Raw genomic sequence first — 115,343 nt, 5'->3', positions numbered from 1 at the left:
TTCGCAGCTGGCATTCAGTGGCCTTCTTGGTTTACGCAGGGACAGTTGAATATCGCTGTAAATGCGGTCGATAAATGGTTGTCGGACCCTCAGGCAGCGGCCAGAAAAGCAATTATTTGGGAAGGCGAGGATCATCAAACGCTTAGCTTCACCTATGCCGAGCTTGCTGAGCAAGTGAATCGTGCAGCGTATGGATTGCGGCAGCAATTCGGATTATCGGCCGGGGAACGTGTTGCTCTCTATATGCCGATGATCCCGGAAACCGTGATAGCGATGCTTGCATTAGCCAAACTCGGCGCTGTTGCTGTTCCCATCTATTCCGGTTACAGTGCCGAAGCGGTGACTAAACGAATAGATGGATCCGGCTGTACCTTACTGATCACGGCAGACGGTTATTACCGGCGTGGAAAACAAATTCATATGAAGGAAGAAGCCGACAAGGCGACTAATAAGGCAGCTTCCAATGTTAAGCTGGTCGTTGTTCGCCGGTTGGGCATTCCGATCACTAAGCGGCAACTGGCAGGCGATATCGACTGGTTGGAGCTCATTGGCTCTGAGAATAGTGAAGATTCGAAACCATTCCCAGCAGCAGCGATGAACAGCAGCGATCCTTTAATGCTCCTCTATACCTCCGGAACAACCGGTTCGCCCAAAGGTATCATTCATACACACAGCGGATTCCCGATCAAAGCCGCATTCGATGCCGGCTATGTGATGGATTGTCGGCCGGGGGACACGATGTTATGGAATACCGATATGGGATGGATGATGGGGCCATTTATGGTTTATGGCACCTTATTAAGCGGCGGTACGATGGTGCTGTACGATGGTGCACCGGATTTTCCCGGCCCTAGTCGCATATTTAACCTCGTTAATAAACATAAAGTGACTCATCTTGGCATTTCGCCTACACTGATTCGGAGCATAATGAAGCACGGTGAAGCATGTTACAAGGAATGTGATCTGTCCTCGCTAAGGGTCATCGGTTCGTCCGGCGAGCCTTGGAATCCGGAGCCGTGGCAATGGTTATTCCATGACGTCGGTCAAGGCAGGATACCGATTGTAAATTATTCAGGAGGCACCGAGATTTCAGGGGGCATTCTGGGGAATGTGCTGCTTAAACCGATCGCCCCCGCAGGTTTTAACACTGCGATTCCAGGCATGCATGCGGATGTATTCTCACAGGACGGGAAGCCGGTTCGCGGCGAGGTTGGGGAACTGGTGCTGAAGAACGTTTGGCTCGGCATGGCAGGCGGCTTCTGGCAAGAACCGGAACGATACGAGAAAACCTATTGGTCGCGATGGTCGGGTATTTGGGTGCACGGCGATTGGGTGGAGCTGGACGATGATGGCTTCTGGATGATCACAGGACGATCTGACGACACGCTTAACGTGGCCGGAAAGCGGCTTGGTCCCACGGAAATCGAGTCGTTGCTCGTCGACCATCCTCGCGTAGTGGAAGCAGCGGCAGTTGGCGTACCCGACGATCTGAAAGGAGAAGCCGCGGTTTGTTTCGTCGTTCTGGATCATCCGCTGCTCAGTCTCCAGGAATCAACAGCGTTAACATCCGAGTTATTCGTATGGGTGGCCAGCCGACTTGGCAAAGCATTCAAACCTTCGGGGATTCATATCGTAGACGCATTACCTAAGACAAGAAATGCAAAGGTGATGCGCAGAGTCATACGATCCGCCTATTTAGCAATTGATCCCGGCGATCTGTCAGCACTTGAAAACCCTGATTCATTAGAAACAATTAGGAGATTAAGAGGGCAGGGGAATTCACAAAACGATAGCAGTTAACCACCATGTGAAGCAAAGGAGATCATCCGATGGCGTGTTCGTTTATTCATGTTGATGCGGAATCGCATTTTCCAATACAGAATTTGCCCTATGGCGTCTTCCGCCCACTGCATTTCAGTGGTTGCATGCCTCGAGTTGGTGTGGCAATTGGGGACAATGTGCTGGATCTAGCCGTGTTGGATGAAGCAGGCTGCTTCAATAACACCTCTGTTTCAGGGAAAGGCATCTTCGCTCAACCTTCGCTCAATGCATTCATGGCGATGGGAAATCAGGTGTGGAAAGAGGTTCGTTCCATCCTTACGCGGCTGCTTGATTCGGAAGAGCCGGCTCTTCGAGATAACCTCCCTCTCCGATCATCGGCATTTCACCGACAACATGATGTCGAGATGCTTCTGCCAGCGGAAATCGGTGATTACACCGATTTCTATGCATCCAAGTCACATGCTGTTAACGTCGGTACTTTATTCCGAGGCAAGGAACAGGCTTTGATGCCGAATTGGCTTCATCTGCCTGTCGGATATCATGGCAGGGCAAGCTCGATTGTCGTCAGCGGAACGGATGTTCAGCGTCCCTGCGGACAGATCAAACCTCCCGATTCCGCTCTGCCTGTCTACGGCGTGAGCGGTCAGCTTGATTTTGAGTTGGAGGTGGGGTGGTTGATTGGTACAGGGAATAAACTTGGGCAGCCCATCCCAATTGACGAAGCGAAGGAGCATTTATTCGGACTTGTGCTCGTTAACGATTGGAGTGCTCGCGACATCCAAGCCTGGGAGTACCAGCCGCTTGGACCTTTTCTCGGTAAAAATTTCGCTACCTCCATCGCTCCCTGGGTTGTCCCGCTAGAGGCGCTCGCACCATTTCGCATTCCGGCAGCTATTCAACAAGAGCCTGCCCCGCTTCCTTATCTGCAACGGAATGATGTAAATTCCTTCGATATTCAACTAGAGGTTTATTGGCAAAGTGAAGCCAATGCCGGCCGTGAACGCATCGCCGTCAGCAATTACAGCAATCTCTATTGGACGATTGAGCAGCAGGTCGCACATCATACGGTTGGCGGATGTAATTTGCGGCCTGGCGACCTGCTCGCTTCCGGAACGATTAGCGGTTCCACGAAGGAATCGCGAGGCTGCATGCTGGAGCTTACTTGGCGAGGATCGGAACCGCTTCAGTTGAATAGCGGCCAAGAGGAACGCTCATGGCTTGGCGATGGCGACCGAATTACGATGACCGGCTGGTGCCAAGGCGATGGCTACAAAGTCGGCTTCGGAGAGGTTTCAGGGAAAGTACTACCGGCAACTAGATAGCAAGCGCAAATTGCAGAGGGAGTGGAAGACATGAGAATGATTCCGCCTCATTTGTCCCCTTATATATCCGAGCAAGATTATGATCAGTATACGCCTATCGATCACGCCGTCTGGCGGTATGTAATGCGCCAGAATCACCATGCCCTGCGAGATACCGCACATGCCGCTTTTGTTAGTGGACTGCAGCAGTCAGGCATTCAGAAGGAAAGTATTCCCCGCGTATCCGAGATGAACGCATGCCTTGCCCGAATCGGATGGGGGGCCGTAATCGTCAATGGGCTCATTCCCGGTGCTGTCTTCTACGAGCTGCTTGCGAATGGGATTCTGCCCATTGCCGCTGAAATCCGTAAGTTATCCAATATCGAGTACACCCCGGCTCCTGATATTATTCACGAAGCTGCCGGGCATGCACCGATCTTGTTTGATCCGGAATATAGGACCTATGTGCAAACGATAGGGTCCATTGGTACAAAGGCCTTCTCTATGAAAGAAAGAGGAGAAGCCTTCGAGGCGCTGCGCCTATTAACGATCGTCATGGAGGATCCGAAATCGACAGCGGAAGAGAAGGCTGCTGCTCAGAAGCTGGTAGAGGAGAAACAACAAGCCATAACTGAACTAACGGAAGCGGAGAAAGTGTCCCGACTCTTCTGGGCAACCGTCGAATACGGGCTGATTGGGGAGCCGGATGATCCGAAAATATACGGCGCAGGGTTGCTGTCCTCCGTCGGAGAGAGCAAACATTGTTTCACAGATGCAGTAATGAAGCTACCGTATTCCGTTGATGCTTGTGCCGCCAGCCCTAAGGTCGTAACGGAGATGCAGTCACGTCTCTTCGTATGTCATAGCTTTGAGCAATTACTAGAAGGTGTAGAAGCATTGGCGAACACCATGGCATTTCGAATCGGCGGCACGGAGAGCTTGGAGAAGGCGCTGCGTTCGCGTAATGTGGCGACTATTGCGTTCAACTCGGGTATTTGTGTTACGGGGATCATCCAGAGCATCGAGAAAGACTCGAATGGCGAAGCCATCTATGTGAACACGACAGGCGGAACAGCGTTGTCGATTGACCATCAGCAATTAAGCGGGCATGGCAAAGATTATCATGCCAAGGGATATGGCAGTCCCATTGGCAAGCTGCAAGGCGGGATTGCATTAGAAGAATGCGATGATCAAGCACTTGCCGGGTTAGGCATATGCCAAGGAAGTCACACGGAGCTGCTATTCGAAAGTGGAATCCACGTTTCAGGACGGATCAAGAGAATCCATAGAAATGCTCATCACGTCGTGCTCCTATCCTTCGAGGACTGTTCGGTCACCTGCAATGACAAGTTGCTATTCAAGAAAGAGTGGGGCACATACGATATGGCGGTCGGGTCAAGTATCGTTTCCGCGTATCCGGGTGCGGCTGACCCCGGAGCCTACTACAGTGCAGTTGTGCCACTCGCAATAGAAGCAGAAGTAGGAGATGAACCTACCCAATCCGCTCCACTTACAGAGCTTGAAACCCTCTATCAACAAGTAAGAGCAATAAGAGAGGCTAGCAGTTTCACAGCCCAGTCTCTCCAAGCGCTCAATGAGATCCATGACAGACTCAACCAAACTTATTCGAACGACTGGTTACTGCGATTAGAGATAATCGAATTAGCCGCTGCCAACCGGGAATTGCAACTACTAGAGCACCCGCTGCAAGAAGAACTGCAAGAATTGAGCAAGGCAGCCGCCATTCGCAATCTCATCCTTAATGGTTTAGCTATACTAAAGTTCCACTAAAGTTTAGAAAAAGCAGTGGTGCAGAGGAGCTCTCGTTCATACATTGATATGTATATCAATATTTGAATAAGAGGGTGTCTTTCTTGGGTCGAAATCGGTTGAGAATCGTTGTCCTCACTTTCATAGTTTCGCTGCTGCTGAGTGTGTTCCCGCTTGCCACTGCAAGCGCTAAAGCAAGTAATAACCAACTGATTGTGATAAATAAAAGCACGAACAAATTGGCGTATTTCAATAACGGCGAGCTGATTAAGACCTTTTCCGTTGCGACCGGCAGAACGCGTACATTAACACCGGAAGGCAGCTTCAAAATCGTCAACAAAATCAAGAACAGACCTTATTACAAAGAGAAAATTCCCGGAGGCGATCCTCGGAATCCGCTTGGTGACCGTTGGTTAGGCCTTGAGGTTGACGGAACAGAAGGCACCACGTATGCGATTCACGGCAATAATAATAGCAAATCGATTGGCAAGTATGTGAGCGCAGGCTGCATCCGGATGAAGAATGATGAAATTCATTGGTTATTTCCGCAAATTGAAATCGGGACGCTCGTTATCATTACGTCGTCGGAGCATACTTTAACTGAAATCGCTGAGGCACATGATTATCCAGTCATGAAGAACTATGAAGGGAAGCTGTTCGTAAACGGGGAACCGAAGGCATTGGATAACGACTTGTTCTTAGCCGATTCACGCGTGTTTATTCCGATGCGAGAAGTCTTTGAATTATTGGGAGCAGAGGTAACGTGGGATGATGCAACGAAGACGGTGACTGCGGTCATCGGTGATCGAACACTCACCCATACGATACAGTCGAATACCGTCGATGTGAATGGAGAGTCCGTAACCATAACCGCATCTAAACTTGTAGCGGATAAGGTGCTGCTCCCGCTGCGGAATATATCGGAGCTGATTGGTTATACCGTAGAGTGGGACAGCAGTACAGGAGAAATCCGAATTACCAAGTAATCCCGAGAACGTGCAACCCTTGTTTCTAATTAGGGTTTGCACGTTTTTCAATTTGCATCCGTCTCTCGACCGATTCCGTTCAGCGGCGAAAACGGTTAGAATATACAAATATGAATGAAACGGAAAGGGGGGATATCATTGTTCGAGCCTTATGATGCGCTTCTATATGCGATGTCCATTTGCACACTTGTTTCATTGGCTTACTTATGTTTCGTTTGGATTCCGACCGCTGCTAATGACGCCAGATGGACGAGAATCCGCGAAGCGGATGCGCCGCATTCGACATTGAAGAAACAACCTGGCGCTGTACTAACCCAGCGGCAGCGGCTAACTCGGCATACGAAACGCAAAGAAGCGCCTGACGATGATTCATCCCCGTGCACGACCCTGTTGATTGCCGAAGCATAACAACAACAGGGAGGATCATTAATTATGTTAAATATGTACGCTCAAGTCGGTTTTTTTCATCAATATTTTGTCTCGCCGTTCTCTTGGATGATTGATCATTTTGCAGGATGGTTTGGAGGCAGCTTCGGTCTTGCTGTTATTGCAATCACAGTAATCGTAAGGCTGGCGCTAATGCCATTCATGATTAATCAATATAAGCAGCAGCAGAAGATGAGACGCAAGATGACGGCCATGCAGCCTGAGCTCGATGCCATTAAGCAGAAATACGTGAATAATACGGATGCGGATAAGCAGCGTAAGCAAACAGAGGAAACGATGGCGGTATACAGCAAGCATGGGTACAACCCTCTGAACATAGGCTGTCTGCCGATGCTCTTACAAATTCCAATCTTATCCGGCATGTATTATGCCATTCGGTCAAACCCGGAGCTTGCTCATCATACGTTTCTATGGTTCCAGCTTGGGAAACCGGATCTTATCCTGCCGTTCCTGGCTGCCGGCGTGTACTTGGCTCAAGCTCTGATTTCGAAGAGTGCGGCACCTCAGATGAATGCAGCCAAAGGAATGGGCTGGATTGTATATCTTTCCCCGGTCATGATGGGCATATTCTCATTCTCCGCGCCGGCTGCGATGCCGCTCTATTGGTGCATTGGCGGGATGATCATCATCCTGCAGACGCTGATTTCCAAATGGATGTATCCACTAGAGGAGACTACAACGCTTCCGGTTAAGACAGCCCATTCGTAGATCAATAAAGAACCGAAGGATCATTGATTCTTCGGTTTTTCTTTATTTAGTGGCATTAATTCATTTGATTTCAGCGTCGGAAAGAGAGATAATGTCCATGCAGTACGAGAAAGTTTATCAAACTTAAGAGGAGTACCACATGACACCCATTCTACTCATACCTGTCGCCATTATGATTCCTGTTATCCTATTCATCGTTTTCATCATTATCTACAACAAGCGGCAAAAGGAAAATAAAACAGAATAAATTGGAGAGTCAAAGCAACTTAAGCAAAGTGCCGCCAACCATCCCGGCAATGACTATCGTCCAAGGCGGTAATTTCCAGAAAACCAGCATTAGAAACAGGATGGACGCCAGTGCAAAATCGGCCGAGTCGATAATTGCCGTTGTCCATAGCGGATTATACAAGGCAGCCAATAGTATACCGACCACCGCCGCGTTTATACCTGCCAGTGCAGCTCCAATGCGCCTGTTATTTCGAAGAACGCTCCAGAAGGGCAAGGTTCCGACGATCAATAAGTAAGCCGGCAGGAAGATCGCAACGGTCGCAACAATAGCCCCGGAAACGCCTTTAGTCATTGCGCCTAAGTAAGCTGCGAAAGTAAATAGCGGTCCAGGTACAGCCTGCGCCGCACCATACCCTGCAAGAAAATCTTCTTTGCTAACCCAACCCGCAGGTACCACTTCCTGTTCCAATAACGGCAGTACAACATGGCCACCACCAAATACAATCGAACCCGATCGGTAGAAACTATCGAATAAAGACAGCCATTCGGAAGACAAGGCATGTCTTAGGACAGGCAGCACAATCAATAGACCGAAGAACAACGTCAGACACAAGGCAGCAAACGTACGAGTAATTGGAACATTGAGCGCGGGAGCATCCGGCACTTTCGTAGATCGAAAAATAATTAACCCCGTTAATCCAGTTACGATAATGAGCAAGGCTTGGCTAAATACAGACTGCCACAATAGCGAAATGACAGCGACTATGATAGCAATGGAGGCTCGGATTTTATCCGGTGCGAGCTTCTGTCCCATACTCAGGATAGCTTGAGCAACAATGGCTACCGCTACGATCTTCAAACCATGAATCCAACCCACATGACTAATATCCAATCCATTTAGAAGGTAAGCGAATACCACCAACGCAATTACCGATGGCAGCGTAAATCCTAGCCAGGCTATCAAGCCGCCAATTAAGCCGGCACGAATAGTACCGATACCGATGCCGACCTGACTGCTGGCTGGGCCGGGTATGAACTGGCATAGAGCAACGAGATCGGCATAGCTCCGTTCATCCATCCACTGTCTTTTGCGTATGTACTCATTGTGAAAGTAGCCCAGATGGGCAATGGGGCCGCCGAAAGAAGTCAATCCCAGCTTGGCTGAAACAATGAATACCTCCATATAGGCTTGTAAATTTCGTTTGGGTAACTCGTTATTCGGATAGTTTGGTTTCACATCTGCAACATCCTTCTACCATAAGATGGATTGAATTTCAACGAACAGCAATGCCATTCCATGTTTTAACTGTAGCAAATGACGGGAAGTCGTTCAAATGTTTTTCTCCCCGGGGCAATACTCAATATTATGGAGACAAAGAATTCTAAAGTGGTGGTGCATATATAATGAATAACACATTTCGAAGGACAGAGATCGCTACATTCGCAGGAGGCTGTTTCTGGTGTATGGTTCAGCCGTTCGACACACTTCCCGGAATTGATTCTGTTATTTCAGGCTATACCGGCGGCCATACCGTAAATCCGACCTACCAAACAGTCGGTACGGAAACGACAGGTCATGCTGAAGCCGTTCAAATTACATTTCAGCCGGATTTGTTTCCCTATGAGCGTTTGCTCGACATCTATTGGCAGCTGATTGATCCAACGGATCGTGACGGACAATTCGGTGACCGCGGTTCGTCTTACCGAACCATAATATTCGTACATAATGAGGAGCAGCGCAAGAAGGCAGAAGCCTCCAAGCAAGCGCTGCAGAAGAGCAAACGATTCAAGAAGCCGATTGTGACCGAGATCGTACCTGCCGTACAATTCTATCCTGCGGAGGACGAGCATCAGGATTACTACAATACACATCGAAGATCCTATAATTTGTATAAAGAAGGCAGCGGTCGTGATGAATTCGCGGAACGAAGTTGGAACAGCAAGAAAGATAAAGATCGTCTGCGTCAGCAGTTAACGGAGCTGCAATACAACGTCACCCAGAACAAGGAGTCAGAGCCTGCTTTTCAGAACGAGTATTGGAATAACGAACGGGAGGGGCTTTATGTCGATATCATTAATGGCGACCCTCTGTTCAGCTCTAGGGACAAGTATGATGCGGGGACAGGGTGGCCAACCTTCTCCAAGCCGATCGAGGAGGGCTGGATCCGTAAAGAATCCGATCTAAGCGATGGTCAGGTACGAACGGCGCTGCGAGCTCGCATCTCCAAATCGCATTTGGGCCACTTAGTTCAAGAAAATAACAAGCCTCAATATCGCGTCAATTCCGCATCCTTGCGTTTTGTTCCTGTAGAACAATTAGAGACGGAGGGGTACGGTCGCTATAAGCAGCGTTTTGCATAATTCTGGGTTTACAGGAGAATACTTTCTTTGATTCTATTCTATTGTTGATCCTGGAGAACAGAAATGATAATCGATCCTTCCGTTGCAAACAACATAAGCAAATTGGAGCAGCTGTACGCGGATAACATCTACTTTTGCTTCCAGAACTTCGAATCGAAACAAGGAAAACCACTGGCTGCGGTTGCCTATTTAAGTGTGATTATCAATCAGCAAACCTTGAACAAACAATTCGTAAGGAAGATCAACGAAGATATTCACGGTCATGAGAATCCTACGGCTGAGACGATTCTCGAATCCATTCGTTCGTTAGGTATCGTCACCGAAATCCCCTTATTGGACAAGGTTACTGGGATGATCGCTGATGCCGGAATCGTCATTTTCGTCGAAGGCTTAACGGTGTGTTATGGGATCGGGATCCCCGGATATGAGACGCGCGCAGTCGATCAACCAACATCGGAAATCAACGTGCGCGGCCCTCGTGAAGGATTCACAGAGGACTTGAAAGTGAATATGGGATTGGTTTATCGCAGGATGAAATCCACCAAATTGAAATCCAAAATCGTTGTTCTGGGACGTGAAAGCCAGACGAATGTGATGATCGTATATCTCGAAGATCAAGTAGAGGCTTCCGTTCTGCGCGAGGTTGAAGAGAGAATAGACTCGGTCAAGCTGAATATCGTCGTAGACAGCGCTCAAATCGAAGAATGGATTCAAGACAGCCCTTATTCGCCGTTTCCTCAGATCATGAATACGGAGAGACCTGACCGTGTAGTTAACGCTTTAAATCTGGGGAAAGTGGTTATTTTCACGGACGGAAGCCCGAATGCGCTTATTGCACCCTCCACCTTTACGGATTTCTTGCACCCCAGCGAGGATCTCTACGAGAAGTTTTATTTTGCCAATTTCCTACGTCTATTACGTATGCTCACATTGCTTATTTCACTCTGCGGACCTTCCTTATACATCGCGTTAACGACATTCCATCTGGAGATGATTCCGACTCCGTTAATGCTCACGTTCCTGTCGACCAAATCAGGAATTCCGTTCCCGACTTTTCTGGAGGCTCTTATCATGGAGGTAGCTTTCGAGATTCTAAGGGAAGCAAGCATTAGGCTGCCTCGAACGGTTGGTCAATCTGTAAGCATCGTCGGCGCGCTTATTATTGGCGAAGCTGCTGTTCAATCAGGCATTATCTCGAGACCGATGGTCATTGTCGTCGCGATGACAGGCATTGCCTCCTTTACGATTCCGGCATTTAACACTGCGATTACGCTCCGTTTGCTGCGATTTCCACTAATCTTCATATCTGCATGGACTGGCGTTCTCGGCTTGGCTCTTGGCTTGTTTGCGATTGTCCTGCATTTATGTTCGTTGCGGTCATTCGGGAAGCTGTATTTGCCTACGTTTAATTCGTATCGCTTGAAGGACGTAACCGAGCATTATCTGCTTCTCCCCATTAAGCACCGAAGACAGTCCAAGAATGACACCTCCTATGCATCCATGGAAGGGCAGGTTAGGGAACATGAGGATCATTAAACTGCTCTTATTGGGGTTCATTCCCTTGTCACTTCTTGCGGGGTGCTCACCTGATGTTAGAGAAATTAACAGTATCGCACTTGTTACGATTACAGGGGTTGATTACGATGAGCAATCCAAGAAATTCATCATTACGTTGTATTGCAATTACACCCCCTCGGCCAGTAAGGATATGCCGGATAAGACGTTAGAGTGGATCGCAAGTTCATCCGGTGAATCGATTCTTGATGCTGCGCGGAATATAAGAAGCCGTGCAGGCAAACAATTGATCTGGCAGCATGACAAATTTTTCATCGTGGGGGAAAGTGCAGCCCGGCATAAGTTCTATGAAATTATCGATTATTTTAATCGATCCCGCGAAATCCGGATGTCCGGTTATTTGGCGATCAGCAAAGGAAAAGCATCGGATATTCTTCATTTGAAGTCGGAAACCGGTGATTTGATCACCAATGAAATCGAAAGCAAGGTGAAGAACGAACATCTATGGGGCAAGAGCATCAACATCGAACTTAAGGACATCGTCAATTATTACACAGATCCGTATCGTGGCTTTGTTCTTGGGAAATTGTTTATTTCGAAGCCGATAAACAGTGATCGTGAGGTCATGATATTGAGCGGCGGTTCTGTCATCAATAAGGGTAAACTCGTTGGTTGGATGAATGCCGATGATGTGCTGAGCATTCATATGCTCATGGCGAAGAAGAAATGGAGATACCTTGAATTTGTTCAATCTGTTCCGTATAAATCCAAGAAGGTATCGCTGATGATGAAGATTGTAAAAAGTAACATACATTACCAAGCCATCAATGGAATGCCGGCAATCACGATCGACGTGAAATTAAGAGGTACTTTAATTGATACCAGCGGACCTATTCAATTAACGGCTAACAATGCGCTGGAACAGCTGGAGCGTTCCGCAGAGGCGACAATAAAGAAGCAGCTCACTGTAAGTTTAACTCACTTCCAGCGTGATATGCAGGTTGATGTTCTTGGCATATCCGATTACCTAAGGCAATATCACCCGAATGTATGGAAGAGAACGAAACCGAATTGGACAGAGGTGTATCCCACTTTACCGGTAACGGTTAATGTCACCGCCAGTATTCCGAATCTCGGAATGAGCCAAGTCTTAGGAGGACCATGAAATGCTAATCTTTACGATCCTAGTGCTTTTCCTCGTTTACGTAATTACGGCGTACGTCAAGCTTAGGAAACAAGGGAATAGAAAAGAAGCCATCGTGCTGTTGCTCTTTAGTCTGTTTATTACCTGTTACTTCATTCCGGTAATCGAGGATTGGATGCCAACCTCTGAATCCCTGAATATGTATTTATACAAGCCTATTTCTGTGTATGTGAGAAATGCGTTGAATATACAGTTGGGGGTCGATTGAACGTGAAACAGGAGAAAATATCGAGTTTCCAGCTGGGCTGCCTTTGTTTTGCGTTTATGTCGGGATTCTCGACTTTATATTTGCTCGAAGCCAAATGTCTTACTCAGGATGTATGGATCTCGAATATGTTAGCAACGATTGCAGTTATCCTTACGTTAGTCATGACTTCCTATATTCAGAAACAATTTCCTAAGCTCAACATGAGCGATATTATCATCATCCTATTAGGGAAGTGGATAGGGAAGCTGATTCTGACGATTTTCATGGTGGACTTGATTGGGCTTGGTGTGTTGTCGGTTCGATCCATAGCGCTGTTTTATACAAGTGCAATCCTGCCCAATACCTCACCGAATTTAATTATGCTCATTGTGATAACCGTGACGATATATGCCGTTTCTCTCGGTATTGGAACGATCGTTCGGAGCGTTCTTGTCATTCTTCCGTTCTTTATTGTCTCCATGGTGGTGATCTGCATATTTATTTATCGGGATGTGGAATACAATCCTTTTCTTCCTCAATTTCAACATCCTCTACCTATGTATGTCTACGGCACGATGGTCTCCTTCGGATTTCCTTTTGGAAAATCAGGCGTGATGGCCTTTCTTTATTCGGATGTGAATAATCCTAGGAAAGTATTGTTAAGCTGCAGCGTAGGCGTCTCCTTCTCTTGCCTATATCTATTGACTGCGACGTATATTGCATTCGGCTGTTTAGGCGTAAATATGTTCCAGACGGCATCATTCCCCTTCTTCTCGGCAATTCAGTTGGTTAAATTCGGCGAGTACTTAGAACGGATCGAGATTCTGATTATCGGGATTTGGACGATCTTTACGTTATTTGAGATCATCATTGTTCAGTATGTGTTTGTGAACATATTAGGCAAAGTTGTCGGGCTCAAGAATACGAAGGCATTCATTGTGCCGGTGGGAACCTTATTGTTCGCTATTGCGATAAAAAGCTTTCTATTGCCAACCGATTTAATTGCATATGATATCAATATACTGCCATTCACTATTATTCTACCGGTTGTGTTCGTTCCCATTGTGCTCCTGTTATTAACGTGGTTGAAGATGCGAAGGTCAGGGATACGTCCTGAATAATCGTTAACAAATTCGATGCTTGCGAATAAAAAACAGCGGATTGCAAGTGTGCTTGCAGCTCCGCTGTTTTTTGTTTGCCTTCGTACCTTAACCCGTCGAAGGGCTGTTCGGTACATTTCCCTTCTGATTGCGGTTACGATCCGTAGAACCGGCTACATTATTCTCGGCTTGACGGGAATCCGCCTGCAAGGCGTTCATTTTGTCTTGCAGTGTTTTGTTCTTATTTCTGGACAATGCTCATCCTCCTCGACGATATGTAGTTGCCTTGAGGGAGGCGCTCATAGGTTGCCCAAACCGCGTGTCAGCGATTCTTCATCCAAATGGCTATCACTTATGTCCTGATCGCAACAGTTATTGTCCAGATCGACCATGATTCCATGCTTTAGGTTGATTATGATGAGGGAAGTAATCGTTTTCATGGTCAGTAAACAAGTGAAGGAGAGATATGAACCCAATGATTGGAGTTGGAATCCTCGGATTTGCCCACGGACATGTCAATGCTTATTGTGACGAATGGAGAACGGCTGATTACAGCGTGAAGGTGCTTGCCGCCTGGGATCATGATGCACAGCGATTGGAGACGGCCTGCAAGACGTATGACCTTCAAGGGTATGCGGATGCGGTCAATGTAGTCGAACGAAGCGATATTCAGGCGGTAGTGATTGCTTCCGAAACATCGCGACATGCTGAATTGGCAGAGCTCGCAGCCAGCTACGGCAAAGCGATTATCTTGCAGAAGCCGATGGCACTCACAATGGCGGAAGCAGATCGAATTGTAGAAGCCGTGCAGAAGCATCAAGTACCATTCACGCTCGCTTGGCAGATGAGAACGGACCCCCAGAACATCCAGATGAAGCAGTGGATCGAGAGCGGAGAGCTCGGTCAAATCTTTATGGTTAGGCGCAGACATGGACTACCGGTAGGCTTGAATGCTGATTTTGCCAACAGCTGGCATGTCGATCCGGCAGCGAACCGCGATATTTGGGCGGACGATTCCGCGCATCCGACTGATTTTATTCACTGGCTGCTTGGGGCGCCGGAAAGTGTCACGGCCGAGATCAGTTCCATGTATAACCCGCGCATCCCGATGGATAACGGAATTGCCGTGTATCGTTATGCTGACGGTCCCATGGCTGAGGTAAGCTGTTCCTTCACATGTACTTCAGGTCAGAATACGACTGAAATTATCGGCGAGCTTGGCACGATTGTTCAGAACTACGGGGACGCCACAAGCTGCAATGTGCCTCGTCCTGACGATGGCGCAGGGCTCATGAAATATACGACAGCAACAGGTGCTTGGACCCCTAGCGACATCGCAACACCGGCGAATCATGGCGTCCGTATCCGCGGACTTGCGAAGCCGCTGGCTGAATTCCTTCGCGGTGAGCGTGAGCCGATTGCTACCGCTGAGGAAGGACGCACATCGCTAAGAATGGTTCTTGCTTCGTACGTTTCCAGCGGCGAAGGACGGCGTGTATTGCTCAGTGATCCGAAGATCGAGAACGTTTAATAGACAATCCAATTACTATAAAACCATTTCAGGAGGACTCAATCATGGCAGTGAAAATCGGAATCGTAGGTATGAACGGAATCGGCAATTTACATGCAGTGTGTCACAAAGAAGATGAGCTCGCTGATCTCGTTGCTGTCTGCGATATCGTCAAGGAACGTGCGGACGCCGCAGCGGAGAAGTATGGCGTGAAAGCTTACTACAGCTTGAAAGACATGATTGAGAACGAGCCGGACATCGAAGTCATCGACGTCACGACGGGTGGAATCGACAACGGAAGCTGGCATTTCGAGCCTGCGATGGAGGCCATCAGCTACGGGAAGCATGTCCTGGTCGAGAAGCCGCTTTGCCATGATATTCGCGAAGCGCGCGAGCTGGTTGCTTATGCAGAGAAACAGAAGGTCTACCTCGGCTGTAACCTGAACCATTATTTCACCGAACCGGCTGCCAAAGGCAAGCAATACATCGAGAATGGCGAAATCGGCGAGCTGGTGTACTGCTTGGCGAAGATGGGCTTTAACGGCGGAGAAGCCAATTATGGTCCAGCCGGATCGGGCAAAGTGAAAGGTCATCCTTATTTCCACATGAAGGCGTTTCTTACGCACCCACTTAGTGTAATGAGACATTTCTGTGGTGATATCACACATATTCAGACGTTCTCGGATCGTCCTGGCTTCCGCAGAAGCGCAGGCGATGTGATGGCATCGATCAACAGCATCCATCTGAAATTCGCCAATGGCGGCGTTGGTTACTTGCTTAGCCAGCGCGGCGATGCAGTCTACGGTCTTGGCGGCTGGTGGAGTCTGGAGATGGCCGGAACGAAAGGGACTTTCTGCATCGAGAACTGCGTGGAGAAAATCTCGTACTGGAAAGCAGAGAAGGGCATTCCTGCAATCAGCGTACAGCCTGAGCCTGAAGTGACGGACTATGGCACCAACGACTTTAATACGACGTTTAATCACAGGCTGCACGCATTCTTGGAGGATGTATCGAATAAGGTTCCGTTCGAGGAGCTGCGTGCCAATGGCCGCGATGCGCTTGCTGTATTGGAATATACTTTCGCGGTTATCGAGTCGTTCGAGCGTGGCGGAGAAATGGTTAGACCGAATCCGCTGCCGCCGCTTCATGGCGATCCGTTGTTCTTGAAATAGAAACTAACATTAATCAGAAACTTGAGGAGGATATAACAAATGATTCAAATTGGCGTGAACTCGGTATTATTCAAATCCTATGATTTCGCTCAAGCAGCTAAATTAATTGCACAATGCGGGTATGACGGCGTGGAAATTTCGGCGATTCAAGGCATGTGCGAGCATCTGGACCTCAGCCGCTGGCAGGAGCAGAAGGATGAGCTGCAGGCGATTGTCCAAGAGAACGGCTTGAAGTTTCTCTCGATGGAAGTCGCATCGCTGAACGAAGAACGTCTGTTGCTTGCGTTCGAAGCGGCACAAGCCATCGGAATTCCGATTATTAATGTCGGCCCTGGCGGCAAATCCGGCGTGGATGAGGACTTGGCGGCATCGATCGCAACGCTGAGCCGCTTGTCAGAGATTGCTGGCACCTACGGCGTTACACTTTGCGTGAAGGCACATGTCGGCAGCTCCATCTACAACACGCCGACTACACTCGCGGCAATGGAGCAAATCGCATCGTCATCCTTCGGTATCGATATGGACCCAAGCCATATTCATCGCTCCGGCGAGAACGCAGAAGAAGCGCTGCCTGCCGTGATCAGCCGCGTGAAGCATATCCATATCCGCGACTGCAAAGGCCGCGAGCAAGGCCCGGGTTCCATCGAGCTGCAAGCGTGCGGCCGTGGGGAGATCGATCTGTTCGGCTATTGCGAAGCACTTGTAGCGGGAGCTTATGATGGTCCGGTTGTGCTTGAAGTTATCGGCGCGCAGCCAACGCATACGATTGAGCAAGTGACCGCTGTTGCGGCGGAGTCTTATGGTTATCTGAATGCGATCTTCAAGAAATTAGACGCTCGTTAATCATTTCATTCCTCGTCGGATCAAACAATTACGCTTAGGAGGCTACTGCCATGTCCGCAAAAAAACCTAATATTCTATTCTTCGGCATCGACAGCTTGCGCCGCGACCATATGAGCGGCTATGGTTATTCGCGTCTAACGACGCCATATATTGATAAACTTGCTTCACAAGGTGTAACGTTCGAGCAGCATTTTAGCCCGAGCATTCCGACTACGCCTGCCTATGCTTCCATGCTTACGGGAATGGACGTGTTCGGCACAGACGTTGTCGCGCTCCGACATGAAGGCCCGCTTGGCGGACATGTGGACACGCTCGCAGAAGTGCTGGAGGCGAATGGGTACAACACGACTTGTATCGGATTTACGGGCAATCCATCGGCACGCGGCTTCCAGAACTACCTGAACTACGAGTCTTGGCTTCCGAATGAAGAGAGCGGTCGCGCTCCGAAAGCGGAGAACCTGAACGATGTTGCGATTCCGGAACTGGAACGCCTCGCGGCAGAGGATAAACCGTTCTTCCTGTTCCTGCGTCATATGGATCCCCATTCGCCGTATTTGCCTCCGCAGCCGTTCGAGCGGATGTTCTATGGCAAAGACGAGAAGGATCCGTCGAATACGTCGATGGAGCCGGTATATGATTTCAAGCCGTTCGGCGATTATTTGAAATCGTGGATCGGGGAAGACGTAACCGACCATGAGTATGTAACCGCTCAGTACGATGGTTCTATTGCGTATATGGACATTGCGATCCAAACGTTATTCACGAAACTTGCCGATATGGGTATTGAGGAAGATACGCTAATCGTCATTACGTCCGATCATGGCGAAACGCTGTATGAGCATGATTGTTATTTTGACCATCACGGTCTCTATGACTGTACGCTCGTCGTACCGCTTATTATCAAGTTCCCTGGACGGGTGCCAGCCGGCAAGCGAGTATCGAGCGTCAGCGTCATTTCAGACATTATGCCAACGGTTCTGGACCTGCTTCAAATCGACTCCGGCACCTCCTATGACGGGCGCAGCCTAAATGCCTTCATCAAAGGCGAAGCCGATAGCAGCCTGGAGAAAAGCGAGCTCTATATTACGGAGTGCACCTGGATGCGCAAACACGGCTGGCGCACGCCGGAGTGGAAGCTGATCTGCTCGCTGGAACCCGATTTCCATCATAAACCGGAGATCGAACTGTACAATCTGATTCGCGATCCGCAAGAGAATGTGAACGTAGCCGATCAAGAGCCGGAAGTCGTAGCTTTCCTTCAGCAGCGGATGAACGAATACATCGCTAAGCGCGAAGAAGAAGTAAACCGGACTAATCCGATCTACACGAACACCAACTGGCATGGTCAGAACAAAATTTTCACCTCCTCGCAGGAAGCGTATGACTCGCTTTATATCGGGTCGATCAACAATGCACGCAAGCTGCAGCAGAAGGAGAAGGAACAAGAAGAAGCCAAAGAGACGGTAGAGAGCAATGATTAAGGTAGCTGTCGTAGGCGTTAACCATATTGGCAAAATCCACTGTCATGCTTACAAGCAACACAAGGATACAGAGCTGACAGCGGTATGCGATCTCATGCAAGAACGTGCAGAAGCAGCGGGTAAGCTGCATGGCGTTCCGTTCTATACGGATTTGCGTGAGCTTCTTCTGAAGGAAGACGTCGATGTTGTCGTTGTGGCAACAGCCGGCGTCGAGAAGGGCAGCCATCACTTTGCTCCGACGATGATTGCGATCGAGGCCGGCAAGAGTGTTTTCGTCGAGAAGCCGATTTCGAACAACATCGAAGAGGCTCGTGCGATGGTGGCAGCAGCAAGAGAGCAAGGCGTTCGGCTTGCTTGCAACCTGAATCATCGGTTCACGCCTGCCGCCTATAAAGCCAAGGAGCTTGTCACTTCCGGCAAGCTCGGCTCCTTGCTTTTCCTGAATATGCGCCTTACGATCCGCAATCCGCAGGAGGATACGGAATGGCTGCATATGCGTGCGCTGCATCCGCATTCCATCGATGTTATGCGTTATTTTGCTGGGGATATCAAGCGGGTGCAATCCTTTATGACCAAAGCTCCCAACCGCGATTCGTGGTCAACCGTATCGATCAATATGGAATTCGAATCCGGTGCGGTAGGCCATTTGACCGGCAGCTACGATATGTCGATGCGGCACCCGATCGAATATTGCGAAGTAGCAGGGAATGAAGGCCGGATTGTCGTAGATAACGTATATGAAAGTATGACGTATTATCCGCATGAATCCGATGAGCTGACGGTCGTTCGAAACCCACTGTTCGGAGGAATGAAAGGCTTCGACGATACGTTTGAACAACGCATCAATTGTTATATTGAAGAATTGAAATCAGGCGTTACGCCTGAACAGATAACGGCATCAGGAGCAGACGCGCTTGCAGCCCAAGAAGTCATTGAAGCGGCCATTAAGTCGCATCAGCTTGGAGGAGCTCCGGTTACAGTCCTTACTTAAAGGATGCTGCAGGAGATACGGAGGGAAACACGCATGAAGAACGACGGTTATGGCTCGGTACTTTGGTTTACCGGACTATCCGGAGCAGGCAAAACAACGACAGCCAAAGCCGTAGAGAAGAAGCTCCTAGAGCGCGGAAGACGCGTAGAGCTGCTGGATGGCGATGAGCTGCGAGCTACAATATGCAAAGGGCTGGGCTTTAGTATGGAGGATCGGTTCGAGAACATTCGAAGAATCTCCTACATCGCCAATTTGCTCTCCCGCAACGGGGTTGATGTGCTGGTCTCAGCCATCAGCCCTTACAAAGCAATGCGAGATTACGCGAAAGAGCAAATGCCATCGTTTGTGGAAATTTACGTGAAATGCCCGCTCCATGTGTGCGAAATGCGCGATGTGAAAGGGTTGTACGCGAAGGCGAGATCCGGGGAGATTACACGTTTCACCGGCGTATCCGATCCTTATGAGGAACCGGAGAATCCCGCTATTACGCTGTGCACCTCCACTTCGACGCCTGAGCAGAATGTGGATCAGGTTCTGGCCTGGATCGATTTGAATACGTCGACGTTATACAATGACAACCAGAAAGGACTAAGTGGGCTATGAAAATCATTCTAATCTCGCTGGATACGCTTCGGGCATCCCGTTTAAGCAGCTATGGCTATGCGAAGCGAACAAGTCCCCATTTGGATCAAATCGCGCGTGACGGCGTACTCTTCGAACAGGCTTACGCAGCCGATATTCCGACAGAGGTAGCCCATACGGGCGTCTTTACCGGCAAAATCGGTCTCACTACCGGCGCCGTCTCCCATGGCTCTGAATTGACGCAGCTCCCGAAATCGGTCGAGTGGCTGCCAAATTTGCTGCGCTCAGCCGGGTTTACTACGGCGGCTGTCGATAATATGTATCAGTTGAAGGAATGGTTCGCCCGCGGCTATAACTACTACATCAACAGCGTAGGCGGCAACCGCTGGATCGATGGCAGCACAGTGAACAAGCTGGCTCTGCCTTGGATCGATCAGCATAAGGATGAATCTTTCTTCTTGTTTCTGCATTATTGGGATGCGCATACGCCATACTTGCCGCCTGAGTCATACATTCCGGAGTTCTATGATTCGGCGAAGGATCCGTTTGATCCACGAAATAAAAGCATGGAGCCCGCTTATAATCACTCGGCCTATCCGTTCTTCAAACACCATCATTATGATCTTGTCGGCCAAGTGACGGACACCGATTATTATGATGCGCTCTATGACGCGGAAATCCGCTACTTGGACGATCGCTTGAAGGAACTGGACGATCATTTGGCGAAGCTAGGTATTCAAGAAGATACGCTGCTCGTCTTATTCGGCGATCATGGCGAGAGTTTGACTGAGCACGACATTTATTGGGATCATTGCGGCTTATACGAGCCAACCGTTCATGTACCTATCATTATGAGATGGCCGGGGCGTATGTCGGAAGGAAGACGCGCGTCAGGACTTGTGCAGCAAGTTGACCTGCTTCCTACTTTGCTTGAAGCGATTCGCAAGGAAGCGCCGGATGGAATCGATTTATCCAAGCTGAAGGAACCGGCAGGACTTGACGGCAAGAGCTTATGGCCAACGATTGCCGGTCAATCAGAAGGGACACATGATACGGTCTACTTGAGCGAATGTGCGTGGCAAGCAGCAAGAGGAATTAGGACGGATCGTTACAAGTTTATCCGTACCTATGATGCCGGACCTTTCACTAGGCCGCCGCGCGAATTATATGATTTATCCGTTGATCCTGAGGAGAAAGTGAATCTGGCAGCTACGGAGTCCGCGCTTGCTGAAGCGTTCGAGCATGAGCTGGAAGAATGGGTTCGGCAGAAGCTGAACGGACGACCGGATCCGATGGTTGTGCAGCTTGAGGAGAAAGGCCTGCCTTTCCGCAGACGGATCGAACAGATCTTGGCGGGAGCGGGTATGACGTGGGATGAATGGAAGAGCAATCCGGATCGTACGAAGTTTGATGAAGCAGCCAGTAAACATTCACACAGTAAATAGCCAGACGCGCAAGTCAGAATGGTTGGTGAAGGAGGGCGTGTATGAAGGATATCTTAAGCAGCACCGGATTTATGAAAGTCGAATTTCCTTTCTGGATTACACGCACGGTTCAAGGCTCGATTCGCGAGCACGGGCATGAATTCGTTGAGCTTGTGTATGTCGTTCGGGGGAAAGGGATGCATGTCTTCGAAGGCACTCATTATGCCGTTCACGCAGGCGACGTGTTCATTATCAATCCCGGCGAAACCCATGCCTACGAAGTGGAGAGAGGCGAGCAGATGGAAATTATCAACTGTTTGTTTATGCCTTCCTTCATCCCGGATGCCCTGCTTGCCGAGCTGGAGATCACCGGATCCATGGATTATTTCTACGTGCATCCCTTCCTGAAGCAGGATGTCCGGTTCAATCACCGCCTGAATTTGCATGGGCAGGATGCCGCTCATGTACTGATGTTGCTCGAAAATATGCTGCGCGAGATGAATGGACGGTCAATCGGTCACACGACGCTAATTCGGCTCCAGCTTATTGAGCTGCTTGTCTTGCTGTCTCGCTATTATACGTTGATGCAGCAGCAACGCGCCCATCCTTCGCCGCGCCAGATGGAGCGTGAAATGACGGCGAAACGCATTTATGGTTATCTGGAACGCAATTATGAGAAGAAGATTACACTTCAATCTTTGTCCTACTTGTTTAGCTCCAGCATTAGACAGCTTAATCGGTTGATGCAGGAAGAATACAATCGGAGCGTATTCGAAGCACTCCATGAGGTGCGGATTGAACGGGCTAAACATCTGCTAATGGAATCCGATGAGAAGGTGATTGTCATCGCGACGATGGTCGGCTATGAAGATCAATCCTTCTTCAATCGATTGTTCCTTAGACATGTAGGCTGCTCACCGAGCCAATATCGTGTAAGCGGCTAAACCGAGAGGAGACAACAACCGTAATGGTACAGCGCCCTCCTAATATATTGTTAATAACAGCCGACCAATTGCGTTATGATTGTGTCGGCTACAGCCGCGTCTATCCCGTCCAAACGCCAAACCTGGATCGCCTTGCGGCGCAAAGCACCGTGTTTCACCATGCCTACTCGCACATTCCGGTATGCAGTCCTGCCAGGCAGTCGATGCTTCATGGCAGAAGGGCCGAAACGATCGGCGCTCTGTGGAATTATCATGCGTTTCTGCCGGTTGGCAGCTTGCAGCCGGAGCAGTATACTTGGAGCGCGGCTCTTGCGCAGAAGGGTTATCGATCAGCTTTTATGGGTAAATGGGGCGTTAATCCAAGCGAAGACCCTACAGCATTTGGGTATGACTCCTACGTGAGTGAAAACAATTACAGAGAGTTTCGGAAGAATCGCTACCCTGATCTAACCTACGCGAACGGCTATTTCGGAGAGACCAATCCGATTCCACTTGAGGATTCGGAGACGCATTGGTTCGCGGATCGAGCCATTGAAGCGATCGATCAACTGAACACCGGAGAAGAGCCTTGGCATGTGGCCGTTCATTTCGCTGAGCCGCATCTGCCATGCCGCCCAGCTGGCAAGTTTGCTGACATGTATGATCCGGAATTGATACCGGAATGGCACGGATTTCGTGAAACGTTCGAGGGGAAACCCTATATCCAGCAGCAACAGCTGGTAAGCTGGGGAGTGGAGAACTATACGTGGGCCGATTGGGCGCAGGTAGTTGCCCGTTATTACGGGATCATAAGCCAGCTGGACGAGGCTATTGGCCGGATACTTGTTGCACTTGAGCAGAAGGGAGCTGCCGAGAATACCGTCGTTATTTTCACTGCTGATCATGGCGATATGTGCGGTTCACATCGGATGATGGATAAGCATTACATCCTCTACGATGATGTGGTGCGTGTACCGCTGATGATTTCTTGGCCGGGTCACTTGCAATTCGGTGCGGTAAGCGAAGATTTCGTCTATAACTTACTCGATTTGGGTCCGACCGTATTGGAGCTTGCCGGCGTTGCCGATGAACCGCCTATAAAGTTTCATGGTCAATCCCTCATACCTCTGTTGAATGACAGCGCACCAACGAAAGACTTCGATGAACGGGATGAAATAGTGGCTTCCTACAACGGTCAGCAATTTGGACTGTATACGCAGCGTATGATTCGAACTCGGGCTTGGAAATACGTTTGGAATTTAACCGATACGGATGAGCTCTATGATTTGCGGTCTGACCCTGCAGAATTGGCCAATGTAATTGGAGAAGCAGAGAACGCAGAAGTGGTGGCAGATTTGAGACAACGGTTATACGATCGTCTTGCAGCAGACGAAGACCCGGTCGTCACCAACGAATGGACACGCAGACAACTTCTAAATGGAGCGAAACTGCATAAATAAGAAAGACGCGAATTGGAGTGCGATCCGGGCTGGCGACAGTTTGGGCACTCCTTTTGTTCGTTTTTTTGTATAGCTTTTCCAACGCGTTCCTTTTATAATGAATTCACATAATCTTGTTAGATTATCTGACATGGGAAAGTGGAGGGAAGACGAATGCATGAACTTTGGAAACAGCGTAAAACTTGGGCAGGCTACATAATCGTCGTCTTGGCTCTGCATGTCTTGGGTTTCATCGGGTTAATGGTGGCCGTTCGTGCGGATACAGGCTTCTGGAGCCTCGGATTATTGGCGTATACGCTTGGTATGCGTCACGCGTTCGACGTGGATCATATTGCGGCTATCGATAACACGGTACGAAAGCTGGTTCAACAGAAACGTAATCCGCTGGGGGTAGGTTTTTATTTCTCGTTAGGTCATTCGTCGGTTGTCTTCTTAATGGTTCTTGCGATCGCCTTATCGGTCAAGTGGATTCAGAATGAAATGCCATTCTTGCAGCATACAGGGAAGCTGATCGGCACATCGGTTTCGGGAATTTTCTTGCTTCTGATCGGTATTATTAATTTACTCATCCTCATTAACTTGTTTCAGCTGTTTCGTCGTATGCGCAGCGGCAATCACAATCAGAATGAACTGGAAAAGCTCTTGGAAGCACGTGGGTTATTCTCCAGGCTGTTCAAACCGTTGTTCCGTCTGATTAACCGCAGCTGGCATGTGTATCCGCTTGGATTTCTGTTCGGACTTGGCTTCGACACCGCAACAGAGGTAGGGTTGATGGCGATTTCGGCAGGTGCTGCGCAGAGCTCCGTGTCGATCTTAGGCATTCTTGCTCTACCGCTGCTGTTCGCTTCCGGCATGAGTCTCCTGGATACGGCGGATGGCATGTTTATGACCAAAGCGTATCGCTGGGCATTCCATACCCCGCTTCGCAAAATGTTCTATAACGTAACCGTCACAAGTGTATCTGTCATATCCGCGCTGTTGATCGGCATGGTGGAGCTGCTGCAGATTTTGACGGAGAGTATGAACCTGCAGGCTCCGTTTCTGCAATGGGTGAGCAGCCTTGATTTAGGAGATCTCGGTTATTTCTTGGTTGCCCTATTCGTCATAGCCTGGCTCGTGTCCGTGGTAGTCTGGAAGACGATGAAGCTGGAAGAACGTTACTAGTCGCACCGCTCTCGCATAGGTACTGGCAACGCAGTGGTCTGAATTGCTATAATGATCGCAGGTAGGTGATCACGATGGCTAAGAAAGACAAGTTTAGACCCGCTTCTCATTCGCAGCAGCAGCAGCAGAGGCAATCCACAGAGGATAAGCCTGCGACACTGAAGGATCTATTGCGACCGGAAGTGCTGGATAAGCTCAAAGGCGCTGCTCAGGAAATGAAGGATGCGGAAGAGAAGCGTAAGGCAGATCTTCGCAAGCAGGAGGAAGAAGCACGCGCGGCCGAGAAGAAACGGCAAGAGAATGACTTCGAGTATCTGCTGAATAACAGCAAGATGGACTGGCGGAATAACAAAAGCTAAGCATTATGAAAGCTCCTGTCTAGCAAGTAGACGGGAGCTTTTTATGTCCGATGGAATTATTTGGATCACACTACCACCTGTCCAATCATGCTCTTGCTATTTTACATATGAATAGATAAAGGAGGTGATGTATTATGGCTGCTATTTTGCTAGATTCGAAAACATCACAGAATGCGAGTTATGCTAACTCCATTGCGATTCCAATCTTGGTTATTAACACGCCGAACCTTATTGCTCAGCAAACACTCGATTTATCCGCAGGTGTAGCTGGACAAACACGGGTCGAATTTACAGGCGTTGCAGCGGTTCAATTGCCGCTTATTCCGCTTCTGACGACGGTTACGGTCTTTGTTACAAGAGGTCTGACAGCAGGAGATGTCAACGTGTTCTCCGCTGCGTTAAACCTTTCACTCAGCGTCCTCGGACCACAGTTGGTCTCGTTCTCCGGCTCTGATTTCAACGCGCCTAATATTGCGAACCAGGCTTACTCTGTGTGGATCCAGACGTCTGCAATTGGTACAATTCGTGTTGGACCAGAGAGCTTCAACTTCACCGCTTTCACGAACTAAACTAATTTTTATGGAAATAGAGAGGTGCAAGCGCGACATCACCATGCTATAATGGGGTATCTTGAAAGTTGTAGGAGGTATCCAATTAGACATCATGTGGACCTAATTTTCTGTCGATCATGATTTTCGAAAATGACGATAAGAGATGAGCTCAGCCTGTGCGCGGAGCGGAATAGGTTACGTGTGTCTATAGGAGACGACTCCTTCTGCCTGGATTGATGCCAATTGTTGGCCTCTATTTAAGGTGTGTTCACGCTATCTCTATATCCGCATATCCTTAGCCGCAGGCGTGCCTTGCGGTTTTTTTGTTGTCTTCGACAATCATCGCCCATGTCAGTTGTTCAACTAAACTAAAAGTGGTGATTGGTATGACATTATTAACATTACGCGGAATTAAGAAGAGCTTCGGAGACACGAATGTGCTCGTGAAAGTAGACGCCGATCTGGCAAACCGAGAACGAGTCGGCTTGGTCGGGATGAATGGCGCAGGTAAAACAACATTGGCCAATATGATATTCGGCAGCATACAGCCTGATGAAGGCAAGCTAACGTTTCATAAGGATCAGCTGCGTATCGGGTATTTGCTGCAATCGACCTCCTATACGGTCAGTACGTTCAGCCAGATGATGGACCCCGCAGTTGAGTCGCGTGAAACCGAGCAATTCCTGCAAACGGCAAGTCACTTGGGCTTGCAGAAGGTGAAGGAATGGGACGGTGAGCGTCTTGCCGGACTAAGCGGAGGCGAGAAGACGAAGCTTGCCATCGCCCATATCTGGGCTTCCAAGCCGGATATCCTGCTGCTCGATGAACCGACGAATCACTTGGATTTTGACGGCGTCGATTGGCTTGTTCAGGAGCTGAGACGGTATAGCGGTACAACGATTGTCATCTCGCATGACCGGTATTTCCTCGATCAGACCGTTGACCGGATTATAGAGCTGCAAGATGGCGTTTCTACATCCTTTCCCGGCAACTATACGTTCTATCGGGAGGAGAAAGCGCGCCGTTTCCAAAGCCAGCTGCATCATTTTGAAGAGCAGCAGAAATACGAACAGAAGATTGAAGCGGAAATCACGCGGCTGAAGAACTGGTCGGACAAAGCACACCGAGAAGCCGGCAAGGTCGGGAAAATGGCTGAAATGCGCACTGGTGTGAAAGAGTTTTATCGCAGCAAGGCCAAAGCTATGGATAAGCAGATCAAGTCACGGTTACACCGACTGGAGAAGATCGATCTGGAAGGTGTGAAGAAGCCGGTAGAGGAAGCCAAGGTATCATTCGGCTGGGATCAGCCGGAGAAACGCGGTCGCCGCATCGTGGAAGCGCAGCGAATCGGCAAAGCATACGGCGGGAGATCGCTGTTTGCAGATAGCTCGTTCTATCTGCAGCGGGGAGAGAAAGTTGGTTTGCTTGGACCTAACGGCAGCGGGAAGACGACCCTCATTCAAATGCTGCTCGGTCAGAAACCGGTCGATGCCGGTCAGCTATGGATCAGTCCGACAGCCAAGGTCGCTTATTTAACGCAGGATGTGTCCGATCTGGATCAACGGCGAACGGTCCTCGAGCTGCTTCAAGACAGCCATGAAATTCGCAGTGATGTCGGGAAAGCGCGAACTTTGCTGGCTAATATGGGCTTTGATTCCTCCATGCTCCAGAAGCCGATTGCGCATTTAAGTCTTGGGGAACGAACGCGTATTAAGCTCTCGCAGCTCATGATGCGCGAGCAGGACCTGCTGATTCTGGATGAGCCGACGAATCATCTGGATTTGACTAGCCGTGAGCAGCTGGAAGAAACGTTAGCGGACTATCGCGGAACGCTGATTGTCGTCTCCCATGACCGGTATCTGATGGATAAGATTTGCACGAAGCTGCTCGTATTCCAAGATGGCGGGATCAAGCGAATCGAATCCGGCTACGAGGCGTTTCGTGAGAAGCCACACGCTTCGCAGGCTGCTGAATCAAGCGAGAATAGGGATGCACAGCAGGAGCTCGAGGAAGAGAAGATGGTTATCGCGAACCGGATCGCATTTCTATTAGGCGAATTCAGTTTGCTGAAGCCAACCGACAGCCGTTATACGGAGCTTGACGCTGAGTATAAGCAGCTCCTAGCCCAGAGGAAACAGCTGAATACACGATAACACAATCCAAGAGTTATGTCGGTATGCTATTGCTGCCGCATAACTCTTTTTATGGTCAAACAGCCATCGTACAAGTGCTTCAATTGCATGAAAATGAGAAACGGCTTTACGATTTCTGAATATAATAATGTAACGTTTGCAGCAGTGAATGACAACGTATTCACCGCCGCATACTAAGTGCTGAAGGTCGAACTAACTTAATTGGCCAACACAACAGGGCGGTGACAACAGCATGCAGGCAGATGTTACCTTGGATTGGGATGTCTACTTATTGGCGGGTGTAGGCTCGAGTCGTACGATTTTTTCGGAATGTGTAAAGGAACTGAAGCGTAAATATGCCGAAGCCGGCAAAGCGTCGAGCATCAGGGAACTCTTCCCGTATGGCGATCATACACACAATTTCTTTCATCAGCTGCTGCGGGTGCGCAAGGATCTATACCGGTTTCGACGTGCTGTTCAGTTTGGTGCTCGTGCCGTAGCGGGACAGGTGCGCATGCAATCCGCAGGCAAACCGGTGCTGTTCATCGGGCATAGCGGGGGAGGCGTAGCCGCTTACCAAGCAGCTGTCATGCTGCATAAAGAAGGCATTATTCCGGATTGGCGAGTTGTGCAGGTTGGCTCACCTAAGATGCCGATTGCAGCGGACTACATCAGTAAAGTACATTATGTCGTGGCGGTAAACGAGAAAGGTGCGTGTGCCGATTTAATAACGCGGCTGGGCAGTTGGGGCGGAATTAGCAGAAACCGGTATGGCATGTGGTACTGGAATCGTGTAAAATATGCTCCGAAACATATTATTCCACTTCCGTTAATCGGGGGGCATCAACACTATTTCCGCAAAGAAGCGCCATACGTTCATCCCGAGAGAGGCCCTAACCTAGTCGTTATGATCGATATGATCTGGGAGCGGGTAGCCAGGGAACTGGCTCTTGCAGCTTCGAGTTTAATGTAAGTGCGCGGATTTGCAGGCAAGAAGGGGAAAATAGGCCATGATTCGTACCATTCATACGTACCAAGCCACGATGCAAGACCTTCCTGAGCTGGCGATTATGTTTGATCAATACCGGCAATTCTACGGCCAGCCTGCTGATCGAGAAGGCGCTCTGCAGTTTCTGAGGGAGCGATTCATTCATCGGCAATCGGTCGTATTTGTCGCGAAGTGTGACGAACAATTGATCGGATTTACACAGCTTTACCCGACCTTCTCCTCAATCTCTATGCAGGGGTCGTGGATTCTCAACGATCTGTATGTCCTGGAAGCTTATCGAAGTGTTGGCGCCGGACAGATGCTGCTTGATGCCGCGAAGCAGTACGGTGAGCAGACAGAAGCGAAGGGGATCGAATTGTCTACCGCTGTTGACAATAGGGTCGCGCAGCGACTTTATGAGCGCAATGGCTATGAGAAGGACGATACTTACTTGCACTATTACCGTAAATTATAAGAAAAAAAGCTTGGTGAGCAGCGCATGATCATGCATTGCGCGCACCAAGCTTTTTTCTATGTTCCGACTGTTATACTTCCGATGTGGATTCGCTCGTTTCCGTGTTGTTCGAGCTGCGGGTTTTACGCGGTCCTTTGGCCATTTCAGCATCGAAATAAGCTTCAAGCTCGGCAACTTTACGCGGGTCCTCTAGTGTAACCTTGCCGCTAAGTACATGCTCAACGATCATCGCCCAGGTCGGCGTTACTTTCTGCGATGCGATAATGCGGATCGCGTTCTTGACGATTTTGCGTTCCTTAGCATTGGAATAGACGTCCTTGAATTGCTGAATCCGTTCGAAATCCATATGTTCAAACACAGCTCGGAAGATATCCGCCGTCATCCGTGCATCCTCTAACGCGCGATGGGCATTGTTCTCTTCGCCGCCAAGTCCAAGCTCATTCAGGGCCGTTTCGACGCTTACATCGTTCGTGACATCCTTATAACGGATATAGCCTTTCAACAAATCGAAATAATTGACCGCAAGCCAATACGCATCGTCTATGTTATGCATGCGCGTATCGAATACGATCCGTTTCATATCTTCGCCGCCCCAAGTGACGAACAGGAAGTTCTCATTAGAGCCAAGCCAATTCATAAATTCATGAATGACGGCCGGGAATCCTTCAGCCGCATCGATGCCCTCTTGCGGGATGCCGGTTTTCTTCTTAATGAATTCGTTAAGTTTGGCAAAATAGACCGGCTTGACTAAAGCGGAGAATTCAGCAATCGGCTGCAATTCCGCATTCAATCTGACCGCTCCGATTTCGATAACCTCCATCGGCAATTCGCTTGCGAATTTGCGCCCGTTAAACTCGATATCTAAAATAATGTAGTCCAATGATGAAACCTCCGCCGCATTGTTGTCGTCCTTCATTGTAACAGAATAGGGCCGGGCTGTCTTGCGTAGTCCAAAGTCGCAGCTTTTATCGTTAATCTAGCATTTTCAGCCGGATTGATAGATAATGGAGTCCGAATAACCGATCGTTCGGGACATAGCAGGAGGTGCCTGTGGTTACTTTTCTACAACTCAATACGATCTTTTTAAGCATGATCATGGAAGCGATTCCTTTTATCCTGCTCGGCGTTATCATTTCCGGTCTAATCCAAACGTTTCTGTCTGAACGATGGATCGCAGCGATCCTTCCGCGCAACCGATACTTGGCATCGTTATTCGGCTGTGGCGTGGGACTGTTCTTCCCGGCATGTGAATGCGGCATTGTGCCGATCACGAGGCGATTAATTCGCAAAGGTGTACCGCTGCACGCGGGCATTGCGTTCATGCTAACCGGTCCAATCATCAATCCAATCGTATTGTTCGCGACCTACATCGCATTCGGCAACAATTGGACGATGGTGCTTATTCGTGGTGGGATGGCAATCGTCGTCGCTTATGTTACGGCAATCGTCATTTCGTACCTTTATCCGAAGCTGCCGCTCAGGGGGATGAAGGTAGCGGATGCTGAAATCGCAGCAGGTGCTGAATCAATGTCAGCTGAGCCTATTCGACTGCCGCTTCGTTCACGCTTATATGAAGTGATGCAGCACGCCATTGACGAGTTCTTCTCCGTCGGCAAATATTTGGTGCTCGGGGCATTCATCGCAGCTTCGATGCAAACGTTCATACCAACGTCGACGCTCATGCATATCGGCAGCACGCCAATTACAGCCTCAGTGGTGATGATTGGATTAGCGTTTATCATGTCGCTGTGCTCGGAAGCTGACGCGTTCATTGCTTCTTCTTTTCGCAGCACGTTCTCCGTCGGTTCATTATCTGCGTTTCTCGTCTTCGGTCCTATGATTGACATTAAGAACACGCTAATGCTGTTGGCTGTTTTCCGCGGGAAATTTGTGCTTGTACTCATTGCACTGGTGGCGGCATGCACGCTGGCTTCGTCACTGCTTGTGGGGAGGTTGATGGGATGATTCGTCTCTATATGCTTGCCGGTTTCGCGTGTTTGTTTATTATGATGCACCTAGGCGGTAATTTAAATAAATACATTAATCTGAAATACGCGTATTTGACGCAAAGCGCGATCGTCATGTTAATCATTCTGTTTCTATTCGAATTCGTGCGGCTGTACAGGAAGGAACGGGACGAGCGGAAGTCGAAGGAGCGGCACGACCATGAGCACCACAAGCACCATAAACATCCTGAGCACCATGAACATCCTGAGCACCATGAACATCATGAACATCATGAACATCATGGCCATAATCATGAACATGAACACCATGCGCATCATGATCATATCGGACACTCGCATGAACAGCCCATTCGCTGGAAGCGAATTGTCTCGTACAGTATATTGATTTTCCCGCTGCTTACCGGCTTCTTCTTGCCCGTTCAGACGCTGGATTCCAGTTTCGTAAAGGCCAAAGGTTTCTCGTTCCCGAATTTCGATGCTTCTGCGGATAATCCAGGATTTCACCAGTTTCTAAAACCAGACTCCAGCGTGTTCTATGGCAAACAAGGCTATGCGAAAGTGTCGCGCCAAGAGCTTCAGGAGTTTCTGCCTATGAAGGAGGTTGGGCTGTCGGATACCAACTACTTGAAGGGGCTAGAGGCCATTTATAACTTCCCGGATGCGTTTATCGGCCGGAAGGTCAGCTTTGACGGATTCGTCTATGCGGGGGAGCAGACGGAAGCGAATCATTATTTTGTATTTCGCTTCGGGTTCATTCATTGTGTGGCGGATTCTGGCGTCTTCGGTATGCTCGCAGACTTCCCTGCAGGCACGGCTGCCTTCCATAACGATGAGTGGGTAAGAGTAACCGGCACCTTGACATGGTCGTTCTATCAGCCATTCAAGCAAACGATTCCGATGCTGAAAGTGACCGAGTGGAAATCGATTCCGAAGCCGAAAGATCCTTATGTATACCGTGCTTAACAACAAGAAAGGCTCTCCGCTCAGATTTCGAATGAGCAGAGAGCCTTTATTTCCATTTCTGGTTTACCTCCACTTTCCCAAAGTTACTCCTCATAGGTTTCAATCACAATCGTAACCTCATTGGAATAAACCGAGTAGGTGAACAACTCGCCGTCCACTTCATAGCTAAATTGTGCTAAAACACGGAACCGCAGGTGATTTTGGAGCGGGTGAGCAGACAATCGCAGGCGATAGGTGACGATTATGGTCTGATTCGGTGCCAGTATGCCAATCGGGAGCCCTTCTCCCTGCGTAAAAGGAACCTCGACGCCATTCACCCGGATACTTGTAATTTCGATGCTGGTTTCATCAGGAATGAGCGCGAACAGAGTTACGGCGGCGGCATAATTACCGGTATTCGTGATTGCCACTGTAACCGCAATCCATTCTCCCGGTCCGCTGATTGGCGGCGCTGCGCTCAGTTCCGCTCGAATAATAGGCACAACAACGGAAGTAACAACATCATTGGTCACAACCGCATCCGTAACGACGACGCCACTCGGAAGACGGAATGAATATTCTACGTTTGCCCTGTTAATCAGCTCCGATTGATTGCCTGAGCGGGTAACGGTAACCAGAAAGGAAAGCACATACTGCAAACCCGGCTGCAGAAAGCCAAGATGGATGCCAGCATCGGGATTGGCACCGGGAAGCGGCCGACCGTTTACTTCAGCGCTGCCCTGCGCGAAGAGTGCGCCAGCAGGGATGGCATCGCGTACGGTAACATCAGCACCGGTTGTGCCGCTGTTATAGATGGTAATCGTGTAACGAATGGACTGTCCCACGGTAGCTTGTGATAGACTCGCGGATTTATTGACCGCCAATGCAGGACCGGACACAAGTGAAGAAACCGTATTGGAGGTAACGGATTGATCGAAAGTGCCGAATTGAAACCTCAACTCGGCACTGTTCGATAATTGCGTGTGGACGGGAACATCCAAGACGATGACACTGAATGTCACCGGGATGGATATACCCGGCTGAATAATTCCAAGCGTAATGCCGGCAATAGGTGAAGCAGATGGAGAGCGAACACCATTAATGGTGACGCTCCCCTGAACAAACAAAGTTCCTTGCGGTAGCGAGTCATAGAGCACGCTTTGCCGCATCGGCTCCGTTCCTTCATTCGCAGCTATGACGGTGTAGACCAGCATATCGCCGGTGTACGTATAAGCGGTATTCACGCCTTTATGCAGACTAACCTGCTGCACGGTAACGGGCAGACTCACGATATTCGAGTTTTCCGAGCCCGTAATCGTACGACCATCTGTTGTTACAAAATAATAGTCTGCCGTCGCTTGATTATCAAGCTGACCGGAAGGCGGGGCGGAAACTAGCAGCAGTTGAAAATAAATCGTGACCGTACTGCCAGGTGCAACATCTCCAATGGGAATACCGCCATCCGGTGTTACGCCGGGGACAGGTGAACCATCTACGATGACACTGTTCGCAACAAACACGGTACCCGGCGGCAATACATCAAAGACCGTTACATTTGCGGAACGATTCCCGCTATTGGTGACCGTTATCTGATACGTAACCGGTAGAGTCAAGCCAGCTTGCGTAGAAGTCGTAGACAACGCAATGGAAATGACCGGCCCATTCACAGTGGTATTGACGATATTCGAGTACGAGAAGCTTGTTGCGCCGGCGGAAGAGAAGGACACGACGGACTGGTTGCGAATCGTCTGCGGCGGGTCCGGAACTGCCATCATACTACCAGCACCTGGAATTGTACGGTAGAAACCGCGCCGACCGCGATTGTGCCAACATGGATACCTGTATTCGGGCTATCACCCGGCATCGGTACACCATTGATGGTGACTGTTCCTGCAATGAAGCTTGCACTAGGCGGAAGCGGGTCAACGAGGGTGACATTGTTAACCGGCGACAGACCATTATTCGTAACTGTGATCGTATAGGTAATCGTATCGCCCACTACCGCATCGATTGCATTGCTGCTCTTCACGACGGACACATCCGGTGAGGAAACCGGAATGATGACGGTATTCGAGTTCACCGTTGCATCGATGATTCGGCCATCCGGCGGGGAGAAGGAATAGGCGGCCGTCGCTTGGTTGGCAAGCTGCTGTGGAGAAGGAAGGGCCTCGACGGTAACCTGCAAGGTGACAAGCACGTGAACAGATGCACCGGCAGGTACAACCCCTATATTAATGCCTGTAACGGGATCGGCACCCGGTTGAGGAACGCCGCCGATTGCAACGCTGTTCGGTATGAATTCGGCACCGGTTGGAATGGTATCGTACAAGATAACGGTAGCTTCAAGATTGCCGGTATTCGATATGAGTAAAGAGTAGGTAATGGTATCACCTACAGTAGCATTCGCCGTACTTGCGCTCTTCACGACGGACATAATCGGATTGTAGACCGGTGTCGTCAAGATATTCGACAAGCCTGTGCCGGAGAAGACGCCTGATGTAAAGGATACCGTAGATTGATTGATAAGCTGTCCGCTGACAGGGAGCGTATTTACCGTAATCTCGAAGGTAACGGTAACGGAAGTTGACGGAGTAATGACGCCTAGCGCGATACCCGATGCCGGATTGGCATTCGGAAACGGCACGCCGTTTACGAGCACCGAACCAGGTACGAAGGTCGTGCCGGCAGGTATCGGATCGGAGAGAACTGCACTGTTCAAATTCGCGATGCCTGTATTCGTGACGACGTTCGAATATGTGATGACATCACCGAGAATAGCATCCGTGGACAGTGTGCTCTTCACGATACTGATGTTAGGCGAAGTGACCGGAATTGAAAGCGTATTGGACGACGCGGAACGAATGAATGATCTTGAATCCGGCAATGTAAAGGCATAGCTGGCCGACGCTTGGTTTGTTAATTGCTGCGAAGGCGGCATCGTGTTAATGACGTATTCGAACGTTGTAAGCACGGTTACTCCCGGTGCAACTACACCGATGCTGTAACCAACTGCCGGGTCTGCACCAGCTTGAGGAGACCCGCTTACAATGACGCTGTTCGGTACCAATGCAGTGCCGGTTGGCGTAGGATCTGTAATCGTGACAGTAGTCGGATAGTTGCCGCTATTGGTCACGTTGACCCGATATACGATGGTGTTTCCGACGCTGGCCAAGGAGCTGTTTGCTGTTTTAACCAGCGTAATGACCGGCTGATAAACTGGCGTTGTTACGGTATTGGAGAACGTAACCGCCGAGAATACACCGGAGGTGAAGCTTACCGATGAACGATTGCTGACAAGTTCGCCGAACGGAACTGCGGTTACGGTTACGCTGAAGGCTACTGTGACCGAAGAGCCTGCCAGTATCGGATCGAGTGAGAAGCCTGCTGCCGGATTCGCATTCGGAAGCGGTACTCCATTAATGGTGACGCTGCCTGATAAGAAGGAGGTACCTGCCGGGATCGGGTCAGCGAAGATAATATTATCAACTGTGGCAATCCCGCTATTGGTCACAAGAATGCTGTACGTCTGAATATCGCCAACCGTGAGTGCAGTCTGTGTAGCACTCTTATCGACATCCACATCCGGAGAGGAGACCGGATAGGACAGCGTGTTGGACAAGGAAGAACCGTTAAGCGTGCGGGTGTCGGGCAGCGTGTAGCTATAGGCAGCAGTCGCTTGGTTCGACAATTGCTGCGTTGGCGGCAAGGAGGTAATCACCGCAGTAAAGGTAACATTTACGGTAGCGCCCGGCTGAAGGACACCGACGGGAATGCCTGTAATCGGATCTACGCCTGCCTGCGGCGAACCGCCGACAATGACGCTGTTTGGAACGAACGACAGCTCAGGCGCAAGCGTTGGATCTGACAGAGTAACGGTTGCGGCAAAGTTCCCGGAGTTGGTAACGGCCATCGTATAGATGACGGTTTGGCCAACGGACGCATTTGTCGTGCTGGCGCTCTTCACGACACTGATCACGGGTTGATAGACCGGGATGTCTACGCCGTTGGAGAAGGAAGAGCTGGCGAATGCGCCGGATGTATACGTTACGGTAGCTTGGTTAGAAATCAGCGCAGGCGTCGGAACTGAAACGACGAGCAGGTTGAAGGTTACGGTAGCTGAGCCGCCGGCTGGTATCGTGCCTACATTTACACCGAGCGCCGGATTCGCGTTAGGTACGGGGACACTATTGATGGCTACACTGCCAGATACAAACGTAGTACCGCTTGGAATGCCATCAATAAATACCGTATTTGTAATCGGTGAAATCCCGTTATTCGATACCAGCACGACATAAGGGATGATATCTCCAATGGAGACAGCAGTGGATGTCGAAGTCTTAAGCGCCGTCACATTAGGTGAAGACACGGAGATGGACAGCGAATTGGATAACTTCGTCAGTGTGATCAGACGCCCGTCAGGCGGGGTAAATTGATACGTTGCTGTCGCTTGGTTGATGATCTGCTGCGGATTAGGGAGTGTATCGATTACGACCGAGAACATGATGTAGACGGTTTGGTTCACGTTAACCGTCCCGGCATTGATCCCTCCCGAAGGCGTGGCGCTTGGCTGAGGGACCCCGTCGACGATAACGCTATTGGATACGAACGACGTATTCGGCGGAATCGTATCCGTTACGATTGCGGTGGCAGGAAGATTACCGGTATTGCTGACCGCAATCGTGTAAACGACGGTATCGCCTACTTGGGCATTGCTTATGCCCGACGATTTAACCACGTTAATTATCGGCTGCGTAATCGGTGTAGTAACGACGTTGGACGATGATGTACTCGAGAAGCTGCCGGACGTGAAGCTTACTGTCGACTGGTTAACAATTTGATCGGACACAGGCATGATTAGTTTCACCTCATAGGTCACGGTTGCGAAGGCACTCGGTGCCAAGGAACCGATCGGAATACCGGCGGTCTCATCCGCCTGGGGAAGTGCAATACCGTTCACTTTAACACTGCCTGGAACAAAGGTTGTGCCTGGGATGGCAGATCCGACATAGATGATATTATTGACATTAGTAATCCCATTGTTCGTGATAACAGCCGTGTACAGAATGGTATCGCCGGTAGTGATATCTGTAGCAGCCGTGCTGAGCACAACCGATACATTCGGTGCGGATACAGGAATGGATACCGTATTGGAGTTTGCGGAGCCATTAACCAACCGTCCACCTGGAAGGGTGAAGGTGTACGCGGCTGTTCCTTGATCCACGAGCTGCTGTGGGCTGGGAAGCGAATCCACGGATACTTGAAACGTAACCGTCGAGGTCTGAAGCGGCGGGACAATGACGCTTGGAATACCTGTAACCGGATTAACGCCTGGCTGAGGAGTCCCATTAACAAGGACTGAGTTCACAACAAACGTCGACCCTGCCGGAATGTTATCCGTCAACGTCACATCTGCGCTGATATTACCGCTGTTGTTGATTTGCAGCGTATATACGACGGCATCTCCGAGTGTGGCAGCTGAAGAATTGGCGCTCTTGGAAACGGCGAGTATCGGGGAATAAACAGGTATATTCACCGTATCGGAGAATGATGTTCCCATAAAGGCGCCTGAGGTATAGTTGACTGCTGCCCGATTCGATAAGACAGCAGATGCCGTAAGTGACGTTACGCGAACCCGGAAGCTGATGATCGTAATCGCAGAAGGCGCCAGCGTTCCGATCAGAATGCCTGCCGCGGGATCTGCGCTTGGAGCCGGAATCCCGCCTACGGTCACGCTGCCTGTAATAAATTGTGATCCGTCCGGAATCGGGTCGGAGACGAATACTTGATTGACAGGTACAATGCCGTTGTTAGAGACGATGATGGTATACGTAATTTCATCGTTCAGGGTCGCTTCCGAGAAATCGGCGCCTTTACTGATGCTGACATTAGGTGCGGAAGCGGGAATCGACACGGTGTTAGAGCTGCCGCTTCCGTTCATCACACGACTGTCCGGCAACGTGTAGGTATACGTATATGTTCCGAAATTGGTAAGGGTAGGCGGGTTCGGCAAGGATTGAAGCAGGACTTGAAACACGACATTCACTGTACTTCCCGCAGGAACAGAACCGACAGGGATACCGGTTTGCGGTGTAGAACCCGGCCTAGGAGAACCGTCTACTGTAATACTATTGGCGACGTACGTTGTACCGGATGGAAGTGTATCGGTCAATGTGAGCTGCGCTCCGAAATTCCCTGTATTTTGCACGGCAAAGGTGTACGTTAACGTATCGCCTACCGTCGCGCGAGTAGAATTTACGGATTTCAGAGCGGCGATGATCGGTTGATAGACCGGAACGGATATGGTATTGGACAGGGAAGAACCGTTAAATGTGCCTGAGCTATAGGATACGGTTGCACGGTTGTCAATTTGTGCAGGTGACGGAAGCGATGTGACATTGAGCTGAAATACGACGTTTACGGATGCGCCGGAGGCAATGGTGCCGATCGAGATACCGGCAGCAGGATTGGCAGTCGGCCTAGCTACGCCGCCAACTGTGACCGATCCGTCGATGAAGCTCGTTCCCGCAGGAATCGGATCACTGAATACGACATTCGATACGGCGGCTACCCCATTGTTGGAAATTAAAGTTGAGAATGTAACCGTATCGCCGACGGTCGTTGCGGTTCGGTTCGAGCTCTTCACCACGTTCACATTCGGCAATGAAACCGGAATGACAAGCGTGTTCGACGAGGCGGATCCGCTAAGCGTTCTGCCGCTTCCATCAGGCGGCGCGTAGGTATAAGCCGCCCCTGCCTGATTCGAAATTTGCGGCTGAACCGGGGTCGGCAGTGAATTCACGATGACTTGAAAGGTCACCGTCGTTGATCCGCCGGCAGGTACTAAACCTATGGGAACGCCGGATACGGGATTCGCTCCGGTTTGGGTGACCCCGTTTACTTTGACGCTGTTCGGGACAAAGGTCGTGCTTCCCGGAATATTATCCGTGAACGTGGTTGTCGCGCCAATACTGCCGGAATTGCTGATCAGCACCGAGTACGTAACGGTAGTACCTACTGCTGCGTTTGCGGTATCCGCGCTTTTGACCAACGTAAGTACAGGTGAATAAACCGGCGTAGAAACCGTATTCGAAGGGATGACACCGCTAATAACGTCTCCGCCGGCAACACTCTGGAAGGTGAAAGCGGCTTTGGCGACGTTTGGAATTTGAGGCGGATTGGGTAGAGAGGTGACCTTTGCCTTGTATGTAATGGTTACGGAGCTGTTCAGGGCAAGGGAGCCTATCGGCACGCCGGCAATGATATCGAAAGTCGGTTTGGCAACACCTGCTACGACGACGCTGCCGGCTACAAAAGTGGATCCGGTCGGTATCGCGTCTGACACGACAACGCTTGCTGCGTTCGCGTTACCTGTATTACTTACTGTGACCGTATACGTAATCGTATCGCCAATGACGGTTCCGGGAACGTTCGCGCTCTTGGTCGTTGAGATGATCGGCGCATTGATATTGATCTGTAAAGCATTTGCATTGACGACATAGGCATCCCCTGAAGTGGTTAACGTCAATACGGCCGATGATTGATTGTTGACTAGGTTGGCTGACACATTCACATTCGTGATATCCCAGCCTTGCCGGCCACCTATGATATTTGAGCCAGGTGCTCCGTTGGTCTGATTTCGCGTCCCGAATGTTCCGGTCGTATTCAATGCTCCGCTATCATCGTTGATCTGCGAAGCGAAGAAATTATTGGCGAAATTGTTTGTTCCGGACAGAGCAACCTGTGTGCCGGTTGTCGGACCGAATAGCGCCTGGTCGCCTGTGCGATTCGCATCGCCTTCCTGGGCGCTGAATAGTGCTCTGCCGCCAAGCGCCCCGGAGACAGGCGTGGCGAATCCGGTTATAGTCGTAACAACCGGGGCAGAGGTGGATTGAACAAGCACGGCTCCTACGCGCAGCGACATATTCCGGAAGGGCAGCGTAGGATTCTGATAGATGACTGCGAGTGTCCAGCCTGCATGGTTGGCCGTCGGATCCGTAACCGTAATGGTTCCGACAACGGCTCCTACTGTATACGTGCCGGCACCGCCATTCGTGATCTGAGAGGTTACGTTAGCTGATCGCGTATAACCGAAAGCGCCGCTGCCGAGATCGAATGTATTTGCGGTTGCCGGGTCCGGCGTGACGCTGAAGTTCGTCGAATTTGGCAAAGTGAGTGTAACGGGATTGTTGATGGCAGCTGATAAATTGACGCCGGGCACGATATACGTACCGCCCCAGATCAATTCCGCATACAGCACAGTGCTGCCAGCAGGTATCACTAGAATGGCCGATGCATTGTTTAGCAGATAATTGCTGGTCGTTCCGAAGGGATAGGTACCATACCGAACTGCTGTATTGATCGTTGAGAATGCGCCGATACTGTCTTGGGTACCGGGAACCCCTTCTACCGTGGAACGGCTTAGCCCAAGCGTATTACCGGTGAAGGTAATCGCGCCGGTTGCATTAAGGGTAGCCCGAACTACTAGTGCAATGCTCCTCGCCCCCCTTAAGTTCCTCTCCGAATATGATGCATAGTGCACACTAACTCAAACATATGCACCTCAATAAGGGGCTATGCTACGGAGCATCGTTACGGCATGCGGCTCTGGGTGAACTTCATTACACATCGCTAACCATTCCTCTTCAGGCAAAGGCGCTTTCACGACGACAAAATAATACAAAATCTCATCTACAACGTTTGCTTGAAGCTCCTTGAGTACTTCGAGCTCATCAGGTTCATAGAGATCCGTCAAATAAGGGGCTTGATAGAAAAGCTCCATACGAAGCAATCTGAAATCATAAGGCGGAGGCGTGACATAGCTGTAAGGGAAAAGGGGAGGGCAGATCGGATTTCCGGGAGGTTGTCTGAAAGCTCCCGTCATATAACGAGGCGTGTGTTCATCGAAGCGGTGTTTTAAGAACGGGTTTGAGCTATGGCGAAAGTTGTGCGCATACGGGCATAGCAAACAAACGACTGTCTTGTGAACGCTGACCCGATATAACTCGCGCAGCGCGAAGGTTAAGTCGCTTACGTAAGGCAGCATGCGGCTCACGGCAATGAAATCGATGGAGTTATCGGGAAACGGTATTTCACTATTCAGATCACTGACCAGATTGACGCCCGGCAGTGCATAACGGTCAATCCCGTAGCAATCAGGGAGCTTATTGGCACCGCAGCCGATATCCAGCTTCATTGTTCGCACCTCCTTACACGCGAATACTCTACTACCTTCTAGTGTATGGAGTCCAAGGCTAGCCTGTATATACGCTTGCCCACCGAAACGAAAAACGTGCAGAGCACCTAGGTGCCCTGCACGATATGAAGACTAAATGACGTCGCGAGCGGTTACGAATGTTTTGTCCCAGATGCTTCCTTTGAAGGTTGAGATCGTAACACCGATTCCTACGCGGTACGTTTGAAGGACTTTGCCATTGCCGATATAGATGCTGACATGATTGATTTTGCCGTCACGATTCGTATCCGAGAAAATAAGGTCGCCCTTTTTCAAGTTGCTCTTCAGCACCCTAGTTCCTTTAACGGCTTGCTGTCTCGACGAACGCGGAAGGCTGATGCCATTCTTCTTATAAATGTATTGCACGAATGAAGAACAATCAAATGCGCTAGTAATGCCGGATTTGGCGCCGAATTTGTAAGGCACGCCCATATATTGTTTGCCCTTATTAATGATGTTACTCGCTACGACTGAATCGGATGCTGCGTGAGTCGTCTTCGGCGTAAGAAGCATGCTTCCGGCAAAAGCGATAGATAGGCTGAGTGCTACACCTGCTAATTTTCTACCTATACGCTTGTTTGTTGTGTTATTCATGTCTTCCTCCTATTAATTGAGAGTATAGTGTGATTACTGGTTGTCGCTATCACCTGGTGACCACTATACCACAGCAGAAAAACCCACTACTTACCAATGTGGAGGAAAACTCTTCATTACGAACGCTTTCACTGACATTGTTAGAATACGATTAGAAAACATTCATGGAATTCCCATTGACAATGAGAAAAGGCCAATCAGGATAGTCCTGATTGGCCTTTTCTCTAATAAGGTATGGTTTAAGTGCGTTTTATGAGGGTGAAATCATCATAATGAAAGCCCGGAGCTACAACACAAGAAACAAATACAGGCTCATCGCCGAGCGGCTTGGCCATCTGCCAAACATTCGCCGGTACCAGCGCTTGCGGCCGTTGACCTTTGGCGATATCCGGTCCAATGATAATCTCTTCGGTCGTCTCCGGATTCTCTCCAGTACCGCCTAAGCGGAGCAGAAGCGGGCTGCCGGAGTGCCAGAGCCATAATTCATCGGACAATACGGTATGCCAGTCTGAGGTTTCTTCCGGGTGCAGGACGAAGTAAATCGATGTAGCCGCAAATCGTGCACCGGAATAGCGTTCGCCCAGTATCTCTTGCGGAATCTCGAAAGAAGCCTTCCACAATTCTTTGTACCAGCCGCCTTCCGGATGCGGTTTGAGGTCTAAAGCTTGTACAAGGGGTGATAATTCTTTTGTTAGCATCAGTTTGGTGTGCTCCTTTAATTTCTCTGTGTTTAATCGATAAGCCCATCTCCATGTTTCAATTTAACGTAAGACTCCTCCAGTTGTAAATGGCCATGAACCTCCCTTAAGAGATCCATGGCCGATTTCGACGCTTATTGGTTTACATTTCGTTATTGGGCGATTACCCCGCATACAATGCGGTTCCCTGAATTTCCGGACGGGTCAGTCGCATAATCATCGGCTTTCTCATGAATCACAAGCGCAGTGCCGCCTGTCTTCCGGAGCGAATTAGGCTGGTTAGGCGCTAAAGTGATGATTCGTGTCTCGATATCTACTTTAACCGAGCCATCTGCTGCTACCGTGATGTTCGGTAAATCCCCTACATGAAATCCCTTCGGGTTGTTAAAGCCATGCTGTTTGGTTTGCGGATTGAAATGCGCGCCTGCTGTCTTAAAGTCAGGTGCTTCGCATTTCCCGGTCTCATGAAAATGGATGCCATGTACGCCGGCCGGCAAGTTCTTGGCTTCAACATGAAGCACGACGGCATCGTTCTTCTGTGTCAGTGTCGCCATGCCGACTTCGGTACCGGCTGCACCAACCAGTTTCACTTGAACAACGGTTGGCGTCGTTTCTTGGACGGGGTGCGCGCCGGCAGGACCGCCAATCGTTGCAGCCAGCAAGACGAAGCAAACGGCTGTTCGCGTTGTGTGTAGCAAAGTTCTTCTCATTGCGCTGTGTCTTCCTCCTGTGCATTGATCTCTTAGCTCTTGCTTATCATTGCCTACTTTGTAATTGTCCAAACGTGGATATGGCTTAGCATATCTTGTCGCATATTTGGATTGGTAGCAGCCTTGATTTGTGTTAGCTTAAGGTGGAGATGTCTGATTTATCCAAATGTCTTATCTATTCCAAGCATAAGCGGGAGGCGAATTAATTGAGCTTGATTCGAGTTGGAATGATCGGAACCGGCGGCATTGCGGGTTGGCACGCGCGTCAGCTGTCGGAGTTATCGGAGGTACAGATTGCAGCAATAGCGGATCCCCATGCAGCTGGCAGAGAGCAGTTTGCTGCGCAAAATCAATTAGGTGATATTCCGGCATTCGCGGATTACACCGACATGCTGGATGAAGTAGAGCTGGATGCGGTCGTCATTTGTTCGCCGCATACGCTGCACTTTGAACAGGCCAGCGCTGTATTGCGCAAAGGCCTGCATGTATTAATCGAGAAACCGATGACTTGCTCCTCCGAGGAAGCGAAAGAGCTAATCGAGCTTGCCAATGACGCCGGCAAAATCATGCAGGTGTCCTATCAGCGCCATTTTCAGCCCGAATTTCTATACATCCGAGATGCCATTGCAAGAGGCGAGATTGGCAAGCTGACTTCGATTACCGCATCCCTATATCAAGAGTGGAGGCAGGGGACACCTGGCTCCTGGCGCCAAGACCCTGCCTTATCCGGCGGCGGTTTCTTGATGGATTCCGGCAGCCATATCATTGATGTTCTCCTATGGACGACAGGGCTGACACCGATTGAAGTCAAACCACAGCTGCATATGCATGGCACGCCCGTTGAAATCGACACCTTCACTTCGATACGATTTGCCGAAGGTGCTGTTGCGGGTCTTAATCTGGTTGGTTACTCGCCTTGCTGGCATGAGACTTTTGTATTCTGCGGAGAAGAAGGCGGGATCTTCTACGATAACGGCCGAATCACGCTTCGCCGATTGAGACAAGAGCCGATTGTTCCTGAGCTTCCGGCTGCATCAACCAATCAAGACAAGAGCTTTATTGATGCTATATTAGGTCGCCACGATGTGCTTGTACCAGGTGAGTACGCGCTCAAAGTAGTTCAATTATCGGAGATGATTTATCAAGCGGCCGGTTATTCGCCAGTAGGTGATTTGAAATCAGAGGAGGCAAGCTAAGATGACCTATTCAATCGGCATGCGAATACCGCCCATTATTGGCCGCGCAGGGATTAGACAAACTGCCGCTTGGGCAGCGGAAATCGGACTCGACATCTTAGATGTCTCCGAGCTGACTCCTGAAGTGAAGCAAGCCTGCAGTGAGTTCGGAATCGGCATCGGCTCTGTGGATGCTCGGCATACAGCGCAGCTGCTTAGCCGAGACGATGCACGCCGCTCCGATGCGGTTGAGGCGACTAAACGCCAAATGGACACCATGGCTGAGCTCGGCGGAAACGTCATGTTCATGTGTTTGGTGCCGGAAGATCTCACGCTTCCTCGCTCGGAAGGCTTTGCTATTTGGAAGGATTCTTTCCCGGAAGTCGTTCGCCATGCTGAGCAGCGCGGCATTTATATCGCCATCGAAGGCTGGCCAGGACCGGCGCCTCATTATCCAACGCTGGGCTGTACACCTGAGATGTGGCGAGCTATGTTTGAGGCAATCCCTTCGAAACATTTCGGCCTCAACTATGATCCTTCCCATCTTGTGCGACTAGGCATCGATTACTTACGCGCGTTATCGGAGTTCGGGGAACGGGTTAACCATTGTCATGGCAAGGATACGGAGCTTCTTAATGAAGAACTGTATGAATCCGGCGTGCTGCAGGCAACATTCGGAGCGAAATACGGATTCTCGGAAGGCTCGTGGCGTTACACGATTCCCGGGCATGGCGCTGTTGAATGGAGCAAGGTGGCCGTGCGATTGGATCGCCTAGGATATAAAGGGGCGGTCAGCATCGAGCTGGAGGACCATCGTTTCTGGGGAACCTTAGAGCAAGAACGGCAGGGGATCATGAAAGCGGCGGAACATCTGCGAACTTATTTTAAATAACAGGGAGGAACGAGAATTGAAGTGTCGATAGCGGACACGGGGTTCTCGTTTTTTCATTTCGAATGGAATAATCGCTAAGCTCCGTTTGACCTTGTTCGTTTGATTCTAGTACACTTAATGTAAGGAGTGGATACGAAAGTGGACCCAATTCATTTTACATTAAGCGAAGCGAATGCACTTTTACCGCAGCTGCAGGAAGATCTGCTTAAACTGCAGCTACTGACGCAGCAATTCGAAGAGAAGTTTGATGAGCTGCAAGTGTTGAAGGCAACTACAGATAGAGGAAGCGATGATCCGTTCTTTGAGGTGGAGAGTCAGCTCGAGTTCATGCGGATGGATATTGAGCTGCACATCGGAAATTTTGATCGTAAGGGCGTTTTACTCAAAATGATCAACCCGGGATTGATTGATTTCCCCTCCATTCTCGATGGTGAGGAAATTCTAATCTGTTGGAAGCAAGGCGAGGATCGAATCTCTCACTATCACGGCTGGAATGACGGTTTTATGGGGCGCAAGGCGTTTCCGGAAGCGTGAAAAAAGATTAAAAAACACTCATAAAGGAGCCTGATTCACTCAGGCTTCTTTTTTGTTCGCCATAGAAGGAATGTCCGTCGACAAAAGTACATATTTTTCTTACAGAAGGTTTGACATGCTTTTCAGAAGATAGCATTTACAATCTAACCTATATCGGAAAGGCCCTTAAATCCAAGGAAGAGGTGTTTCAATGACTAGAACCATCCAGTGGAATGTAGTGGCTTATATGATTTGTGCGTTGTTTGTAACTACGGTTATTCTATCCTTTACCTTTACGAATGCACTGTGGAATTCCCAAATAGCAGGTTTATCTGCTCCGCATTGGCTCCAAAACAAAGCGGTATCATCACCATCGTCGCTATCACCTGCCACAGAAGCCATGCATCTTCCGAAATCATTGTTCCAGCCCGCGACCGTCATCCCCAAAGCATCAGCCGCCGAATCCCCAGAGCTGATTCGTACTATCCCCGTACCTGCTGTTCCTGCCACCGTCGTTCCGATGGCAAATCCTATCCATACATATAAAGTAACGGCTTTCTACCTCAATGTACGTTCCATGCCGGATGCAAGCTCGACAATCATGACAGAAGTGAAGCAAGGCGAAATGCTTCAAGTTGTGAGCGTAACTGAATCCGGTTGGTTATCACTCCAGGACGGCGGATATGTCCATGGCGGTTATGCTGAGGAAGTGCCGCAGTTATCGCAATCAATATCGGTAACGCCAGCAGTACCTGTTAATCAAGTGAAAGCCGCTAAAGTTGAAGTGTCCACCGCATCTGTGACCCATCAGACGGTCAAGAAGGTGAATGCCCCAACGGCTGTTATTGATAATTTACCCATCAAGAAGAAACTTGTAACGCCGATTGAGACACTGGCTAAACCAACCTCCAAGGTGATGTCAGACTCGGGTCTAAACAAAGAACAAATCGCGACAATACTGAAAGGAACGAAGCTTGCCGGTCATGGACTGGAAGCAGCCGTTCTCGCCATTGAAGATAAATATGGCATTAACGCATTCTTTACCATCGCCGTCATGAAGCTTGAAAGCGGTAACGGATCGAGCCGACTGGCGCAAACGAAAAATAATCTGTTCGGCTTGAATGCCGTCACAGGCAAAAACGCCTACAAAAAAGCCTTTTCCTTCGCCACCAAGGGGGAGAGCGTGAGGAAATTCGGACAACTCTTATCGGCCAATTACGTCGAGCGCGGCTATACGACGATCGAGAAGGTCGCGAAGAAATATTGTCCCGCCAACGGCCGATGGGCAGGGCATGTCCGAAGTATTATGCGAAGTGACTTTCTGAAATTAGCTTAATTCCCGTCAATCACCTGTTGACAGAAACTAACGAGTCATGTTACATTTCCATGAGTGATCACAAGCAGTTCCAACGGAAAACATACTTAACTTCATAATAAATTCGTATAACCTCACGAACAAACAGGGTGAGGGTATCTACAGGAAGCCTTAACTTCCTTACTACGAATACGGAATGATCAGTTGATGATTCTGTATTTGTGGTAAGGAAGTTTTTTGTATTTGTTTACCGATCATACGCAAGTTTCGAAGGGGGCATCTTAGATATGAAATATATGCTGTCTGTATTTCTAGGCGCGGTCAGTTACGGCATTCTGTCGACGATCGTAGTGAAAGCTTATGGACAAGGCTACAGCTTAGGTGAGGTAGTAGGTACGCAGCTGTTAACAGGATTTATCCTATCCTGGCTGCTCGTCATTATGCTTAAAGTGCGCAACAAACGTCAGGCTGCAAAGGCAAATGAGCCGATTAAGCAGTCGCTCAGTTTAACTTGGAAACAACGACTCTTGCTGATGTCTGCAGGTATTCCAACGGCGCTGACAGGTCTGCTGTATTATCAGTCTCTGCGATATATTCCGAACTCACTTGCGATCGTACTGTTGTTCCAATTTACGTGGATGGGCGTTCTTATCCATGCGATCAGTACGAGTAAACGTCCGAACGGAATTATGCTGCTAACGCTTAGCATCTTATTCGGCGGAACATTGCTCGCTGCCGGCATTATGGAACAAGGGATTTCTGAGTTTAATTGGGCTGGCATTGTACTTGGTTTGCTCGCTGCAGTAAGCTATTCGCTCTTTATTATTTTCAGTGGAAAAGCTGTACCAGCTGTTCATCCCGCTCAGCGAAGCTTATGGATGATTACGGGCGGAATGATCTTCGTGTTTATTCTGTTCCCGCCGGTTTATCTGTTTAACGGCGTGATCTGGAGCAGCTTGCTGTTATTTGGTTTCTTGCTTGGGCTGTTCGGTGCCTTTATTCCTCCTGTGCTGTTCGCGGCAGGCGTTCCGCATATCGGCGGAGGAATGGCTGGTATTCTAGGTGCATCGGAGCTGCCTGTAGCAGTTATGCTCTCAGCGGTTGTGCTGCATGAACAAGTGAGCGGGCTGCAGTGGGCCGGCGTCGTACTCGTATTACTGGGTGTTGCACTGCCTGAGCTGGTTAAGGGATCTAGAAATAAAGGCAATAACAATAACACGCGCAAGAAGCTTGAATATTCCGCTTAAAATAAGTGAAGCCCGATTCCATTAGGAACGGGCTTCATGTTTTGTTAAGTATCCGATTAGAGGTTACTCTTCGTCTTCAGCTTCATTAGCTGCAACATTAGCCGCAGTTTGGTTCGAAGCAGGGTTGTGCTGGAATACTTCAGCCGCTTCTTCTGCGGAGAACTCGGTGTCTGCTGCACCTGCAACCGGAAGCTTGTTTAATGCCACGGATTGCACATCTGCTTTAGAAACTTGATTTTGTCCGTTTGCCATGTGTGTGATCCTCCTCATTCATTGTGTATTGCAACAGACATTAATGTACCCAAGCAGGTATTGATCTTATGCATGACGAAATGAAAATTAAACTTTATATCGATTTAAGCCGTTATTAAGATTAGCTTCATTTCAATTTTAAGTCGAGCTGATACGCTAGTGGAACATCAAGCAGCACACCGTAAGGAGGAAGTTTCTGAAATGAAAAGGAGAAAGAAGAAATACCCCGGCACGGCCTTGCTTGCCTTAATCGTCTTTGCCGCGGCTTTATTCATATTCCAAGCTCATAATCGAGCCAATGGGTCCAGTGACGATGACGCATCCGCAGGGGTGCCGATCGTCGCAAGCGAGAACCTGCTTCTTGCCGGCAAAACGATTGTACTGGATGCCGGACACGGTGGGAAAGACGCCGGATCGATCGGACAACAAGGGACTTTCGAGAAGGATGTCACCTTGCAGACGGTGCAGCACATTCGAGACGAGCTGGTGAAGAGAACGGGAGCTCAAGTGATTCTGACTCGATCGGATGACGAAACCGTATCGCTGGACGAACGTGTGGCAATCGCGAATGAATCGAAAGCAGATGTGTTTATCAGCATTCATTACGATGCTTTCGAATCCAATGATGTTGCAGGAATGACGACGTACTACTACAACGAAACGGATAACGGACTTGCCGAGCTTATGCATAGCGAGCTTGCTCAATCGATCGACGCCAAAGATCGTGGTGTGAAGGTGGGCAATTATCAAGTCATACGTGAGAATACCAGACCGGCGCTACTGCTTGAGCTCGGATATATTTCGAATCACGCGGAAGAAGAGCGGATGAAGTCGGCAGCATTCCAGGAAACCGTATCGAGTGCGATCGTATCGGGTATTATAGATTTTCTATCTTAAATAATAAAGCGGCACAAGTGATGAGCACTTGTGCCGCTTTATTATTTACATTAAGAACGTACCGATCACAATCGACGATCCGAGAATAATGGCGCGAAGCAGTTGTGCAACGGATTTGTTGCCTTTGGCAATCTCTTCGCAAACATTGAGCTTAGGGGTAAGGAAATCAAATACAACATAGACAAGGCAGAGTAGCAGAATGCCTATTCCGGACCAGATCAGCATAGCCTCCCAATCATGGGAACTGTACGATACCATCGCTACGATGATGCCAAGACCAAGCAGCTTGCTGCCCATATAAATGCCTGCGGCCTCGTTACCTCGCCTAATTTCCTCCCAATCATTGAAACGCGTAAGCTTGCTAAATACGAAAGAACCAACTAGCAGTGCTACTAGCAAAATAACGATTCCAATTCCTACATTCAACAGATCATTACCAAAGTTATTCACGCTTTGATCCTCCTTGGGTTGTGTATGTAATTGCAGCAGGGCAGTAGTAAGCCATATCTCCGGTAATTTTGCCGCCTATACGAGGCAGCAGGCCGGCGTAATGTCCGCCTATTATATAAGCGCCTGTTAAGAGATAGCCCTCGAAAGGACCTTCTTCCGTTTCAACACGAGCTTCTTGCATAGGGAACAGCTGCTGGTAAACCTTCGGCTGGTTGTCATAATAGTCTTGAACCTCGATGACATCTGCTTCCTCATGACCCCACTCGGCTTGCTGGAATTGTCCTGCGCCATCATAGAGGGAAGTACCTTTGCCTTCGCGTCCCCAGTATCCTTTGGCTACATAAGGAGTACCGGTTTGCACGAACGGTGCCGCTTCATAATAAGTCGGGAGCAGGTAACGTTCTATGTCTGCGATATCAGCTTCATCGAAGAGGGTGAACCCGACAAAAGCCTCGGTTTGATCTCGACGCTCGTAGAGCGACCAAATTAACGCCATAAACCCTTTGCTCTGAGTAATGATGCTCTGTGCCGGATTGATCAGTCCAAGCTTGCCTAAGGCAACAAGCTGAATCAGTGCCTCGCCAATCGGCATGCTCTCTTGTTCATCGTCTGTATCGTGAATCAGATATTCAAGCGGATACAGGCGATATAACACGGCAATACGCTGCCCACCGGCATAGAGTCCGTCACCGGGGATAATTTCCAGTTCTTCGAGGGGAACATAGAGGGTCTCGTAACCCAGCTCGTTGACGGCCTTCATGATATACTCCGTGTTCGTGCGATCCTCAAGATGCCAGCCATAACTGGAAAATACAATCGGACCCGTGAGACCTTGATTGGCATAATGCCGAATCAATTGGTCGAAGGCGCCCTGAATCTCATGGCGCATCCCGATTGAAGCAGCCGTATACGTTGAGAAATGATGAATAAGCTGCTCTGCCAGGTAGGCGGTTTCGGGTATGCCTGTTGGCGTATCCGTGTTATTTTCGATACATTTCATGCCATGTTCGCCCATGATCCAATCCTGTCTGGATACACCGTGATACGGAACTTCCATTCGTGCTGCCGATAAGAGAGCGGGATGAAGTCCTAATTGCTGAACGAGAAACTCATCAGGCAAATATTGTTGAGCGAAACGCAGTACTTTCCAGTAAATGCGGTCAACGGATTCAGAAGCGGCTTGAAGTGCGGCAGCTTCTTCGGGTTGGAACAGCGTCAAGGCAGGAAGACAGTACTGTTTGCCATTCATCCGATGGTAGGGGATATTCTGAGCAATCTCACCGCTAAATATTGCATCATGGTTCCCATCGAGCTGCACGATCCGGTTTATCATGCGTTAACCCCCGCTGCTTCTGCTGCCGCTGCTGCCGAACCCTTTGAATGAACCAGAGCTGCTGTTAGAGCCTTTAACGGCACCGGAGCTGCTGCTTGAACCGTTAGCGTTGACCGCTGGATTCTTGGTCGTGGAACCGCCGCTAGAATAGTAGGTTCCGCCGGTTCCGCCGTAATAACCATCATCACAATTCTCGTAGTTCGGGTCGCAGTCATAGCTGGAGCTGGTGTTACAGCCGCTTAGCGCGACAGGCACAGCGAGCAACAGCGCGAATTTCAGCACTTTGGCGGACTTCATGTCGTCTTTCATTTAAACGTGAACCTCCTTCATGTACAATACAACTTTGTTGCGGTCATCATCGAGCACGGAGTATAAGGACTCGAAGGTGCGGGTTTGCTTCACCAAATAATGATCAAGGAGCAATCTGGCGATGTCTTGCGACCCTTGCGTACGAATCAGCCCCTCGCCTAATTCGAACGTCCGTCCGTTCCAATAGAGAAACTCGGTTTCCAGAAACACAGATCGGTCACAACGCTCAAGCAGCGCCGGCTTGATATCATCCCCATAGAGATCGAGATCGCTGGGTTGAAAAGACGCCGCATAGATATGATGGACTCCGCTATCCTCGGACTCATGCGAGCTGTGGTGGAGCAGCCTGTTCTGGATGACCGTTGCATTGACGAGCTTGCGGACGAATAGTTCATCGGTATCAACCGAATATTGTTTGAGCGTTCGTACTATTCGCCGCGCCGACTCATCCCAATCTTGATAACAAATCGTATGCATTAAACACGCACTCCTTTGGTAATAGTCTGATAGACTTCGACATCACAGACGACGAAGAGCTTGGCGTCCGCGGGAATGGGAGCGTTCAGCTTCGTGTTGATGGACATGTCTCCGCGATCTGAGATCAAAGTCGCTCCTTGTTTCAATAGGGAGAGAAAAGCATCCTCATAGGTCTTCCAATCCGGTGAGACGGAAACTTGGAACACATCAGAGCCGTGCTGACGACTAAGCAGCTGGGTGAAGATTTCTACGCTGCCATCGTTCAGTGCCGATCGAACCGCGAGCCTTGCAACGGCATCATGAGAGAGTACAAATTCATTCACTTTGACATGTTTGAAATTATGGATATGCTTCTCGAGCATAATTTCTACGGTCGTATGAACCTGCGGGGCGATGCTTTCAATGCTGGAGGCGATCAACAGCGATTTGCCGTCGACCAGCGATGATTCATCGATGCGATAATCGGCGAAGATGATGGCTGCTTTCGCACTGGCAATGCCGGCTTTCTCCAAGATGTCGCTGGAGCTGGGATCGCCGCTCACAAAGTGAACATTGTGATGCTCGTAGGGATGTTGATCGATGGCATCGATAATCACGATATGAGTAGCAGGAGAGATGGATAGCAGCTCTTCCACTGCATATCTGGCTTTCTTACTCCAATTAATAAAGATGACATGCTGTTTCCCGGAATAGTTCAACTTACCAGCTCTCCTTTGTCGATGATACTGTGAGACCGAATCAATGATTTTGCCGATAATCAAACTCAATAAGCCGATGCCAAACACATAAATAAAGAGCGTTAGCACCTTACCTGCGAACGTGTGGGCGAAATAATCGCCGTATCCGACGGTTGCCATCGTGGTCATGACCCAGTACAGAGCATTGAACCAAGATTCGAATGTGTCCGGCTCCAGCCAATAGGCCAACGTAGAGAGGATCAGCAGGAAGGCAATGAAAAGAATGGCGACAGCTGAGTTCTTAAGCCGAAGCAGCTTTAAGGACAGCGTGTGCAGAAACAGTGGCATGCAGGGGATCCTCCTTCTGAATTCAGGCTGCGCAGTGCACTGTTAACCCGCGAAGCCCTTTACAATCGTACACTATTTCAGTTCATACGAGAACCATATCCATAGGTGTCAATTTCTTGTAAAATGAACAAAAGGATACAGTTCAATAGTAGTTGATTTTCGGTACACATGAGCATAAATGTTTATTGTTTATTCAGGTTGTTATCCTATATAATCAAGTTTAGTACACGAATGGAGGCGAAGCTTAATGCTAATCAGACAACAAGGTCTAGGTGAACGTGATGCTTCAACAGCCATTCCAATTTCATATGTGATCCGTAAACACTAAGGCATTTGCTTTAGTGTTTTATTTTTGTCCAAGGAGGATTGTAATGAGCACATACAAGAGGGTACTGATCAAGTTAAGCGGTGGAGCCGTTGCGGGAAGCAGCGAATTTGGGTTTGATCCGGACAGACTGGAGCATATCGCAGGCGAGATTTTGTCGGTGGTGAGCAAAGGCGTGGAGGTATCCTTGGTTATTGGCGGAGGCAATATCTTCAGAGGGAATATGGCGGAGAGCTGGGGAATTGAACGAGCGGAAGCCGATAACATCGGCACGCTTGCAACTGTAGTGAACAGCTTGATGTTAAGAGGCGTGTTGAAGGCAAAATGCAGCAATGAAGTGCGTGTAATGACTGCCATTCCGCTCACCTCTGTGGCGGAGCCTTATATTCGACTGCGAGCCATTCATCATCTGGAGAAAGGGTATATCGTGATCTTCGCAGGCGGTAACGGCCAGCCCTATGTGACAACGGACTATCCTTCTGTCCAGCGGGCTATTGAAGTAAATTGTGATGCGCTGTTTGTGGCGAAGCAAGGGGTAGACGGCGTATATGAAGCTGACCCGAAGAAGAACAGGGACGCTAGGAAATTCCAATCCCTGCACTATAACGATGTCATCAAGCATGACTTGCGGGTAATGGATCAGTCCGCGTTCCTGCTCGCACGAGATTATAAACTCCCGATCCATGTGTTTAATTTCGATGAGCCGGGCTCGATGGCGGCCATATGTGAAGGTGAGTCGATCGGCACCACCATTACCGGTGAATCCATGATGACATTTGCTTGATCCGGCGTTGTGATGATCCGGATACTATAAAAGGCTGTCTCAGACGTGCGAAATTGCACGTTTGAGACAGCCTTCTCTAATTCAATGACTCAGCAGCTGTTACCTTGAGACTTGTTGTCGCTCTCTTCCGAGAGCTTCTCTCCGTATTGATCCAGGCGTCCCGGATGGGATGCCGGACCTTTCTTCTTCGGTTTGCTGTTTCGACCTGTCATGGTAATGCTCACCTCCGTCATCCATAAGATGAGCGGAGGGAGCTGAAATCATACACCTTGTAACCATTTATGAGTCGCTGGCGATGATTAGCCCATATCTACGGCATGAGCGGGAGCTTGAGCGCCATTTGGTTGAGGACGCTTCAAGGTGACAGCGAGCAGCAGACCGAAGATAGCCAGCCCGGCAAGGGCTAGGTAAGTATCATGGAACCCGTGTGCCATCGCATCGGGCATTGGTTTCTCGCCTTCCGCAACGTGATGCGATGTACGGCTGACGATTAATGTCGTTAATCCTGCAACCGCAAACGAGGTAACGACTTGCTGAGCTGCGCTTGTAAGAGATGTAACCCTGCTGACCAAGTGGCTTGGCGCTGATTGAATGAGATGCGTATTCAGTGCAAGGAAAGACAAACCCATTCCCATTCCAAGCATGGCGCGGGGAAGAAGGAACATGACTGCACTGTCAGATGGATCGATGCGTGAGATGAGGAATGCGCCGACCGCAACAATCGTCAAGCCGGTGACAACCAGCGGGCGAGCGCCGATTTTGTCATACAAGCGGCCTCCGATAGGCATAAACAGCCCTGCGGCAATCGCTTGAGGCAATGTCCACATGCCGGCATGGAAGGCGCTCATTCCCATCAGCTCTTGCATAAAATAGGGTACGGTGAAGATGATCCCGAACATGACGAACTGTAGGACCCACTGGACGATAATTCCTCGTGTAAATAAGGGAGAGCGGAATACTCGCAGCTCCAGGAGCGGTTCTTTCTTGCGCTTCAATTCAACGATGATAAAGAGGATGAGCGATACGGAACCAATCACCAGACCGATAATCGTTTTATCTGACGACCAGCTAGCAGATCCCTCGCTAAGTCCATAGGACAAGCCGGCGAATGCAAGAGGACCCAGTATAATGCCTAACATATCAAGTGAGGTGAAGGCCTTCTTGGGCAGCTTCGGCAGTAAGGTCACACACAGGATGACGCCTAGGATGCCAATCGGGACGTTGATGAAGAAGATCCATTCCCAGGCGACATAGTCGACCAGATATCCGGAAACAATGGGGCCGAGTGCAGGTGCCAGCAGAATAGGCATGCCCATAAGTCCCATAATAGAGCCGGCTTTCTCAGGCGGACTGAGCTGGTAAGTCATCGCGAATGCGATCGGAAGCACCATACCGCCGCCGAGTCCTTGCAGTACGCGGTACATAATAAGCTGCTCTGCCGTCGTCGCGAGCGCGCAGAGCACTGAACCGACAGTAAACAAGATGAGCGAAATGATGAAGATTTGTTTCGAGCCGAACCGATCTGTCATCCAACCGGCTAGCGGAATGACGGCTGCTTGAGCAAGCGCATAACCGGTTACGGTCCACTGCACGATGCTGAGCGTGCTGTCAAAGTCTTTCACAAGAACAGGGATAGCTACATTGACAGCGGTACTGTCAAGGATAACCATGAAAATGCCGACAATGATGGCGAGCAGCGGCCCTACAAGTTGTCGCATAGAGGTAAAAGGGATAACAGGTGATTCCTTACGTGCAGCGCTCATGGCAGCCTCCTTGAATACATTTTTAACCTACTTTTACCACTTTACTTTCCCGTACAAGGGTTGTCAAAAAGGGACTGAAAATAACAAAAGAGAGGCCAATATCGCCTCTCCGCGTCTACTTATTCGATTTCGGACTTCATTTCGCTATCCGGTTCAACCTCGCGGAACGCTTGATTGTAACAGCGTCTGCAAACCGGCTTGTAATCTTCATTGCCGCCGATTTGGATTTGTGCGCCGGCATTAACGGGCTGACCGTCACGGAAGCGGATAACCATTGTTGCTTTGCGATCGCAGAACCAGCAGATGGTCTTGATCTCTTCAATCTTATCAGCCTGCACCAGCAGGTTGTAACTGCCTTCAAACAGTTGATTCTGGAAGTCGTTCTTCAGCCCGAATGCCATAACCGGGATATTCAGCTCGTCAACTACTTGCGTGAGCTCTAGGATATGGTGTTTCTTCAGAAACTGAGCTTCATCGATGAGTACGCAATAAATTTTGTTAGGACCGGATGGTGTAGATAAATGCGATTTGACGCTCTCATACAGGTTCGTATGCTCGTCGACCGGAATGGCAGCACGCTCGAAGCCGACTCGTGAGCCGACCAGCTCTGCGCCGTCTCTTGCACTGAAAGAAGGGGAATAGATGAGGACCTGCTTGCCTTGCTCCTCGTAGTTGTGGGCAACTTTAATAATTTCAAATGATTTCCCACTATTCATCGTGCCGTATTTATAATAGAGCTGTGCCATCTGAATCTCTCCTAAGCAATATCGTCCTTTACTTATTTAACATATTTAAATGAAAGTGACAAGCCTGTTTTTGCAAATGAAACAGGCTGCCGTTGGTGCCGGCAGCCTGCAAGTAATGCGGGCAATGGAGCTATTCTGTAGCGATTACATTTTGCCTTTGAGGTCCATCAGATACTTGAATACAACTCCGAATGCACCGACGTAGTAAGCGGTCAACATCATCCAGCCCCAGTGATCGAGAGACTGCATGTTCGCAAACATGAATAATGGTAAGACAAAGTAAACCATGTCTTTGAGATACCCTAGTACAAAATCGGTGGAAAATGTGCCTGATTTCATCATTTTGAACATATCCATTAAGAAGTTCAGACCCATGAATCCAAGTACTGCCCACATTGAGTAGAGCATCCAATCTGTGAGTGCAAATGTCATAAGAATCACCTCCCCTAAGAAAGAAGAGCTCTTGCATACGTTATCATATGAAGCATGGACGACATGCGTACTGGGACAACGCTCATTTTTGGGGCGAGCAATGTTCGGAAAGCTTGAAGAGGTACCGCCTAAACAAGTACAATATGGCGACAGCAACAGAAGGAGATGGAAGACCACGATGACAGCGTTACTAGATGCATTCAATCAAACCTCATACCCGGTTACCGGGCACAGCAAGTATACGGTACAGATTTTACTGGATGCGTTTCGCGAAATGGACGTGAGTGCGGAGAGCGACGTATACGGAAACGGGAAGCTGATCGAGGATTTTCAACGTAAAATGGCCGACTTTCTCGGCAAAGATACCGCGGTGTTCTTCCCGAGCGGAACGATGGCTCAGCAGATTGCGCTTCGCATATGGAGTGATGAGCTGGGCAGCAAGAAGGTGGCCTATCATCCGTTATGCCATTTGGAAATTCACGAGAAGGATGGGCTGAAGGAGCTGCATCATCTGGAACCGATTTTGCTCGCGGACAAAGATCGGTTGATTACACTGGAAGACGTAGTGAGCATGAAAGAGCACGTTTCTTGTTTGCTTCTCGAGCTGCCGCAGCGCGAGATTGGCGGACAGCTGCCTTCCTTCGAAGAGCTTGAAGCCATAGCTGCACACTGTCGTGAACGTGGAATTAAGCTGCATTTGGACGGAGCGAGATTGTTTGAAATTTTACCGTACTACGGCAAATCGGCAGCTGAAGTCTGCGCATTGTTCGATAGTGTATATGTATCGTTCTATAAAGGGATCGGCGGCATAGCAGGGGCGATCTTAGCCGGCGGAGAGGCTTTCACCGAACAGTCCAAAATATGGAAGAGACGCCATGGCGGCGATCTGATCAGCCTGTATCCCTATATCGTAAGCAGCGATTATTATTTCGATCAGCGAGTGCGGAAGATGGGGCAATATTACGAGTCGGCTGTTGAACTGGCGAAGCTGTATAACGAATGTGAAGGGCTGAGGACGAACCCGCAATTACCGGTGTCGAATATGTTCCATGTTCACGCAGCGATCTCTAAAGACAAATTAGAATCGATTTTCTTAGCGCTATACAAGGAGACGGGAATTGGACTAACGCGTTATATTAATGTCGTTAATGAATCGGCTTGCTCGTATGAAGTCAGTCTCGGTGACCGTTATAGCAAGATTCCCGCGTCGCAGTTGAAAGAAGCCTTTGCTTTGCTGCAACAGAAGCTGAAAGCTATCATCGTATAACGCTCAAAGTTATGTGTCTGTAGACAGGTTGTCCTTATAGGGCAGCCTGTCTTTGTTATTGGCTTTGTTATTGGGTATCTTGGAATAATTGCTGTCAGGGTATGGCAAAATATGAAATACGATGAAGTCAGAAGAGAACGATGAGGTGTGCTGTGGAGTTTTTCCTTCGATTAATCAAATTTCTTAATCGTCACCATATTCAATCCTACAAGCCAATGAAAGAAGACCACACACCTGAACGCGATCAGCTGCATACCGAATTAAAGGTGAATGTCGATTCGATCAGCGCGATTTTCAGCAAAGCGCCCGACCTTGTTATTCGTTCGTTTTACTATAAACAGACAGGGAGCCAGGCTATACTTGTCTACTTGTCAGGATTGGCGGATAAGAACTCGATCAATAATAACGTGTTGAATCAACTGATGTTTGAATCCGTTGAAATAAGCAATGGGATGAGCGGAAAAGGCGTTCTTCCGGTACTTCCCGTCACGCTTGGCGATATACGCACACTGACCTCCCTAAAGCATGTCGAGCTATCGGTCCTGGAGGGTCAAAGCGTCTTTATCATGGATGGTCAACAGCAGGCGTATGCCTTTGACACGCAAGGATGGCCGCAGCGAGCGATTACCGATTCTCAGATCGAAGCTTCTCTTAAAGGGGCCCACCAAGGTTTTATAGAGACGGCGGGATTAAACATCGCGCTGATCCGCAGGTACATTAGCAGCAGAGAGCTGAAGATTAAAGAGCTGAACATCGGTGCCAGAGTCCCCTGCAAAATATCGATTCTCTATCTGGAGGATGTTACCCATCCCGATTTAATCCAGGAAATGGAGAGACGATTAACCTCATTAAATGTAGACTGTATCTTGAATACCGGTGAGTTGGCCGAGTTAATCGAAGATAACCCATTCTCGCTGCTACCGCAATTTATTACGACAGAACGGCCAGATACTGCTGCCTCGCAAATTCTACAGGGCCGCATCTGCGTTGTCGTCGACCGCTCATCAAGTGTATTAATAGCTCCGGCCAGTATTGCCGCATTCTTTCAAGGCATTGATGATTACAGTACGCGCTGGCCGATTGCCACGTTTCTGCGTCTGTTGCGTTTTTTTGCTTGTATCATTGCAGCCTTCCTGCCGGGTATCTATATTGCCTGTATCTCGTTTAATCATGAAGTCATCCCGCTTGACTTGATCCTATCGATCGGTCAATTTAGAGCAGCAGTACCGTTTCCGCCTTTTATTGAAGCGTTTATGATGGAGATTATGCTTGAGATGCTTCGAGAAGCCGGTGTTCGTCTGCCCGCACCGGTTGGTCAAACGGTAGGCATTGTAGGCGGTATCGTTATCGGACAAGGAGCTGTACAAGCCGGGATCGTAAGTAATCTGATGGTAGTCGTCGTCGCGTCGACCGCTGTTGCTTCGTTTATTTTACCCAATTACGATATGGCGGCTTCAATTAGGCTCATCCGATTTCCAGTGATGATCATCGCCTCCATATTCGGCATAATTGGTATTATTGCTGCATTTATGGTGCTCGTCGCACACCTAATTACCTTGAAATCACTTGGTGAACCTTACACTACACCTTTAGCTCCGATGCGTATCGGGGATTGGAAGGATGTGTTTATTCGGCTTCCCTTATGGAATATGCTGAAGCGTCCGACGAGCGTGCGATCCCTGCAGAAGAACAGAATGGGTTTAAACCGCCTTGAAGGTGATGAGGAATGACTGGAATGAGCTTGAAACCTAGCAAAGCAAACTCCATAACGCTGCTGCAGTTTATTCTGATCATCCACAGCATGCAGCTTGGCATAGGCGTCATATCAATGCCTCGCGACCTTGCATTGACCGGAGGAACGGATGGTTGGATCGCCTTATTGATCGGATATGCCGTGTCGCTAATCGCCAGCATCCTGATCGTTCAGATTATGAAGATGTATCCCAACGGGACGATCATCGATCTGATCACGCACTATTTTGGCAGATTTGTCGGACATGTGATATCACTCGTATTTGGCGTATACATGTGCTTGTTTGCTTATTTAATTCTTGATCGTATGGTGCTGCTGATTCGCAGCTGGATCATGCAGCAGTCGCAAGATTACGTACTGATGCTTCTCTTTGTCGTCCCTGCCTATATGATCGTGAAAGGCGGCGTTCGTACTATAGGCAGATATGCGGAGATCGTGGTCATGTGTTCCTTATGGATGCCGCTCGTCTTATTAAGTCTGTTAAACGATGCGCATTGGCTTAATCTGCTTCCTGTTCTTAAAGAAGGGTGGATACCGGTGCTGCGGACCGTGAATACGACCATCATTTCTTTCATGGGATTTGAGGCAACGTTCTTTATCTATCCGCATCTGGAGAATAAGAAGAAAGCCATAGTGGGTGTCTTGATCGCGAATACGTTAACCTTACTTGTTTATTTGTACGTGACGATTCTTTGCTTCATTGTTTATAGTCCCGATGAAATTCAATTCTTTAACGATACGATGCTTACCGTCGTTAAAGTCATCGAATACCGCTTTCTGGAGCGATTTGATATCGTGATGTTGACTTGTTACTTGCTCGTGATATCCAAAACTTGGATTCCTGCGCTTTATATGGCGATGTACTGTACGAAACGGCTGTTTCATATCGGCAAAGTGAGTAAGCATATTATCATTCTTCTTACCGGTATGGTAGTGATTACCTACATCTGGGAACCGGGCTGGAATGCCAGTACGAAGGCGATTCATTATTTCAGTTATTTCGGGATGGTCATGGTGTATCTCTTCCCGCTGGGATTATGGGCAGTTTTGTCTGTGATGACGAGTTTCCCGCGGTGGCAAAAATGAGCCGGTTCTATCGCATTACATTACTGTTCCTCATGCTGACAGTCTTGTTAACTGGTTGCAAAGATCGCGTTGATCTGGAGAATATTACGCTCGTACTCATGATGGGCATCGATTTAGACAAGGACAACAATCTCCTGCTTTTCTCCTCTTCACCCGTCTTCAGCAAGGAAGCGAAGAAGAAGAATGAGACGACGAAAGTAAAAGCGATCACCAGCCGTCAGGCTAGAGGCGAATTGGAAGCCCGCGTGTCTGCACTCGTCAGTAATGGGAAACTGCAGAATATCCTAGTCGGCAAAAAGGTGCTCCAGCACGAGGGATGGATGAATCTGCTCGATGTTTTCTTTCGTGATTCCAAATCCAGAATCAATGCAAGATTAATTGCGGTGGATGGACCGGTGGAGGAGGTTATGTTCTTTACGCCGGAAGACAAGCGCAGGCTCCCGCTCCATATTGCCAAGCTAGTCGATACCGCGCACATGCGTAACCTCGTTGAAATGACGACTCTCTTTGATTATATTCGGCTTGTCTTCGAGAAGGGGGTCACGCCGTACATGACGGAGCTGCACAAAACACCAAAAGAGGTAGTCGTAACCGGAACGGCGCTGCTGGACGACAAAGGGATCTATCGAGGATCGCTCGATCTTATGGAGAATGAACTGCTGCAGATTTTACAGGATGAGAAGCTCGCGGATTTAACGCTGACCGTTATTTTGCCTGATGTAAAGCATAAGAAATCACTTTTCGAGACAAGAGCAATAAGCTTTTATATTACGAAAGTAATGCGGAAAATGAAGGTTTCTTATACGGACAATCATTTTCGTTTCGATATTCGATTAAAGCTGCCTATTCATTTAACGGAACAAATGTTTCGGCTTAGTGCGGAGAAGAATTCGAAAGAACTAGAAGCCATGATTAATAAGCAGCTTGAGCTGGAAATGTACAAGTTGGTGAAGAAAATTCAAAAAAACAAGTTGGATCCAATTGGACTAGGGCTAAATGCAAGAGCTTTTCAATACTCGGCATGGAAAAAAGTGCAAAACGACTGGGGCGGCGCTTTCGCAAAAGCAGAGGTCAACATTCATGTCGATACAACCATTAAAGATCATGGAGAAATCAATTAGTTGAAGAGATGCCCAAGCGGGAAGGCTGCGGTGCCGGCGCGTCCATAACTTGCTTGGGTATTTGCGTGAAATGATTGAGTTGTGGGGCGTCTAACGCTATAATATAACGAGAAAAAAGTCTAACAGAAAAGGTGTCATTCATGAGCATATTAAACGTAGAACGGCTGAGCCACGGTTTCGGAGACCGTGCGATCTTCAACGATGTATCCTTCCGCTTGCTTAGGGGAGAGCACATCGGACTTATCGGCGCGAACGGCGAAGGTAAATCCACTTTCATGAACATCATTACCGGCAAACTGCAGCCCGATGACGGGAAAGTCGAATGGTCCAAGCGGATGCGCGTTGGCTATCTCGACCAGCACGCGGTACTGAACAAAGGCATGACAATCCGTGACGTGCTGAAGGGCGCTTTCCAATACTTGTTCGACATGGAACAAGAAATGAACGACATGTACGGAAGAATGGGCGATGTCACGCCGGAAGAGCTGGACCAAATGCTTGAGGATGTCGGAACCATTCAAGACACCCTCACGAATCAGGATTTCTACATGATCGATGCCAAGATTGAAGAGACTGCACGTGGACTTGGTCTGACGGATATCGGTCTGGACAAAGACGTAAACGATCTAAGCGGCGGTCAGCGTACGAAAGTCCTGCTTTCGAAACTGCTTCTGGAGAAACCGGATATTCTGCTGCTGGATGAGCCGACGAACTATCTCGACGAACAGCATATCGAATGGCTGAAGCGTTACCTGCAAGAGTATGAGAATGCCTTCATCCTCATCTCCCATGATATCCCATTCTTAGATAGCGTCATCAACTTGATCTATCACATGGAGAATCAAGAGCTAAATCGTTATGTCGGCGACTACTCGCATTTCCAGCAAGTACACGAGATGAAGAAACAGCAGCTGGAATCCGCATTTAAGCGTCAGCAGCAAGAAATTTCGGAATTGAAGGATTTCGTTGCACGGAATAAAGCAAGTGTAGCTACGCGTAACATGGCAATGTCCAGACAGAAGAAGCTGGATAAGATGGACGTTATCGAGCTGGCGAAGGAGAAGCCGAAGCCGCAATTTAACTTCAAGGATGCAAGAACTTCAAGCAAGCTGATCTTCGAAGCGAAGAATCTCGTCATCGGATACGACGCGCCGCTCTCCAGACCGCTTGATCTGCTGATGGAACGTGGTCAGAAGATTGCGCTTGTCGGTGCGAACGGGATTGGTAAGACAACGCTGCTGCGCAGTATTCTTGGTGAAATCACACCGATCTCCGGTACGGTACAACGCGGCGAAATCTTGTCGATCGGTTACTTCGAGCAAGAAGCGAAGGATGCCAATTACAACACTTGTATTGATGAGATATGGAATGAGTTCCCATCGCTGAATCAATTCGAGGTGCGTGCTGCACTGGCGAAATGCGGGTTGACCACGAAGCATATCGAGAGCAAAATCGCGGTATTGAGCGGCGGCGAGAAAGCGAAGGTACGTCTATGCAAACTGATCAACCGCGAGACGAACCTGCTCGTGCTCGATGAGCCTACGAACCACTTGGACGTAGACGCGAAGGAAGAGCTCAAACGTGCGCTTAGAGCCTACAAAGGCAGCATTCTGCTAATCTCCCATGAACCTGAGTTTTACCGCGATGTCGTGACAGAGACGTGGAACTGTGAATCGTGGACGACGAAGGTATTCTAATTGGAGTTGCCTGTATAGAGAAGTGAAAAGCCGCTCCAAGCAGTCATTATTGGCTGCTCCGAGCGGCTTTTCTTCTGTTCGGATGGGCTGCTTATTCCGGCAGTCTGGTGAACCAGAGGTCGCGGAAGTGTACCCAGCCGAGCGATTCCAGCGATATTCCCCGAATCGAAGGATGGAAGGCGGTTTTGAGATGCTTGCGATAGAGAAACATGAGGCTGTGAGCTGCTGCAAGCTGCTGCTCGATCTGTCGGAATTGATCCGATCTGCGCTTGGGATCGGACTCGGACAACAAGTCGTTCAGCTGCTGCTCCAGGATCACTTGCATATCCGGCCGCATGTGCAGCTGCATGCTCTTGAACAAATCGATGAGGCGCAGCTCTCGGTGCTCGTCCAGCATAATGGCAAACAGCAGCAAATCCGCATGCAAACGTTCTTCGCCTTTGAATTGTTCAGCGGGAATGAACTTGATCATTAGCGTGATGCCGGCAAGTGCGCAAACCTGCTGTACTATTCGCGCATCGGCTTCATATTGCGGAATGGTCGCAAGAATGATCGGTTCGCCGTTGTAGCCAGCTTCCATAAGACATTGCTCCACATTGTCGGCAGCTGCTGATTTGTTTGCATGACTGCTTGTCGAATGCGGAGTCCAGAAGCTGTCGGCAGGCTCGATGACATCTCCGGATAGGCGTTCAATGATTTCAGCGCGATTCAGTGCCAGATCGAACGCCTCGCGAACCGCTGCATTGGCAAGCGGACCTTCTCGCAGCTCGTTAACGGTCAGAAACTTGCAGGTCGTCCCGGATTGGCGAACCTGCTGCCATTGTTCTGTTGCGGTCTCGGATATACGTACGTTATGCATGACCTGGAAGGCCGGCTGCTCGGCTTGTCCGTCGACCTCTTGCTCCAGCGGTTGTGTCCATACCTCAACACGGTCCAGAAAACCTCGTCCTTGAAAATAAGCAGGGAATGCTTCAAGTACCATGACGCCATGCTCCCGATCCACGAGACGAAACGGGCCGGTCCCGATCGGCTGCAGTCCGAATTCCGCGTAGGTGAACCGGTCCGAGCTGCTGGTAATCTTCTTCGTTGAAGGCGATCGCTCCGGCGCCGGAACGATCGATGCTCGGTTAGTAGCCAAGAAGGGGAGGAGGGCTTCATTGCGCTGCTCCAGTACAAATCGAACAGAGCGCTCATCCGGCATCTCGATGGAGACGATACCCATGTACACCCAATTATACAATCCTCGCGGTGCAAGAGCCTTCAGTCGCTCGAAAGTGAATAGGACATCGGCAGCTACCATCTCCCGGCCGTGATGGAAGAGGACTCCTTTACGTAGGAAGAAGGTCCAACTGGTGCGCGTAGCATCGACATCCCATGTATGTGCAAGATGCGGAAGAATGGTATCGCCTGAAGGGCTCATTCTTACGAGCCCGTCGAAGAGCTGGTTGACCAAATGCGATTCACCGGAATAGTGGATGGAGGCAGGGTCCAAGGAATGGATGGTTTGCGGCAGAGGAAATCGTAAAATGTCCAATCGACGCTCACCTAATACCTCGGAATGAAAGCCGAACCGTTTCGAGAGCCAATCCTGAAACTGCGAGCGCAGCCCCCGTGTGCCCTCACTGTCCATCGTTTGCAGATAGGAGATTGCCAGTTGCAGGTCCTGCTTCTGTGCGATTTCTTGCGCTTCCAGCAGCACGAGCTCTTCTTTCTTCGCCAGAAAGTTCAAGACGGAGCGATTGCCGCGGCCGCGCCGCGGTTCCCAGCTTAACCAGCCTTCTCGCTGCATGCGCTGCAGCAGAAGGACCATATTGCGATGCGTACAATCCAGCGCTGACGCCAGTTCAAGTGTCGTGACTTCGTACGGTTCATGCTCTTGCAGCTGTGGCAGAGCGCTCCGAAGAGCGATGTAATGCTGCCTCATTTTCATCGTGAGCTCGTCTCCCGACATAAAATATGAAATTTATTTATCAAATCTTACACTTTTTCTTCTTATTTTATAGGCTACAATAAAATAGGAGAAAAGTACAATCGTTGCTAATGTAGTCTACATGTCGGGAGTGAGCCCTTTGAGAGATCCAGCACCATGGCAAAGAAGATATGAGCTAATCGCGCTTTGGTCATTAGGATTTGGTGTATTCAGTCAATATTTATTCGTTGGTAATAGCTTGGGGATATCGGTAGCGTTGTTTACCTGTGCTTTCTATGCTTTGTTCTTCTATGCGATAAAAGGGAGAATTGGCGGGTTCGATCAATGGCGAGGTCAGTCAAAGTCAGGGTGGCTGCTCTGTTTGCCTGTTGCGCTTCTGTCGCTCAGCTACATGCTCTTTAATAATGAGTTATTTCACATGCTCAATATCGTTGTAATACCAGCACTTGTCGCGGCCCAAACAGTATTGCTCTCAAGGAGCAGTACGAAACCTTGGTTTCGGACCGCTTTCTACCAGGATGTGCTTTATTTAAGTCTCATCAAGCCGTTTTCCTACTTTACAGTCCCTTTCGGATTGCTCGCGAATCGCGTTTCTCCACAGCAGCATAGTGGGGGGAAAGCAGGCGGCGGAAAGGTTCGCCGGATCTTGCTTGGACTCCTTCTCGCGTCACCGCTTCTGATTGTAGTGATCTTGCTGCTGGCTTCGGCAGATCGGATCTTTATGGATTTGTTAAACCGATTGCCTGAGATGTTCGGCGATTACTCGATTCGCACTTTGTTTACCAGAACCGTGTTAGCCGTGTTCATTTCAGTCTTTACGTTCAGCTATTTATGGACATTGTTATTCCGCAGAACCGATGACCAATGGAGGGATGGCAGCGAAGGCGGCTCCAATAACGCATTCTCTGCCGCTGCATCTGCTGCTTCGAGACAGCAAGCACCGCTTTCACTCGATGCGCTTACCGCCGGAACATTGCTCATCAGCTTCAACATCGTATATATTATTTTCGCGGCGATTCAATTCTCGTATCTGTTCGGAGCTGCGAATGGCTTGCTGCCCGAGGGTGTTGCATATGCGGAGTATGCGAGGCAGGGCTTCGCACAACTAGTCGTTGTTGCGCTCATTAATCTGGTCTTACTGCTGAGCGGCCTTCATTTCATACGCAGAGAAGGGGTAGTGGCCGAGTGGGTCCGTAAGCTCTCCCTCAGCATGCTGGTTGGTTGCACGGTTGTGATGCTGGTATCGGCTTACAGCAGGCTGTCGCTCTATGAGTCGGCTTACGGTTATACGCAAACGAGAATACTCGTTCAAGGCTTTATGCTGTTTCTGGGCCTCATTCTCATCGCGTCCTTCATGCGGATATGGAGTGAGCATTTCTCATTGGCGAAGGCTTACATAGGGCTTGCGGTAGCTGCCTATATCGTCATTAATTATGTAAACGTAGATGCGATTATCGCCAAGCAGAACATGATTCGGTATCAGGATACCGGCAAGATCGATATGCAGTATTTAGGATCGCTCTCGACAGATGCATTTCCTACTCTTATTAAACTGCAGAAAGACGAGCCAACGCTGTCCGATGCAATTGAGAACGCGAAGAAAAGTTTAAGGGATGATGCTCTTCAGCGTGGTGGTTGGCCCGCTTGGAATTTGTCGGTGGCGAGAGTTTTGAATGAGGAATAATCGGACTATTAATGCGGCTAATTATATAGTTAACGGCATGAATTAAGTTGTTCGATATAGCTATTCGACGAGAAGTCCGCGTAATCGCGGACTTTTTTATTTTATGGTGAAGAAATTTATGGTTTACAAACACAGACGTTCAGCATATATTTAAGTCATTCGAGTTTTGCTCTAGGGAAACATTTTGTCCCTTGTCCACATTAATATTTTTTTGATTATTTTTTTGCACTCGGAAAACTTAATTTACTTTATGCAAAATAGGAGGTGGCATCATGGCATTTAATCTCAAACGCCCTGTCTCCAGGCGGGATGTGTTGAAATGGGGAGCCGCAGGTGTCTTAGGGGCTTTCAGCGGAGGCTTATTCAGCCCGGGCTCGTTATTGGGGAAACCGGTTAAGGCGATGACCAAGCATGAGGTGCACTCGGCATTGAAACAGCATAAACATCAAACGATGGCACATGGTTACGACCCCGGGAAAGATCAAACATTCGGACTCCAAGCCGCAATCAAATCGCTGACTGAGTTTGATTACGGGAAAGTAAGTACCCGTGCGGACGGCAAGACTGTACGCGAATATAACATGGTCGCTTCGGATTCAACTGTCGAAATCGCGAAGGGCATCACGTTTCCGGGTTGGACCTATAACGGGACCATTCCGGGACCTACGATCCGCTGCACGGAAGGAGATATCGTTCGAGTGAAGTTCTGGAACGGCTCCTCGCACCCGCATTCGATCCATTTTCACGGCGTTCATCCAACCCGAATGGATGGTATTGAACCGGTACCGACAGGAACGGAATTTATTTATGAGTTTGAAGCGAAACCCGCGGGCATGCATGTGTACCATTGTCATATTCCGCCTTTATCCAAACACATTCACAAAGGACTCTACGGGAATTTCATCGTCGATCCGAAGGTGCCAAGGAAGAAGGCTCGTGAGCTTAATATGGTCATGAACGGCTTTGATCTGGACTTAGACGGTGAGAATGAAATCTACACCGTTAACGGCTATGCATTCGCATTCCAAGCTTGGCCGATTCCCGTGAAGGCCGGTGAGCTTGTCCGAGTTTATCTAAGCAATTTAACCGAATTCGATCTCATTAACTCTTTCCATCTTCATGCGAACTTCTTCAACTACTACGAGGTAGGCGCAGATCCGGATGCCAGACCGGTCATGACCGATACCATCATGCAGTGCCAAGGACAGCGCGGCATTCTGGAGATGGTATTTCCAGAACCGGGACAGTACATGTTCCACGCTCATCAGAGTGAATTTGCAGAGCTGGGCTGGATGGGATTCTTCGAGGTCAAAGCGTAAGGAGGAGGGGGTTACATGGAGGTGAAAGTCGTGAATACCACGAAACAAAAGCCAAGAAGTAAGCTGCTCTGGATATGGGGAGGCGCTCCTCTCATTCTCCTTATTCTGATTATCTACTTCATATCTAATTTAGGAACCGGCATTAAGGATGAACCGGTCGCGCCGATCGAAGCCCTTGATGTTCAGAAGATCGTACTTACCCATGAGGGTTTTACGATGCATGTACTTAACACAGGGCCGGAGAAAGTCACAATCGCACAGGTGCTTGTGAATGACGCATTCTGGAATGCAGATTTTCATCCCAGTGCGACGATTGGAAGACTCGCTCAGACCGAAATTTTCATTCCGTACGGCTGGGTTGAGGGAGATCCTTACGAGATAAAACTGATTACGACGAACGGATTGATTTTCGCAGGCGAGGTGCCAGTTGCCGCGTTGACGCCGGTGCCGGATGTCACTCGCGTTGCCCAGTTCGCCTTGATCGGGTTCTATGTAGGTGTAGTTCCGGTAGGGTTAGGGTTGCTGTGGTTCCCGTTCTTACGACGCTTCTCGCAGCGTGGCATGCAGGCTGTGCTGGCTCTAACGGTAGGGTTGCTGTTCTTTCTTGTCATAGATACGTTCGAAGAAGGGTTTGAGTTAGGAGCAGAAGCAGCCGGCATCTTCCAAGGCAACGGTTTAGTGTGGTTCGGCGCACTTCTCAGTTTCTTGTTCCTGGTTGCCATTGATCAGGCCAACGAGCGTAAAGGTGCGGTAAGCGGCAAGCAGGTCGCTTTCAAGATCGCCGGAGGCATAGGACTCCATAATCTCGGCGAAGGTCTCGCCATCGGTGCTGCATTCGCAGCCGGCGAAGCGGCACTCGGAACCTTCCTCATTATCGGATTTACGCTTCACAACATCACGGAAGGCGTCGGTATTGCCGCTCCGCTTCTGCAAGAACGTCCAACTTGGCGAACTTTCGTCGGTTTGGCTTTCCTCGGTGGAGGTCCGGCAATTATCGGAACGTGGACCGGGGGATTCATTTTCAATGAAGCCTTCGCCGCCTTGTTCTTCGGCATTGGCGCAGGTGCGATTCTGCAGGTCATTTACGTGATCAGTAAGATGGTGGTCAGAGAGGCAGGGAAAAGCGATCGAGCAGTCGTGTCCTGGAGCAATCTGGGCAGCTTGTTTCTGGGGATTCTGATTATGTATGTGACGGCATTGTTTGTTAATGTTTGATTGTGCGAATAAATTAGCGACATAATTTTAGTTATGTAAACCGTATTGAGTGGCTGTAACACTGCTAAGAATAAAATGATGAAGGAGAGGCCGCCGGCCTCTCCTTTTGTGTATCGAGAAACCCATGTTCAATACAACATGGGTTATTAGCTTCCGTTGTACGGGACGAAGGTAACCCTTTATTTCTGTACCTCCTGGATGAGAGTATACGTTGTCGCATGCCAACTCTAACGGTTGTGACAGTGGCTATTTGGCTTCAAATAACCACTTTTATTTTCTAACGGTTGCCAGCGAACCTATTTGAACGTTCTCCGCTAGGAATCGACCGATTTGCTGCAAATAACGTCTGTCACAACCGTTAGCGTTTCAAACAGGCTATTTTTGATGAAATAGCCACGCTGACAACCGTTAAACTTTTATTCATGCTGTATAGACAAGGAGAGGCCGCCGGCCTCTCCTTTTGTCATCTCCTAGAACACCTGAATGCCATTCGTAGGATCCCATGTCATGTATCCGCCTTGGAAGTTTTGTCTCGTACCGGCTCCAAATGCGAATTCATCACTGGTCGGAAATTGGAGGTAGGTATGGTTAGTGCCTTGAAGGTACGTTTGCCAGAAGCCGTTGCGGACTTGGAACGTCCCGCTGCCGGATGTCATAATGGCGCTTGGCCCGATGCTGCCGCCGTCGAAATCCTGTACATATCCGTAGTCCCAATAGTGGACGAACGCGCTGCCGCCATTGTCATAAGGGGACCCGTTCGTTGCCATCCCGCCGTGGCTGTTGAAATAATTAAGGATGTTCGTATTCGTTGTTCCGCCAGACAACTTGCCTTCGTAGGCCGTGGCATTGCGGAAATTAGTCCAGCCTGTTTTCTTGTCTGTTGAACCGAGTCCACTGGATTTGAAAATCCCATAGCTCAGCGATGGCTCATCTTGGAGGTAGAACCATACGCCGCTCTGTATATACGGGGAGGCTTTCATGACGTTGTAAGCTGCCGTAATATTGGAGGCTTGCACGGCTTCGCTGACGGCATCTGTCGTCCAGCCGATCTCTGTCATGAAGATTTTCTTGGTTGTACCTGATCCCTCATAGGCTGCGTATGCGCTATGTACGTAGTTGATGTAATTATTCAGTTGGGTGGTGGATACGCTGCCGCCTTGATCGATATAGATATGCTGTCCGATATGATCGAGAGGGTAGGACCCTGCATTGGATTGGATCCAATTCCAGCTCCCCACGGTCGTGCCTTCAGCATACGTATCACTAAGATAGTCGGCACCTGAGCCGCCGGAGGAGTAACCTGCAATATCGTGTCCGAAGATTCCGCCGCTGATGACTTCCACATCGTAGTTGTTATAGTATTTCATCTGCGTGTACACGTGGCCCAGCATTGCGGCAAAATTGGAAGGGTAGATGAACGAGCATCCGGTGTAGACGCCGGGAGACGGGTTCGAGCCCCAGCAGTTCGGCTCATTCCATACTTCCCAATACTTGATGACGCCGTCATAATGGCCTGCCATCCGTCCGGCTAAGTAGCCGAATTGGTCGATAAAACTGTTGTAGCCGTCCCCTCCGGAGGTATTCTCTGCATTATTGTCCGTCCAATCCGACTGTGTGCCTGGCCAGGATTCGTTAGAAATCAGACCGATAACTTGAAGTCCTTTGCTCCGCAGCCGATTCACGATCGTATCGTAAGTGCTGTAAAATGCCGCTGTATCCGAGGTATAAGGGCCGAGGCGGAAGTTAAGCCGGACAAATCCCGCTCCACTGTCGGCAAGTGCCTGTGCAACTTGATTCGTAATCAGAATGTTCCCGGAATCGTCGATTGGGCGACCGAATTGAATGCCTTGCGGACCGGCTGCCGCTGCTTCGCGGACTCCAATAAAGTTAAATCCAGTGAACACAAGGGCAGCAGTCATCAGAGCAGCCACCCATCTTGATACTCGGTTCATCACGAAACCTCCTTAAGTTTGAAATCGCTTACACTATAAATGGTATGCGGGCTGTTTGGAGATCCCTCCTCTACATTCCGGACCTCGTTTAAGTGGAAGATTTTGGGCCGCATGTGATATGTAGAAGGCGAAATTGTTACTGCATGAGGTAGATTTTCGCGGTGATGAAGACTTATGGCTTATAATTTTGGGACGAAATACGGTGTTAGATTCTCTAGGTGGCACTCGTGCGTTGCTCACTTGGAGAATGACCATAGACACGACGGAACAGTTGACTCAGGTAGCTGCCATTCGCAAATCCAATTTCTTGTGCGATTCGATCTAAGGAATAGTCGGACTGTCGAAGCAGGTGCAAGGCACGGTTTAAGCGGATTTCGGTGAGGTATCGATTCATCGTTTTGTCAGTGACAAGCTTGAACATGCGGCCGAGATGCCGTGGGCTGAAATGTACATGATCGGCGACTTGTTCGAGCGTTATCGGGTTCTGATAATTATCTTCCAGGAACAGAATCGTTTCGAGGATGACTTCGTAGCCTTCGCGTTTGGCGGGGACGGAATAGTTAGCCATCTGGTGGTCCTTGCCTGCAAGCATTCTGGCCGTGGAAATAATGACGCTGGCAAGCCGGCTTTGAATGGCTGAATAATAGCCTGCGAATTGATGATTTGCTTCTTCGGCACAGGACATGAACTGTGGAATGGCCCCAAGGACATCAGGGATACTGCTGTAAACGGGTGTGTTGAAAATATCGAGCAGCTGCTTTGCTTCTTCGAAGAGGTGACGATCCGCGTTATTCTTCATCGTGAATTGGCATTGCAGGCACAATTCAGCCATCGGCTCATGCTGATCCGAGTATTGTGCATGGACGATTTCAGGACCGGTCAAGTAGAACTGGTTCGTCTCGACATGGAAAGGGATCTGTTCCATACGAATATGCCCCTTACCCGATGTGATGAAGTGAAATTCATAGGAGGAATGCTTATGCTCGGGTACATGCCAGCCCGGACCGGGAGGAACATAGTTGATTTTGATCACGTCGACTTGTAAGGCACCGATCTCAAGCCGAATAGGCATCCGCTCCAAATGGCGATAATGTCGTTTGATGGGGTCTAGATCGAGCAAGCTGAGCCACCTGCTTTCTTCATGGTTCTAGTACTAGCCTATTCTTGTTTGCCGGTTGACTTGCCGGTTAACTTGTTGTACCTTTAGAATCACATTAAATGAAACGACCGTGATCAAGGAAATGCATGCTTGGTATTCTGTGCCCAGAGAGGGAGCCCGCCGGTTGAGAGGCTTCCCGCAGATCCAAGTGCTGCCCGGCCTTGTAGTCGCTGCAAGGAACCTAGCTTTCCGTATTTGCAGCCGGGAACGCCCCGTTATCCGTACAAGAGAGCCGTCTGCCGGACGGTTGAATTTTGGGTGGTACCACGAGCACGCACTCGTCCCTTAACCAGGGATGGGTGCGTGTTTTTTGTATGCTGATGTTTACGGAGAGGGTGGTTATTCAATGAGACAGAAGTCCGTATTCCTACCAACAATGAGAGAAGTTCCTGCAGATGCAGAAGCCGTGAGCCATAAGTGGCTGGTCAAAGGCGGTTTTATTCGTCAGCTCTCCGCAGGAGTCTATTCCTTCCTGCCTGCAGGTCGCCGCGTGCTGCGTAAGGTAGAAGCTATTGTTCGGCACGAAATGGAGCAGACCGGAGCGCAAGAAGTGCTGCTGCCTGCTTTCCAGCCGGCTGATCTATGGCAGCAATCCGGGAGATATGATGTTTATGGGCCGGAGCTGGTACGGCTTCAGGATCGTAACGGTCGCGAATTCGTGCTCGGTCCTACGCATGAAGAAGTCATTACGCAGCTTGTCGGTCAGGAGATATCTACTTACCGGAAGCTGCCTGTCACGCTGTTCCAGCTGCAGACGAAGTTCCGCGATGAACGTCGACCGCGCTTTGGGTTGCTCCGGTGCAGAGAGTTCGTCATGAAGGATGCATATTCGTTTGACAGCGATTGGGAGGGCCTGGATCGGACATATCAGTCGATGTACGAGGCTTATCATCGTATATTCGAGCGCTGCGGGCTGGAGTTCCGCGCTGTTCAAGCCGATGCCGGGGCGATTGGCGGCGAAGGCGGAACCCATGAATTCATGGCGATTGCTGAATCCGGCGAGGATGATGTGGTGATTTGCGGCACCTGCGATTATGCTGCGAACATGGAGAAAGCGCAAAGTCTTGAAGCTGCGTTGGTCGAAGCGGACAAAAGTCGGCTAACCAGGGACCAGGATGCAGATGGATTGCAAGCGGCGACGGAGCAATTCCACACCCCTGGAATGAGAACGATTGACGAGCTGGTTACAGGACTCGGCATCGGTCATGATGAACTGATTAAGACGCTTATTTATTTAGCTGATGGTAAACCAGTCGCAATACTTGTGCGCGGTGACCATAGCATTAACGAAACGAAAGTGCTCAATGCCCTCCAAGCTGTTACGCTTACGCTTGCTGATACGGATACGGTCAGAAGTGTTACCGGTGCAGGTACCGGCTTCGCGGGTCCAATAGGACTGGCGATTCCTCTGTTGGTTGATTTGGAAGTCGGATTGATGAAGGCGGGAATCGCCGGTGCTAACGAAACGGATTATCATGTTCGTCATGTTGTGCCGGGGAGAGATTTCTCGCTTGAGCGGATCGGAGATTTCCGTAATGTGGAGGTAGGCGATCGTTGTCCTAGCTGCGAGCATGGTGAACTGCGTACGATTCGCGGGATCGAGATTGGTCATGTGTTCAAGCTTGGGACCAAATACAGCGAGAAGCTTGGCGCGCAGTTCGTGGATTCCAACGGTGAAACGAAGCCGATCATTATGGGCTGTTACGGAATCGGGATATCGCGGTTGCTTTCGGCCATCATTGAGCAGCATCATGACGAGAACGGCATGATATGGCCAAGCGCTGTGTCACCGTATCATGTACACCTCATTCCGGTTTCAACGCAGGATACGTTGCAAATGGACGCAGCTGAAAATCTGTATGCACAATTACAGGCAGCAGGAATCGACGTTCTGCTGGATGATCGGGATGAGCGATTAGGCGTGAAGCTCAAAGACAGCGATCTGATCGGAATTCCAATCCGTATTGTCGTTGGTAAAGGCGTTGCTGAAGGTCAGGTGGAATGGAAGCTACGGAGTGCGAGTGGAGCTGCTGATCGTATGGCTATTGCAGATGTGCTTGCTGCTGTACAACATACGATTCATTGACAAAGTCGAAGATTCAAAAAGAAAGCCCCATACCAACACGGTATGGGGCTTTCCTTATGGTTATTTCGGGCGGTCGATAGCTTCGGCCATTGTTTTGTCCGTTAGGTGCGCGTAAATTTGCGTTGTTTCCGGCGAGGCGTGACCGAGCTGCTCCTGCGTCTTGTATAGGTCGTTGCGCAGATAATAGTCGGTCGCGAAGGAATGACGCAGCTTATGTACCGAGAGGTATGGTTTGCCGAATCGCTTGGCATATTTGATGACCATCTCTTGTATGGCTCGCTTCGTCATGCGAGAGCCTTCCTTCTTGCCATTCGGAATGGCGAGAAATAGCGCTTTCTCTCGTTTCGGTGCTTTGTACTGGGAATCCCGTTGCGACATATACAGCTGAAGATCACGCATCGCCTCCTGACGGAAATAAACCGGCGTCTTAAACGTGTCGTCATTCTTACCTTTACGATACACATAGAGCAGTCGCTTCTTCAAATCAATATCATCGACGTTCATATTGAACACTTCAGATACGCGCAGGCCGGAGTTGAGGATAAGACTCACAATGGAAGTATCGCGTGTGCGGTTGTTCGTATACGAGTATAGCGCTTGTTTGTTCGTGGCGATCTCCATGCCGTAATCCTCATTGATGTAGCGGATAAATTCATCAATCTCCTGCTCCTGCAGCAGCTTGCCTTCGAGCTTAGCTGCTGTATCCTTTGGTTTAGATGTTCGTTTGATCGATACCTTCGCCATCACGTTGCGTTTCAACAGCGGATAGAATTGTTCATCCTCGGCAATTTGGCTCAAATAATGAAAGAGCGAGCGAAGGGAGGAAAGCTTGCGGGATATGGTCGTTCTGCTGTTGGCTTGCTGTTGGCGGGTGGCCAGGAACATTTTGAAATGATCGATACTGTCCATATGCAGTCGTTCCAGCTCAATCAGCTCTACATCGCGCAGCGTCGGTCCGGCAGCCAATCCTTCCGCAAGCAACCAAGATAGAAACGCATCATAATCCCGTACATATTCAAGGAGCGAAGAGGGCGAGAGGTCAGGAAGTTTATAGTTAATGAATTTCTCAATATACCAGGGCATTGATGGCGTCCTGCGGTCAAGCTCCTGTCGATCTTTGATTTTGATAATATTCATGCGCAGCCACCTCCATTATTTCTCATTTTAAAGCAGTAGGTGGTCAAAGTAAACCGCGCATTGGAACGAATGTTCGCACTGGGCGAAAGCGGAAATTCATAACGCCTACTTGACGAATCAGTTCGTTGCTTATATAGTTAGTTACATGAGTAACTAACCGATGTGGTGGTGTAGCGATGAGTATCAAAATCGATGACAGCCGTCCCATATTCGTCCAGATTGCAGAACGAATTGAGGATGACATTATTGGAGGCGGAATGCCGGAGGAGTCCCAAGTACCTTCGACGAATCAGTTTGCAGCCTTCTACGGTATTAATCCGGCCACAGCAGCTAAAGGCGTGAATCTGCTTGTCGATGAAGAGATTCTATATAAGAAACGGGGAATTGGCATGTTTGTCGCGACCGGTGCTAAAGCGAAGCTGATGGAGAAGCGGAAAGAGCAATTTTTCGAGCAATATGTCGTAACGATGATTCAAGAAGCAGAGAAGCTTGGCATTACGATCGAACAATTAACGGATATGATCCGCAGGAGAGGATGAGTCTGACTTATGAAGACAGTTATTGATGCAAAGCACTTAACGAAGATGTTCGGGAACGATAAGGCAATCGATGATATCAGCTTCCATATTGAAGAGAACAAGATTTATGGGCTGCTCGGACGCAATGGTGCAGGCAAAACTACCATCATGCATATGATAACCGCACAATTGTTCCAAACCAGCGGTGAGCTTAAAGTGTTCGGTGAAGAGCCGTATGAGAACAATCGCGTGCTGCGTCAAATTTGTTTTATTAAAGAGAGTCAGAAGTACCCGGATAACTTCAAAGTGGTGGATGTATTAGAGACGGCTGCTTTATTTTTCCCCCTATGGGATGGTGCCTATGCGCGTGAGCTGGTTGCGGAATTCAAGCTTCCCATGAAGCGCAGAGTGAAGAAACTATCCCGAGGCATGCTGTCAGCCGTCGGTATTATTGTTGGTCTTGCAAGCCGCGCGCCGATCACGATATTCGATGAGCCTTACTTGGGGCTGGATGCCGTTGCTCGGACGATTTTCTACGATCGGCTTATGGAGGACTACGCGCTCCATCCGCGCACAATCATTCTGTCGACACATCTCATTGATGAAGTCAGCCGATTGCTGGAGCATATCATTGTCATCAATGAAGGCAAATTGCTGCTTAATGAGGAAGCCGATTCGCTTCGAGGCCGTGCTTATACGGTTACCGGTCCCATAGCCAAGATCGAATCCTATACCGCGAATAAGAAAGTCATTCACAGTGAGGGAATAGGCGGTTATCGGTCCGCAACGATCTATGGCAGCTTGGTAGCGAGTGATCAGAAGGCTGCAGAAGCATTGGGATTGGACATTTCAACGGTGACCATTCAGCAGTTGATTGTCTATCTGACGAGCGATCAATCGCGTAAAGAGGTGAAGCTAGGATGAACATGGTACAAAACGTAGTCAAAATGTATGCAAGAGACAAGTGGGGCTGGTTTATTCTGCCTTGGGTCATTCTGTTTTCCAGTTTTCTTGTAAACCTGTTTATTGCCGCATTCCTTCCGGTGGATGAGCAAATCGTTACCGGCGGACTGATGTCGATCTTTATCTATATGATGGTAATTGGCATTGTTTCGTTGTCACAGACGTTCCCATTCGCGCTGGGGCTAAGCGTCAGAAGGCGGGACTTCTTCTTAGGCTCGATGCTTATGATTTCATTGCTTAGCGCTGCGATTTCTATCATCTTGTGCATGCTTTCTTATATTGAAGGAAGTGTCATTGATGGCTGGGGAGTACGGTTGTCTTTCTTCCATCTGCCCTACATTTCGGACGGTAACGTCCTTGCGCAGTTCGTCATCTTCTTCTCGTGTATGATCTCGCTTTATATGACGGGTTTCCTATGTGCCAGCGTTCATCGTCGTTTCGGACGAAATGGGATGTACGTATTTTCGATCGTTTCAGTTCTTGTGATAACCGTAATTCTTTATGTCATTAAATACTTGGAGTGGTGGTCTCCGATCTTCGATTTCCTCGGTGATCATTCAGCAGTTCAGTTTGCCGTTATGCTCTTACCATTAGCGGTTTGCCTGTCATGCGTGTCGTACTTACTGCTGCGAAGAGCGACAGTGTGAGCTAGTCGTCGGTTGTAATCCGTATAGGATGAGAGATTTTTAAGTTCATTAGAAATTCCCCTTAATCCGTATGGCAGGTGTTGATTTATGTTACAATCAGCCTCATACCAAACGATATGGAGGGGTTTCTACACCATGGTAAGTCACAAAAGAATCGCGGCAGCGCTAGTGTTCTTCGTGCTTCTATCGGGAGGCTCGTTATACAGCACCCAAGCACATGCTGCAGCAGCGCCAACACTCAAAGCAGGAAGTCAGGGCGGAGATGTATCGGATCTACAGTTCCGATTGCAGGCACTCGGCTACTACAAAGACAAAATCACGACCACATACGGCATGTCGACGCGCAATGCAGTTGCAAACTTTCAGCGTGCTAATGGCATTACCAGTGATGGAATCGCCGGTCCCCAGACATGGGCGAAGCTGAAGAAGCTTTCGGTTAACAAGCCTGAGCTATCAAAGCTTGCCCGTATTATTTACTCGGAAGCGCGTGGTGAGGTGTATAAAGGTCAGGTTGCCGTAGGCGCAGTCGTCATGAATCGGTTGAAATCGCCGCTGTTTCCGAAGAACTTAACCGAAGTGATCATGCAGCCCTATGCCTTCACCGCTGTAGCAGATGGTCAGTATTGGCTGTTGCCGAACAACACCGCATTCCTAGCCGCTAAGGACGCAGTTCGAGGATGGGATCCGACAAAAGAAGCGCTGTATTACTACAATCCGATTACAGCCAAATCGAAATGGATTCTCACTCGTAAAGTGACAACGAAGATTGGAAGCCATGTTTTCGCGATTTAATCGAAGCAAACCGCCCTTTGTAGGCGGTTTTTTTATCCCCATTTTGCCTGCAACAAATGGTGAAGATCAACCGTCTGAAGGTTAGATGAAAACGACGGAGTCGCAAATGCGCCATTTCCATACAGTTAACGACAGTAAATGAAATTTATTCCTAAACGGCCCCCGCAAACATACCCATGGCGACGAAATGTATCTGTAGTGAGCGTTTTCACTAATTTATGGTGTAGGGAGAGAGGTTCATGAAGAAGTGGACAGTAATCATGCTTGTCCTTTCCATGTGTCTACTTGGCAGCAGCACCGCACTCGCACATGGGAATAGCCACGACAGTGGCAACGATAGTCGCCAGCAGCAATTGCAGTCTTGTAAAGATGCTGTGAATCGCCTGAATGCAGTTCTGGTTAAAGTAAAGAATGAGCGTACACGTGCAATCCTCAAGCGAATGATTGCAAGTTTCAAAGCGGAATGTGAGTCCGGCACTAATGGCGACAGTACGTATCAGAAAGATCTAGCGAAAGTGAATGCCGACAAGAACGCACTGTCCATTCAATTCATTGGTAATGACAATGCTAAATCCGTAACACTGCCGGTCATTCTTAGTTCCAAAGGTAAGAACGGTTCTGCTATTACTTGGACTTCCAGCAATACTTCAATCCTAGCGAGTAATGGATTACTGCTTAATCGACCAGATAGTAACGATGTTGCGATCGATCTAACGGCAACTATTCGCTCTGGTAACGCCCAAGCAACCAAGACGTTCCGCATCATTATCAAATCTACTGCTCCCGAAATGTCCGATATCGATCGAGTGAAGAAGGATTATGCAGCATTGTCGATCGTATTCGGCGGTTCTGACACCATCGATAGTGTTACTCAACCGTTCAAAGAACTTCCGAGTAAAGGTGTGAACGGCTCTACAGTGACTTGGGAATCGACGTTGCCTTCCGTTATTTCCAATGATGGTAAGAAAGTAGTTCGACCGCCGACCGGCTCAGGCAGCACAATAGTCATTTTTACGGCACAAATTAGATCCGGCAGCTACAAAGAGACGAAGGTATTTATCGTCAAGGTCAAAGAACAAATGCCTGATGCACAACGAGTTGCGGCGGATAAAGCAGCGCTTCAAATTGATTTTGGCGGATCGGACTCTGCAGGCCGTGTAACCCGTCCGGTCGATGCATTTCCAGCTTACGGCGTGAATGGTTCTTCGATTAAATGGATGTCGAGTTCAACTGCCGTATTGTCCGATGACGGCAAAACGCTTCACCGGCCGGCGGCGAGTACAGGAGATACCTTCGTTCTTGTGTCTGCGGTCATCACAAGCGGATCTGCGGTCGATGTGAAACAGTTTACGTTGACCGTGAAGGCTGAGTATACAAGTACGGAGAAGGTCGCTGCAGATAAAGCTGATCTTGCAATTACTTATAAAGATTCCGACAATGCCGGATATGTCACAAAGCCTCTCGGACTTCCTTCTAAGGGCTACTACGGCAGCTCAATCATTTGGTATTCGAGCAACACCTCGGTATTGTCAGACAACGGAACCGTATTGCACCGTCCCGCACATGGTCAAGGTGATATTACCGTGAATTTGACCGCTTTTGTAAGCAATAACGGCATTGGCGATGTTAAAGTGTTCACGGTAACTGTAAAGCAGCAATAATAGGGGTTAGACTTTCGAATTGATCCTCTTGCAACTATTGAACTCTTGACCGACTGGCGCTATGATTAACGAAGCTGAATGGGGATATGAACGTCTCTCTGCAGCTCGAATGATGGCAATTCGATATCGGACAATTCGGGAGAGTTCATTAATGGGGATTAATTATTGTTTAACTTGTGGGGCTCCGCTTGAAGTCAGAGATGTAGATGGTACGTCTCGTAAAGCATGCACGGCTGATGGATGCAATTTCGTGCATTGGGGTAATTACAGTGTCGGTGTCGGCGCATTGGTTGTGCGAAACGAGAAGGTACTTCTTGTTCGCCGGGCTCAAGAACCGGGTAAAGGGTATTGGACGAATCCCGGCGGCTATATCGAACAGCATGAGCTCATTCATGAAACGATTAAGCGCGAAGTAATGGAAGAAGCCGGCGTGGAAGCAGAGGTTCGTAATATCGTTGCCGTCCGCGATCATCCGAGAAACATTCATAATGTCTATCTTGCATTTGCAATGGATTATATTTCCGGTGAGCCGGTTCCGGATGGTGTCGAAGTCGATGCTGCAGGCTTCTACAGCTTGCAAGAGATGGAAACGATGAATGTGGCTGGGTTCACGAAGTGGTTGGTCGATGTAGCGCTGCATGGTCAAGGCGAAGGTTTGAAGGAAGACAAAGAACCGATCGTGCAATTCGACGGTTATGGGTTGTTCCGAGTTTAAATCGGTCTCGGTCTAGTGAGAATGAAAAAGAGCCTGATAAGAGGAGATGCGGACCGATTCCGTATACCATCTTAACAGGCTCTTTGTTTGATTAACTGAGGACGCGTCTTGCCGTAACGAATGATTTCTTCCAATAGCCTGTCGACATATCAGAGATCTTCACACTTTTACCGGCACTATGCAAAATCTTATTATCTCCGGCATAGATCGCGACGTGGCTAATACCGATTCCATTGGTGTTGAAGAAGACCAGGTCTCCTACACTTAAGTAGCCTTTAGCGATTTTCTTGCCTTTGGCTGATTGATCGGAAGATGAGCGAGGAAGAGAAATATCGAAATTATCATATACATACTGGGTAAACGACGAGCAATCGAATGCATTGGTCATATATGGGATCGCACCGTATAGATAGGGAGTACCTATGTATGTCTCACCGTAAGTGATCAATTCTTTCGACTTCTCCGTTGCAGCGCTTGCTTGTGTTGCCGTGCTTAGCGAAAGTGCAGTAAATCCAACCGTGGCGCAAAGGCTCACACTTAGGATGCTCTTGAGTAAACGTTTGTTAGTTGCTATCATCTGTTTATTCCCTCCAGCTCTTCAAGGTGCCATTTGTCTTTACACACTATAACACACTTCCAAAACACCCTTTTTACACCATTAGGAGTCAACTGTGAGTGTACTATAGGGATATTAGTCTTTATGAGAATTACGTGAGAAATTTCTCATGTTTGAAGGCGAATAAATGAGAACGGCGTCGTTTGGAATGAAGGCCCGGCTTTGATATGATAGAAACAGAGTAAAATCGACAATGTGAAAGGGGATTCCTGGCCATGGCAGATCAAGTGAATACGACGAATAACGAGTCTTCGAGCAATGTGGAACAAGCGACCTTCGCCGGTGGCTGTTTCTGGTGTATGGTGACTCCTTTCGAGGAGCAGCCCGGTATTATCAGTGTGATTTCCGGTTATATGGGCGGTCATACGGAGAACCCAACCTATGAAGAAGTGTGTTCAGAAACGACAGGACACGCTGAAGTGGTTCAGATTACATTCGATTCCTCGATTTATCCTTATGAGAAATTGCTTGATGTTTACTGGAGACAAATCGACCCGACAGATGCCGGAGGTCAATTCCATGATCGCGGCAATTCGTACCGGACTACGATCTTCTACCATAGTGAAGAACAGCGTGTGATTGCGGAGCGTTCCAAGGTTGAATTAGGACAAAGCGGTCGATTCGATAAGCCGATTGCAACGTTAATCGTTGCGGCAACGCCATTCTATCCGGCAGAGGATTATCACCAAGGCTATCATCATAAGAATCCGCTTCGTTACCGGATGTACCGTGAAGGGTCAGGACGTGATTCGTTTATTAAGAGTCACTGGAATACGAAGGAAGATCGTGAAGCAAGACGCGAGAAGCTGACGCCGATTCAGTATGAAGTCACTCAGAATAACGGGACTGAAGCGCCTTTCGAGAATGAATATTGGGATTTTAACGGGGAAGGTATTTACGTGGATATCGTATCCGGAGAACCGTTGTTCAGTTCAGCGGATAAATTCGATGCACACTGCGGATGGCCTAGCTTCACCAAACCACTAGTAGGCGGCAATGTGAAGGAAAAGCAGGATTTGAGCCACCGCATGATTCGTACGGAAGTACGAAGCGTGAACGCGGATTCGCATTTGGGTCATGTGTTCAATGACGGTCCGGGGCCAACGAAGCTGCGGTATTGCATCAATTCTGCGTCGCTGCGGTTTGTTCCGAAGGAAGACATGGAGCAAGAAGGTTACGGGTATTTGTTGAATTCGGTATAAGTGGCGTTGTGAATGGTTTACATAACTATTGTTAAGTAAACAAAGTGGTAAGGCAGAAAAAAACTCTCGATCGAAGCAGCGGTTAACGCGCGCTTGTGGTCGAGAGTTTTTTTGTTGTCCCAATCAAGATTTGGACTTGGTTTCGGTTAAGAAATAAAGGAAAGCTAGTACAGGCATCGCTCCGCCTACACATGTACTCCATACCCAACCGCCATGCGCATAGGATAATCCTCCTAAGAACGAACCAAATGCTCCGCCAATGAAGAAAATGGCCATAAACAACCCGTTTAATCTTCCTCGAGCTTCATTCCCGAGTGAGTAGATGATTCTCTGACTGGTGACCAGATTGGCGGAAACCGCCATATCCAGCGTAATCGCCACAAGGAAAAGCAGTGCTAGCGATAAGTGCGACTTGTCATGAAATATGGCAATGAGTAGGTAAGATACAATCGCAGTCACGATGGCTGTAATGGTAATGGTTTTGGTGAACCCTCTGTCAGCCCATCTACCACCGATCGGTGCAGCGATGGCTCCAGCCACTCCGACCAAGGCGAACAATGCGATCCCTTGTTGGGACATACCATACTCATCTGCCAGTCGAAGGGGAACCGTCGTCCAGAAGAGGCTGAAAGATCCGAACAGGCAGGCTTGGTAAATGGCTCGACGCCGTAAGATCGGATACTGCTTCAAAAGTTGGATTAAGGAAGCAACAAGCCGACTGTAGCTTAATTTACTTTCTGGGTTTCTCGTTGGCAATGCACGTGCCAGCATGATTGCTAACAATGCCATGAGAACAGCTGAAAGAACAAATATCGTCCGCCATCCCCAAAGTCCGGCCACAAGACTGGAAATCGGTCGAGCCAGCATGATACCAAGTAATAATCCACTCATGACGTTGCCGACAACTCGGCCGCGCTGCTGTTCGCTCGACATGGATGCAGCAAGCGGGACTAGAATTTGAGCAACAACCGAACCAGATCCGATTAATAAGGCAGCAGTCAGGAAAAGAACGGCACCGGGAGAAACAGCGGCCAGAATCAAAGCCAAGACGACAACGAGTAATGAACTGACGATGAGCCGACGATTCTCAAGCTTATCGCTCAGTGGAACGATAAAGAGTAGACCAGACACATAGCCGATTTGTGTAAATGTAACGATTAAGCCGGCTACACCAGACGGTAATCCAAGCGCTTTGCTAATGGGACCAACAAGAGTCTGAGAATAGTAAAGATTAGCGACGACAAGACCACATGCGACAGCTAAGATAATCATCATGGCTGATGAGATATTGTTCGGTTGTTTTGAAGCAGCCTTACTGTTACTCATGATAATGGATGCTCCTCTCTAAAAGATGCATAATTTTGTATTAAGTGAACGTATCGTTTACTTATTATGTGGATATCAATATATACTGAACGGAGCGTTTTGTAAATACGTCGAATTCCTATATACTGAAGTCAAAGGATTGAAAGAGGGATCGAAATGGCTCAAAAAGGACGCCCCAGAGACGTAAAGCTTCAGCATGCAATATTATCCGTTGCTTATGAGCTGCTTCTCGAAATGGGCTATGAAGCTGTAACCGTAGAGAAAATCGCTGAAAAGGCCGGCGTAAGCAAAGCGACCATTTATAAATGGTGGCCGAACAAAGCAGCTGTTGTTGCGGACGGTTTCTTGGAAGCTGCAACAAGTCATTTGCCGGTTCCAGATACGGGATCCGTCATGGAAGATATCATCATTCATGCGACAAATTTAGCTTTATTTATGGAAAGCAAAGAAGGAAACATCATTGCTGAATTGATTGGTCAAGGCCAGATGGATCAGACATTAATGCAAGTGTTTCGAGAATACTATATCAAGCCAAGACGATTGGAATCAGCGATGATTATATCCAGAGGCATTAATCGCGGCGAACTCAGCAACAACCTGGATGTCAATTCCAGTATAAATTTGCTGTACGGACCGTTATTTTATTGTTTGTTAGTTACGGGCGAATCATTTACGGCGGACAAAGTTAAAGCGTTAATATTGATGGCGTTTAATGGATTGAGGAGTTTGGAGGATTAAGGTTTGTGGATGATAAAAAAGAATGAGGATTAAAGTTTGTGGAGATAAAAAAGAATGTATTTAATTAAGAAGAAGTCGAGAACAATTAATAACAGCAGACATTCATTGGCGGCGGCTGTATTACTACTTCACAAAACCCGTATTTTATACATATGTCACCGTCAAGCAAAAATGCATACTTCCGTTAACTGTGTGAAATCTAAAGTTTAATTCGCCTATACTATCCGTCGTACGGATAATTTCACAATTTTCATTGCCGGAATTCGGGTTTGGCAGACAAACACCAAGTCCGCTCACGACAAGCGTGACGAAATTAGGGCGTGCCTCCTCCAGAGTGAAAATTAAATAATCGGTGATATGCAGCACGCCGTAACGTACGTCGCCATAGATGGCCCACCTTGGATTTCGCGGGTCTAGGGCATGTGCTGCTTTTATTGAATCATTTACTCTTAAACTGAGCTCAGCTACGAATGTACCTGGATAGAAGTCATAATCTAAGTACAAATTGAGACCACTGTTATCAATCAACTTATACGTTCCACAATAGTGTCCTGCCGGACATCCCGTACAGACTAAGGAAGGCACGCTTAGCGTTCCTCTCCCGATTCTGGCGCTTCGCATCGAGCCCGTGTTCGTTACTTTTGCGTTTATCAAAAAAATGATTTCATAATTTAAGAGTTTAAGTACGTATCCCAATCATAGTCATTTATCTTAACAAACTTTCCTGTTTTCCAGTCACGTTCATAAGCACAGAGAGGATTATCATTAACAAATGTTAATAATGAATCATCAATATTCAAAGCAACCCCTATTGAAACATATTGGAAGTTATTGGAAATAGAGTTATATCCATCAGGCTCATAACCGCTAAATAGCGTCCAACCTGAATCATTTCCATCCTTCGGTTCATCTTTAAGGAGAAATTAAACTCATTTCTCTCTAAAACATCGTTACTAATGACAATTTTTATATCAAGAAAATAGTCCCACTTATCTCCTTCTGGGTCATCAAGTTGAGTATCACATACATGCTCACAAGAAAATTGAACTTCTTGTCCGACACTAAGCCCACTAATATAAATGGGAATATTAGTTAGCAGACCTTTAAAAGTATTTTCTTTTCTCTCAGAAATCTCAACCCACATTCTTTCACCAGAATACTCATCGTGTTCTTCATCTGACAAAAAAATCAACTTAACAAGGTCGCCGACTTTCAGGAGATTTATTACCCCTGGGCTCGGTAAATAAAAAGTATAAGGCGATTCTGTATTCCTTTCATATACACTATCAAGAGTCCATGTCATTCTGATTCCGCCTTTAACAATGTCTAATATTTAAATTATACAGTCACAAGGAAAAACATATCTACAATTACCTAAATTATAATTCAACTTTAAAAATTGATGTATTGGGGGAATTTCGAGAGAAATACAAAAACCGCCTGCCAGAATATCTTCTGTTAGACGGTGAATAGCGAGAACCAATGGAACCATGTCCCACTGGAGAGTCGGACGGCCATAACAGAAAGTAAACATTAGACCTATCTTTGTTAAGCTACTCTGCCCGTTCGTATTATGAGGTCAGCCAGTTTTTACTGGTTGACCTCTTTTGTCTTTAAGAGGTTTAGTACGGGTAGCCGGGGTAGAACGTCTCTGCCCGTGGGGTTTAACCCCGTGCGCTAAACTGTTCACCCCCTACTTGTAGAAACATGTTTGAGGCTGGTTGGGACAATGATCCCGAATAACAAGCGAAGCTATGACACTACAAGCGGGACTAGGGGCTACCGGCGAATCTAATGAAGTGAAGGTGATACAAACGATGAATCCAGTAGTTGGACTGTACATTGCTAAGGGAGAAAGTCAAGGCCAAGCCTTTCTAGATAAAGGTCAGCCTTACGGTAAGAGCTTTACCGTCCCTCATACTCGTGAAGGTTTAGAGGCTTTCTATTCGTTCTTACGACTCATTGAGGAGCAAACAGATCAAAAACCCATGGTTATCTTAGAAGCAACAGGTCACTATCATCTCCCAGTTACTCGCTTCTTGGAGGATCATAATTACTTGTTTGTCGTGGTTAATCCGATGCTGTCTTTTCAGGCCAAGAAAGCCTCCAGTTTGCGCAAGGTTAAGACCGATGCAGTTGACGCCTACGCTCTATGTGAACTGTTCTACAAAGAGGACTTTGAACGACACAAAACTAGAGGTGTTCAGCTGCTAAACCTACGTAACTTAACAAGGCAGCACGATGCAATTACGGGTCTCTACATTCAAGTTAAACTGCAATTCCAAGCTGTCTTAGATCAGGTTTTTCCTGAGTATAAAGGTGTTTTTGGGGACTTACACTCTGCGGTATCGCTAAATACGTTGTTGGCATTTCCGACTTCTGACGCTGCTCTTAAAGCCGGGAAAACGAATATTGCAGAGAAGATTGCACTCTTATGTATACGCCGATCTGAGAACTGGGCACGGTCAAAAGCGGAAGCTCTGCTGGCTGCAGCTGAACGGAATCCCTTTCGAAATGCACCGTTTCACAGCCATCTCATTAGTCTTGAAATGTACGTTAGCATGTTACTTCATTATCGAGAGCATCTAACCGCCCTGGAATAGCAAATGGATGCCCTCGCTAATGAATTGGAAGAATATCAGATTATCCAATCGATTCCCGGTATCGGTGAAAAAATCGCTGCAACGATTATTTCGGAAATCGGTGAAATCGATCGGTTTAATCACCCGAAAAAATTGGTTGCCTTCGCTGGTGTAGATCCTAGCGTTCATATGTCGGGGAAATTCACGGCAACGATCAATCGAATTACTAAACGAGGCTCCAGTAGGCTTCGGCACACCTTATTCTTGGCCGTCCTTTGCAGCTTGCGGCGATCCGGCAGCAAGAAAATGAAGGCATTTTACGACAAAAAGATCGCTGAAGGTAAGCCTTACAAAGTCGCCATGATTGCATGCGTGAACAAGCTACTGCACTGGTTATTCGCATTGCTCAAGCGCAAAGTGACCTTCATCGACCTGGATTTAGCCTAAGTAACCAACACAAGAAAAACCTTCCAACGTAATTTCGGAGGGTTCTTTGTCTTGCTCAAATTCTAGTATAGCAGTAATTTTTAGAGCTTCTAATGAAAAATGTTGACAAGATATTAGCTGGTTTAGCTCAACAGATTACAGGCCAGCCGGCTGCTTGTTGGGATTCGGACAATGTTCTTGTCACCAATCGGGAATCGGATCAAGTTCTTGTCATCGCAAAATGACAAGAACTTGATCCGATAACTAAAAAAGCCCGCGTTTTATGCGAACTTCATTCGGACAATGTTCTTGTCAACCGACATTAGCTTAAAATAATCTGATGCTTTTTTAGCCGGTACGTTGCAACTTAGGACAGGTACTCTCCTTTTCTGCCAATATCACTACCACTTTACTTCCATTCCGCTCCCCAGTGCCGCAAGCCGTATGCGCTCCTCCTCGTCCGCCGGTACGTTGCAACTTAGGACAGGTACTCTCCTTTTCTGCCAATATCACTACCACTTTATCGATAGAACCCTCCGCATGGTGGAAGGAGAGGATTAGTCTTGCAAGATCGCTTCCTGCAAAATAGAAAATGTTTTTGACTCAAATCGTGTTGATGATCCGTTAATTACAGGCCAGTCAGCAGCTTTTCGGCAATCGGACAATGTTCTTGTTAATGCTGTAACAATGACGTTTTTCTCATCCTTTAACCTCTTTTCCATTTTTCCATATCGACGTCAAAAAACTTATTCACTGTATGGCTGAAAAACATATTGATTCCAATAAAATCTTGGCACAACGATTCGTAACGGTAATAATGCTTCTGTGCTTCTCCAATGGGCGTCAGATGAAATTTTAACGGATCGCTGTTTGGGATTTCGATTTCGTTGCTGTCAGAGACATGCTTATACCAGCGGCGGTAATTATTTGATGGCTTGTCAAAAACTCGTTTAACATTTGGATAATTTGGTTCGTCACATTATAAAGTTGGACTTGTTCTTTATTGCGTCTCCATCTTCCCCGCCTGGTTTCATTATCGAGAATTTTCATTTCGTTTCGGAAGAATTCGTACGTTTTATAATAGGAATTAAACGTCTCTTCAAAATTGTCACGTTCAAAATCAATATGATAAAGAGTCCGCTTCGTATCGAGAAACGATTTGACGGTTTTCTTGTACAGCTTTTCTGGATTATCAAAAAGCACATTAAACCCGCCCAAGCTGAGACGTTCGATTTTGAACACCCATTTATTGGTCATTATTCCGATCAGGACTATCGCTGCAATTAGTAACGGCACAGCGCCAAATAACAGTCCCGAGACCACTTTCATGTTCTTAACGAATCGGATGTTACTTAAAAAACTTAAATCAAAGAATACTGCACACAGCATTACTACCAAGATTATTAAAATCAGCAGCCAAAATACCAAGTTAATTTTCCTTTTCAAATCCATTCCCTCTCTCAACAAAAAAAGCATCATTTCTCGAAGAATGATTCCCGGTTCGGTTTCTCATGCTTTCATATCATCGTCCAGTTCCCGTACTAGCCTTATCAGGTATTGAGTCAGCTCATCGGCGTGCACCATATCGCCGGATCGCTTGGCCTGCCGCATGGACTCTTCTAGTCGCTTCCAGCATGAACGCTTCTCCCTCCCAGAACATGTCCGGCGATTGTGGCGCAATTTTATCTACCGTATGTCTTGTAGGACTATTTTTATCCCGCAAATATATCCACGCAACCTATAAATTGAATGTGCTTGTTGAAATTTTGATTAATGGCAATTCTTTTTGAGGATTCTTATTTGCAGAATTTAGTAAAACAATGATATCGTTCCGTATCTTATCTATTTCATCCATTTTTTCTAAAAGAGACTTTCTTGCCTCACTTTCATCCGATGGTATATGAGAATACATTGCATAAAAATTTTCATGATGATTGTAATTAGGATATGCACATTCGAAATTGTGGCGAAAATTAATAATTTTATTTTTTAGTCTAGATAACAAATATACTATCTGCGAAAAGGCATCACGATATTTTACAGTTCGAAAATTAGATACAGCATCTGTCTCGCGAAGCAGATTATGATTACGACTAAATAGTTTTCCAGTATTTATGGCTGCTTGTGTGTCATCAATTGCCTCTGCCAGCTCTCTTATGAAAAGTTCATAGATGCACGGTAATCTAAAAGCAGGGCGTTCAAAAGCATTAAGCAATTCTTCAAATAGACGCTGATCTTCCTGCATATGTATTGTTTCTAAAGTTTTTTCTGATCCTCTTTTTAATGAAATACCACGAAGAATCGATAAAAGTTGATCAAGAGATTGCTCATATTTTCCTTCATCCGAAAAATCTAAATACTTAATTCTCTTTAATGTAAATGGAATATCACAGGGTCTTCTGTATATTGGTATAATTGTCTTGTTTTTCGCTGATGGATCTTTTACAACAGCCGTTGATCTTTCCATTGTAACCCACTCAGAAGCAAGTGCTTGTGGAGATAACACAAGACCGATAAAGTGACTGTTTTCTAATGCGTTTTCTATTTCAATTGGAATATCAGCACCAGCTTCAATATCCCACTTATCAAAAAAAACCCGAAGCGGCCGACCATCTGTATTATTTTCAATATCGAAGGCTAATTTCTCTGTCCATGCTTTATCGGCTCCATTGTGGCTTAAAAAAATATCAAATTTATTCATTATTGAAGATCCTCCCTAAATTTATTAATTAGGCTATTTAGCTAGCAAAGTTGGATCCCAGTTTGAAAAATAGCTATACAAATCATGGCCCCCCTCTCTGCGTCTTATTAAAGCTAAATCTGTTTTTAAAGCGATGTTTGTCCATTGACAGTTTTCATTAATCTTTCGACTCAGCAACATCGAACCGAAGTCCGCTTGTTACGCCTCCACATTCAGCCGTTTTCCTTCTCCCAATCCAGAGATGTGTCGATCCGTCGATCCAGCGGGCGTACTGGTACGCCCTTGTGATGTGAACCCCTTCCCGCGGAACCTCCTTCTCTTCTATGATTAATGGCTTTATAGGCTCACTAGGGCCTGAAGGCTCCGGATTCAAAATACGCCCTCTCGGATGGATGGCTTGATTTGTCTCGGGATCCATCATAACCCCGCGACTTAGTCCTATCGTCCGTTCATGATCCGAATCGGCTGCCGGATTCTTTACAGGAATTAGAGGAAACCAGTGATCGGGCACGGTTGTGCTTAACTTGTATTCCAGTGGTCCGGTTCGTGGTACGGTCGAACCGGGGACCGCAGCTTCTCTCCTCAGCTCCTGGCGCTGCCGCCTTTCATTGTACTCCTCTTGGCGGTTCACCGGACGTCCGGACTGACCGGCTACAACAATCTCGATCCCCCAAGCCTGGTTCGCCATCTCATCTCTGAGCAGATGGACTTCTTCTATGGGCGGACCTTCAAGACTAGGACCTAGCACAGGAGGCAAGAAGAACAGATCTAGCGGATCGGTTGCTAAGACTTGTCCGGCTCGACTGTCTTGAGACAACTGAAACATGCGCCAGGCATTGCCTTGATCATCTATTTTGCTAGACGGATCAATACGTACCTCGTCACCGAACGCATTCCATACGTGAAGGGCTGAAATTCGGCAGACCGTGCCTACGTTCAAATCCACTGGAATCATAAAGAAGTCATTCCCATAGATCAGTGCAAATTCCAACATGAGCATTCTCGCAAGGTCGTCCGGTGGTCCATCAACGGCTCCAAAATTGACATCGGCGTTCTCGAACTCCCACCAGCGGGTAGACGGCGCTCCCTTAAAACCGACAGGTGACGGAAGAACCGAGCGCTCGATCGTCTCAACAGATCCAGTTCCAGATCCTGATGCATCAATGCCATTAAGACTCAACTGCCGATCGACGGAGAAGGAGTACCAGTCAAGCCGACCTTCCACGTATTCCGGAGCAACAAGCACCAGCTGGTTATTGTTAAACCCCGCAGATGCCGACATCGGTGCGGCTGCCGCAAACTCATATTCCATACGTTCTGCCGCCCATGCGCTAGAAAATCGCTGGTTATACACGCTATCGTACCAGGAGAGCCAGTCATGACATGCCTTCAATATTTGTTGCTGATCCGCTCGTTCGATCGCCGGTTGTAAGGGGAGCTTCGGCGCGCCTGCCGCCGGCCTAAGCGTATTGTTCAAATCGAAATATAGCTTTTGCCCGTTGACCGTGCGTGGGACCATTAAATCCATAAACCGCAGGCTGCCGCCATCAATTTTAGATCGCAAGTCTACGGGTAACTGATCGATCGGATACATGCTTATATAAGCATTACGATATTTTGGTCCCAGATCATTTAACAAACGGATAAAATGAAGTCCAGAATCGATCATCCATCTACAATTGTCCTCAACGGACGAAAAGAAACGTTCCTTCTCCGCCATGGTTTCTAGCGGCAGCTTTCGGTGATCGTAGCTTTCGACGTCGACTCCTCCCGGCAAACGGCCAGGAGCATAGAAGTTCAACGAGCTTTGCTCGGTTTCCAGCTTCGCCGCAACGGGAGAGCCGTTATCTTCGCCCTGGAATTCTCCAAATTGCCACTGACGGGCCAGCATCCATAGCGGATCGTGAATTCGGGCTTGCAAATTGATGTTGAGCGACGCGGTTCGTGCGCGAGGCTCCAAGCGGGACCATGTGGTAATCGAGGACATGGCAATCTCCTTCCTGCCAAGCTGGAATCAAATCTTCTTAACCATATCATATAGATTCATATCGATGGTTTCTTTGCCTTTTGCCGTGTTAAAAGGAAAGTGAAGCGCCGGAAGAACTTGTCCGAGGCTTTCCAATTCGTCAGGATCAACGGCTCGCAGTTTTCCAAGCTCGAGTGTCTCTATCAGGATGTCCTCGAGTATATCTACATTCCAGGGTCGATGTACTTCAGGTGCCACTGCCAGCAAGATAGCCTGCGGAGCTACGGCTCCGGGGGCGTTGTATTGGAAGCTGACCGCAGTCGTCTCCACCGGGTTAGGAATGACTTCAACCCATTCATCAATCATAAGACCTGCAAGCCTATTTTCACGGTCAAACCCATCCGGCTGGTGCGTGACCAGCGACAGCTGGCCGCCCAGCTTCTGGTCTTTAACAATTTCAAGTCCCACCCAGCGATCTTGGGGAATATAGGGCAGCTGTGCAACGTCGAAGGATAAACCATCCCCTCCGCCGCTTACCGCCTCGGCGTAAAGAAGCGTACTTTCAAGATCACCGGCTCCTTTGCGAACTTTCGCGACTTTCTGAAACCAGGTCTCGACCTCTTGAAGCCCTTGATGATCCTTAATCGATTGTTTGAGCTCCTTTGCATTTTGAGGTTCGAACAGTGGAAGCACCCGGAACGCCTCCCCGAAGATCGTTTGCAACCGGCCAGTATCATCCTGTTCCTTCAGCAACCCAACCACTTTGTCTAGCTCATCCGCGATCAATACTGCTTGTTGATGAAGCGCTTTCCGCCGCTCTTCATCTGTTTCGCCTACGCTGGTCGGAAGCGCGTCTCCATAGGTGTATGAAAGCCGGAATAACGCTAGATACAATGCCTCATAAGTGGCATCCACATCCTTGATAAGCTCCTTAAGGTCATTTACCGCCTCTTTGAAATCAGCCGCCACTTTATCGGCCCTTTTCTTGAGCTCTAGCTTGGAATTCTCGAGCAAATTTCGAGTGGTTGGATCATCTGCTGCGCGTATGGCATCACGCGATTCAAGCAGGTCCGTCAGCTCGAGCGCGCGTGCGCCTGTAATCAGCGAACGGGCAGATGCTGCCATCTCAAACAGCTCCGGAAAACTGATCTTGTCCCCCCCCCAACTGGAATCACGGTCGAGCAAAAGCGTCATCTGCATGTCGGGCCACTGCTGCTTAGCAGCTAGAATTAGCCGCCGTTCTATCTCTGTTTCCTGAATAGGGTATTCCATCTTGCCCCCTGACAGGACGGGCGTTCGCGAAACGGCGGTAAATAGCACATCAAGAGGCGATAAACTCAGCTCTTTCAGCGTGATTATTCCCTCTTTTACGGCACCGGTTTGCTCATCCGTATGTTGTACCTTGCAAATGACGCTCATTGGATCGCCAAAAAGTCGGGCCGCCCATGCGTTCAGTACCGGTTCTGCCTTTGCCCGCATCTGTAGGTCCGCTACCTTCCTACCTCCAATTTGTACATCTCCGTGATTCCAACTTTTTACATAGTGATCATTCGAATCGATATCTCCGAGCAGCACAATCACCCGATGTGTAATGCCAATCCCACTTCGCGCCGAACGCACAATCTCGGGCTCCGGCGGCAAGACGTCTCCGCGTGAGATGCCTTCGAGGCTGGCGGCTGCCCGTGTCGGATTCCCTTGTACAGTTTGATGTACGCTCTCGGCTACGACCAGGTCGCTCACCGCATCGACGAGATCCGACAAATGCCTTAACTCCGTCTCGATTCCGGAATGGTCTACATGCCCCAGATCGGGCAGACCGGAACCGGCATTGCCAAAGGGTATGGTGTCGCCATTCCACTGATTGTCGTCCAAACCTTTTTGCCAGCGCCTGAGCAGCGCTAATCCGTCGACGACGCTCGGGGCAGCTACCGCCTCAACATCTACGTCCTCGGGGGTGAGCTTTCCGGCAGTTAAGGGAGCGAGGTTACGAAGCTCCGGGACATACTTCATGAGTATCGAAGAGCGTTCTTGCAAGTTCCGTTCGAATCGATATCCCAGCAGTGCGCCCATCGGCTGTCCACGTCGGATGCCCTCAAGAAGGCGAAGTGCAAGCCTAACACGTTCCGAAGATAAATCCACGGAAAGCATGTCCCCTGTTCCCGTACCGGCATGGGAGAGATATCCGCTTCGGAGAATGGCCGCTGTGGCTGCATGTGCGACAGACGGCGCATGAATATATCCCTTGCTGACCTGCATCGGTGCCGGAACAAGATTTTCAACCCATCCGTAGGCGCCGACGTAAATCCCCTTCGGGTGCTTGCTCCGCAGCTCGCTCAGTCGCACCGACGCACATGCCGTAATCCATGCATCCAACCGGTATGAGCTTAGATCCAGATTCTCCTTCAGCAGCTCTTCTAACACAGCTACCGGCATTTCTGCCAAATCCTCCAGATTTTTTCGAAGCCTCGCAATCGGGGCGACCTCCATGCGGTTGGGAGAAGTGAGGCTAAGGTTGTGCAAATAGTCCGCGATCGTCAGGTTAGGATCGTGCGGGACACTCTTCTCTAGCCAGCGAAGCGGTGTCATCGTAAACGGCTCAGGAATGTCGATGAATTCGGGATCCCACAGCTTATGATTTTGCAACGGATCGCTCAGAAAGCCCATCCGCTCAGCAGCGGCGGCATATTCCCACAGGACCGCATGACGAAGCAGCAGATAGAGCAGCGACCGAGCAGGCTTAGATTTTTGCAAATCGAGCGGTTTTATTTTAATCATCTCGGCGATATAATTCGGACTCAAAGCGGCGGAGACTGCGTCTTCTTGCACGAGCGGCGCTTCCAACAACCCCGCCTCCTGGTCTAGCACAAGCTGTGCAAGTCGAGGCTCTCCAGCTAGCCCAATCCGCTTAAATCCAGAAAGGGCGGCCGACTTATGATTGCTCCGCCAAGTATCATCGAGCGGTTGATTCAAAAAGCGCCATAACTCATTCAAATAGCCTATTCCCATGACCGGACGGACCGTATAACTGCTCGATACGCCTTCCCTCCCCAGCATTTCCACCAAATTGTTGTTGCCAGTACCTGGTCTGCCGTAATAGGGAACGTTCGTAAGTGAGCGGCGCCATACGTCACGAAGGGACCTGAGTAAGTTCACGCGCCCGCTTGCCGTACCTAAGGAAACTTCATCCCCGCGGCCAAGATCGGCCAGAGCGAGACTCACTACCTCCTCACCCTGCCTGAGCCGAATGCCTTGCAGCGTGCGGGTGCTCCACTGTGTAATCGTACCGCCCGATAGCATCCCTGTGAACAGATACCCGCTCGTATTGCTATTTGGGCTGGCAATGCAGCTGATTACAAGCTCCGTTTCGGCACCTTTGACCTGGACGCTGACACTAACGCTTTTCACTTCAGCAGGCCAATTCGGTATTGCTTCCGGCGTTGACCATCCGGAAGGGACCCCGTCAGGACCAAGATCCCGGCCAATCTGGAAGAAGGCTGTGCCACTACCGCGCCCGGTGGCTTGCGCCATGACAATGATGAGATCCTGAAGACCGCTGTGATCAAGGTCTGCCATGGCAACGGCACAACACGGTGTGGCATTAATTTTCGGGATAGGAACGTTGACTACCTGGCTCCAGGATGACGCTTGCCCCTTCAGATCGAGATCCCAGCCAATGCGGTAGGCCGCGGTTCGGGCATTGTTCATTTCCGTTATGTGGTATATCAGCAGGTCAGGCCGGCCAGTTCCGTTCAAATCAGCGCAACCTACAGCCGATCCGATGATGCTGCCGACAGTGCTCTCGGGAATGGAGATTGGTTTGCTCCACTCTTGTGGGCCACCTTCTTCGTTCATCTGCAAGCCAATTTGATACAATTGTTTCGTCGTTATTCCATTTCCTGCGGATAAGTAGACAATTAAACTTGATGGATCGTTATTTCCAAGATTCGATATCGTCACCGCGATCGATGTGGAAGATATTGCCCCAGGTTGGGGATTCGGGAGTAGTTCACTAATGAGATCTTCTAGTTTTGGGGAGATGTCAAATGGTTTAGACCAGCGTTCTAAACCGTCTTTTTCCGTCACATTCCATCCTACGCGGGTGGATAAGTGTAGATACGGGGACTTACTCGTTTTCTCCATCACGATCACTACCAGTTCCGGCTCACATCCAGGTCGGTACCGCTCAAGTGAAGTAACCGGCAAGAGGCCGTAAGGCTGGTTTCCAACACGCAAGGCAGGCAATGGTCCGCGAGCCCGGACATAGTTCTTAAACCATGCTCGCCACTCCTCAAGGTCGGAAGTGCCAGCAGTGCCTGGAAGATCCATCATCTGTGAAAGAAAATAACCCCATGTCGCAGGCCATAACGTATCGTTGATGATGCGTGCATCCTTTTGGTCCCTATTGTCAGCATGCGGTACATGCCGGAAAACGGATTCGCGTATCCCGAACGCACGCGTGGTTATCGTACCATCTGTCTCGTCATTCGGCTGGATCAAGTCATTGAACTCAGAAGCAAAGCTTTCCGAATATCCAGTGTCTTTTGCGCCATGACCCGATGAGGTATTTGATGCGTTATTCGTCGGCGTGCCTACAGGCACAAAGCCGAGTCCCCACGTATAATGATGAGCGTCAAACAGATCGGCAAGGGACTCGGCGGACTCCTGTTCAGTCAGCGATACGCTGACGCCCATGACGATAAGCCGGTCGATTTTGGTTGCAAGCTCTGGTTTCAATCGAATCCGAATGGCCATTCCGATTTCAACGGCTTTCGTAAAGTCAGCCATCCACAGCATTCCCTCGTCCAGTTCAAGGCCGCTTGTCCCCACCTGCTTCCGGGGTAACTTTGGCGATGGGCCGGTGTAGACAGGACTGAGGATTGGGTTGCAGTAAGCCACTTGCTCTCTCTTGTCATCTTTGTACAGGCATACTTGAAAGCGGTCTGGCAGCAGCGCCGCTTGCGGCGTCTGTTCCTTCGAGTCCGCTGCAGGTGTACCATGCTCGGTCTGCTCTTTGATCCAAGCCGCTCGCTCCGGCCCAAACCGCTGCGCGAGTCCGATCCAAGCTTGCTGCCGCTCGGGGTCTGATTGAGCCGCGTTCATATGTCTCCAAAATTGCATGCCCCAATCGATCTCACCTTGTGTCAATGAACGGCGGTGACTGTCCTGTCCAATGTCATCCGGGTAAATACGTACCAGCAAGTCCTTCTCGCCACCGGGCAAATCGACAGATCGGGTCTCGATTCGAACAGGCAGCATAGCAATCGGAAATTTGTAACTCAGCTTGTTGGTCAGCTCATCAACCTTCTCATGGTACTTCTGAATGAGCACTTTCTCGGCTTCAATCTTCTTCAACGCAGCATCAAGCTTCATCATTAACTGGGCAAGCGCCTGCATCGCGTCTGCTTCCTTCAGCTCTGCTGCCATCACATTCGCGCTTGCCGCCGGAATTTGAGCGCTCATTGCCATAAGTTGATTCAGCTCGGACTGAATGGCATCCGAACGCGCTCTCGCATCGTTCGCCTTTGTTTTCAGCGCATCTAGCTTCTTTACCGCCTGCGCTAATTGCAAGCGAAGCTGCGCTTGCATCGGTGCAGGCGCGTTCGAAATTGATCTTTTTAATAAGTTCACTGCGGATTGGGCCGCTTGAACGTCAGTGTCAAGCTCAACTATAAGTCTCTGCGCTTCGGTAAATTGTTGCTGGAGTGTCGGGATCTGGATTGTCCGTTGGACTAACTCATCATGCACACGGCGAGTCTCTGCCGCATCGTTCGAAGCGACAGAGGCGAGTGCCTGAGCCGCTTGGACTTGTGGATTTAACTCAGCGACCTCCAGTGCTGCGACTGCCGCCTCGGTTCGGGCTTCAACAATTTTTTCTCGTAAAGCGAGCAGGTCGCTATTTGGCATGAATAATCCCCCCATATTTTTACTTCGGAAGCAAGTCACTGGCGTGAATAAACGTTCGAAACGGGCGCTGAAGGGTGATATAGGCTAACGCTGCGGAGCTTGAGCCAAAGCCCCAATTCACATTCGCGGTGGTATTCGGCTTAGGAAAGTTATCCTTCAGTCCGCTGCCTCCCTGCCCGCGATTGAGCTGAATATAGCCGCCTTGTGACAAGAAGACATCCTCCCAGCTTAGGTTGCCCCATGTCGCAGGCTCGTTAGAGCCGGCTTTCGGCGGCGTCTCGTCAAGACCGAACCGCGGTTCGGTCGGTTGCTGCTGCAGTGCAAAGAACCAGCCGGCCAAATTTGAATTAGGGTCCTCTCCTTTGGCTGTTTCCTTCGACAGATCAAACCCCAGAAACGTGATATCCGGTGCGAGTGAACCCCTAAAGATGGGGAATTTCTGTTCTGACGTTGGCTGACGGGAGGGCCTTCCATCGACCATCATCCACTCCCCCTTGACAGCATAGATGGTTGCGTTTGGATAGCGGCGGAGGAGATCGCCGCGAATCAGAAGAACCATTTGCTCCGCCACATCAGAGTTTTTGAGATGAGAGCCTAAAGCCTCTTTCCACTCCTGAATTCTCGGAATGTCCTTCCCATCATCTAGCGACTGAGGGCGCGGCACGCGGCCGCGCATGTCCCAAAACTGGCGGAAATATGACCCTCGCTGATCGGTAGGATATCTTCTCCATAACAGCTCGCGGCTCATTTCATGATTGAGGCCGACCATGAACGCCTCGATGAATCTCGGATTCGTCTCCAGCAGTGTCAATGTATTAAAAGGTACATGCTCCAATCCCGGAAGCAGCCAATCTTGTGATAGCTCCGCAAGCGCCGAATACATCGGTATCGGAAATTCCGGCGCCGCCATGATCGGTTCAATCGGATCTTCAGGATTCCACGAAGTATCTGAATAGTCGAGGCGTGCAAGCATGCGCCTGGCCACCGTCTTCTCCGGATCCAGTCGATCTAAGAGTATCTGGCATGCTTCGTTTAGGTTTAAGGAAGATGGCCAGTTCGGATCCCGAAGCCGAGGATCCCTTGCCGTGAGAAGGGCGGCTTGCATAGTAATGGCAGCGTCGCGAAAGCCATTTATGCTGGCGGATGGATCGATTGCCTTCAGCGCATCTGGCGTAGCCTCACTTAAGGTGCGCATGTCGGAATCACCTTCGATCCCATCGTGCAAGGCGGTGCCGGATGGTGCCTTTAATGCTTGTGTCGGACGGTATCTCCCTGTGTTCAATCCGCGGATCAGGTCCAGATTCTGAATTCCCCCGCCCCCGGTGATCCGCTTTGCCATCGGGCCATGTGAGCGGGTGATCCGGCGGAAGGCCGCCGAAGCGGGCATCTCCGTTAGTTGGGATTCCCCTGCTTTGAAGCGGACCGTCTTCCCGTCCCATAGCACCCGGGTATGGGCTGGACCGGTGATCTGCAGCAGCGACTCTTTCGGCAGAGCGCTTAGGTGATTCTTATGTATCTCACCTCCCACCGATCGCGCAAGCTGAGCTTGGCGGAGTGCCTGATTGGCACGCTCGATTTCCCCGACTTGCTCCCAGGCGGAAGCCATCAGCTGATCCTGCTTCTCTTGTACAATCTGCGTGCCGACACCAGCGGCTACACGATACCGCGGGTCCAGGTTTAGCTCCCTTAGCCATGGACGGCTGGTATCGGCAATCACTTTCTCTGCTCCGTGCCATTTCCCGTAGATCGGAGGAGCAACCTTAATCTCTTCGGGGGAAGATGTGGTTTCAAACGTACTTTGCAACTTCAGGACATTTTCCAGTGCAGTTACTAAAGGCAGCGGCACACCGGTCAAATCACTTAAATCCGGCGTATTCGCATCTAATTCTGGGACACGAAGTGCACCACCTAAGATGAGAGAATCGGCTCCGGGTACATTGTACCCGGGATTTATCAACTCCATTGGCCGCACGCCGACATGTTTCGGATCCATAGGACGATGTTCCAGTGCCCATACAAGCGCCTCAAAGTCTCCCTCCTCGCCCGTGGAAAACTCCCAATGATAGTAGACCGGTAGGCGAAGCTCTTCCGTATCCGCATCAGTCCAAGCCTGCTCGAGATTGGCTGATTCATCTATCGCTTCTCCGAGTCCCGCCTGAACGCCAGCTTTAAAAGCAGGCACCACACAGGCAACATATGCTTTGTTGGGAATCAGCTTGCGCGGGCAGACCAGCCTGGAAAGATTGTATTGCGAATTGCCGCTTAGCATCGCCCGCAGTTCCTGCTCCTGCGCCGCGTCGCCATTCAATTGCGCGTGTGCCCATGCCCACGATTCAGATAAATCGGGTAGCTTCTCCTTTGCGGGAGCAGTGATCTCTAAAACAGGTAGTGATCTGGCTGAAGTCGGCTTTAAAACGCTAGCCTCCTCGCTGCTCAACACTACAAGGACTACCCAAGGGCGCAGACGTGAGTTATTTGCGCTCGCAGGCGTGAACAGCCATGGAAAATCTGGCCGATCAAACTCGATGCTAGCAAAATAATTGGATTCGAACCCCGATGTCAGATGAGGAGGTTCTGTCCGCAATACCTGACGCTGATCGAAGCCCGTCACATCGCCAGGTCCATAGAGCGCTACAGGGACTTCGACTTCAAGAGCCGCATTGATTCTTAACTTGACCGGCACTTGAACCCGGCTGACTAGCGGACCATTCAGTGGATCCATCAAATCAGCGGGAATGTTACTCGCGAGGCCCTCCCTCACCCATGGTAAAAAAGTATAAGACGCCATTAGCTCACCACCTCATAACTTCCAACCACTTGCAGCTGCCCAACCCTGGAGCTGCTGGCGCTCTTACGCAGCACTTCCGCAGCCTCTATGTAGGTGACGCCACTGGCTGGCACAAATTGATTACCAACTGGTTGCTTTAGATCATTTGAGCCTGCCACACTATACGCCTCATCTTTCAGTACTACCTTTTTGCCAGGACCGGCAAACCGGGCTCCGCCAGACCTTCTCATCCGAGAATTCGCTGCAGCGCCCTGATCCGTAAGAATCGAGAAAGTATCCGCATCAAGCATCTGAAGGCCGAGCTTCCTGGTTTTAATCTCCTCTTTGTCAATCACCGCCGTTTCAAACTCAAATTCGGCGGATAACGCTTGACCAATGGCATAATTTGTCGGCATGACGCTTACGCCGGATTGAAGCTGCTCAAATGCCGGTCGCGACAATTTCTCGTCATCGCTCATCTCGAAAAACATGGATGGCGCAAACGCATCTTTCACAACGGGCATTTTAGTTACATCTTGGTCACTTGTACCGAACTTTATGGAGCTGATTTGAAACGTGCGTTCTCCTTCTGGCTTTGTATTGCCGTATTTCGTAATCTCCAGGCCTAGCGGCGCCACTTTCTGTCTAACGGTCAGCTCCCCCAGAGGGTGAACAAGCACGTCCTCGCCCTGCTCTTGAGTTTGCCTCAGCGTGACCAGCATATTGCCGTCGCCGGGCAGCTGCGCGCTCCAGTTTCGCCGGTCTTTTAAGGCGCTGGACAATGCTTCCATGATGTTAAATGTTTGTATTTCAACCGGAGGCTGTCGGTCCCCAACGGTCACATCGAAGCCGATTTCCCGTTTCCCCACGAACTCCAACATCGCTTTACCTGTCGCATGAAGCGGCTTAGGTCCGGTCAGTGTCAGCTGGATTTGTACTGCACATAAGCTCACTCCGTTGATCTTCACTGCAGCAGCCCCGCTGATATCGACAATAAACCCAAACGGATTAAATTGAAGTAGTGCATCAAAGCCCAAGTAGGCCTCCACACTAAGCTCAACTCGAATGGTGTCTATAATGACATCAACTTCGAATGTTTTTGAAGCGTAAAGGTCTAGCCGTGCGCCTATTTGAAACGTGTTGGACGTGACGGCCAAATAGGATTCAAGCCGCAAACGGGGGTTGTCGGAATCCGCCAATGAAATCGTCAACCGTTTTAAATCAGGGAAACCGGGAGGCGGCTGGAATCTTGGATGGAAGCCGCCAAGCGCCAACGCAAATACCGGACTGGCGCCAAAGTTCGTTCTCATCGCCATATCGCCTGTAAGGACGAACATGGCAAGACGCGAATCGTATAGGGTGGCATCGATCGAGATATCCCCTTTGTCGAAATCAATCGTACCGATGACATCCATATGGATCACGGCAATCGCCGCTTCTTCCTTTGGCAAAACAAGCTTCATTCGCCCGAGCAGTGCCAGCCGTACGGGTGAGGGTAGCTCGAGCAGAATACCCAACTCAGCCGTAAGTACCGTCGGTGTTCCCCAGGCCAGCTTCACCATCGGACCGAATACATAGCGGCCCGGTGACGGAGGGAAGATTGACTGCAAATCACTAATCATTCGGGAGGCGTTGGCCACGGGATTGGGCGGAAACATAATTGAATCGAGCGTACGGTTTTTCACGCCTGCCCTCAGCACGTCCAAGTTCATTGAGCGGTTCGCGCCGAGCAGACCACCAACTCCGTTAAGAGTGATACCGAAACCGAGCTGAATTGGCGGGAATTCAGCCGATATGATCACGAGAAGTGAAAAACCCTTAGATCCGTCCGGCATGCGGGTGGTCAAAAGACCGACCGCTTTAAGAGCGATACCGCCTTTAATTTCCAGCTGCAGGATGCCGGCGTACTGCTCAAGATCCGGATCGAAGAATAGATATCCTCCACCTGAAACGGCAGAAGCGTCAATGATCATGCTGGCCCCTTTCGGCGGCATGAAGTCAGGTAACAGGTGAAACGGTCCCATGTTTCCGCTATTATCAGGAAAAGATAACGCATATCGCATGCCGAACCGCTCCACTGTAGCTTCGAAGGGTCCGAGTTTAATGCTCGCCGTTGTCCCTACCTGCATTTGAATATCGGAGTTGACGGCTTGAAGAGACAAATAGACCGAATCCACTTTTAAGAATCCCATGTCCACATGAATCGGCAGCGTCGTCTCAAGCCCCGCGCTTCCGCGGAAATAAAGACCTTTGCGTTTGGACCATCCTAGCGCGAGATCAAATTCAAATTGAAACCCGTCTTGCGGGAGAACTTTCCGGAGGAAACCATCATTATCGGCGGATTTAATGATTAATGCCGCTTCGCCAATCTCAAACAATATTCCGTAGTCCTGTTCATCCCTCTTCAGGCTTGCGTAGCCCGAGATGGAGAACTGGCCTGCCTTCACGTGAATACCCTCCTCACTACCTAGCTGGAAAGCGAGTCCATCCTCCACTTGTTTCGTCACGTTTACCTCAAGCATAACCTTGTCTGCTCCTGCATCCGACATAAGGGTCAGTCCATGCTTCCCAATGGCAAATGCTTGAAAATCCGCGGAAAATAAAATATCCAGAAGCCAGCTAGGAAATTGATGGTGGAATTCGAGTGACCCAAAAGGAACCACGACGAGGCCAAGGTCTCCCTTATCCTCCGCCGAGAGCGCAAGTGTGGCTCCAAATTGCGTACTCACGTCTGGTGAGGCATAAGAACGAAATGCGACGCTCAACATGCTATCAGCGAGCTCATTGCCGATTGGACCTAAGTCGTATCCGGAATCAAAGTCAATACCGTAGACTGCGTCGAAACCAAGGGCGTAAAAAAGATACTTGAGCCTCCCGAACAATTTCTTCGCGGTAGTACTTGTATCCTCTGCATTCGCAAGTCCAGTCGGACTTAGGTACTCATTCTTCAGCATCGCTACCGGATCACGGAGCAAATCTCCCAGCTTGCTCAAGTGCAGCCTGGGCCGTTGATGAGGATAACGCAATAGTCTCCCCTGCATGTCCGTAACGGCATCAACATGATGAGCGTCAGTACCCGTGTCATCAGCCAGTCCTAACAGAACTGCGACATGCCATAGAACAGGATGTTCAATGATAAGATACCGAACGAAGAGATATTCTATCAGATCTTGCGCCACCAGATCGAAATTTGCAGGGCGTTCTATCTCGGAAATAAGCGAGGATATTCCGCGCACCTGACCCAATATTCTTTGTACGGTATCAAGAGCGTCTTTCATCTCCGTTAAGCTGGTAGGCGGTTGCTCTGCAAAATTGACGATCTGCCCGTATTCAGCCGAAAACTGTCCGAGTGATGCTAATAAATCATCGAGCGGAAAACCGCTAATTGCGTTGAGATCCCATCCGATCTCGGCAAATATTCTAGGGATTTGCCCCGGATTGCGGCAGCTCTCTTCAAGAGGCATCAACATCTTAGAGAGTTCACTGAATACGATCTGCTGGAAATTGTTCGCCACAGCACACCTCCATCCTATTCTACTCCTATGGTTCGATATGAATTGACGGTTTGTTCCCGGAAGAAACGAGGCTCATCTCGTGCTGTGTTAAGGGCTTTAGATCTCCGGTCAAGGGCAAACACCACCACAAGCGGTGGTAAACTTTTGGCGGGTTCAATTCAAATGTGACTTCACCTATGTTATTGAGACCTACCGCCTCTCTTCCGGCACCTTTGTTATTCAAATATTCCCAATGGAAAGCTCCCACGTCCTTATAAGTACCAAGGCTGTTGTTTCTATCTGCGGAATCGGGTGGTGTCGCAACGGTTGGAAGACTCATTTCTTTTATTAGTTCATTCCCTGTAGCGCGTGTTTCTGATAAATACTCGAGGCGGTACATGCTGTCTGGTTGAATATTTGCTTTTTTCACGAAGGTACTGTTGATGATCCTTTCGTTATGGCGTTCCCCGGACGCGATTTCCCAAATCGGTCCATATACAGTGTCTAGAAAACTCCCATATGAAACTAGATCCTGTTTGTCAGATGATAAAGCAAGTCGAAGATTATTTGCACTATTCTCCCAATATATAAATTCTTGCGGCATCAATGGCGAATCAGAAATAGGCTTATGCCCTTGCATATGTACTTTGTAAGTCATGTTCGGGTCTTCGTTCTTTAATGCGCTTGAAGTAAGTTGAACGAATACCGCGGTACGTTGTTCTTCCCAGAACTGACAACGTATGCTGTACCCATAGTGAACGTCTCCGGATAACAGAACCACTTTTCCGCCGCTACCTAGTCTGCTAAGCAAACTCGCGAAGGATTTCGGTTGAAGCTTCCAACCTTCTTTATCCGGTATATACGAACCCAGGAACTTGTGAGCAAGAGGTTCCACCAATTCTTCAAGCCAGTAAACGCCGAACACCGGTTTCGGCGAGACGACCAAAGTTATGTCGACGGTTGCATCGGGAGCAAGGTTCGCTGCCTTCAGTTGCTGACTCAACGAGTCGGGTAAGATGAGCTCTGGAGCCCCCTTGTCTGTGCCGAAGCTGCGCCAGGTCCGTGTATCGAGAACAATGACTCGATGTTTGGACCAGCGCTTGGTAAAGTGGTATTCGAGTCGCTCAGAATCCGCCGGGACGGTCCCTGTTCCCACATTGACTTGGTGAGCTATGGAATCAATCCCTACGCAGCGGGTAATTTTATCTAACTCAGCTGCATTCGTGCCGTTCCATTTTTCAGCCGATTCTAGCAGTTGCTTTCCGGGCCCCCTCGTAAACCTCTCCGGGGTATTGCCCCAAGCTTGAAATATTGAGAATGCCGTTAATGCGTTGGTGATAATGCGGCGTGAGAGCTTATTGTCCGCTTTAAGATTACCCTTGGTCCATTCGCCGTTGATGTACCAATCATCCGTTACATCATGATCATCAAACATCATGTAAGTAGGAATGTTTGCCAGCACTCGTCGGACCCTTAGTAGTGTCGACCGAAAATGTTTAATGTTCTCCATCTCGCTGATATATCGGTCGCGGAGCTTTTTGACGTCTTCATGGGTTAGTTCATCTTTGTATAAACGCCTGTAATTATTAAGCTCATCATCGTCCAAAATATCTAATCCTTCGAAAATTTGCCTGCTTGATGGCAAATCGGCTGGCCACAGCTCAGGGCTCCAGGTAAAAAGGTACATGGCATAAAACTCCCCAAGAGACATCAGATGATTCCATGCTTCTGTACTCGTAAATTTCTCGATCTTCTGCTCTTTGTTTTTCTCAATATCCTGGCAAACAATTTTCATCCGCTTTGTAGGTAGAATATCGATCACATTTTTAGATATTGACGGCGAAACCGGCAATTGTTCCAGCCAGTCGAGCAGCATGTTGCCAGTGCGCGTCAACTCGTAGAGCAACGGTGTTGCAACATCGTCTGCGTAGATTTGGTCTCCAGTTAGAAAAAGTTGATGAGGGCGAACGTTAGCTTGTTGGCTCAGCGGTCTATCAAGTGATTCCCTAATAATGCCGTCAAGGCTCGTCAATGCATCGGTCCCCGGAGCATGCGGCTTACGGCAAGAACCGTGGAACACTCTTAAATTCCTAATATCATTAGGGGGCAGAGCGAACCGGGGAAGAAGACCAGGATTGTAACCAAGCAGCCTGGTATCGCCATCTTTCCCCAGCAGCTTTTCTGTCCATAGATTAGAGCCGATTTCATTTACGTTCTCGAGCGGTGCATCCGGCATCGCAGGAGGATCTCCAAACGCCAGGTCATAGCAATAAAGTTTTCCTGGTATTAGCTCGCCATTGGTTGCCGTTACGCAAGCTACGTGGAGGTTCGTTCCAAGTTTCATTGTACGGCTAGTCCCTATCAGTACAGCAGGAGCCCGCTCCCGATCACCCCCATCGACAGTATTCGGCGCCACATTGCCGTCAAATCCGTCGATAACTTCATAAACGCGCAATGTAACCCGACGAGATGTTTTGAGCGCGATCCAGACGGTTGCCGAATCATCGACGACCTCCCGTAAGATGGGACCGCAAATAATTAATGGCCAATCTTTTAAAGCAAGCGGCATATTATCCCTCCAATTGATTAGGTTGGTATAATATTTGATTAACTTTAATAAGGAATCTAGACTTTGCCTGGATAAAAGTAGAGTAGATAATCTTCTGAAGAAAGAAAAACACATCTATTTGAGATGTTCCACTATGAGTGGACAAGAGTAACAAGGTAGCGAATAAATGGGATGATTCGCGAAGAAGATTTTTTTATTGGTAGGGGAAATAAGGAGGCTGCATCATAGATACATTTTGTATCTAATATTGGTTAATAATTACATAAGGTCCCGGTCATTGCACTTCGTTTACAAAGTTAGGCGTTCGTATCACTATTATTTCGCTATATGGCTTATTTTTCCAATAGTCTCAAATGCCTATTTTTGATTTGAATGTTTGCATCATTCCGTTAAAATTCATTTGAATACCCTTTATCTAATGTTAGCCCCATCTATAATCGCCTTATTGACTGAAACGAACAGCTCTTGTAGGTTATTGGTACTTCCTTGGGCACCTTTCTCCAAAGCTTCTCGTTTATGCTCCGGTAGATTCGATCCGGCATAAATAAAGAAAGGCGTTAAATTGCCCATCTTGCGGGTCGATTCCAATAATACATAGCCTTCTCTAGGCCCTTCAAGCCTGCCCATATCTGAAATAATGGCTGAAAATTTATTGTATCTGAGCATATCAAGTGCTTCATTTGTTGACTTTGCTATAGAAAACTTCAAACCGAGCTCTTCGAAAGCTTTTCTTTCCATAATGTTGTTATCTGGATTGTCATCGACCCAAAGGATTCGTTTATGCCAGAGACTCGAAGACGCGCTGCTATTAGGAGCAGCTGCTTTGATGGCACCAGCTATTTTGTCGGGTATATTGTCAGGCAATTTGTTGATGTCCATTTTATTATCTTTCAGTTGTCTTCGAATCGTTGCTTCAGTTAATGCCGAGGCAACGCGAATAAAGTTGTGTTCATCGCGATAATCGCTCGGACTGTACAATTTTCCGGTGTGGCGGCTAACTAACCATGCGAATACTCCGAGGACCAGGACAGGAAAACAAACAAGAAAATAGATGATCGGCAGCCTCTCTTGCGTAGTTAACGAATTTGAAAAAACAATGATTAATGAGGCGAATCCATATACCAACACGATAAACAGCGCTATGATTCCCAGAGGATTTTTCGACAAGCCTTTCGCTGTGTCTCCAAATGATTGAAAATCGCTCATAATATGATGGACACTTCCTACTTTTTAGGCATAGGTAATAATTCTAAACTATGTACCGCCGCGAACGGCTTAACGGTTTCAGGGATGTAGCATATTGCGGTGTTTAATATTTCCATGTGAGATTCATTACAAATTTATGCGATACTTTATTGACCTATGACGCCAAGGCAGTATGGGTAACATGGAGCGGGATCCGAGATGACGGACTTCATGCGTATGAGTGTTCGATATTCAGAAATGAATGCGAACATGTCATCTCTGAGTTGATCAAGTGGGCCATATTCGCGACTGGATTGCCGCTGCCATGTGAGCAACTCACGTCTTGTAATACTGAAATCCCAGGCTCATACTCAGTACATTCTTGAATCATGCTATTTATATCCCCCACATCATATATGAAATTCCATCCTAATCATCATCTGGTTCGTTTTCTGGCAATTTCGTTTTTAATTGGCGTTCTAACTCATTAATGTTGGATTTGCTTGCTGTTCTTCCGACGAACATTGGATATTTAGTTTTGATTCTTTAAACTAAACTAAACTATTGAGGTCTCCTCCAAATACTGTGTGTTGAGAATCACTGTCGTCCCGCCGTAGGCAAAATCATTAACAATAATCCAATCCTCTTGTCCTTTGACATGAATGTCGGGAATGGGATAATGTTCTTGTCACAAAACGGGAATGGGATCAAGTTCTTGACATCGCCCCATGACAAGAACTTGATCCCATAAATAAAAAATGCCGCGGTTTACGCGACATTTAATGGGACAATGTTCTTGACTTCCGACAGTATTACAACAACGTGAGATTTACTGGAAGCGGGTTTTGCATTATCCAGTTCGGCAATCAACGCAGGCGATATGTATAATCTTTACCTGAATACAACAACTCCGATCCCTAAATAGGAAGCGGAAATATATATTTATATATCTTTGAATGTTTGACGCAGCCTGCTCAGCAAATCCAATACCTAGCGTGTTTAACACTTAATTCAGAAGCAAGCTTAGGTCTTTTGTATTATCAACCGCCTAATATAACTGCTATTCTCCAGATGTACGACAATATATTTAATTCACCCTTAGACCAGCTAACTACATGAGCATTGATGATTATTAAAAAAAGATAACTCCCCAGTACAATTGCGATTGTTTTGGCTAATGAGTTTAAAAACACCTGCAAGGCTTTATACCACATATCTTTCATTCATGGCCCCCTAATTTAGAGTTATCTGGCCCCTCTAAAACTTCTGCGATACTGCTTCTTATCTACTTCCCCTATTCCTTAGTGGTGATCGCATTTGCTACATCTGTTCAGCATAAGTTCGCCTCGCCAGCTTTCTTTTCTTCTTCCTGTTATCTTCAGCAACCCATAGTGGCCCGAACCATTTAAAAAATACACCTTCTCTTCCTGGCAGCTCCAGCATCTCCTCTCGTGACATCAACCTGCATAGGCACTCTTCTACGTCGTAGCCCCAGTCTGTTACGATGTTTTTGTACCACTTGTCAGTTTTACTTGGAATCAGGTCGCCAAATCGAGTCTGTAACACTTCAATATCGTGCTGGTCAATATGGTGTGGTCCGTGAACGGTTGAAGGTTTTGAATAGGCTACATCGGTTCCATTGTAATGAAAACTAATTGCGACAGGGTTTCCTTGGTAACCATACGATGGACCACGAAACTCGTTTACATGGATAATGGTCATTTTCTCAACGCCTCTCTTGTTTCGATCTGATCTAATATTCCAACGTATGTCATTCTCATCGCATGCAATACTGGACTATTCAGACTTCAATGACATCAAATAAAAAAGCGTCACTTTCTGTGGTGATTTTCAAATTGTCGAGACTGGCCTTCCTACAGAGCTCTCGAGAAAAAGAAGAATGCCATTTTGTATCCGTTTCTTCAACACGAACAATGAAGTGGTTATCTTGCACTTTTCCAACAAGCTCAATAGAGATTAAATCCTTAAAGTTTCTCCAGTTGCTATGCAAAGTAATATGATAATCAATGTACGTCTTTTGTCTTTCTGAAAACTCTAAATCATTCCGCTTAAGTATAAACTTTTTCTTCTTCATCTAATCTCCCTATGCCTCCTGAAATCAAATGATTTAACCATGCTGAATAAGACAATTTTACTAAATAGGAAATGTGAATACTGTCGAAAATAAGCACAAGTACGACAATAAATCCGATTCCCTAAGAAGTTGGTTTTTGAGTGTCGGGGTGAGTTCTGGTTAGGCTAAAGACGTCACCACCACTCTTTTAAGAAAGAGAGACTCAAATGAGTCTCTCTTTCATTTAGCCAAAATTAGCGATCGGACAATGATTTGGATCTTGTCCTGATCCATAGCAAAAAGACCGGACTACAGTTGGTATTATCCCCTTCAAGTAGACACTCAAAAAAAACCTACATGTTATCATGGAGGTTCGAGTGCCACTTGGAGGGGATATTTTTATGGCTAAAAAAGGACAAACATTCCAGACGTATTCTGAAGAATTCAAACTGAAGGCGGTCCGAGCATATATAGAAGGCTCAGCAAGTTACAAAGTAATAGCCGAACGTGAAGGAATTCGAAGCTGTACCCAACTGAAAGTTTGGGTAAAGAAGTGGCAAAATGGGGAGCCATTCGATGAGCGAAAAGGTAACGAGCTAAGCCCTCTGAAGGGACGCCCTCGCACAACTTTTGGCAGCGTTGAGGAAGAACGAGACTACTTGAAGGCGCAGGTGGATTACTTAAAAAAGCGGTATCCAAATCTAGTAAGGGAGAAGCGCCAAACCAGCGAGAGAACTACGAAATAATGGAGGAACTACGTCCCTTGCACGGCGTTACAGGCTTGCTAGCCATTGCGGGAATACCTCGGTCCAGTTATTACAAATGGCGAGCTACACAACCTCAGCGCGTGGCGAGGCAAGACAGAGATCATGAGATCAAGGAACACATGATGGCCATCCATTTTGCGCATCCAGAATTCGGCTACCCTCGCATAACGAATGCTCTTTGGGAGGCAGGCTACAACGTAAATCACAAGAAAGTATGGCGAATTATGAAAGAACTATCGATCCAGTCGATCATTCGAAAGAAGCGAAAGCAGTCCAGTTACACCCCTTCTGTCGTGTTTCCAAATCGCTTAAACCGTCAATTTCAAGCCACAGCGCCACAACAGAAAATGGTGACGGATATTACCTATATTTCGGACGGAACACGATTTCATTATCTATCCGTTATTCAAGATTTTTTTAACAACGAAATTGTCGCGTGGCAGTTATCCCAACGAAACGATGTAGAGCTCGTCCTTGATACCGTAGCGCAGTGGACAAGAAAAAGAGACGTCTCGGAAGCCGTGCTCCATTCGGATCAGGGCTTCCAATACACGTCTCAGGCGTACAACACACGATTAGAGGCATTCGGCGTTAAAGGCAGCCACTCTCGCAAAGCAACCTGCCTGGATAACGCATGCATCGAATCCTTCTTTTCGCATCTCAAAACAGAGAAGCTGTACCTCAAACAGTTTAATTCAGGAGCGGAAATTCAGCAAGCGGTGGAGGAGTACATTTATTACTACAACTACCACCGTTTTCAAGCCAAACTAAAACAACGCGCACCGATTGAGTATCGATGCGCGTTGGCTGCTTAGCTTTTTTCAGCTGTCTACTTGACAGGGGTATGACCAAGTGGCCGGTCTTTTTGCTAATTGCAGAGCGAACGCTTTGCAACGTATCGATCGAGCATTACTCTTCGGCTGCTGCTAATTCACGCCAGAGCTCCCTTTAGGCGCTTCTTTCACCACTTATATCGTAGTTTCTAGTTTCCGAATAAACGGTCTAAATGAAAATAATCCCCCTGCTATTCTATGCTCAGCAGGAGGATTTTTTCTTGCGAGAGAATCCATAAATCGTTCGTTTTGACTCAGCGGTAGAACCCGAAGTCAGCCGATAAACGCTGCCTTTTCTGATCTAAATCTTAATTGCAAGATCCACTCTGGGAATAGGTATAAATTACTAAACGACGAAATAATGAAGCTGTGAAGGATTCTGTCGACCTATGTTGAATAATGACAAAGGAGTATAAAAATAACAAAGGGGACTAAGCAGTGGAAATAACGCCTGTTAATGTGAATGTTCAAAATGTACAATTTGGTGGAGGCAGATCTTACTTCGACGGTGGACTATTATCTTATATCGGATGGTCAATTCTAGGTATAATTGTAACTGTTTTCACGTTAGGTATTTGTTATCCATGGGCTCTGTGCATGATGTATGGGTGGAGAATAAACCATACAGTAGTTGAGGGACGGAGACTACAGTTCCACGGTACCGCTATAGGCTTATTCGGTAATTGGATTAAATGGTGGCTTTTGTGTTTTATCACTTTAGGAATTTATAGTTTCTGGCTATTCATTGCACTTGAAAAATGGAAAGCGAAAAATACTACTTTTGCAGCATAATTGCCCTTCAAACTGGGATATTGAACTTTATGGCTCTCATGGATCCCTGTGACTTATTTAAAATCAATCAATAAAAATGAACAAGAATAAACCCGCTCCCAATTTGGAGCGGGTTACTGCGCTGTTAACTGGCAGCTTAAATGGGCGATAAATATGTTAATTGGAGGATAATCAAAAATGAAGAAATTAGTTAGTGTTCTTATTGCTTGTATTTTTGTTATTGCCTTAGCGGGATGTGGCGGAGATTCGAATGAACATGAAGGTGAAGCAAAAACGCCGTCAGGTTCAAGTAGTTTTAATTGTTCTGACTTCTTTTCGTAAGGGCAGGTTCCAAATAATTGGCTTGATAACAAATATTTCAAACTATCCTGGATGTTCTCTCGACAATGGCTGTGATAAAACTCTATTGATTGTTTCCATCTCATATCCGAATCGAATTGAAACAACATTTCAGGGATACATCTTTCTTTCATTTTTGTTAAGTTCATAATTGATGGGACTGTCAGTTCCTTTGATCCTTGGCCAGCAATTTTAAGCCACTCCTTAAAAAAATCAAGGCATAAATGCACCGTGATTTTGTTAAGGATCCAATGGACCAATTGGTTATTTTCAATAACCTTTAGATTGGAGAAATCAAAAAGGTTTCTCAAGAAAACTTCAATCACCTCTTCAAATAACTCTGTGTGACAACCCCGCCCCTTTCCTCCTCCAATTACAATATCCTGCTTCCCCTCTTTGTAAAAACGATCTAGTCTTAGCAGCGATTGTTTCCAAAATACATAAGCATAGGCATATGGGCAGATATCCGGAAAAGCGGTATTCTCAGGCTTTCGTAATTCCTGATAGGCTCTGATGCAATTATTATACTGAAAGTCCTATCGTATAGTTGCACAAAAGTTAATAGATATCCCTAACATTATTGCCCGTTATCGTAACGAAGGCTGCCGATTTTATGCGGCAGCCTCATATGGCGATGT

93 protein-coding genes, 2 pseudogenes and 1 riboswitch (1 of these 96 only partly in view) are annotated in these 115,343 nt (G+C 48.5%); of the genes and pseudogenes, 55 read left to right on the top strand and 40 right to left on the bottom strand.

The features are described from left to right. From AC0YN4_RS04115 to yidC, 6 genes are all read left to right on the top strand, one after another. On the top strand, nt 1-1,800 hold the 3' portion of the coding sequence (locus AC0YN4_RS04115) for an AMP-binding protein (protein ID WP_475835221.1). It extends 198 nt beyond the left edge of the window; the window shows 1,800 of its 1,998 coding nt (coding positions 199-1,998); the start codon falls outside the window, past its left edge; it ends in the stop codon at nt 1,798-1,800. A gap of 29 nt (nt 1,801-1,829) precedes the next feature. Next, on the top strand, nt 1,830-3,104 hold the full coding sequence (gene fahA / locus AC0YN4_RS04110) for a fumarylacetoacetase (RefSeq protein WP_475835220.1): 1,275 nt from the start codon (nt 1,830-1,832) through the stop codon (nt 3,102-3,104). A 30-nt stretch (nt 3,105-3,134) separates the two neighbouring features. Further along, nucleotides 3,135-4,874 (top strand): aromatic amino acid hydroxylase, encoded by a 1,740-nt coding sequence (locus AC0YN4_RS04105; RefSeq protein WP_475779932.1) that lies wholly within the window; start codon nt 3,135-3,137, stop codon nt 4,872-4,874. Nucleotides 4,875-4,957: 83 nt separating this feature from the next. Then, complete coding sequence (locus AC0YN4_RS04100) at nt 4,958-5,839, top strand: L,D-transpeptidase family protein (RefSeq protein WP_475779933.1); 882 nt, start codon at nt 4,958-4,960, stop codon at nt 5,837-5,839. A 138-nt stretch (nt 5,840-5,977) separates the two neighbouring features. Next, on the top strand, nt 5,978-6,247 hold the full coding sequence (locus AC0YN4_RS04095) for a hypothetical protein (RefSeq protein ID WP_475835219.1): 270 nt from the start codon (nt 5,978-5,980) through the stop codon (nt 6,245-6,247). 24 nt (nt 6,248-6,271) lie between these two features. Continuing rightward, nucleotides 6,272-6,994, top strand: coding sequence for a membrane protein insertase YidC (gene yidC / locus AC0YN4_RS04090; RefSeq protein WP_475835218.1), 723 nt, complete (start codon nt 6,272-6,274; stop codon nt 6,992-6,994). Nucleotides 6,995-7,250: 256 nt separating this feature from the next. Here yidC and AC0YN4_RS04085 read toward each other — a convergent pair whose 3' ends face one another. Then, nucleotides 7,251-8,405 (bottom strand): chromate transporter, encoded by a 1,155-nt coding sequence (locus tag AC0YN4_RS04085; protein ID WP_475780108.1) that lies wholly within the window; start codon nt 8,403-8,405, stop codon nt 7,251-7,253. Nucleotides 8,406-8,626: 221 nt separating this feature from the next. Here AC0YN4_RS04085 and msrA (AC0YN4_RS04080) point away from each other — a divergent pair, with 221 nt between their 5' ends. The 4 genes from msrA (AC0YN4_RS04080) (at nt 8,627) to AC0YN4_RS04065 (ending at nt 13,610) form a co-directional block, all read left to right on the top strand. Further along, complete coding sequence (gene msrA, locus AC0YN4_RS04080) at nt 8,627-9,583, top strand: peptide-methionine (S)-S-oxide reductase MsrA (protein ID WP_475779936.1); 957 nt, start codon at nt 8,627-8,629, stop codon at nt 9,581-9,583. 63 nt (nt 9,584-9,646) lie between these two features. Then, nucleotides 9,647-11,119, top strand: a complete 1,473-nt coding sequence (locus AC0YN4_RS04075) for a spore germination protein (RefSeq protein ID WP_475835217.1) — start codon at nt 9,647-9,649, stop codon at nt 11,117-11,119. Next, complete coding sequence (locus tag AC0YN4_RS04070; RefSeq protein WP_475835216.1) at nt 11,106-12,263, top strand: Ger(x)C family spore germination protein; 1,158 nt, start codon at nt 11,106-11,108, stop codon at nt 12,261-12,263. The genes AC0YN4_RS04075 and AC0YN4_RS04070 overlap by 14 nt, the downstream gene beginning before the upstream one ends. Nucleotides 12,264-12,512: 249 nt before the next feature. After that, nucleotides 12,513-13,610, top strand: coding sequence for a GerAB/ArcD/ProY family transporter (locus AC0YN4_RS04065; protein ID WP_475779939.1), 1,098 nt, complete (start codon nt 12,513-12,515; stop codon nt 13,608-13,610). A gap of 87 nt (nt 13,611-13,697) precedes the next feature. On the opposite strand, the gene AC0YN4_RS04060 is transcribed toward AC0YN4_RS04065, so the two are convergent. After that, complete coding sequence (locus tag AC0YN4_RS04060; protein ID WP_177186438.1) at nt 13,698-13,844, bottom strand: hypothetical protein; 147 nt, start codon at nt 13,842-13,844, stop codon at nt 13,698-13,700. A gap of 220 nt (nt 13,845-14,064) precedes the next feature. On the opposite strand from AC0YN4_RS04060, the gene AC0YN4_RS04055 reads away from it, so the two are divergent. The 15 genes from AC0YN4_RS04055 (at nt 14,065) to AC0YN4_RS03985 (ending at nt 29,644) form a co-directional block, all read left to right on the top strand. Next, nucleotides 14,065-15,120, top strand: a complete 1,056-nt coding sequence (locus AC0YN4_RS04055; protein WP_475835215.1) for a Gfo/Idh/MocA family protein — start codon at nt 14,065-14,067, stop codon at nt 15,118-15,120. A gap of 44 nt (nt 15,121-15,164) precedes the next feature. Next, on the top strand, nt 15,165-16,271 hold the full coding sequence (locus AC0YN4_RS04050) for a Gfo/Idh/MocA family protein (RefSeq protein ID WP_475779941.1): 1,107 nt from the start codon (nt 15,165-15,167) through the stop codon (nt 16,269-16,271). A 39-nt stretch (nt 16,272-16,310) separates the two neighbouring features. Beyond that, nucleotides 16,311-17,114, top strand: a complete 804-nt coding sequence (locus AC0YN4_RS04045) for a sugar phosphate isomerase/epimerase family protein (protein WP_475779942.1) — start codon at nt 16,311-16,313, stop codon at nt 17,112-17,114. Between the two features lie 50 nt (nt 17,115-17,164). Continuing rightward, the gene (locus AC0YN4_RS04040) at nt 17,165-18,595 is read left to right on the top strand and encodes a sulfatase family protein (protein WP_475779943.1); all 1,431 of its coding nucleotides are present in this window, start codon (nt 17,165-17,167) and stop codon (nt 18,593-18,595) included. Beyond that, the gene (locus tag AC0YN4_RS04035) at nt 18,588-19,586 is read left to right on the top strand and encodes a Gfo/Idh/MocA family protein (RefSeq protein WP_475779944.1); all 999 of its coding nucleotides are present in this window, start codon (nt 18,588-18,590) and stop codon (nt 19,584-19,586) included. Before AC0YN4_RS04040 ends, AC0YN4_RS04035 begins: the two co-directional genes overlap by 8 nt. Nucleotides 19,587-19,589: 3 nt before the next feature. Next, a complete protein-coding gene (gene cysC, locus AC0YN4_RS04030) occupies nt 19,590-20,189 on the top strand; it encodes an adenylyl-sulfate kinase (RefSeq protein ID WP_475779945.1) in 600 nt (199 codons plus the stop codon). Beyond that, on the top strand, nt 20,186-21,613 hold the full coding sequence (locus AC0YN4_RS04025) for a sulfatase family protein (protein ID WP_475779946.1): 1,428 nt from the start codon (nt 20,186-20,188) through the stop codon (nt 21,611-21,613). The genes cysC and AC0YN4_RS04025 overlap by 4 nt, the downstream gene beginning before the upstream one ends. 41 nt (nt 21,614-21,654) lie before the next feature. Continuing rightward, nucleotides 21,655-22,536 carry an AraC family transcriptional regulator gene (locus tag AC0YN4_RS04020; RefSeq protein WP_475779947.1) on the top strand — a complete coding sequence of 294 codons (882 nt, stop codon included), beginning with the start codon at nt 21,655-21,657 and terminating at the stop codon, nt 22,534-22,536. Between the two features lie 23 nt (nt 22,537-22,559). Then, the gene (locus tag AC0YN4_RS04015; protein ID WP_475835214.1) at nt 22,560-23,975 is read left to right on the top strand and encodes a sulfatase family protein; all 1,416 of its coding nucleotides are present in this window, start codon (nt 22,560-22,562) and stop codon (nt 23,973-23,975) included. A 153-nt stretch (nt 23,976-24,128) separates the two neighbouring features. Further along, nucleotides 24,129-25,139: a HoxN/HupN/NixA family nickel/cobalt transporter gene (locus tag AC0YN4_RS04010; protein ID WP_475835213.1), complete on the top strand. Its 1,011-nt coding sequence runs from the start codon at nt 24,129-24,131 to the stop codon at nt 25,137-25,139. A 74-nt stretch (nt 25,140-25,213) separates the two neighbouring features. After that, complete coding sequence (locus AC0YN4_RS04005; protein WP_475835212.1) at nt 25,214-25,498, top strand: YqkE family protein; 285 nt, start codon at nt 25,214-25,216, stop codon at nt 25,496-25,498. 134 nt (nt 25,499-25,632) lie between these two features. Then, complete coding sequence (locus AC0YN4_RS04000) at nt 25,633-26,067, top strand: hypothetical protein (protein WP_475779951.1); 435 nt, start codon at nt 25,633-25,635, stop codon at nt 26,065-26,067. A 368-nt stretch (nt 26,068-26,435) separates the two neighbouring features. Then, entirely contained in the window at nt 26,436-28,202 is a 1,767-nt protein-coding gene (gene abc-f, locus AC0YN4_RS03995; protein WP_475779952.1) for a ribosomal protection-like ABC-F family protein, read from the top strand. Between the two features lie 232 nt (nt 28,203-28,434). Next, nucleotides 28,435-29,154, top strand: coding sequence for a hypothetical protein (locus AC0YN4_RS03990; protein WP_475835211.1), 720 nt, complete (start codon nt 28,435-28,437; stop codon nt 29,152-29,154). Nucleotides 29,155-29,203: 49 nt separating this feature from the next. Continuing rightward, entirely contained in the window at nt 29,204-29,644 is a 441-nt protein-coding gene (locus AC0YN4_RS03985) for an N-acetyltransferase family protein (RefSeq protein ID WP_475780109.1), read from the top strand. A 70-nt stretch (nt 29,645-29,714) separates the two neighbouring features. On the opposite strand, the gene AC0YN4_RS03980 is transcribed toward AC0YN4_RS03985, so the two are convergent. Next, complete coding sequence (locus AC0YN4_RS03980; protein ID WP_475835210.1) at nt 29,715-30,524, bottom strand: 3'-5' exonuclease; 810 nt, start codon at nt 30,522-30,524, stop codon at nt 29,715-29,717. Nucleotides 30,525-30,733: 209 nt separating this feature from the next. On the opposite strand from AC0YN4_RS03980, the gene AC0YN4_RS03975 reads away from it, so the two are divergent. Both AC0YN4_RS03975 and AC0YN4_RS03970 read left to right on the top strand, forming a co-directional pair. Beyond that, nucleotides 30,734-31,609, top strand: a complete 876-nt coding sequence (locus AC0YN4_RS03975) for a permease (RefSeq protein ID WP_475780110.1) — start codon at nt 30,734-30,736, stop codon at nt 31,607-31,609. After that, on the top strand, nt 31,606-32,574 hold the full coding sequence (locus tag AC0YN4_RS03970) for a TIGR03943 family putative permease subunit (RefSeq protein WP_475835209.1): 969 nt from the start codon (nt 31,606-31,608) through the stop codon (nt 32,572-32,574). Before AC0YN4_RS03975 ends, AC0YN4_RS03970 begins: the two co-directional genes overlap by 4 nt. Before the next feature lie 83 nt (nt 32,575-32,657). Here the strand turns inward: AC0YN4_RS03970 and AC0YN4_RS03965 are convergent, their stop codons facing one another. The 6 genes from AC0YN4_RS03965 to AC0YN4_RS03940 all read right to left on the bottom strand — a co-directional run bounded on the left by AC0YN4_RS03965 (nt 32,658) and on the right by AC0YN4_RS03940 (nt 43,787). Further along, complete coding sequence (locus AC0YN4_RS03965; RefSeq protein ID WP_475835208.1) at nt 32,658-34,328, bottom strand: hypothetical protein; 1,671 nt, start codon at nt 34,326-34,328, stop codon at nt 32,658-32,660. Next, complete coding sequence (locus AC0YN4_RS03960) at nt 34,325-41,044, bottom strand: DUF7507 domain-containing protein (protein WP_475835575.1); 6,720 nt, start codon at nt 41,042-41,044, stop codon at nt 34,325-34,327. Before AC0YN4_RS03960 ends, AC0YN4_RS03965 begins: the two co-directional genes overlap by 4 nt. A 69-nt stretch (nt 41,045-41,113) precedes the next feature. Then, nucleotides 41,114-41,746 (bottom strand): methyltransferase domain-containing protein, encoded by a 633-nt coding sequence (locus tag AC0YN4_RS03955; protein ID WP_475835207.1) that lies wholly within the window; start codon nt 41,744-41,746, stop codon nt 41,114-41,116. A 132-nt stretch (nt 41,747-41,878) separates the two neighbouring features. Next, complete coding sequence (locus tag AC0YN4_RS03950) at nt 41,879-42,379, bottom strand: C40 family peptidase (RefSeq protein WP_475779958.1); 501 nt, start codon at nt 42,377-42,379, stop codon at nt 41,879-41,881. 239 nt (nt 42,380-42,618) lie between these two features. Next, the gene (locus tag AC0YN4_RS03945; RefSeq protein WP_090975619.1) at nt 42,619-43,077 is read right to left on the bottom strand and encodes a cupin domain-containing protein; all 459 of its coding nucleotides are present in this window, start codon (nt 43,075-43,077) and stop codon (nt 42,619-42,621) included. A 152-nt stretch (nt 43,078-43,229) separates the two neighbouring features. Continuing rightward, the gene (locus tag AC0YN4_RS03940; RefSeq protein ID WP_475779959.1) at nt 43,230-43,787 is read right to left on the bottom strand and encodes a superoxide dismutase family protein; all 558 of its coding nucleotides are present in this window, start codon (nt 43,785-43,787) and stop codon (nt 43,230-43,232) included. Between the two features lie 206 nt (nt 43,788-43,993). On the opposite strand from AC0YN4_RS03940, the gene AC0YN4_RS03935 reads away from it, so the two are divergent. The 5 genes from AC0YN4_RS03935 (at nt 43,994) to AC0YN4_RS03915 (ending at nt 48,929) form a co-directional block, all read left to right on the top strand. Continuing rightward, on the top strand, nt 43,994-44,983 hold the full coding sequence (locus AC0YN4_RS03935; RefSeq protein WP_475779960.1) for a Gfo/Idh/MocA family protein: 990 nt from the start codon (nt 43,994-43,996) through the stop codon (nt 44,981-44,983). Nucleotide 44,984: 1 nt separating this feature from the next. Further along, nucleotides 44,985-45,854: a sugar phosphate isomerase/epimerase family protein gene (locus AC0YN4_RS03930; protein ID WP_475779961.1), complete on the top strand. Its 870-nt coding sequence runs from the start codon at nt 44,985-44,987 to the stop codon at nt 45,852-45,854. Between the two features lie 138 nt (nt 45,855-45,992). Then, nucleotides 45,993-46,388, top strand: a complete 396-nt coding sequence (locus AC0YN4_RS03925; protein WP_475779962.1) for a DUF2203 family protein — start codon at nt 45,993-45,995, stop codon at nt 46,386-46,388. Nucleotides 46,389-46,578: 190 nt separating this feature from the next. Then, nucleotides 46,579-47,703, top strand: a complete 1,125-nt coding sequence (locus tag AC0YN4_RS03920) for a glucosaminidase domain-containing protein (RefSeq protein WP_475779963.1) — start codon at nt 46,579-46,581, stop codon at nt 47,701-47,703. Between the two features lie 83 nt (nt 47,704-47,786). Then, a riboswitch (purine riboswitch) is annotated at nt 47,787-47,888 on the top strand. Nucleotides 47,889-47,969: 81 nt separating this feature from the next. Beyond that, nucleotides 47,970-48,929 (top strand): EamA family transporter, encoded by a 960-nt coding sequence (locus AC0YN4_RS03915; protein WP_475835206.1) that lies wholly within the window; start codon nt 47,970-47,972, stop codon nt 48,927-48,929. Nucleotides 48,930-48,992: 63 nt separating this feature from the next. Here the strand turns inward: AC0YN4_RS03915 and AC0YN4_RS03910 are convergent, their stop codons facing one another. After that, nucleotides 48,993-49,181, bottom strand: coding sequence for a hypothetical protein (locus tag AC0YN4_RS03910; RefSeq protein ID WP_090975612.1), 189 nt, complete (start codon nt 49,179-49,181; stop codon nt 48,993-48,995). 201 nt (nt 49,182-49,382) lie between these two features. Between AC0YN4_RS03910 and AC0YN4_RS03905 the strand changes: the two genes are divergently transcribed. After that, on the top strand, nt 49,383-50,078 hold the full coding sequence (locus tag AC0YN4_RS03905; RefSeq protein WP_475779965.1) for an N-acetylmuramoyl-L-alanine amidase family protein: 696 nt from the start codon (nt 49,383-49,385) through the stop codon (nt 50,076-50,078). Nucleotides 50,079-50,123: 45 nt separating this feature from the next. Here the strand turns inward: AC0YN4_RS03905 and AC0YN4_RS03900 are convergent, their stop codons facing one another. From AC0YN4_RS03900 to AC0YN4_RS03880, 5 genes are read right to left on the bottom strand one after another with little or no spacing between them, the layout of a single operon-like run. Continuing rightward, the gene (locus tag AC0YN4_RS03900) at nt 50,124-50,528 is read right to left on the bottom strand and encodes a DUF350 domain-containing protein (RefSeq protein WP_090975610.1); all 405 of its coding nucleotides are present in this window, start codon (nt 50,526-50,528) and stop codon (nt 50,124-50,126) included. Continuing rightward, nucleotides 50,521-51,861 carry a glutathionylspermidine synthase family protein gene (locus AC0YN4_RS03895; RefSeq protein WP_475779966.1) on the bottom strand — a complete coding sequence of 447 codons (1,341 nt, stop codon included), beginning with the start codon at nt 51,859-51,861 and terminating at the stop codon, nt 50,521-50,523. The genes AC0YN4_RS03900 and AC0YN4_RS03895 overlap by 8 nt, the downstream gene beginning before the upstream one ends. A 3-nt stretch (nt 51,862-51,864) precedes the next feature. Further along, a complete protein-coding gene (locus AC0YN4_RS03890) occupies nt 51,865-52,170 on the bottom strand; it encodes a hypothetical protein (protein ID WP_475835205.1) in 306 nt (101 codons plus the stop codon). After that, nucleotides 52,171-52,647: a hypothetical protein gene (locus AC0YN4_RS03885; RefSeq protein ID WP_475779968.1), complete on the bottom strand. Its 477-nt coding sequence runs from the start codon at nt 52,645-52,647 to the stop codon at nt 52,171-52,173. After that, nucleotides 52,647-53,672 (bottom strand): potassium channel family protein, encoded by a 1,026-nt coding sequence (locus tag AC0YN4_RS03880; protein WP_475779969.1) that lies wholly within the window; start codon nt 53,670-53,672, stop codon nt 52,647-52,649. The genes AC0YN4_RS03885 and AC0YN4_RS03880 overlap by 1 nt, the downstream gene beginning before the upstream one ends. A gap of 371 nt (nt 53,673-54,043) precedes the next feature. On the opposite strand from AC0YN4_RS03880, the gene pyrH reads away from it, so the two are divergent. Then, nucleotides 54,044-54,781 carry a UMP kinase gene (pyrH, locus tag AC0YN4_RS03875; RefSeq protein ID WP_475835204.1) on the top strand — a complete coding sequence of 246 codons (738 nt, stop codon included), beginning with the start codon at nt 54,044-54,046 and terminating at the stop codon, nt 54,779-54,781. An 89-nt stretch (nt 54,782-54,870) separates the two neighbouring features. Here pyrH and AC0YN4_RS03870 read toward each other — a convergent pair whose 3' ends face one another. The 4 genes from AC0YN4_RS03870 to AC0YN4_RS03855 all read right to left on the bottom strand — a co-directional run bounded on the left by AC0YN4_RS03870 (nt 54,871) and on the right by AC0YN4_RS03855 (nt 57,722). Beyond that, entirely contained in the window at nt 54,871-54,993 is a 123-nt protein-coding gene (locus AC0YN4_RS03870; protein ID WP_256208255.1) for a hypothetical protein, read from the bottom strand. 87 nt (nt 54,994-55,080) lie between these two features. Continuing rightward, entirely contained in the window at nt 55,081-56,544 is a 1,464-nt protein-coding gene (locus tag AC0YN4_RS03865; RefSeq protein WP_475835203.1) for a DHA2 family efflux MFS transporter permease subunit, read from the bottom strand. A 119-nt stretch (nt 56,545-56,663) separates the two neighbouring features. Further along, on the bottom strand, nt 56,664-57,290 hold the full coding sequence (locus tag AC0YN4_RS03860) for a thymidine kinase (protein ID WP_475779972.1): 627 nt from the start codon (nt 57,288-57,290) through the stop codon (nt 56,664-56,666). A gap of 144 nt (nt 57,291-57,434) precedes the next feature. After that, nucleotides 57,435-57,722: a hypothetical protein gene (locus tag AC0YN4_RS03855; protein ID WP_090975602.1), complete on the bottom strand. Its 288-nt coding sequence runs from the start codon at nt 57,720-57,722 to the stop codon at nt 57,435-57,437. Between the two features lie 178 nt (nt 57,723-57,900). On the opposite strand from AC0YN4_RS03855, the gene AC0YN4_RS03850 reads away from it, so the two are divergent. From AC0YN4_RS03850 to AC0YN4_RS03830, 5 genes are all read left to right on the top strand, one after another. Beyond that, the gene (locus AC0YN4_RS03850; protein ID WP_475835202.1) at nt 57,901-58,989 is read left to right on the top strand and encodes a threonine aldolase family protein; all 1,089 of its coding nucleotides are present in this window, start codon (nt 57,901-57,903) and stop codon (nt 58,987-58,989) included. A gap of 215 nt (nt 58,990-59,204) precedes the next feature. Further along, nucleotides 59,205-60,719: a spore germination protein gene (locus AC0YN4_RS03845; RefSeq protein ID WP_475835201.1), complete on the top strand. Its 1,515-nt coding sequence runs from the start codon at nt 59,205-59,207 to the stop codon at nt 60,717-60,719. 5 nt (nt 60,720-60,724) lie between these two features. Beyond that, complete coding sequence (locus tag AC0YN4_RS03840; RefSeq protein ID WP_475779975.1) at nt 60,725-61,828, top strand: GerAB/ArcD/ProY family transporter; 1,104 nt, start codon at nt 60,725-60,727, stop codon at nt 61,826-61,828. After that, nucleotides 61,825-62,949, top strand: coding sequence for a Ger(x)C family spore germination protein (locus AC0YN4_RS03835; RefSeq protein WP_475835574.1), 1,125 nt, complete (start codon nt 61,825-61,827; stop codon nt 62,947-62,949). The genes AC0YN4_RS03840 and AC0YN4_RS03835 overlap by 4 nt, the downstream gene beginning before the upstream one ends. Before the next feature lie 140 nt (nt 62,950-63,089). Further along, nucleotides 63,090-64,646 carry an ABC-F family ATP-binding cassette domain-containing protein gene (locus AC0YN4_RS03830; RefSeq protein ID WP_475779976.1) on the top strand — a complete coding sequence of 519 codons (1,557 nt, stop codon included), beginning with the start codon at nt 63,090-63,092 and terminating at the stop codon, nt 64,644-64,646. A gap of 91 nt (nt 64,647-64,737) precedes the next feature. Here the strand turns inward: AC0YN4_RS03830 and AC0YN4_RS03825 are convergent, their stop codons facing one another. Further along, complete coding sequence (locus tag AC0YN4_RS03825; RefSeq protein WP_475835200.1) at nt 64,738-66,576, bottom strand: ABC transporter substrate-binding protein; 1,839 nt, start codon at nt 66,574-66,576, stop codon at nt 64,738-64,740. Between the two features lie 139 nt (nt 66,577-66,715). On the opposite strand from AC0YN4_RS03825, the gene AC0YN4_RS03820 reads away from it, so the two are divergent. From AC0YN4_RS03820 to AC0YN4_RS03810, 3 genes are all read left to right on the top strand, one after another. After that, nucleotides 66,716-68,260 (top strand): DUF4153 domain-containing protein, encoded by a 1,545-nt coding sequence (locus AC0YN4_RS03820; RefSeq protein WP_475835199.1) that lies wholly within the window; start codon nt 66,716-66,718, stop codon nt 68,258-68,260. A gap of 272 nt (nt 68,261-68,532) precedes the next feature. Beyond that, nucleotides 68,533-69,579: a multicopper oxidase domain-containing protein gene (locus tag AC0YN4_RS03815; protein WP_475779979.1), complete on the top strand. Its 1,047-nt coding sequence runs from the start codon at nt 68,533-68,535 to the stop codon at nt 69,577-69,579. A 15-nt stretch (nt 69,580-69,594) separates the two neighbouring features. Beyond that, nucleotides 69,595-70,794: a ZIP family metal transporter gene (locus AC0YN4_RS03810; protein ID WP_475779980.1), complete on the top strand. Its 1,200-nt coding sequence runs from the start codon at nt 69,595-69,597 to the stop codon at nt 70,792-70,794. A gap of 470 nt (nt 70,795-71,264) precedes the next feature. On the opposite strand, the gene AC0YN4_RS03805 is transcribed toward AC0YN4_RS03810, so the two are convergent. Then, nucleotides 71,265-72,746, bottom strand: coding sequence for a hypothetical protein (locus AC0YN4_RS03805; RefSeq protein ID WP_475779981.1), 1,482 nt, complete (start codon nt 72,744-72,746; stop codon nt 71,265-71,267). A gap of 214 nt (nt 72,747-72,960) precedes the next feature. After that, the gene (locus tag AC0YN4_RS03800; protein ID WP_475779982.1) at nt 72,961-73,866 is read right to left on the bottom strand and encodes a helix-turn-helix domain-containing protein; all 906 of its coding nucleotides are present in this window, start codon (nt 73,864-73,866) and stop codon (nt 72,961-72,963) included. A 139-nt stretch (nt 73,867-74,005) separates the two neighbouring features. On the opposite strand from AC0YN4_RS03800, the gene AC0YN4_RS03795 reads away from it, so the two are divergent. Both AC0YN4_RS03795 and AC0YN4_RS03790 read left to right on the top strand, forming a co-directional pair. After that, nucleotides 74,006-74,194, top strand: coding sequence for a hypothetical protein (locus AC0YN4_RS03795; RefSeq protein ID WP_475835198.1), 189 nt, complete (start codon nt 74,006-74,008; stop codon nt 74,192-74,194). 57 nt (nt 74,195-74,251) lie between these two features. Then, the gene (locus AC0YN4_RS03790; protein WP_475835197.1) at nt 74,252-75,991 is read left to right on the top strand and encodes a proline--tRNA ligase; all 1,740 of its coding nucleotides are present in this window, start codon (nt 74,252-74,254) and stop codon (nt 75,989-75,991) included. A 60-nt stretch (nt 75,992-76,051) separates the two neighbouring features. Here AC0YN4_RS03790 and xerS read toward each other — a convergent pair whose 3' ends face one another. After that, complete coding sequence (gene xerS / locus AC0YN4_RS03785) at nt 76,052-77,128, bottom strand: tyrosine recombinase XerS (protein ID WP_475779984.1); 1,077 nt, start codon at nt 77,126-77,128, stop codon at nt 76,052-76,054. A 176-nt stretch (nt 77,129-77,304) separates the two neighbouring features. Between xerS and AC0YN4_RS03780 the strand changes: the two genes are divergently transcribed. From AC0YN4_RS03780 to AC0YN4_RS03755, 6 genes are all read left to right on the top strand, one after another. Then, nucleotides 77,305-77,667 carry a GntR family transcriptional regulator gene (locus AC0YN4_RS03780; RefSeq protein ID WP_090975588.1) on the top strand — a complete coding sequence of 121 codons (363 nt, stop codon included), beginning with the start codon at nt 77,305-77,307 and terminating at the stop codon, nt 77,665-77,667. 9 nt (nt 77,668-77,676) lie between these two features. After that, entirely contained in the window at nt 77,677-78,570 is an 894-nt protein-coding gene (locus AC0YN4_RS03775; RefSeq protein WP_475835196.1) for an ABC transporter ATP-binding protein, read from the top strand. Continuing rightward, nucleotides 78,567-79,256 (top strand): hypothetical protein, encoded by a 690-nt coding sequence (locus AC0YN4_RS03770; protein WP_475835195.1) that lies wholly within the window; start codon nt 78,567-78,569, stop codon nt 79,254-79,256. The genes AC0YN4_RS03775 and AC0YN4_RS03770 overlap by 4 nt, the downstream gene beginning before the upstream one ends. Before the next feature lie 135 nt (nt 79,257-79,391). Continuing rightward, nucleotides 79,392-80,048 (top strand): cell wall hydrolase, encoded by a 657-nt coding sequence (locus AC0YN4_RS03765; protein ID WP_475835194.1) that lies wholly within the window; start codon nt 79,392-79,394, stop codon nt 80,046-80,048. 239 nt (nt 80,049-80,287) lie between these two features. After that, entirely contained in the window at nt 80,288-81,709 is a 1,422-nt protein-coding gene (locus AC0YN4_RS03760; protein ID WP_475779988.1) for an immunoglobulin-like domain-containing protein, read from the top strand. 151 nt (nt 81,710-81,860) lie between these two features. Then, nucleotides 81,861-82,424 (top strand): NUDIX domain-containing protein, encoded by a 564-nt coding sequence (locus tag AC0YN4_RS03755; RefSeq protein ID WP_475835193.1) that lies wholly within the window; start codon nt 81,861-81,863, stop codon nt 82,422-82,424. A gap of 91 nt (nt 82,425-82,515) precedes the next feature. On the opposite strand, the gene AC0YN4_RS03750 is transcribed toward AC0YN4_RS03755, so the two are convergent. After that, entirely contained in the window at nt 82,516-83,001 is a 486-nt protein-coding gene (locus AC0YN4_RS03750) for a C40 family peptidase (protein WP_475779990.1), read from the bottom strand. Nucleotides 83,002-83,255: 254 nt separating this feature from the next. Between AC0YN4_RS03750 and msrA (AC0YN4_RS03745) the strand changes: the two genes are divergently transcribed. After that, the gene (gene msrA, locus AC0YN4_RS03745; protein ID WP_475835192.1) at nt 83,256-84,242 is read left to right on the top strand and encodes a peptide-methionine (S)-S-oxide reductase MsrA; all 987 of its coding nucleotides are present in this window, start codon (nt 83,256-83,258) and stop codon (nt 84,240-84,242) included. A 123-nt stretch (nt 84,243-84,365) separates the two neighbouring features. Here msrA (AC0YN4_RS03745) and AC0YN4_RS03740 read toward each other — a convergent pair whose 3' ends face one another. Further along, on the bottom strand, nt 84,366-85,568 hold the full coding sequence (locus AC0YN4_RS03740) for an MFS transporter (protein WP_475779992.1): 1,203 nt from the start codon (nt 85,566-85,568) through the stop codon (nt 84,366-84,368). A 156-nt stretch (nt 85,569-85,724) separates the two neighbouring features. Here AC0YN4_RS03740 and AC0YN4_RS03735 point away from each other — a divergent pair, with 156 nt between their 5' ends. Then, nucleotides 85,725-86,306 (top strand): TetR/AcrR family transcriptional regulator, encoded by a 582-nt coding sequence (locus tag AC0YN4_RS03735; RefSeq protein ID WP_475779993.1) that lies wholly within the window; start codon nt 85,725-85,727, stop codon nt 86,304-86,306. A 144-nt stretch (nt 86,307-86,450) separates the two neighbouring features. Here AC0YN4_RS03735 and AC0YN4_RS03730 read toward each other — a convergent pair whose 3' ends face one another. The 3 genes and pseudogenes from AC0YN4_RS03730 to AC0YN4_RS03720 form a co-directional block, all read right to left on the bottom strand. Then, on the bottom strand, nt 86,451-86,927 hold the full coding sequence (locus AC0YN4_RS03730) for a hypothetical protein (protein ID WP_475835191.1): 477 nt from the start codon (nt 86,925-86,927) through the stop codon (nt 86,451-86,453). A 50-nt stretch (nt 86,928-86,977) separates the two neighbouring features. Beyond that, nucleotides 86,978-87,169, bottom strand: a pseudogene (locus AC0YN4_RS03725) (immunity protein Imm33 domain-containing protein); the annotation flags it as partial. Continuing rightward, complete coding sequence (locus AC0YN4_RS03720) at nt 87,115-87,450, bottom strand: hypothetical protein (protein WP_475835573.1); 336 nt, start codon at nt 87,448-87,450, stop codon at nt 87,115-87,117. The pseudogene AC0YN4_RS03725 and the gene AC0YN4_RS03720, both read right to left, overlap by 55 nt. Before the next feature lie 673 nt (nt 87,451-88,123). Here AC0YN4_RS03720 and AC0YN4_RS03715 point away from each other — a divergent pair. Beyond that, nucleotides 88,124-89,335, top strand: a pseudogene (locus AC0YN4_RS03715) (IS110 family RNA-guided transposase). 834 nt (nt 89,336-90,169) lie between these two features. Here AC0YN4_RS03715 and AC0YN4_RS03710 read toward each other — a convergent pair. The 11 genes from AC0YN4_RS03710 to AC0YN4_RS03660 form a co-directional block, all read right to left on the bottom strand. Further along, complete coding sequence (locus tag AC0YN4_RS03710) at nt 90,170-90,742, bottom strand: hypothetical protein (RefSeq protein WP_475835190.1); 573 nt, start codon at nt 90,740-90,742, stop codon at nt 90,170-90,172. Nucleotides 90,743-91,052: 310 nt separating this feature from the next. Next, nucleotides 91,053-92,015: a toll/interleukin-1 receptor domain-containing protein gene (locus tag AC0YN4_RS03705; RefSeq protein ID WP_475835189.1), complete on the bottom strand. Its 963-nt coding sequence runs from the start codon at nt 92,013-92,015 to the stop codon at nt 91,053-91,055. 157 nt (nt 92,016-92,172) lie between these two features. Further along, nucleotides 92,173-94,002 carry a hypothetical protein gene (locus tag AC0YN4_RS03700; RefSeq protein WP_475835188.1) on the bottom strand — a complete coding sequence of 610 codons (1,830 nt, stop codon included), beginning with the start codon at nt 94,000-94,002 and terminating at the stop codon, nt 92,173-92,175. Between the two features lie 27 nt (nt 94,003-94,029). Continuing rightward, entirely contained in the window at nt 94,030-99,885 is a 5,856-nt protein-coding gene (locus AC0YN4_RS03695; RefSeq protein ID WP_475835187.1) for a hypothetical protein, read from the bottom strand. Between the two features lie 19 nt (nt 99,886-99,904). Further along, nucleotides 99,905-102,607, bottom strand: coding sequence for a hypothetical protein (locus AC0YN4_RS03690; RefSeq protein WP_475835186.1), 2,703 nt, complete (start codon nt 102,605-102,607; stop codon nt 99,905-99,907). Nucleotides 102,608-102,672: 65 nt separating this feature from the next. Then, entirely contained in the window at nt 102,673-106,167 is a 3,495-nt protein-coding gene (locus tag AC0YN4_RS03685; protein WP_475835185.1) for a DUF6603 domain-containing protein, read from the bottom strand. A gap of 25 nt (nt 106,168-106,192) precedes the next feature. Next, nucleotides 106,193-108,715, bottom strand: a complete 2,523-nt coding sequence (locus AC0YN4_RS03680; RefSeq protein ID WP_475835184.1) for a metallophosphoesterase family protein — start codon at nt 108,713-108,715, stop codon at nt 106,193-106,195. A gap of 411 nt (nt 108,716-109,126) precedes the next feature. Continuing rightward, nucleotides 109,127-109,921, bottom strand: a complete 795-nt coding sequence (locus AC0YN4_RS03675; RefSeq protein ID WP_475835183.1) for a response regulator — start codon at nt 109,919-109,921, stop codon at nt 109,127-109,129. A 1,019-nt stretch (nt 109,922-110,940) separates the two neighbouring features. Continuing rightward, nucleotides 110,941-111,123: a hypothetical protein gene (locus AC0YN4_RS03670; RefSeq protein ID WP_475835182.1), complete on the bottom strand. Its 183-nt coding sequence runs from the start codon at nt 111,121-111,123 to the stop codon at nt 110,941-110,943. Nucleotides 111,124-111,220: 97 nt separating this feature from the next. Next, a complete protein-coding gene (locus AC0YN4_RS03665) occupies nt 111,221-111,622 on the bottom strand; it encodes a hypothetical protein (RefSeq protein ID WP_475835181.1) in 402 nt (133 codons plus the stop codon). A 79-nt stretch (nt 111,623-111,701) separates the two neighbouring features. Then, a complete protein-coding gene (locus AC0YN4_RS03660; RefSeq protein WP_475835180.1) occupies nt 111,702-111,995 on the bottom strand; it encodes a hypothetical protein in 294 nt (97 codons plus the stop codon). A 380-nt stretch (nt 111,996-112,375) separates the two neighbouring features. Here AC0YN4_RS03660 and AC0YN4_RS03655 point away from each other — a divergent pair. Both AC0YN4_RS03655 and AC0YN4_RS03650 read left to right on the top strand, forming a co-directional pair. Next, nucleotides 112,376-113,556 (top strand): IS3 family transposase gene (locus AC0YN4_RS03655; protein WP_475835179.1). Its coding sequence is split into 2 segments (ribosomal slippage): nt 112,376-112,655 and nt 112,655-113,556, totalling 1,182 coding nucleotides; the frame shifts between segments, so codons are not numbered across the junction. A 477-nt stretch (nt 113,557-114,033) separates the two neighbouring features. Continuing rightward, the gene (locus tag AC0YN4_RS03650) at nt 114,034-114,366 is read left to right on the top strand and encodes a hypothetical protein (protein ID WP_475835572.1); all 333 of its coding nucleotides are present in this window, start codon (nt 114,034-114,036) and stop codon (nt 114,364-114,366) included. Between the two features lie 113 nt (nt 114,367-114,479). On the opposite strand, the gene AC0YN4_RS03645 is transcribed toward AC0YN4_RS03650, so the two are convergent. Further along, a complete protein-coding gene (locus AC0YN4_RS03645; RefSeq protein WP_475835178.1) occupies nt 114,480-115,031 on the bottom strand; it encodes a hypothetical protein in 552 nt (183 codons plus the stop codon). Nucleotides 115,032-115,343 lie beyond the last annotated feature (312 nt).

The sequence above is a fragment of the Paenibacillus sp. J22R3 genome (assembly GCF_056269305.1).
This window is presented reverse-complemented; position numbering and strand designations above follow the sequence as displayed.

What these genes read in the sequence shown, in the direction of transcription:
- fahA (WP_475835220.1), top strand. Translation starts at nt 1,830, where the DNA reads ATGGCGTGTTCGTTTATTCATGTTGATGCGGAATCGCATTTTCCAATA.
- AC0YN4_RS03670 (WP_475835182.1), bottom strand. Translation starts at nt 111,123, where the DNA reads ATGAAAGATATGTGGTATAAAGCCTTGCAGGTGTTTTTAAACTCATTA.
- AC0YN4_RS04055 (WP_475835215.1), top strand. Translation starts at nt 14,065, where the DNA reads ATGATTGGAGTTGGAATCCTCGGATTTGCCCACGGACATGTCAATGCT.
- AC0YN4_RS03780 (WP_090975588.1), top strand. Translation starts at nt 77,305, where the DNA reads ATGAGTATCAAAATCGATGACAGCCGTCCCATATTCGTCCAGATTGCA.
- AC0YN4_RS03740 (WP_475779992.1), bottom strand. Translation starts at nt 85,568, where the DNA reads ATGAGTAACAGTAAGGCTGCTTCAAAACAACCGAACAATATCTCATCA.
- AC0YN4_RS03845 (WP_475835201.1), top strand. Translation starts at nt 59,205, where the DNA reads ATGAAAGAAGACCACACACCTGAACGCGATCAGCTGCATACCGAATTA.
- AC0YN4_RS04035 (WP_475779944.1), top strand. Translation starts at nt 18,588, where the DNA reads ATGATTAAGGTAGCTGTCGTAGGCGTTAACCATATTGGCAAAATCCAC.
- AC0YN4_RS03895 (WP_475779966.1), bottom strand. Translation starts at nt 51,861, where the DNA reads ATGATAAACCGGATCGTGCAGCTCGATGGGAACCATGATGCAATATTT.
- AC0YN4_RS03920 (WP_475779963.1), top strand. Translation starts at nt 46,579, where the DNA reads ATGACTAGAACCATCCAGTGGAATGTAGTGGCTTATATGATTTGTGCG.
- AC0YN4_RS03660 (WP_475835180.1), bottom strand. Translation starts at nt 111,995, where the DNA reads ATGAAGAAGAAAAAGTTTATACTTAAGCGGAATGATTTAGAGTTTTCA.
- yidC (WP_475835218.1), top strand. Translation starts at nt 6,272, where the DNA reads ATGTTAAATATGTACGCTCAAGTCGGTTTTTTTCATCAATATTTTGTC.
- AC0YN4_RS03750 (WP_475779990.1), bottom strand. Translation starts at nt 83,001, where the DNA reads ATGATAGCAACTAACAAACGTTTACTCAAGAGCATCCTAAGTGTGAGC.
- AC0YN4_RS03970 (WP_475835209.1), top strand. Translation starts at nt 31,606, where the DNA reads ATGATTCGTCTCTATATGCTTGCCGGTTTCGCGTGTTTGTTTATTATG.
- AC0YN4_RS03880 (WP_475779969.1), bottom strand. Translation starts at nt 53,672, where the DNA reads ATGCCACTGTTTCTGCACACGCTGTCCTTAAAGCTGCTTCGGCTTAAG.
- AC0YN4_RS03890 (WP_475835205.1), bottom strand. Translation starts at nt 52,170, where the DNA reads ATGAAAGACGACATGAAGTCCGCCAAAGTGCTGAAATTCGCGCTGTTG.
- AC0YN4_RS04050 (WP_475779941.1), top strand. Translation starts at nt 15,165, where the DNA reads ATGGCAGTGAAAATCGGAATCGTAGGTATGAACGGAATCGGCAATTTA.
- msrA (WP_475835192.1), top strand. Translation starts at nt 83,256, where the DNA reads ATGGCAGATCAAGTGAATACGACGAATAACGAGTCTTCGAGCAATGTG.
- AC0YN4_RS03775 (WP_475835196.1), top strand. Translation starts at nt 77,677, where the DNA reads ATGAAGACAGTTATTGATGCAAAGCACTTAACGAAGATGTTCGGGAAC.
- AC0YN4_RS03850 (WP_475835202.1), top strand. Translation starts at nt 57,901, where the DNA reads ATGACAGCGTTACTAGATGCATTCAATCAAACCTCATACCCGGTTACC.
- cysC (WP_475779945.1), top strand. Translation starts at nt 19,590, where the DNA reads ATGCTGCAGGAGATACGGAGGGAAACACGCATGAAGAACGACGGTTAT.
- AC0YN4_RS03835 (WP_475835574.1), top strand. Translation starts at nt 61,825, where the DNA reads ATGAGCCGGTTCTATCGCATTACATTACTGTTCCTCATGCTGACAGTC.
- AC0YN4_RS04105 (WP_475779932.1), top strand. Translation starts at nt 3,135, where the DNA reads ATGAGAATGATTCCGCCTCATTTGTCCCCTTATATATCCGAGCAAGAT.
- AC0YN4_RS04005 (WP_475835212.1), top strand. Translation starts at nt 25,214, where the DNA reads ATGGCTAAGAAAGACAAGTTTAGACCCGCTTCTCATTCGCAGCAGCAG.
- AC0YN4_RS03830 (WP_475779976.1), top strand. Translation starts at nt 63,090, where the DNA reads ATGAGCATATTAAACGTAGAACGGCTGAGCCACGGTTTCGGAGACCGT.
- AC0YN4_RS04075 (WP_475835217.1), top strand. Translation starts at nt 9,647, where the DNA reads ATGATAATCGATCCTTCCGTTGCAAACAACATAAGCAAATTGGAGCAG.
- AC0YN4_RS04000 (WP_475779951.1), top strand. Translation starts at nt 25,633, where the DNA reads ATGGCTGCTATTTTGCTAGATTCGAAAACATCACAGAATGCGAGTTAT.
- AC0YN4_RS04085 (WP_475780108.1), bottom strand. Translation starts at nt 8,405, where the DNA reads ATGGAGGTATTCATTGTTTCAGCCAAGCTGGGATTGACTTCTTTCGGC.
- AC0YN4_RS03975 (WP_475780110.1), top strand. Translation starts at nt 30,734, where the DNA reads ATGATCATGGAAGCGATTCCTTTTATCCTGCTCGGCGTTATCATTTCC.
- AC0YN4_RS03855 (WP_090975602.1), bottom strand. Translation starts at nt 57,722, where the DNA reads ATGACATTTGCACTCACAGATTGGATGCTCTACTCAATGTGGGCAGTA.
- AC0YN4_RS04015 (WP_475835214.1), top strand. Translation starts at nt 22,560, where the DNA reads ATGGTACAGCGCCCTCCTAATATATTGTTAATAACAGCCGACCAATTG.
- AC0YN4_RS03915 (WP_475835206.1), top strand. Translation starts at nt 47,970, where the DNA reads ATGAAATATATGCTGTCTGTATTTCTAGGCGCGGTCAGTTACGGCATT.
- AC0YN4_RS03945 (WP_090975619.1), bottom strand. Translation starts at nt 43,077, where the DNA reads ATGCTAACAAAAGAATTATCACCCCTTGTACAAGCTTTAGACCTCAAA.
- AC0YN4_RS03930 (WP_475779961.1), top strand. Translation starts at nt 44,985, where the DNA reads ATGACCTATTCAATCGGCATGCGAATACCGCCCATTATTGGCCGCGCA.
- abc-f (WP_475779952.1), top strand. Translation starts at nt 26,436, where the DNA reads ATGACATTATTAACATTACGCGGAATTAAGAAGAGCTTCGGAGACACG.
- AC0YN4_RS04025 (WP_475779946.1), top strand. Translation starts at nt 20,186, where the DNA reads ATGAAAATCATTCTAATCTCGCTGGATACGCTTCGGGCATCCCGTTTA.
- AC0YN4_RS03695 (WP_475835187.1), bottom strand. Translation starts at nt 99,885, where the DNA reads ATGCCAAATAGCGACCTGCTCGCTTTACGAGAAAAAATTGTTGAAGCC.
- AC0YN4_RS03815 (WP_475779979.1), top strand. Translation starts at nt 68,533, where the DNA reads ATGGCATTTAATCTCAAACGCCCTGTCTCCAGGCGGGATGTGTTGAAA.
- AC0YN4_RS03955 (WP_475835207.1), bottom strand. Translation starts at nt 41,746, where the DNA reads ATGAAGCTGGATATCGGCTGCGGTGCCAATAAGCTCCCTGATTGCTAC.
- pyrH (WP_475835204.1), top strand. Translation starts at nt 54,044, where the DNA reads ATGAGCACATACAAGAGGGTACTGATCAAGTTAAGCGGTGGAGCCGTT.
- AC0YN4_RS03705 (WP_475835189.1), bottom strand. Translation starts at nt 92,015, where the DNA reads ATGAATAAATTTGATATTTTTTTAAGCCACAATGGAGCCGATAAAGCA.
- AC0YN4_RS03840 (WP_475779975.1), top strand. Translation starts at nt 60,725, where the DNA reads ATGAGCTTGAAACCTAGCAAAGCAAACTCCATAACGCTGCTGCAGTTT.
- xerS (WP_475779984.1), bottom strand. Translation starts at nt 77,128, where the DNA reads ATGAATATTATCAAAATCAAAGATCGACAGGAGCTTGACCGCAGGACG.
- AC0YN4_RS04010 (WP_475835213.1), top strand. Translation starts at nt 24,129, where the DNA reads ATGCATGAACTTTGGAAACAGCGTAAAACTTGGGCAGGCTACATAATC.
- msrA (WP_475779936.1), top strand. Translation starts at nt 8,627, where the DNA reads ATGAATAACACATTTCGAAGGACAGAGATCGCTACATTCGCAGGAGGC.
- AC0YN4_RS03765 (WP_475835194.1), top strand. Translation starts at nt 79,392, where the DNA reads ATGGTAAGTCACAAAAGAATCGCGGCAGCGCTAGTGTTCTTCGTGCTT.
- AC0YN4_RS04045 (WP_475779942.1), top strand. Translation starts at nt 16,311, where the DNA reads ATGATTCAAATTGGCGTGAACTCGGTATTATTCAAATCCTATGATTTC.
- AC0YN4_RS03730 (WP_475835191.1), bottom strand. Translation starts at nt 86,927, where the DNA reads ATGCGAAGCGCCAGAATCGGGAGAGGAACGCTAAGCGTGCCTTCCTTA.
- AC0YN4_RS04020 (WP_475779947.1), top strand. Translation starts at nt 21,655, where the DNA reads ATGAAGGATATCTTAAGCAGCACCGGATTTATGAAAGTCGAATTTCCT.
- AC0YN4_RS04040 (WP_475779943.1), top strand. Translation starts at nt 17,165, where the DNA reads ATGTCCGCAAAAAAACCTAATATTCTATTCTTCGGCATCGACAGCTTG.
- AC0YN4_RS03990 (WP_475835211.1), top strand. Translation starts at nt 28,435, where the DNA reads ATGCAGGCAGATGTTACCTTGGATTGGGATGTCTACTTATTGGCGGGT.
- AC0YN4_RS03700 (WP_475835188.1), bottom strand. Translation starts at nt 94,002, where the DNA reads ATGTCCTCGATTACCACATGGTCCCGCTTGGAGCCTCGCGCACGAACC.
- AC0YN4_RS03910 (WP_090975612.1), bottom strand. Translation starts at nt 49,181, where the DNA reads ATGGCAAACGGACAAAATCAAGTTTCTAAAGCAGATGTGCAATCCGTG.
- AC0YN4_RS03805 (WP_475779981.1), bottom strand. Translation starts at nt 72,746, where the DNA reads ATGAACCGAGTATCAAGATGGGTGGCTGCTCTGATGACTGCTGCCCTT.
- AC0YN4_RS03825 (WP_475835200.1), bottom strand. Translation starts at nt 66,576, where the DNA reads ATGAAAATGAGGCAGCATTACATCGCTCTTCGGAGCGCTCTGCCACAG.
- AC0YN4_RS03755 (WP_475835193.1), top strand. Translation starts at nt 81,861, where the DNA reads ATGGGGATTAATTATTGTTTAACTTGTGGGGCTCCGCTTGAAGTCAGA.
- AC0YN4_RS03965 (WP_475835208.1), bottom strand. Translation starts at nt 34,328, where the DNA reads ATGATGGCAGTTCCGGACCCGCCGCAGACGATTCGCAACCAGTCCGTC.
- AC0YN4_RS03790 (WP_475835197.1), top strand. Translation starts at nt 74,252, where the DNA reads ATGAGACAGAAGTCCGTATTCCTACCAACAATGAGAGAAGTTCCTGCA.
- AC0YN4_RS03760 (WP_475779988.1), top strand. Translation starts at nt 80,288, where the DNA reads ATGAAGAAGTGGACAGTAATCATGCTTGTCCTTTCCATGTGTCTACTT.
- AC0YN4_RS03870 (WP_256208255.1), bottom strand. Translation starts at nt 54,993, where the DNA reads ATGACAGGTCGAAACAGCAAACCGAAGAAGAAAGGTCCGGCATCCCAT.
- AC0YN4_RS03885 (WP_475779968.1), bottom strand. Translation starts at nt 52,647, where the DNA reads ATGCATACGATTTGTTATCAAGATTGGGATGAGTCGGCGCGGCGAATA.
- AC0YN4_RS03675 (WP_475835183.1), bottom strand. Translation starts at nt 109,921, where the DNA reads ATGAGCGATTTTCAATCATTTGGAGACACAGCGAAAGGCTTGTCGAAA.
- AC0YN4_RS03665 (WP_475835181.1), bottom strand. Translation starts at nt 111,622, where the DNA reads ATGACCATTATCCATGTAAACGAGTTTCGTGGTCCATCGTATGGTTAC.
- AC0YN4_RS03865 (WP_475835203.1), bottom strand. Translation starts at nt 56,544, where the DNA reads ATGAGCGCTGCACGTAAGGAATCACCTGTTATCCCTTTTACCTCTATG.
- AC0YN4_RS03810 (WP_475779980.1), top strand. Translation starts at nt 69,595, where the DNA reads ATGGAGGTGAAAGTCGTGAATACCACGAAACAAAAGCCAAGAAGTAAG.
- AC0YN4_RS03950 (WP_475779958.1), bottom strand. Translation starts at nt 42,379, where the DNA reads ATGAATAACACAACAAACAAGCGTATAGGTAGAAAATTAGCAGGTGTA.
- AC0YN4_RS03720 (WP_475835573.1), bottom strand. Translation starts at nt 87,450, where the DNA reads ATGTGGGTTGAGATTTCTGAGAGAAAAGAAAATACTTTTAAAGGTCTG.
- AC0YN4_RS04070 (WP_475835216.1), top strand. Translation starts at nt 11,106, where the DNA reads ATGAGGATCATTAAACTGCTCTTATTGGGGTTCATTCCCTTGTCACTT.
- AC0YN4_RS03940 (WP_475779959.1), bottom strand. Translation starts at nt 43,787, where the DNA reads ATGAGAAGAACTTTGCTACACACAACGCGAACAGCCGTTTGCTTCGTC.
- AC0YN4_RS03770 (WP_475835195.1), top strand. Translation starts at nt 78,567, where the DNA reads ATGAACATGGTACAAAACGTAGTCAAAATGTATGCAAGAGACAAGTGG.
- AC0YN4_RS03735 (WP_475779993.1), top strand. Translation starts at nt 85,725, where the DNA reads ATGGCTCAAAAAGGACGCCCCAGAGACGTAAAGCTTCAGCATGCAATA.
- AC0YN4_RS03680 (WP_475835184.1), bottom strand. Translation starts at nt 108,715, where the DNA reads ATGCCGCTTGCTTTAAAAGATTGGCCATTAATTATTTGCGGTCCCATC.
- AC0YN4_RS03860 (WP_475779972.1), bottom strand. Translation starts at nt 57,290, where the DNA reads ATGGCACAGCTCTATTATAAATACGGCACGATGAATAGTGGGAAATCA.
- AC0YN4_RS03905 (WP_475779965.1), top strand. Translation starts at nt 49,383, where the DNA reads ATGAAAAGGAGAAAGAAGAAATACCCCGGCACGGCCTTGCTTGCCTTA.
- AC0YN4_RS03690 (WP_475835186.1), bottom strand. Translation starts at nt 102,607, where the DNA reads ATGGATCCACTGAATGGTCCGCTAGTCAGCCGGGTTCAAGTGCCGGTC.